Source organism: Nonomuraea fuscirosea (assembly GCF_035917475.1).
GTDB lineage: Bacteria > Actinomycetota > Actinomycetes > Streptosporangiales > Streptosporangiaceae > Nonomuraea > Nonomuraea fuscirosea.
Genome location: NZ_CP109074.1, coordinates 1654364 through 1769366, shown reverse-complemented (window position 1 = coordinate 1769366; position 115003 = coordinate 1654364). Strand labels below are relative to the sequence as shown.

Sequence of the window (115003 nt, the reverse complement as noted above, 5' to 3'; positions counted from 1 at the left end):
TCAACCGGGCGCTGGAGCTGGAGCCCGGCAACGACCGGGCGCTCGGGAGCCGGGGCGCGGTGCTGAGCGAGCTGGGCGACAACGAGGCGGCGCTGAAGGACCTCGACGCCGCGATCGAGCTGGATCCCGACTACATCTGGGCGTACCGGGTGCGGGGCGAGATCTTCCAGGAGCTGGACCGGCACGAGGAGGCGGTGGCCGACTTCACCCGGGCCCTGCACCTCGAAGCCGAGGAGTGACCCGGGCCGCTTCTGACCCGGGGCGCTTTTGACCCGGGCCGCTTCTGACCCCGGCCGCTTCTGACCCGGGCCGCTTTCGCAGAGATTCCCGTACCCGCCGGCGCCGCGGGCGTACCGCGGCTCCGGCGGGGCGGGATCACAGGGCCAGCAGGGCGCTGACCGGCAGGCGGGTGTCCGACAGCGGACGCATGGCGATGCGCAGCAGCGCCAGCGCGTTGTCGTCGCCCGCGATCCGGTTGGCGCTGAGCCCGCCGCACGACTGGCAGGAGTGGATGATCAGCCACTCGCCGTCCCCGCGCACGGACACGCTCAGCGCCGTCATCCTGCCCCGGCACTCCGCCCGCCGATCCCCCGGGATCCGGTGATCGACGTGCAGGCTGGTCAGGCAGTTCGGGCAGTGGTTGCGGTGCGCGGTGCCGGGCGCGAGCATCGGCACGTCCAGCCGGCACCCGACGCAGCGGAACGCGTCCGCGTGGAAGAGCTCTTTACGTCGCTGGGGCCGTTCCCGGCCCGGGTTCCTCCTGGGCATGTCACAGATCACCGAACGCCTCTAGCGGGAACGGCGGCTGCGCCAGCGGCCTGACGGCCATGCGCATGAGGATGAGCTGGTTGTCGTCCCCGCAGATGGGGTTGGACGTCAGCTCACCGCACCGGGTGCAGCGATGGATGACCATCCATTCGCCGGTGCGCAGGACGGCGATCGAGATCGGGAGCATGCGTGATCTGCACTCGTCGCGCAGGTGCAGCGAGTGCAGGCAGCTCGGGCAGTGGTTGCGGCGGGCGCCGTCGGGTGCGACCGCGGCGACCGTCAGGCCGCAACGTACGCACGGGAATGTCTCGGTGTTCGCGAGCGAACGAGGTTTTCCGTCGGTGGACAACCTGGGTACTCCTTGCCGGAATGTCATCTTCGAGAGAGTTCGAGAAGATTCGCGAGAGGTTCGCGAAAAGCAGCAAGGAAGCGCCCGAGCGGGCCTCGCGGGGCACGCCGGTGGATGGGCGGACGGGTGTGGTGACGCCTTACGGGGTCGGGATCCGCCCGTGGGTACGGCGAGGCGCGCTGGGCGCGGTGCCGGGCATAGACCCCTCCCCTGCGGGCGTGACTGCCCGGAAGCTCCACTGAACGGACACGGCGAGCGTAACGAGGCGCGATGCCCGGTCGCCAGCCATTTTTCTGGAGCTGGGCGGAATGATGTTCTAGATTCGGCCCATGGGTATCGGGCTGACCGAGGAGCATGTCGAGCTGGCCGCCTCCGTACGCGGGCTGGCCGGGCGAGATCGCGGGCACGCGGCTCTGGCCGGGCAGGGGCTGCTGGGGCTGCATCTGGACGAGGAGTGCGGCGGGCAGGGGTACGGCCTGCTGGAGCTCTGCGTGGCGCTGGAGGCGCTGGCCGAGCAGCGGGTCGGCGGGGCGTACCTGCCGTCGGTGCTGACGTCGGCGGCGCTGGCCTGGGAGGGCGGCGCGCGTCCCCTGATCGGCGACGCGCGGGTCCTGATCAGCGGCCTCGCCGACGGCACCCTGACCGCCGCCGTAGCCCTCGGCCCACCCGCGGACCAGGGCGTTCGCGCGCTCGGGACGGACGGCGAGTCGTCCGGACCCGCGCCCGGCGCGGGCGGGCGGGGCCTTCTCGCGCTCGGGTCGATGGAAGCCGACCTGTTCCTCGTTCCGGTCGGCGGCGGGGCGTGGGCGGTGCTCGATCGCGGCGACGCCACCGCCGGGCCCGCCGACGGCGTCGATCAGGACCGGCCGCTCTGCTCGGTCTCCGCGCGGACCGTACCCGCCGGCCGGGTGCTCGGCGACGTCCCGGTACGGGAGCTCGCGGCCGTCCTGCTCGGCGCGGACGCGTGCGGCGTGGCGGCGTGGGCCGTGGCGACGGCGGCCGGGCACGCCAGGACCCGCGAGCAGTTCGGACGGCCGATCGGGCAGTTCCAGGGCGTCAAGCACCGGGTGGCCGACGCCCTGGTAGCACTCGAACAGGCCAGGGCCGCCGTATGGGACGCCGCCAGAGCCCTGGACGAGACCCGCGACCCGGACCACGCCGAGGACGGCGACCCGGGCGACGGCACGGACGGCGACCCGGTCCGGTCCGGCGGTGGCCGGGAGGACGGGCTGGGGGGTGAGGCGCGGCTGGCCGTGACGGTGGCGGCGGTGCTCGCGCCCGATGCCGCGGTCCGGTGCGCGGCGGACGCGATCCAGGTGCTCGGCGGCATGGGGTACACGTTCGAGCACGACGCCCACCGCTACTACCGCAGAGCGCTGTCCGACCGCATGCTCGCCGGCGACCCCGGCCCGTGGGCGGAGGAGACGGCGCGGCTGGCGGTCTCGGGCGTACGGCGGCGGATGGAGCCGGATCTGCCGGAGGAGACCGCCGCCCTCAGGGACCGCGTCAGGGCCGAGGCGGCGTCGCTGCGCGCCGAGGAGCCGACGGCCAGGCGCGGGCGGTTCGCGCGCGAGGGCTGGCTGATGCCGTACCTTCCGCGTCCCTGGGGCCGGGACGCCTCGCCGCTCGAACAGGTGATCATCCACCAGGAGTTCCGCGACCTGCGCCGCCCGAACCTGGGCATCGCCGCCTGGGCGGTCCCGTCCATCGTCCGGTACGGCACCCGCGAGCAGCAGGAACGTTTCCTGCCGGGCACGTTCGCCGGCGAGATCGTGTGGTGCCAGCTCTTCAGCGAGCCCGGGGCGGGCTCCGACCTGGCGGGACTGTCGACGAAGGCGGAACGGGTGGAGGGCGGCTGGTCGCTGACCGGCCAGAAGATCTGGACGTCCCTGGCGCAGTACGCGCACTGGGGCATCTGCCTCGCCCGCACCTCCCCCGACCGGCCCAAGCACGACGGCATCTCCTACTTCCTGGTGGACATGGCCTCCCCCGGCGTCACCGTCAAACCCCTCAAGGAGATCAACGGGGACGAGATCTTCAACGAGGTCTTCCTCGACGCCGTCTTCGTACCAGACGACCTGGTGGTGGGTGCGGTGAACGACGGCTGGCGGGTGGCCCGCGACACGCTCTCCCACGAACGCGTCGCGCTCGGCGACTCCTGGGGCCCCGGATCGCGGCACACGGACATGGCCGCGCTCATCGCCCGCCTGCCCGGGCTCCGGCCGGCGCAGCGCGAGCACGCGGGCCGGTTGTGGGCCGAGGGGCAGGCCATCTCTGCGCTCGGCCTGCGCGTGACCCTCTCCCAGCTGTCGGACGCCCAGCCGCCAGGTTCCCGGTCGTCGTCGGGCGCGGGGGGCCGGGGCACCGCGTCCAGCGTCCGCAAGCTGCTCGGCATGCGGCACTCCCAGGAGATCTCGGAGTTCTGCTGGTCGCTCGCACCCGCCGACCCGCACTGGAACCGGATGATCCTCACCACCCGCGCGTTCACGATCGGCGGCGGCACGACGGAGGTCCAGCTCAACATCATCGCCGAACGCGCCCTGGGCCTGCCGCGGGATCCGTGATCAGTCCTTGAGCCGGTACGGGGCCGCGAGGTGGGCGTACACGATCGTGTTGTCCGCGTAGCTGTGCGCCCGCCGGTCGAACGTGCCGCCGCAGGTCACCAGCCGCAGCCCCGGGTAGGCGAGCTTGCCGTAGACCTTCTTGGCGGGGAACGTGCGCTTCGGGGTGTGCTCGACCTTGTCCACGACGAAGACGGCCACCGAGCGGTCGGCGCGCAGCACCTGCACCTGGTCGCCGCGCCTGACCTCCTTGAGCCGGGCGAAGACGGCCGGGCCCGAGCGCGTGTCCAGGTGGCCGGTGATCACGGCGGCGCCGCGCTGGCCGGGGACGGGGCCGTAGCGATACCAGCCGGCCAGGTCGGGCGGGTCGAACGGCGGGTTCTCGATGGCGCCCCGCGCGTCCAGGCCCAGCTCCATGAGCGGCGCGGCCACGCCGATGGAGGGGATGTAGACGGCGGTGGGCCGGGCGGCCTGCATCGGCCCGGCCACCTTCGACAGCGGCACGTCCACGATCGGCAGGTCGCTCACCGCCGGTCCGGGGGCCTTGCCCTGCCGGGCGACCGGCGCGGGGTCCGTACCGCCGTCCAGCACGCCGGCGATCCCCAGCCCGATCAGCGCCACCCCGGCCAGCGACACGGCCGCCGCCACACCCGCGATCAGCCGAGCTCCCGCCGCCCGCCGGACCCGCGTCCCGGCGGCCGGCCCGGATGCCGGCCCGGCATCCGGCCCGGCATCCGGCGCTGCTTTCGACCCGCGGCGCCGGGCGGGCTCCGGTGGCGGGAACGGCGGCGGGGGCATGCTAGTCGCCGGCGGTCCGGCCGGCGCCGTCGCGCTCGCGTCTTACGGCGAGGCGCCGGCGTTGCCCTTCGTGCACGTCGGCCACCCACTCCCAGCCGGGCCGGGCCGACGGGCCGATCCGCGGGTCGCTCGGCTCCCGGCCTTCGCGCAGGGCGCGCACGTACGCCCGGTCCAGCTCGATCCGCGTACGAACCTGACCGGGTCCGCCGACCGATCCGTGGCCGGGGACGACGAACTCGACGTCGTCCGCCACCTCCTCCAGCAGCCGCAGCGCGGACAGGTAGTCCTCGATCGGGTCGGCCCCGCCTTCCAGGTCGAGCATGGGGACCAGGACGTCGGACAGCATGTCGCCGGCGACGAGGACGCCGCGTTCCTCGACGAGCAGCGCCGCGTGGCCGGGGGCGTGCGCCTGATGCTCGATGATCCGGGTGCGGGGGCCGTCCCAGGGCACCTGCTCCGTCCCCTCGGGCAGGGCGGTGATGTCACCGAGCAGGTCCGTCGGGACCTGCCCGGCGATCTCCGTTTCGAGCAGGTGTTCGGTGACGAGGGCCTTGCCCTCAGGACCGGACAGCTGCTCGCGTGCGGTCTCCGCGCAGCGCGCCGTGCCGTGACGAGGGGCCGGGCCGAGCCGGGGGTGCCAGAGGACGTGATCCCAGTCCGGGTGCGTCGCGAAGCCCGCCACGACGCTCCGCCCCGCGCCGGACAGGTCGTCGGCGAGGCAGGCCAGCTCGTGGTGCTGGATGCCGGGGTCGATGAGCAGCACACCGTCCCGGCCGTGCACGACGACCCCGTTGGTCTGGACGAACTCGCTCGTGTGGACCAGCACACCCGCTGCGACCTGCCTCAGCACGGAGGCTCCTTCCCTGGTGAACGGCAACCGCTCTACCACCCCTTGTGGACGGCGACCGCTCCGCTGCCGAGACCGTAGTGATCGGCGGCGACGGATGGCAAGCCGGAGGAGCGAGGCGAATGAGCCGCGACCGGAGCGCGCCGCGCCGTCCGCACCATGCCTGAGCCGCGCCATCCGGAAACCGCGCCACGCCTGAGCCGCGCCATCAGGAACCGCGCTATTCGGGTGCCGCGGGCCGTCTCGTGCGGCGGGCGGCGAGGCCGGCCAGGCCGGCACCGGTCAGGAGGGCCGCGCCGCCGACGGCGAACGGCCACACCGGCCCGCCGGCGGCGAGCGCTCCCCCGCCCGTCTCGGGATGACCCCTGGGCACCCTGTGCTCGTCCTCGCCCGCCGGCCGCCACGGCCGCCCGGTCTCCCGCGTGCCCGGCTCGGAGCCCTCCCGCGTGGGCGGCTCCGACCAGGACTCCTCGTGGTGCGGATCGCTCGGCCCGGCGTCCGTGGGGTGGTCCTGAGGGGAGTCCGGCGCGCCGGTCGGCTCGTCGCAGAGGAGCGGCAGCGGAAGCAGGCAGAGCGCCTCCGTGCCGGGCACCCGATGGCCTGGATCGTCGGAGTCGGAGGCCCTGGAGACGGAGGCTCCAGAGACGGAGGAGGTACGGGAAACGGAGGCAGCGGAGGCTGTGCCCAGACCCGCCGCGAGGCTCACTCCCGCGACCGCGAAGGCGGTCGCCGCTCCAGCCGCTGTGAGACGTCGCGCTCTTGCCATGAGAAGGCTCCAGACTCGGTTGTCGCCCCCCGATGCACATGAGAGCCTGGCGAATTATTAGACCGCCAGTCAAGTAATGTGACCGAAGTGAAACCAGCCGGACACGGAGTGTTTGGCGGCGGCAGATCGTGGCAGAGGAACCCCGACAAAGGGGGCAAAAGCCGTGACAGGGAGTTTGCAGTTCATCGGCAACGCGACCACGCTGATCCGCTACAACGGGCTCACGCTGCTGACGGATCCCAATTTCCTGCACCGTGGCCAGCGGGCGTACCTGGGTCACGGCCTCAGCTCACGCCGCCTCCTCGACCCGGCCGTGCGGATCGAGGACCTGCCGACGATCGACGCCGTCCTGCTGTCCCACCTGCACGGCGACCACTGGGACCGGGTGACGCACAGAAACCTGCCCAAGGAGACGCCGGTCATCACGACCACGGCGGCCGCCCGCCGGCTGCGCCGCCGCGGCTTCCGCCGCAGCGTGGGACTGCGCCCGTGGCAGCAGTACGTGCTGCGCGGCCCAGGCGGCACCGTACGGATCACGGCGCTGCCGGCCAAGCACGCGCCCGGCCCCGCAGAGGCGCTGCTGCCGCCCGTGATCGGCACGATGCTGGAGTTCTGCAACCAGGACGAACGGGTCGAGCTGCGCCTGCACATCAGCGGCGACACCCTGCTCGACCGGCGCCTCGACGCCATCCCGCGCCGCTTCCCCGACATCGACCTGGCCCTCGTCCACCTGGGCGGCACCAAACTGCTCGGCACCATGCTGGTGACCATGGACGGCGCGCAGGGGGCCGCCTGGGTCGGCCTGATCCACCCGCACGCGGTCATCCCGGTCCACTATGACGACTACACCGTCTTCAGTTCGCCGCTGGACGACTTCAAGCACCACATCGAGCAGGCCGGGCTGGCGGACCTGGTCGTCTACCTGGAACGAGGTGAGACGCGCGAACTCGCGCCCCACCGCCTCGTCCGCCACTGAGCCCCGCCGCCCGTCTCTCAGGTGTCGGACCGGGCCTTGCTGGGCTGCACCCGCTTCGGCTCCCCAGGCATCTTCGGATAGTTCGGCGGATAAGGCATGTCGCCGCGATCGTCCTCGGCGTACAGCTCCAGGAGACGCTCGATCGAGTACGCCTGATCGTCGATGGCCGCGTGCACGTCGCCCACCTTCGCGAAGCGGGCCGGCACCGTGCGCAGGTCGAAGTCGCGCGGGTCGGCGTCCTCCAGCTCCTCCCAGGTCAGCGGAGTCGAGACGGGGGCGTGCGGCTGCGCCCTGACCGAGTACGCGCTGGCCACCGTGCGATCCCTGGCGTTCTGGTTGAAGTCGATGAACACCCGCTCGCCGCGCTCCTCCTTCCACCACGCCGTGGTGACCAGGCTCGGGTCACGCGCCTCGACGGCTCTGGCCAGGGCGATGCCGGCGTGACGTACCTGGACGAAGTCCCAGCGCGGCTCGATCCGCACGGCGATGTGCACGCCGCGGTTGCCCGAGGTCTTCACGAACCCGGTGATGCCCAGCTCGTCGAGCACGTCCCTGGTCAGGAACGCCGCCCGGCGCGCCGCGTCGAACTCCAGGCCCGGCTGCGGGTCCAGGTCGACGCGCAGCTCGTCGGGGTGCTCGACGTCGGCCGCGCGCACCTGCCACGGGTGGAAGTCGATGGTGCCGAGGTTGGCGCAGTAGGCGATGGCCGCCACCTCGGTGACCCGCAGGGACTGTGCCGTACGGCCGCTGGGGAAGGTCACGGTCACGGACTGGAGCCAGTCGGGATGCTTGGGAGGCATCCGCTTCTGGTAGATCGCCTCCGTCTGTACGCCGTCGGGGTGGCGCTTGATGTTGGTGGGCCGGTCCTTGAGCGCCCGCAGGGCCCCCTCGCCGACGCTCACGTAGTACTCGACCAGTTCCCGCTTGGTCGCGCCGATCTCAGGAAAGTAGACCTTGTCGGGATTGGTGACCTTGACGGTCCTCTCCCCCACCTCGAGCTCTATGTACGGCGATGCCATGCCACCGAACCTACCCTGCCCACGCCCTCCGCTCGGCGAAGAAACGGCCACCGGGTCCGCGGGGTGAGCCCGTCCCAGGTCCGCGGGGTGGGCCCGTCCCGGAGCCGCCTCGGTGGCGGGACCGGGGGCTCGACGGGACGGGCCGCTGAGAGCGTCCGCCGCCGTTCCGGGCGCTGGCGCGCCACCCGGCCGGCCGTTCCGATCCCCAGCGGCGCCAGCACGGGCGTGGGCTGTGCCGCTCGGCGGGATCTGCGGACGATCTCACCCCTTCACAGGAGGCGATGACACCCCCATGCCTACAAAGACGCGAATTCGCCCCAGAACGGATGCTTCACCCTCTGGAGATCTCTTTTTGCCCGATCTCGTATCCTGAACTCATGGACAAGGTGGTCAAGAGCGAGGCCGAGTGGCGGTCCGAACTGTCGCCCGAGGAGTTCCACGTCCTCAGGGAGGCCGGGACCGAGCGCCCGTTCACGGGGGAGTACGTCGACACCAAGACCGAGGGGGTCTACTCGTGCCGCGCCTGCGGTGCCGAGTTGTTCCGATCGGACACGAAGTTCGAGTCGCACTGCGGCTGGCCGAGTTTCTTCGAGCCGTCCGAATCCGAGTCGGTGCGGCTGATCGAGGATCGCAGTCTCGGCATGGTGCGCACCGAGGTGCGGTGCGCGCGATGCGACTCGCATCTGGGGCACGTCTTCCACGGCGAGGGCTACCCGACGCCGACGGACGACCGCTACTGCATCAACTCCGTCTCGCTCCGCCTCGAACCCAAACAGTGATCACGTAGCGACAGCGCGTATCGATCGTCTCTCACGGGTACGAGTGCCGCGTGCGGTTTGTACATCTTCGCCACCGCTGGGTGACGATCGAGACCATCGGTCGGATCGTCACTCAGCGGTGTGACGTCTGCTCGAAAACCCGCGTCCGCGTCCGATGACCGGTCCCTCGGCGCCGGGAGGACGAACGCGGCGGCCCAGCTGACCTCGGTGCCGGACCGGTGACGATTCCGCCGACCGGTCATCCCGGCGCCGGGTGGGTGACGCGGCAGCTGCGGTCGGAGCGGCCCAGGATGTTGGCGAGCACCGGGTTGCCGTTCCCGCCGAACTCCGCCTGGACGAACACGACCGGGTCGGCCACCCCGCGGTCGTGCATGTAGGCCAGGCCGCGCTCGCACAGGGTGATCGCGGTCAGCGAATTGTTCGCAGTTTCCGGCAGGTCCGTATAAATGCGCAAATATCCGCCGACTGTGCGAATGTCTCTGAGGCGTTTCGCCGCCTTGTCGCCCGGCCCCCAGTTGGCCCGGAAATACCGCGCCGCCTCCTGATCGGTGTGCCGGGACGGCCCGTCGGCCTTGTAGCCCTCCCCGTCGGCGGGGTCCGGCCCTCCGGCCAGAACGTCGTCCGCCGTCGTGGTGCCCGCGACCATCCCCGGCTCAGCGGCCCCGCCCTCTCTCGTGGCGCCATCCTGCCCGGTGCCCCCCTGAACCGGCCCCGACTGCACGGTGGGCGCCTGGGACCTGGGCGCCTGCCGCGTCTCGGCCCCCGCACTCGCCACACCCCTGCCGGGCTCCCCTGGTGATCCCCCACCGCCGCCCGTCGTGGGCGTGCCACCTCCGCCCGTCGCACCGTCGCCCCCGCCCGACGCCTCACGTTCCCGCGTCACCGCCCCAGGCGACCCGTCCCCGGAACCGGAGGCCACGGGCACCCCACCACCCCCTCCGCCTGACGCACCGGCGAACACCCCGTTCGCGCCGAGCAGCCCGGCGACCCCACCCACCAGCACCAGCACCCCCGCCACCAGTCGCAACGGCCTCCGGCCACGACCTCGCGCCCGATGCGCCCGCCGCGCCCGCACATGACGGCCCGCCGCGTGCCGACCGGCCGGTCGTCGTTCTCGTCTTGCCGGCTCTGCCACCCCGTCCTCCGGTTCCCGTTGGAACGTGCCACCCCGCGCACGTCCAGCGACCAAGAGATTTCCCCTGATTGTGACAAAGGGGATAGATCAATTCCGTGGGATCGCCAATATGGGTCTTGCTGGGTACGGATCCGGCCCACCAGACTGCGATTGTGTCGACGGACGAGATCCTGAAATGTCGCAGTCTGCGGAAGACGTTCGGTGATCTCGTCGCCGTGGACGACGTCAGCTTCACCATCACGGCGGGCGAGACCTACGGCCTGCTCGGCCCCAACGGCGCCGGCAAGACCACCACGATCTCCATGATCGCCGGCATCCTGGCCCGCGACGGCGGCGACGTGTCCGTCTGCGGCCGCCCTCACGGCACCTCCAGCGCCTGGGGCAAGCGCCGCATCGGCTACGTCCCCCAGGACCTGGCCCTCTATCCCGACCTCAGCGCCCGCGAGAACCTGCGCTTCTTCGCCCGCCTGTACGCGCTCGGCCGCGCCGAGGCCCGCACCAGGATCGAGGAGGTGCTGGAAGTCGTCGGCCTGACCGATCGTGCGAAAGACCCGGTCAAGGACTATTCGGGCGGCATGAAGCGGCGGCTCAACATCGGCGTGGGCCTGCTGCACCGCCCTCCCCTGCTGATCCTCGACGAGCCCACCGCCGGTGTCGATCCGCAGAGCCGCAACGCGATCCTGGAGCGCGTCGCCCCGCTGACCGGCGAGGGCGTCGCGGGGTCCTCTACACCACGCACTACGTGACTCCTCCGCTCCCTGAAGGGAGCGGCTTCTCGCTAAGCCGCTTGCGCAGCCCGGCGAAGGGCAAGCCCTGCCCTGAGGACGTTGACCGCCGCGTTCACGTCGGCGTGCGCGGCATGCCCGCACGCCGTACAGGCGAACTCGGCCTGGGTGACGCGGTTCTCTTTCGCGCAGTGCCCGCAGCGGGCACAGGTGCGGGAGGTGCCGGCGGGGTTCACCGCGATCAGCTCTCGACCGGCGCTTTCAGCCTTGTGCGCGAGGATCGTCAGGAACACCCCCCAGCCCGCGTCCAGGATGCTCCGATTCAAGCCGGACTTCTGCGCGACGTTCCGGCCGGGGGCCTCGATCGTGCCGGACGCGCTGCGGGTCATGTTCGTGATCGACAGGTCCTCGTGCACGATCAGGTCGTAGTTGCGGATCAGCGCGAGCGCGGTCTTGTGTGCCCCGTCGAGCCGCTGGCGGCGCACCTTGCCGTGCAGCGCGGCAACGCGGGCCACCGCCTTGCGCCGCCGCTTGGAGCCCCGTTTCTTGCGGGCGAGGTCGCGCTGCGCCGTCGCGAGACGTTCGGCGGTTGCGGCCAGGTGGCGGGGATTGGCCAGGTGTTCCCCGCCGGAAGTGGTGACCAGCCAGGCCACACCCATGTCGATCCCGGCTACCGCCCCGGTGGCGGGAAGCGGCTCGGCGGGCACCTCGTCACACGACAGGACCACATACCAGCGGTTGCCTTCCCGCTTGACCACGATCGTCTTCACCCGGCCCTTGACCGGCCGGTGCTGATGCACCCGGACGTGCCCGACGCCCTGCAACCGGACGTAGGTCGCGGCGGGGTGCTCAGGCTGGGAATCCCACCGGCAGCCGTCGCCGTCCTTCGGCCACTCCACGCTGTCGAACCAGCCCCGGCCCTTGAACCGGGGGTAGCCCGGGGTGCGCCCGGCCTTGACCCGGTCGAAGAACGCGCGGAACGCCTTATCCAAGCGGCGCAACGTGGCCTGCTGGGAAGAGAACGACCACCGGCCCTGCCCACCGGGGTCATCGCCGCGGATGTGCTTCAACTCGGCCGACTGGTCTGCGTATCGGACACTCACGCCCGCCCTGGCGTAGGCGGTGCGCCGGTGCTCCAGCGCGGCGTTGTACAACTGCCGGTGCTCCTCCACACACTGCGCGAGCGCGGCGGCCTGCTTGCTAGTGGGGCGCAGCAGGAACTTGAACGACCGGCGCACCCCCACCCCTCACGTTCGGTAACGAGACAACCACGCTATCGCCTTGCACCGACAAAACCCGGGAGGAAATCTGTGATGCGCGGACCTGGCAGGTCAAGGCACACTCGGGCCTTGACGGCCCTCCCGCTCCCGATTCCCCCGTCGCCTCAAGGCGACGGTCCTCTCGGGAGGGGCTGATGGAGCAGGCCGAACGGCTCTGCGACCGCATCGGCATCGTCGACCTGGGCCGGATCAGGGCCGAGGGCACCCGGAGGGAGCTGGTCGGCCTGGTGGGCGAGCTGGACCGGATCACGCTGACGGCCGACGGGACGCGACCCGTACCGGAGCTGGAGGCCCTGCCCGGGATGCTGCTTGGGGCGGCGATGCGCACCGAGCAGCAGGCGCTCTCCCTCGGCCTGCTGCTCGGCCTGGGACTGGGCGCGATCGGCGGCGCCATGGTGCCGCTCGACCTGCTGCCCGCCACGATGCGGCAGGTCGCGCACCTCACCCCGCACGCCTGGGCCATGGACGGCTTCGCCGAGCTGCTGGGCCGGAACGGCACGATCGCGGCCATCCTGGCGCAGCTCGGCGTGCTGGCCGGGTACGCGGCCGCCCTGTTCGCGCTCGGCACGTGGCGGCTGCGCGCCGCGCTGACCCGGTAGACCCGCCGAGGCGGCTCGTCAGGGCAGGGCGGCGACGAGCTCCTGCACCGGCTTGCGGGCGCCGGTGTAGAACGGGATCTCCACGCGGGTGTGCCGGCGCGCCTTGGCCGCCCGCAGCGTACGCATGAGGTCGACGATCCGGTGCAGCTCGTCGGCCTCGAACGCGAGCATCCACTCGTAGTCGTTGAGCGAGAAGCAGGCCACCGTGTTGGCCCGCACGTCGGGGTAGTCGCGCGCCATCCTGCCGTGCTCGGCCAGCATCGCCCGGCGCTCGGAGTCCTCCAGCAGATACCACTCGTAGGAGCGGACGAACGGGTAGACGCTCACGTAGGCGCGCGGCTCCTCCTCGGCGAGGAAGGCCGGGACGTGCGACTTGTTGAACTCGGCCGGACGGTGCAGCGCCATCGCCGACCAGGCGGGCCTGGTCCGCCGGCCCAGCTCCGTGCGCCGGAACCTGGAGTAGACGTCCTGGAGGTCCTCGGGCGTGGGCGCGTGCCACCAGAACATGAAGTCGGCGTCGGCCCTGAAGCCGGCGACGTCGTAGACCCCCCTGGTCACGACGTCCTTGCCGGCGGCCTGGTCGAGCAGCTCCTGGACCTCCGCCGCGAGGTTGTCGCGGTTGCCTGGACACGGCTCGGTCATCTGGAAGACCGACCACATCGTGTAACGGATCACCTGGTTGAGATCGCGGGCCTTCGGCCGCGGAGCGCCCTCTGTCATGGCTCCTATTCTCCTCCGCCGGCCAGGTGGTCCAGAATCCGGGCGGCGGCCGTACGCGCGGTGCCGATGCACGCGGGGATGCCGATGCCGTCGTAGGCGGCGCCGCACACGGCCAGCCCCGGCTGCACGGCCACCGCGGCGCGCACCCTGGCCACCCGGTCGAGGTGGCCCACGTTGTACTGCGGCAGCCCGCCGCCCCAGCGCGTCACCCTGCTGTCGAGGGGCAGGCCGCGCACCCCCATCACGTCGGCCATCTCGGCCGTGGCGAGGGAGACCAGCTCCGTGTCCTCGCGCTGGAGCAGGTGCTCCTCGCCGACCCGGCCGATCGAGCAGCGCAGGAGCACCAGGTCCTTGGCCAGATGAGGCCACTTCACCGAGCTGAACGTGACCGCCTTGACCGGCCGCCGCTCCACCGGCGGGACCAGGTAGCCGCTGCTCGCGGGCGGCTCGGGGAAGGCTTCCACGGGGTAGGCCAGCGTCACCACGGCCATGCTCGCGTACTGGATGCGGGCCAGCTCGGACGACGCCTTCGGTGCCTCGGTCTTGAGCAGCCTGGCCGCCGCGGGCCCCGGCGTGGCCACGATCACCGCGTCGGCCTCGATGATCTCCGGTCGCGGCACCGGGCCCGTCACCAGCCGCCAGCCGGTCTCGGTCCTGTGCAGCTCGCGTACGGTCACCCCGGTCCTGACCTCGGCCTCCGACGCCTTGGCGACCGCCTCCGGCAGGGTGCCGACGCCGTTCTTCAGCGACGTGAAGACGGGGCCGGCGTCCTTGGGCGCCTCCTCGACGAGCTGCCTGGCCGCGGTCAGCAGCGAGCGCTCGGACCGGGCCACCGCCGCCACCCGCGGCATCGTGGCCTCCAGCGAGAGCATGTCGGCGCGGCCCGCGTAGACGCCGCCGAGCAGCGGCTCGACCAGCCGGTCGACCACCTCGGCGCCCATTCTGGCGCGGATGTAGGCGGCCACGGACACGTCGGTGCGGACGAGGGTCGCGGGCAGGATCTGGTCGAGCGGCACGCGTACGAGGCCGCCGGGCGAGACGATGCCCGACTTCGCCAGCTCGGTCAGGTCGGACGGCACGCCCATGACCTGGCCCTTCGGCAGATAGCGGAGCGTGCCCCTGGTGTAGACGGCCGAGCGCGTGGTGCCAGGGAGCACCAGATCGTCACCGAGCCCGACCGCCCTGGCCAGCTCTTTCCCCTCGGGACGCCGGGCCAGCATGGCTTCGGCGCCGGCGTCGACGCTCACCCCGGCGACCTCCGAGGCGTACAGTTTGCCGCCGATGCGCGGGGAGCCCTCCAGGACCGTCACCTTGATCCGGTCGCCGGCGCCCTGACGCAGATACCACGCGGCGGCCAGCCCGGAGATCCCCGCGCCGATGACGACCACATGCGCCCGTTTCCCATCCACGCCTCCCGACGCTACCGCCTCACCCCCACGCTCAGCGCTTCGGGCCTGTGGCGAGGGAGTGCCGTCGCTTGGGAGGAGCGGAGGGAGCGCAGCGACCGGAGCGGGGGGAAAGCGACGGCATCTGGCGACCGAGCCCGCCTTCACGGAGTGAAGGCCATCAAACGCGAGGGAGTGCCGGCGCTTGGGAGGAGCGGAGGGAGCGCAGCGACCGGAGCGGGGGGAAAGCGACGGCATCTGGCGACCGAGCCCGCCTTCACGGAGTGAAGGCCATCAAACACAGTGACCGGAATGTGATGGTCCCGGTCAAACCGGCGCGGTGCAACGCTCGTCATTAGGGCATGAGACGAATCCGGTACGGCATCGCGTTATCGGCGGCCTGCGCGGCCCTGGCCTTGAGCGGGTGCGGGGGCGGGGGCGGCGAGTCCAGCTCGGCCGGCGCGCCTTCCAGGGAGTTCGTCCGGTCCCAGGCCGCTCCCCAGGACGCCGGCGCCCAGGACGGCGGCGTCCAGGAGGATGCGGGACGGCGGCAGGAGGGGCAGGCAGGCGCGGCCGGCGACGTCAAGGTGACCCGGCAGGACCGGCAGGTCATCTACACGGGGAACATGACCGTACGGGCCAAGCAGGTGAGCACGGCCGTCCAGCAGGCCAAGCAGATCGTCACCGCCGCCGGCGGCTACCTGTCGCAGGAGCAGACGAGCTCGGCCAGCGAGACCGAGGACTCCGCCACGCTGGAGTTCAAGGTCCCGCCGGCGAAGTACGCCGAGGTCGTGGGCCGGTTCGGCAAGGAGCTGGGCAAGCAGCTGTCGATGCACCAGGGCACCGAGGACGTCACGCTGAAGGTGGCCGACGTCGAGAGCCGGCTGAAGTCGGCGAGCGAGTCCCTGGAGTCGCTGCGCACGCTGCTGAAGAAGGCGGACACGATCGGCCAGGTGCTGCAGGTCGAGCGGGAGATCGCCACGCGCGAGGCCGACCTGGAGTCGTTGCAGGCGCAGCAGAAGGAGCTGGCCGCGCAGGTCTCGATGGCCACGCTCAGCCTGCAGCTGGTGGGCCCGGTGGCCGAGGTGGTGGATCCGGCGGAGGAGCCGGCCGGGTTCCTCGGCGGGCTGAAGTCCGGGTGGGACGCGCTGGTGTCGTTCACGAAGGTCGCGCTGACCGTGATCGGGGCGCTGCTGCCGTGGCTGCTCTTCTCGTCGCCGCTGATCGCGCTGCTGGTCTGGCGCATACGGCGTGACCGCGCCCGGCGCCCAGCTCCCCCGGCCGGCCCGGCGTCATCCTCCTACGCGGGCCGCCCGACGGGCCCCGCTCCGGCAGGCCCCGCTCCAGGAGGGTCAGCTCCCACAGCGTCCACTCCTACCGGGCCCGCTCCCGCGAACCCGGGCCCTGGCGAAACCGGATCGGGCAAGGAAGCCGTCGAGGCCTGACCGGCCTGGGGGACGCTCAGCCGGTGGGGGTGTACTCGTGGACGAGGTCGGTGAGGCGCTTGAGCTGGTCGGGATCGGTCGAGGGCAGCACGCCGTGGCCCAGGTTGAACACGTGCCCCTCGGCCGCCTCGCCCCGCCGCAGCACCTCGCGCGCCTTGCGCTCGACCACCTCCCACGGCGCCAGCAGGATCGCCGGGTCCAGGTTGCCCTGCAGCGCCTTGCCCGGCCCCACCCGGCGGGCGGCCTCGTCGAGCGGCACCCGCCAGTCGACGCCCACGACGTCGGGCCCGGCCTCGCCGAGCACGCCGAGCAGCTCGCCCGTGCCCACGCCGAAGTGGATCCGCGGCACGCCGGTGACGCCCTCGAAGATGCGCCGGGTGTAGGGCAGGATGAACTCGCGGTAGTCGTCGGGCGCGACCGCCCCCACCCAGGAGTCGAAGAGCTGCACGGCCGAGGCTCCGGCGGCGACCTGGATGCGCAGGTGTTCGAGGACGATGCCGGTCAGCCGGTCCATGAGCGCGTGCCACAGCTCGGGGGCGCCGTACATCATGGCCTTGGTGCGGTCGTGGTTCTTGGAGGGGCCGCCCTCGATCAGATAGGAGCCGAGCGTGAACGGGGCGCCGGCGAAGCCGATGAGCGGGGTGGCGCCGAGCTCGCCGGTCAGCGCCTGGACGGCCTCGGTGACGTAGGGGACGTCGCCGGGCTCCAGCGGGCGCAGCGCGTCGATGCCCTTGGCGTCGCGGATCGGGTCGGCCACGACCGGGCCGACGCCCGGCTTGATGTCGAGGTCGATGCCGATGGCCTTGAGCGGCACCACGATGTCACTGAAGAAGACGGCCGCGTCGACGCCGAGGCGGCGGACCGGCTGCATGGTGATCTCGACGATGAGGTCGGGCGTCGCGCACGCGGTGAGCATCGGGACGCCCGCGCGGACCTTGTGGTATTCCGGCAGCGACCGCCCGGCCTGACGCATGTACCAGACAGGGGTGTGGGGGACGGGCCGGCGGTGGCAGGCACGCAGGAAGGCGGAGTCGGCGAGGTTCACCAGACAAGGGTGCCATGCGCGGTGGCCGGTCACGACACCAGCGCGAGGTGTCGGAAAAAGATGCATTGGACACCCCAAATCATGATCAGATAGTCAGATGAAGGTTTACCGGTCTGCTCGGCATCGGCAGCGCACACGGGTCGAACACACCCCATGCCCGCCCAGAGAGCCGGTCTCGACTGGGCCAAATGTTGCCCAAGCCACCGCGCGGCACCGATTCAGCGACCACTTTCGGGACACGCCGAGCGCGTTGCGGGGAATTGTCAGCGGCTCGTGCCAACGTCGGAGCCACGACCCGAAGAAAGGCCCCGGTTCGATGACTCATGCGATGACCGCGTTGTGGAGTTCCCCAGAGCGCCGCAGTGAACGCTGCCCCGCCTGCGCCGACGAGCGGCCTTTCGAGCAGCCGCCGTGCCTCGACGGTCACGAGCCCGGCGAGTGCCCCGAGTGGGCGTGCCTCGACTGCGGCCACGCGATCACGCTCGGCACCGTGGAGTCCACCCGCCCGGCACGCCAGCTGGTTACGGCAGCGGCTTGATCACGAAGGATGAGCACCCCCGTGGTCCCCTTCCGTCCGTCTTCGACCTACGCTTCGGCTATGACGCTCGGTGACCAGCCGCCGCCGCCCGCCGCGTTCTCGCGCGCCGCGGCGAGCCTGCGGCAGGCCGAGGTGCGGCCGGAGATCGAGCTGGAGGACCTGCCCGCGCCGCAGCGGCTGGCCCCCTACTCAGCGGCCATCGGCGCGTCGGTCTACCGCGACGACGACGAGCTCGCGGTCGGCCGGCTGATCCTGCTCTACGACCCCGACGGCCAGCGCGGATGGGAGGGGCCGTTCCGGCTGGTGGCCTACGTCAGGGCCGACATGGAGCCGGAGATCACCTCCGACCCGCTGCTCGGGCCGGTCGCGTGGAGCTGGCTGACCGAAGCTCTCGACGCGCATCAAGCCGACTACTCCGCCGCTGGCGGTACGGTGACAAGAGCCGTTTCCGAGGGGTTCGGCAACAAGGCCGAGGACCCGGTCACGACCGAGCTTGAGCTGCGGGCGTCGTGGTCACCCGCGCAGGAGGATCTGTCCGGCCACGTCGCCGCCTGGTGCGACCTCATGTGCGTGGCCGCGGGCATGCCGCCGCTCCCGCCCGACGTGGCCGCCCTGCCCCGCCGACGTGATGATCCGGAGAGTGACCGAACGAAGTGAGGGCACCAGTCAAGACAGCACCCGCGTCATGAGGTCGGTGAGCTCATGACAGAAGAACGCACAGTAGAGCCACTGCTGGAGCCGCGCGAGGGCATCCCCCCCGTCGTCGCCGACGCCGCCGGGCTGGACGAGGTCGTGGCGCGCTTCGCCGCGGGCACCGGCCCGGTCGCGGTCGACGCCGAGCGCGCCTCCGGCTACCGCTACGGCAACCGCGCCTACCTCGTGCAGCTGCGCCGTTCCGGCGCCGGCACCGCGCTCATCGACCCGATCGGCTGCCCCGACCTGTCGGCGCTCGATCAGGCGGTGGCGGAGGCCGAGATCGTGCTGCACGCCGCGTCGCAGGACCTGCCCTGCCTGATGGAGGTGGGGTTCAAACCGCGCGAGATGTTCGACACCGAGCTCGCGGGCCGGCTGCTCGGCTACGAGCGGGTCGGCCTCGGCACGATGGTCGAGACCGTGCTCGGGCTGCGGCTGGAGAAGGGCCACTCGGCGGCCGACTGGTCCACCAGGCCGCTGCCCGAAGACTGGCTGCGCTACGCGGCACTCGACGTGGAAGTGCTGGTCGAGCTGCGCGACGTGCTCCACGGGGAGCTGGCGGAGTCGGGCAAGCTGGAGTGGGCGCGCGAGGAGTTCGCCGCCGTGCTCGACACCCCGCCGCCGGTGCCCCGCTCAGACCCGTGGCGGCGCACGTCGGGCATCCACAAGGTACGCAACGTCCGGGCTCTGGCCATCGTGCGGGAGTTGTGGACCATGCGCGACCAGATCGCCCGCGAGGCCGACCTGGCGCCGGGCCGGGTGCTGCCGGACTCCGCGATCGTCGCCGCCGCGCTGGAGGGCCCGCGGACAAAGAAGGCATTGACCGAAATTTCAGCATTCACCGGGCGAAGTGCCCGCCGGCACATGAACGACTGGCTGGCCGCCGTGGCCAGAGCCAGAAACCTGCCCGACCACCAGCTCCCCCAGCCCAGCACGCCCGGCGACGGCCCGCCCCCGCCCAACCGCTGGGCCGACCGCGACCCGGCCGCCGCCAAGCGCCTGGCCGCGGCCCGCGCGGTGGTCTCGGCGCTGGCCGACGAGCACCACATGCCCACGGAGAACCTGCTGCAGCCCGACGCCGTCCGCAGGCTCACCTGGGAGCCGCCCGCCGACATCACCGACGAGAGCGTGACCGCCCGGCTGCGCGAGCTCGGCGCCCGCGAGTGGCAGCTCTCCCTCGCCGCCCACCCCATCGCCAAGGCCCTGGCCAGGCTGGAGGTACGCGGCGGATCCTAAGCTCGGCATCGGGTGCACTCACCCGCGGTCGAGGTCCACCTGAGGTTCGCGCCACTTGACGCCCTCGGTGGCCCGGCCGTACCGTTCGGGAAAGCGCTTTCCATGTGAAGGGAACCTCATGAGCGTGCGCACCATCGGGGTCGTGATGAACGGCGTCACCGGGCGGATGGGCTACCGCCAGCATCTGGTCCGTTCGGTCCTGGCCATCAACGAGCAGGGCGGCGTCACGCTCTCGGACGGTTCCAGGGTCAAGCTCAGGCCCGTACTGGTCGGCCGCAATGCCGACAAGCTTTCTGATATCGCTACAAAGCATGACATTGCGGATTTCACCACTGACCTCGACGCGGCCCTCGCCGCCGACGACAACCTGATCTACTTCGACGCCCAGGTCACCAGCGCCCGGGTGAAGTCCGTGCTGAAGGCCATCGAGGCGGGCAAGCACATCTACGCCGAGAAGCCGACGGCCGAGTCGACGCAGGAGGCGCTCGCGCTGGCCGAGGCCGCCGCGGCCAAGGGCGTCAAGAACGGCGTGGTGCAGGACAAGCTCTTCCTCCCCGGCCTGCTCAAGCTGAAGCGGCTGATCGACGGCGGCTTCTTCGGCCGGATCCTGTCGGTGCGCGGCGAGTTCGGCTACTGGGTGTTCGAGGGCGACTGGCAGGAGGCCCAGCGCCCGTCCTGGAACTACCGCGCGGAGGACGGCGGCGGCATCGTGCTCGACATGTTCCCGCACTGGCACTACGTGCTGGAGAACCTGTTCGGCCGGGTCAGGTCCGTCTACGCCCAGGCCGTGACGCACATCCCGGAGCGAGTGGACGAGCAGGGCGTCACCTACCAGGCGACCGCGGACGACGCCGCGTACGGGATCTTCGACCTCGAGGGCGGCATCGTCGCCCAGATCAACTCCTCCTGGGCGGTTCGCGTCAACCGCGACGAGCTGGTCGAGTTCCAGGTGGACGGGACGCACGGCAGCGCGGTGGCGGGCCTGCGCAACTGCCGCGCCCAGCACCGCTCGGCCACCCCGAAGCCCGTCTGGAACCCCGACCTGCCGGCCACGGCCCGCTTCCGGGACGGCTGGCAGGAGGTGCCGGACAACGCCGAGTTCGACAACGGTTTCAAGATCCAGTGGGAGGCGTTCATCCGCCACGTGCTGGAGGACGCGCCCTTCCCGAACGACTTCGCCTCGGGCGCCCGCGGGGTGCAGCTCGCCGAGCTGGGCCTGCGTTCGAACGCCGAGGGCCGCAGGATCGAGGTGCCGCAGCTGTGAGGATCGACCTGCCTGACGTCGGCGCGTACACGCTGAGAGAGCCGGTGAGCTGGCCGGTCGTCGCGACGCCTGCCTCCAGCCGCATCGTGTACGCCGCCGCCCACGTCGTGGCCGACCCGCTGGGCGACAACACGCCCGGCTCCCCCGCGGCCGTGGACTGGGAGGCGACGCTGCGCTTCCGCCGCCACCTGTGGTCGCACGGCCTGCGCGTCGCCGACGCCATGGACACCGCCCAGCGCAACATGGGCCTGGACTGGGCGGCCACCAAGGAGCTCATCAGGCGCAGCGCCGAGGAGGCCCGCGCGTACGGCGACCCGGCGGCGCTGGTGTCCTGCGGTGCGGGCACCGACCACGCGCCCGGCGCGGCCGACCTGAACACCATCACCGCCGCGTACGCCGAGCAGATCGAGACCGTGCAGTCGGCGGGCGCCGGCGTGATCGTCATGGCCTCCCGCCAGCTCGCACGGGCGGCCTCGGGCCCGGCCGACTACCACCAGGTGTACGGCAAGCTGTTCGGCCTGACCGATCGGCCGGTGATCCTGCACTGGCTGGGCGAGATGTTCGATCCGAACCTGGCCGGCTACTGGGGCTCGCGCGACGTGGCGGCGGCCACGGACGCGTTCCTCGAACTGATCCACGCCCACGCCGCGATGGTGGACGGCGTGAAGGTGTCGCTGCTGGACGAGGAGCAAGAGATCGGGCTGCGCGCCGCGCTGCCCGAGGGCGTCAAGCTGTACACGGGCGACGACTTCAACTACCCGTCACTGATCAGGTCGGGCTCGCACGCGCTGCTCGGCATCTTCGACGCCATCGCCCCGGCCGCGGCGGCGGCGCTGCGGGAGCTCGACTCGGCGCAGGCCGGTGACGAGGCGGAGCGGGAACGGGCGCTGGCCGCGTACGAGGAGATCCTCGCGCCGACGGTGCCGCTGTCGCGCAAGATCTTCGAGGCTCCCACGTACAACTACAAGACCGGCATCGTCTTCCTGGCCTGGCTGAACGGCCACCAGGACGCGTTCGCCATGGTGAACGGCGCCCAGTCGGCCCGCTCGCTGCGGCACCTGTCGGAGGTGTTCCGCCTGGCCGACCAGGCCGGGCTGCTGACCGACCAGGAGCTCGCCGTGCGCCGGATGAAGGCGCTGCTGGAGGTGAACGGCCTGTGAGCCTGTCGCTGAACCAGTGGACGACCAGGCGCTGGTCCTTGGCCGAGGCCGTGGACGGGTGCGTGCGGCACAGCCTTCCCGCGATCGGGCTGTGGCGGGAGAAGGTCGCCGAGCAGGGCCTTTCGGAGAGCGTCAAACTGCTCCGCTCGGCCGGGCTGCGGGTCTCGTCGCTGTGCCGTGGTGGCTTTCTCACCGGGGGCGGACTGCCCGGTGAGGAGGGAAAGAGGGCTTTCGCCCGGGCGCTGGAGGACAACCGGCGGGCCGTCGACGAGGCGGCGGAGCTCGGGGCGTCCTGTCTCGTGCTGGTGGTGGGCGGTCTGCCGGGAGTGCGACCGGGCGAGGCGCTGCCCGCGACCGGGTTCACCCGCGATCTGGCCGGGGCCAGGGAGCGGGTGGCCGAGGCGCTGGCGGAGCTGGCCCCCTACGCGGGTGAGCGCGGGGTCAGGCTGGCCCTGGAACCGCTGCATCCGATCTACTGCCCGGACCGCGCCGTGCTGTCCACGCTGGGTCAGGCGCTGGAGCTCAGCCTGCCTTTCCCCGAGGAGCAGGTCGGCGTGGTGGTGGACACCTTCCACGTGTGGTGGGACCCGAGGCTGTTCGAGGACATCGCCCGGGCCGGTCGCCGGATCGCCGGTTACCAGGTATGCGACTACCTGCATCCGCTGCCCGAGGACGTGCTGCTCGGCCGGGGCATGATGGGTGACGGCGTGATCGACTTCCGGCCGATCACGGAGGCGGTGCTGGCCGCCGGATACACCGGCGACGTCGAGGTGGAGATCTTCAACGCCGACATCTGGGCGGCCGACCCCGACGAGGTCGTGGCCACGATGAAGACCCGCTACACGGACGTCGTGCTCCCCTGACCCCCGTCACTCCGGTGCGGTACGCGAGCGGGACCGTCCCGGCGACGGGCGGGGCCGTCGCGGGCGCCCCAGGCCGGTCGCCAGGCCGGCCGTCAGGCCGGTCGCCAGGCCGGTCGCCAGGCCGGTCGCCAGGCCGGTCGCCAGGTCGTCGCCGGGATGGTCGCCAGGCCGGTCGCTAGGACGGGAGTGTGACCGTGCCGGCGGCGCCGTCGACGGTGATCTCCTGGCCCGAGGTGATGCGGTGGGTGGCGTCGGCCACGCCGACGACGGCCGGGATGCCGTACTCCCTGGCCACCACCGACCCGTGCGACATCGCGCCGCCCATCTCCATCACCAGGCCGCCCGCGGTCAGGAACAGCGGGGTCCAGCCGGGGTCCGTCGAGGGGCAGACCAGGATCTCGCCCGGCTCCAGGTGCGCGCCGATCGGGTCGAGCACGACCCTGGCCACGCCGGTGACCGTGCCCGCCGAGGCGGGCGTGCCGGTCAGCGCGCCGTCCGCGGCGGGCTGGGCCAGGCTCTCGGGTTCCGTGCCGTCGGACAGCAGCACCCGGGGCACGTGCCGGCGCCGCCGCTCCCGCTCGTACGTCTCCCGCCGCCGCGCCACCAGCTCCCGCAGGTCGGCGGACGAGCTCAGCGCGGCCCGCGTCTCGCGCAGGTCGAGGAAGAACACGTCGCCGGCCGCCTCCAGCACCCCGCGCGCCACCAGGTGCTCCCCGACCACGAGCAGGCTGCGCCGGATCGCCGCCAGGGTCTTGACCAGGTAGAACTTGGGCAGCTCGCGCAACCCGGCGTACCTGCGGGTGCGTCCGAGGCCGAAGCGCACGACGGCGGCGCGCCAGCGTCCCTTGAGCCGCGCCCGCGCCGCCACGTGGGCGATGGCCGCGCGCGCCTCCCGCTCGCCCCTGGCGAACTGCGCGGCGGGCGCGAGGTCGGGGTCGCCGTCCATGCGCAGGTAGTTGGCCAGCACGCCGAGGATGTGGGCGGGCTCCTCCGACCATCGCGGCACGCCCAGGTCGATCTCGGCGACGCCGCGGTGGCCGTACGTGGCGAGGAAGGCGGTGATCTCGCGCTGGGCGACCGGCGGCAGGCGTTCCTCCTGGTAGCGGCGGACCAGCTCGGCCACCGTCAGCTCCTTGAACGGCTCCGGCTCGACCCGCGTGGCCAGTCGCCACAGTTCGAGGTCCATCTCCGTGGTCGGGTTGTGCGGCACGCTGCGCAGGACGTCGCCCATCTCGTTGATCGGCACGCCGGACAGCTTGGACGCCAGCGCGAACAGGCCGTACCCGGTGATCGCGAGCGGCATGACCGAGATGATCAGCGGGAACGTGCGGACGAGCACGCGTTCGGTGTGGTCGAGGCGCTGTGCCGGGGTGGCGGAGGCGGGCACCCCCAGCCGCCGGTCGAGCTCCTCACCGAGCCGGACCGTCAGGGCCAGTGCCCGCCTGGGGCTGGTGAGCGCGGTCAGGACGCGGGACGGCAGGCGCACGTTCCTGATGAAACGGGCCAGACCGCGCAGGAAGGGGCGGCGGGAGGAGTCCGCCAGGGACAGGCGCGGGTCCTCGAACAGCCGCTCCATCACGGGCACCGCGCGGGCCTCCCCCAGCGTCAGCGCGCGGGGCAGGATGGCGCGGCCGTTGCGGGAGCGTACGGCGGTGGTGAGGTCGATCCACATGCGCTCCCCCGAGCTAGTCATGAAGGCGGCGCCGTCGAGGGGGTCGGCGGGCGCGTGCCCGGCCAGGCCCGCGCCACCCGCGCTGATCACCCGGAACGCGGCCTGCCCCATCGGGGTGAGCGGGCCCATGACGCCCTGGGCGACGTTGACGGAGAAGTAGACCCGCAGGCCCGGCCGGGGCCGCTCGGGCAGCGGGTAGAGCGTGGTGATGGGCCTGGCCTGGGTGAGCCAGAGCCGGCCGTCGTCGTCCAGGGCCCACTCGGTGTCCTGCGGCGAGCCGTAGTGCTTCTCGACGCGGTTGCCCAGCTCGGCGAGCCGGAGCACCTCGTCGTCGGTGAGGCAGAGCCCGTCGTACGCGGTCTCGACCCGCTCGGTGCCGCCGCCCGGCAGGGAGCGGATGGCCAGCCGCTTGTCCCCCGCGTGGCGTTCGAGGATCCGCCCGTCGAAGACGAGGAAGCGGTCGGGGTTGACGGCGCCGGAGACGACGGCCTCGCCGAGTCCAGGGCTGGCGTCGATCACGGCCTCGTGCCTCCGGCCCGTGACCGGGTTGGCGGTGAACATCACGCCCGCCACCCGCGCGTCCACCATCACCTGGACGACCACCGCGAGCCGGACGGCGGCGTGGTCGATGCCGTTGGACTCGCGGTAGGCCACCGCGCGGTCGGTCCACAGCGAGGCCCAGCAGCGGCGGACGGCGTCCACCACCGCCTCCTCTCCCACCACGTTGAGGAAGGTGTCCTGCTGGCCGGCGAAGCTGGCGAACGGCAGGTCCTCGGCGGTGGCGGAGGAGCGCACCGCCACGGGCACGTCGTCGCCGAGCGCGGCGTAGGCCTTGAGGATCTCCTCGCGCACGTCGTCCGGGACCGGCGCCTGGAGGAGGTGCCGCCTGGCCCGCGCGGCCAGGTCCTCGCCGCTGGTCTCGAGGTCCAGCGCGACCTGCCGGTACGCCTCCGTCGTCAGCACCCAGCCGGGCGGCACGGGCAGCCCCGCCCTGGTCAGCTCGCCGAGGTTGGCCGCCTTGCCGCCCACCTCGGCGAGCATGCCCGCGTGGATCTCGGAGAAGTCCAGAGCCGTCTTCATCGAATGCTCCCTGCCGGTTCTGCGTCGGTTGTGTCCAGTGTCGCCCAGCCCGGCAGAGAATTCAACACTTGATGAATCACACGTCCAAAGGCGAGCCGTCCAGATCCCATGCCGGGTCGAGGACCACGCCGAGTGCCGCGAGGACCGTCGGGGTCACGTCCACCAGCCGCGGCTGCCGCAGCGGGCTTCCGCCCAGGTCCTCGCCCAGCCGGTTGGCGATCACGAAGACCGTGCGCTCCTCGTCGGAGGTGCCGCCGTGGCCGCCCGCGTCCACGTGCCCGTGGTCGGTGGTGACCAGCACGGTCCAGCGCTCGTCCGGGTACGACGGCCGCGCCCGGATCGCGGCGAGCAGGCGGGCCAGGTAGGCGTCCTGGGCCTCCAGCGCGGCGGCGTACTCGGGGCAGTGGGGGCCGAGGTCGTGGGCCACCTCGTCGGTGTCGCCGAGGTAGACGAACATGGCGTCCGGGTCACCGGTGTTCAGCAGGCGTTCGGCGGCCTCGGTGACCTGTTTGTCGGCCAGGGCCCAGCCGATGGCGTACCCGTCGAGGGCCAGGCGATGATCGATGGCCGGGCCGAAGGCGCCGTGCTCGGCGAGGGCGGCCCAGGAGAAGAGGGCGGCGGTGGTGAGGGTGGGGCGGGCCAGCTTCCCCCGAGTCAAGAAGTCCGGATATTTCGTGAACTGGGGGCTTGCGAAGCCGTTGTCCACGACGCCGTGTTTGTCGGGCCAGACGCCGGTGGCGATGGACGACCAGCCGGGGCCCGAGTCGGTACGCGACCGGATCACCCGCCCGCCGTCACCCGGCTCGGGGGCCTTGGGCACGACCTCGCCGGGCGATTCGGTGCGCGGTGTGCCGGCCTCGCCGTAGGGGAGGAGGCTGGTGCCGTACGCACCGGTGGACATGAGTGCCTTCAGGGTGGGCGCGGGCAGCTCCATGAGCCGGTCGTAGCGGAGACCGTCCATGCCGACGACGAGCACCTTGCCAGAGAATGGGGACATAACCCCATCTAAGCGCCCATTCCCCTCAAAATAGATGCGCCCCGCACCGAACGGCGGCCTCCGACAGCGGTGCGCTGCGGAGAAGCGCGGAAGTCAGGGGCGATGCGACATACCCACTCGGCCTTCAGGAGGTGAAGCGACGTACCCATTCCGCGGCGCCCGGCAGGATCTCCTCGACCGGCGCGACCTGCGGATACCACGTCCGCTCCCACTCCAGCGACACCCAGCCGTCGAAGCCGGCCTCGCGCAGGAGGGCGCCCGCCTCGTCCAGCGGCACCGACCCGGTCCACAGGGGCACCGGCGTGGTGTCCCGCGCCGAGACGGCGTCCTTGATCTGCACGTACGACAGGTACGGCGCCAGCTCGGCCAGCGACCGGGCCGGCGGCTCGCCGTTCCGCCACGGGTGGAGCAGATCCCAGAGCGCTCCGGTGGTTCCGGGACAGTCCGCCGCGGCGAGCAACCCGGCCACGGCGGCGCCGGTCGCCATGCTGTCGTGCGTCTCGACGAGCACACGGCGGCCCAGGTCGCCGGCGGGTCCCGCGACCGCCTTGAGCCGCCGGGCGCCGACGGCCGGATCGTCGCCGCGCGGGAACACCCGCACACCGGGCGCGCCGAGGTCGGCGGCCAGCCTCAGATCGGCGAGGAGCGCCTCGATCACCGGCTCGTCCGGCCCTGGCTCACAGATGCCGACATATCCGGCCAGTGCGGAGATCTCCAGCCCCGCCGCCTCGACCCGTTCCCGTACCGAGGCCCGCTCCCCTGGGCCGAGCCCCGCGTGCACGCCGGTGTCGGGATGCAGCCGCAGCTCCAGCCCCTGACAGCCGTGCCCGGTCGCGATCTCGATCGCCCGGTCCAGCCCTTCGCCGGGCATCCCCAGCGTGCTGACCGCCAGCCTCACAACATCCTCCCCATCACGCCACCCGGCGACCGCAGGATGATCGCCGGGCTCAGGTCATCCTCCGGACGCTCTCCCGCAGGACGACCTCGCCGGCGACCTGCTCGACCACGACCGGGTCGTCCTCGTTCAGCGCCAGGACCAGTGCCCGCGCGCCCATGTCCTTCAGCGGCAGCCGTACGGTCGTCAGCGCCGGTACGTGATCACGGAGAGTGACGATGTCGTCGAACCCCGCCACCGAGAGGTCCTCCGGCACCCTGATCCCGCGCTCGCGGCAGGCCGCCAGCGCCCCCACCGCCATCACGTCGTTGACCGCGAACACGCAGGTCGCGTCCCCGACCTGCTGCGCCGCCGCGTATCCGCCGTCGCGGTCGAAGGGCCCGTGGATCACCTGCGGGGCGGGCAGCCCCAGCTCGCCGAGCGCGTCCGCGAAGCCGGCGCACCGGTCGGCCGCCGTCACCAGGTGCGGCGGCCCGGCCAGCACCGCGAACTTCGTGTGGCCCAGCCCCGCCAGCGCCCTGGCCAGCTCGGCCGCGCCCTGCCGGTTGGCGGGGGCGACGGTGTCGACGCCGAGCAGGTCCTGGCCGACGCAGGCCGCCCGGCCGCCGCCCGCCTGGTAGCGGGCGAGTTCGTCGCGCAGCCGCCCGGTGACGGCGGGATCGGCGACGCGCGAGCCGACCAGCAGGACCGCGCGCACGCGCTGGGCGTGCAGCGTCGCCACGTAGGCGATCTCCTGCTCGGGGTCACGATGCGTCGTGCCCACCATGACCAGCAGCCCTTCGGTGGCCGCCGCCCGCATGGCGCCGTCGGCCAGGGCCGCGAAGTAGGGGTCGGTCAGGTCGTGGACGACGATGCCGATGACGTTGCTCGCCCCGCGGGCCAGCGTCTGGGCGGCGATGTTGGCCCGGTAGCCGAGTTCGTCCGCGGCCTGCTCGACGCGCGCCCGCAGAGCCGCGCCCACCTGGCGGGTGCTGCCGTTGAGCACCCGCGAGGCGGTCGCGAGCGAGACGCCCGCCTGCTTGGCGACGTCTTCCAGCGTGACCACGAGACCTCCCGGAAAGCGGTTTCCAAGTCTGCCAGACCGGCATCTGGATCCGCATCCTGCCACGCCCCGGCCCCCGTACGACAGGATGCCGCACCCCGAGGAGACATCCTGTCGTACGGGGCCCGGGAAAGGATGCGGCCGGCCGCGCCCGTGCGGGACGCGGCCGGCCTCACGTCGTCAGGTCAGGCCCAGGGGAACAGGATGTCGAGCAGCCCCTTGCGCTCCTCCTGCGTCGGCTGCGGCACGGGCGCCTGGGTCGTCCCGGAGTCCGTCTCGGTCGGCGTCTGGCTGTCGTTGTCCGACTGCTTGTCCGAGGTCTCGGTCTCGACCCCGTCGCCCCGGCCGTTGCCCCGGTCGTCGGTCTCGTTCATCTGACCCTGTGGCTCACGGGTGGGCTTGCTCGTGGCCTTCGTGGTCGGCTTCGGCTCGCGGGTGGCCGTCGGGCGCGCCGAGGGCTCCCGCGTCGCGGGCTGACGGACCCGCTGCTGCGGCGTCGCCGGCACCGAGGCCCTGGGCTGGTCCGGCTCGTCGGTGGTCGTGTCCACGGGCTCTTCGTCGACCGGCTCCTCGGTCTCGTCCTCGATCGGCTCCTCCTCGGGGAGCGCCGACTCGGACGGGGTGTTCACCTCGCCCGCGCTGGCGCACTGGGCGCCCGCGCACGGGTCGTCGGAGGACGTTCCGGTGAGCATCCAGCCGGCGCCCACGCCGACGATCACGACCGCGACGGCCGCCACCAGCAGCACCCGTGTGCGGCGGCGCACCTCGCCTTCGCCCTTCGCGCGCCCGCCGTAGGAGTCCTTGCCGTCGGCGTCGTCGGTCCAGCCCGAGCCGAGGAAGCCGCGCTTGGGGCGGTCGTCGGCGTCGTCGTCGCGGTCGCCGTCGTAGCCGCGGTCCAGCGGGAGGTACGGGTTGTCGCTGTCCACCCGGTGCGGCCCGCTGTGCTCGTCGTCCAGGTCGTGCGCCCCGCTGGGTCCGCCGAAGTCGTGCGCGCCGCTGGGCCCGCCGAAGTCGTGCGCGCCGCTGGGCCCGCCGAAGTCGTGGGCGCCGCTCGGGCCACCGAGGTCGTAGCCTCCGGACGCACCCAGCACGTCATGCGGACCGCTCGCGCCTCCCAGCGCGTCGCGGGAACCACCCGGTCCGTCCAGCACGTCATGCGGCCCGCCGAGCACGTCGTGCGGGTCAGGGGCGAGCAATCCCCGCGGCGGGGGGTCGTCGAGCACGTCACGCGGCCCGTCGATCGGTTGCGAGCCCTTGTCAAGAGGCAGGATGTAGGTCTCGTTGCCGACCACCTGGATGGCGGGTTGCTCGTCGGTGTCCTCGGTGCTCCACCGGGGGGACAGCACGTCACCCGTCATCAACTCCGGGTTTAACGGCCTACCCTGCCCATCCTCGTATGGCCTGTCGTTCTCGTCGCGCGCCACGGTGGAACCTCTCTAGTTCGAAATCAGACCGCGCCCCTTCCTACCACTACTTGTCGGGATATTTCACTTGTTTCGCTCAAATTACTCTCCGTAACATTCGCCCCAATCGCGTTTCCCGTCACGCCGGTCCGGGTAGGTAGCCCTTTCACCCGGCGCGTCAGTACGAGGTCACTTGCAGGGGTTCGTGGTGCTGTCGACGACCTTGTCCTTGAGCGAGTCGGGGATCGCCGAGACGACCCGCACACCGGGCCAGTCCTTGCCGATGACGAGCTGGATGATCGGCCCGCCGGGCGCCGCGGCCTTCACCTTCCCCTGGTACGGCTGCGCCGTCAGCGGCCTGACCTTGCCCGCGACGGGCGTGCGCTTGTCCTTCGACAGCCGCGCGGCCACCGCGTCACCGTAGGCGGGGCCCTGCTCGGCGTCCTTCTTGGCGTACCGGACGGCGGTGGCGGGAGTGAGGGCGGCGTTGCCCACCTGCGTGACCACGAACCCCTGGGCGGCCAGCTCGTCGGCCACCTGGAGCGCCTTGCCCTCCTCGCCGGTGGCGTTGAGCACCTGGAGGCGCACCTGCTTGTTCTCGATCTTCGGCGTGGACGGCTTACCCGGGGTGGGGGCGGCGGTGACCTCGACGTCGTTGCGCACGCTCTCGAAGAAGTTGCTCGCCGCCGGCTCGGAGAACTGCACCCGGGCCTTGTTCTGCGGGTACTCCTCGATCGGCACCGTGATGCCCTTGAGCTCCTTGGCGGTCAGGCCCTTGACGCTGTTGGCGATCTCCAGCATCCGGTCGAGCGACAGGCCCTCGTCCACGGTGACGGCCTTGATACCGGCCTGGAGGAAGTCGTTCATCTTGGCCGGGTCGGTGAGCAGGCCACCGCTGGTGACCTCCTTCAGCACCTGGGTGAGGAAGATCTGCTGGCGGGTGATCCGGCTCAGGTCGCTGCCGTCGCCCAGGGCGTACCGGGTGCGCACGTACCCCAGCGCCTGCTCGCCCTTCACCCGGTGCTTGCCGGCGCTGAGCACGAGCTTGGACTTCGGGTCGTTGACCGCCTTGGGCAGGCAGATCTCGATGCCGCCGATGGCGTCGATGATGCCCTTGAAGCCGGTGAAGTCCACCTTCACGAAGTGGTTGATCTTGATGTTGGTGAGAGATTCGAGGGTCCTGATCGTGCAGTTGATGCCGCCGTCGTTGAAGGCGGAGTTGATCTGGCGGATGCCGGGGGCGAGCGCGGTGCCGTTCCTGGCCTTGCACGAGGGGATCAGCACCATGGAGTCGCGCGGGAAGCTGATCATCGTGGCGCTGTCGCGGTTGGGGGCGATGTGCAGGAGCATGATCGTGTCCGTGCGCTCCCCCGCGCCCACGGTCGTGGCGCCGTACTTCTGGTTGTTGCCGTCGCGGGAGTCGGAGCCGACGAGCAGGACGTTGAGCGCGCCGGTGTCCGGCGGCCGGCTGGGGCCGACGTCGATGCGGTCGCGGTCGATCAGGCCTTCGAGGTAGCGGTAGTAGCCGTAGCCGCCGAGCACCGAGGCCACCAGCACGATGGTCAGCCCCACGGCCACCCAGCCGAGCGGCGTCAGCGGGTTGCGCCGCGGCTCGGAACGGCGTCTTCTCTGGTCCGGCGGAGGTGGGGGTGGAGCGACCCTGCGGCCAAGAACCGCCTCGTCCTGCTGCTCCCTCATGCGGTTCACCCCTCGCACCATGATCGCGAAGCATAGTCACAAACAGGACCTCAGGAGGACAAGTCCCTGCATCTCGCGCCTACTTCGCTCCTCCATGATGGAGCAGACCTGGCGTCCTGGGTACTCATGCGTCACCTCCATCGAGGGCTCCATCCAAACCACGCGAATGCGGGGCGTCATGACGCATGGTGCCGTCATCATGACGTTCATGCTGTTGACCGAGATGGCTTCTCCCCCCGGCGCCGAGGAGATGGCGGGGCTGCGCGACAGCGCCAGAACCGCCCGGCGCGGCGCGCTCGTGGCGCTGATCGCCTCGATCTCGCTGCTGGCCACCGCGCAGTTGCTCGCCGACAGGGCCACGACCAGGGAGCAGGCGCTGCCGCTGGCCGTACTGTCCCTCGGCGTCTTCGCCGTCGCCGTGCCCGCGCTGGCGATCACCCAGTACGCCTGGGGCGCGCGCGCCCGCATGGTGCGGCGGCGCGAGCGGGAACTGTACGCCTTCGCCCGCTCCGGCCCGGCCCGCCCGCTGACCCGGCTGGCCCTGGCCGCCGGCTGGACGGTGACGCTGCTGCTCGGCTGGACCGTCCCGCGCTTCTTCCGCGAGGCCGCCTGGTACTCCTTCGCCGACGCCCTGGCCTGGGCCGTCGAGGTCCTGTCGGTGGTCAGCGTGGCCGCGGGGGTGTTGTTCCTGCTGTGGTGGGCACGCGATGTGGCGGGGACCGTGGCGCGTGCCCTGCGCTCGGGCGGATCACCTGGCGATCCCTGGGATCCCGGTCGCGGCGCGCGCCCGCGGGAGGGCGCGGCGCTCTGGACGGGCGCGGCCGTGGCGGTCGTGGCCCTACTCGGGGCCCGCGCCCATCTGTGGGAGCCGGCCACCGGCGTCGTCTACGTGCTGCTCACCGCCGCGCTCGTCTGCGGAGTAGTTACTGACGAGTAGCATAGGCACGGAACCCCTGCTAACAACGAGGAGCGAATCCGTGCCTTCCTCTCGTGACGTCGTGTTCGTCGACGGCGTGCGCACACCTTTCGGCAGGTCGGGGCCGAAGGGGCTGTACGCGGAGACCCGCGCCGACGACCTGGTCGTCCGCGTCATCCGCGAGCTCATCAGGCGTAACCCCAACCTGCCCCCCGAGCGCGTGGACGAGGTCGCCATCGCCGCGACCACCCAGATCGGCGACCAGGGCCTGACCATCGGGCGGTCGGCGGCCGTGCTGGCCGGGCTGCCCAAGACGGTGCCCGGTTACGCGATCGACCGCATGTGCGCGGGCGCGATGACCGCGGTGACCACGGTCGCGGGCGGCATCGCGTTCGGCGCGTACGACGTCGCCGTCGCCGGCGGCGTCGAGCACATGGGCCGCCACCCCATGGGCGAGGGCGTCGACCCCAACCCGCGGTTCCTGTCGGAGCGGCTGGTCGACCCGAGCGCCCTGGTCATGGGCATGACGGCGGAGAACCTGCACGACCGCTACCCCACCATCACCAAGGAGCGCGCGGACGCGTACGCGGTGCTGTCGCAGGAGAAGGCGGCCAAGGCGTACGCCGACGACAAGATCCAGCCCGACCTGGTGCCGACCGCGATCAGGACCGCGGAGCGGGGCTGGGGCCTGGCCGTCGAGGACGAGGCCCCGAGGCCGGGCACCACGATGGAGGCGCTGGGCGGGCTCAAGACGCCGTTCCGGCCGCACGGCCACGTCACGGCCGGCAACTCCTCCGGCATCAACGACGGCGCCACCGGCTGCGTCGTGGCCGCCGCGGACGTCGCGGAGGAGCTGGAGTTGGGGCCGAAGATGCGGCTGGTGTCGTACGCGTTCGCCGGCGTGGACCCCGAGGTGATGGGCGTGGGGCCGATCCCGTCCACCGAGCGGGCGCTGCGGCTGGCCGATCTCGACATCTCCGACATCGGGCTGTTCGAGATCAACGAGGCGTTCGCCGTCCAGGTGCTCGCGTTCCTGGAGCACTTCGGCATCGCCGACGACGATCCCCGCGTGAACGCCTACGGTGGCGCGATCGCCTACGGCCACCCGCTCGCCTCCTCGGGCGTGCGGCTGATGACGCAGCTCGCCCGGCAGTTCGGCGAGCGTCCCGACGTGCGTTACGGCATCACCACGATGTGCGTCGGCATGGGCATGGGCGGCACCGTGATCTGGGAGAACCTGGCATGACGAACAGCATGGACACCTGGCGGTCGCTGCTCAGCGAGCGCAACAGCGACGAGGTCGTCACCAAGGCGCTCGTGCGCGACGTACGGCTGCCGTACGGGGCCGGCACGATGGCGCTGATCACGCTGGACAACGGCTTCGACCACACCAAGCCGAGCACGTTCGGGCCGCACGGGCTGTTCGCGCTGAACGGCGCGCTGTCGGAGATCGCCCAGCGCACCGACCTGGCGGCGGTGGGCGTCACCGGCAAGCCGTTCGTGTTCGCCGTGGGCGCCGACCTCAAGGGCGCGGCGGGCCTGGCCACGCGGGAGGAGGCGCTGGCCATCGGCGCGCTCGGCCACCACGTCTTCCGGCGGCTGGGCGAGCTGGCGATCCCGTCGTTCGCGTTCGTCAACGGCGCGGCCATGGGCGGCGGGCTGGAGATCGCGCTGCACTGCAGATACCGGACGATCTCGGCGGGCGTGCCCGCGGTGGCGCTGCCGGAGTGCTTCCTCGGCCTGGTGCCGGGGTGGGGCGGCACGCAGCTGCTCCCCCGCCTGATCGGCCCGGCGAACGCGATCAAGCTGATCATCGAGAACCCGCTGTCGCAGAACCGCATGATCAAGGGCGCGGACGCGTACAAGATGGGCGTCGCCGACGCGATGTTCGAGCCCGCCGACTTCCTGGAGGAGTCGCTGCGCTGGGCCGCCCGGGTGGTCAAGGGCGAGGTCACCGTGGAGCGGCCGGCCCGTGCCGACGACTGGGCCAAGGCCGTCGGCGACGCGCGCTTCCTGGTGGACATGAAGCTGCGCGGCGCCTCGCCCGCCCCTTACCGGGCGCTCGACCTGATCGCCCTGGCCGAGACCGCCACCCGGGACGAGGGCTTCGCCGCCGAGGACGAGGCGCTGGCCGACCTGCTCATGAGCGACGAGCTGCGGGCCGGGCTCTACTCCTTCGACCTGGTGCAGCGCCGGGCCAAGCGGCCCGCGGGGGCGCCGGACGCCGCGCTGGCGCGCAAGGTCACCAAGGTCGGCGTGGTCGGTGCGGGGCTCATGGCCTCGCAGATGGCGCTGCTGTTCGCCCGCCGCCTGGAGGTGCCGGTCGTCCTGACCGACCTCGACCAGGCCAGGCTGGACAAGGGCGTCGGCTACGTGCACGGCGAGGTGGACAAGCTGCTCGGCAAGGGGCGCGTCTCGCAGGACCAGGCCAACCGGCTGAAGTCGCTGGTGAGCGGCTCGCTGACCAAGGACGCCTTCGCCGACGCCGACTTCGTGATCGAGGCCGTGTTCGAGGACCTGGCGGTCAAGAAGCAGGTGTTCGCCGAGGTCGAGGCCGTCGTGCCGGCGGAGTGCGTGCTGGCCACCAACACCTCCTCGTTGTCGCTGACGGAGATGGGCGCAGGGCTGGCACATCCGGAGCGGCTGGTCGGCTTCCACTTCTTCAACCCGGTCGCGGTCATGCCGCTGCTGGAGATCATCAGGGGCGCGGCGACGGACGACGCCACGCTGGCCACCGCGTTCGCCGTGGGCAAGGCGCTGAAGAAGTCGTCGGTGCTGGTCAAGGACGCTCCGGCGTTCGTGGTCAACCGGCTGCTGACCTGCTTCATGGGCGAGGTCGTCGCGGCCGTGGACGAGGGCACCCCGCTGGAGACGGCCGAGCACGCGCTCGACGGGCTCGGGCTGCCGATGACGCCGTTCGCGCTGCTGCAGCTCGTCGGGCCCGCGGTCGGCCTGCACGTGGCCGAGACGCTGCACGAGGCGTTCCCCGACCGCTTCGGCGTCTCGGAGAACATGGCCAAGCTGGTCGCCTCGGGCAAGCCGGGCGTCTACCGGCCGGACTTCACCCTCGACCCGGAGGCGGTGGCGCTGTTCGCGGGCGGCTCGTCGCCGTCCACGGCCGAGGAGGTGCGCGCGCGGGTGCTCGCCGCGCTGGCCCGGGAGATCCGCGTCATGCTGGACGAGGGCGTCGTGGCCGCCGCCCAGGACATCGACCTGTGCATGATCCTCGGCGCCGGCTGGCCGTTCCACCTGGGCGGGATCACGCCGTACCTCGACCGGAGCGGCGTCGCCGAGCCGCGCTTCCTCGCGCCCGGCGTGGCCTCGCTGCCGGCCTGATTTTAAGGGCCTTTGAGGAGGCTCGCACGCGGGCCTCCTCACCTCGGCCCCAACTCCGTCGTAGCGTATGGTGCCGTCCTACGAACGGAGAGTAACCATGATGAGAGCAGCAGGCACCCTCGCGCTCTGCGGCACCCTCCTGGCGGGCGCGTCGTCCCCCGCCCTGGCCGTCGCCCCGCCCCCCAAGGTGCAGCTCAAGATCGTCGACGCGGCCAAGAGCGGAGTGACGAAGACCGTCTGGCTCCACTGCGCGCCCGCCGGCGGCACCCACCCCAACGCCCGCGCGGCCTGCCGCCAGCTGGAGCGGGTCGGCGGCAAGCCGGCCGACCTCAACGTGCACCCCAACGCCGCCTGCACCAAGGAGCTCGCACCGCACGCCGTCGTGGTCGTGGGCCGCTGGTACAGCTCGCGCGTGCAGTGGGCCAAGGTCTTCGCCAACGGCTGCCTGGTCCGCGCGGCCACCGGGGCGGTCGTCTCGCTCTGAGCACCGGCTGACGGCCCGCCCCTGTGACCGCTGGAAGAGGCCTCAGTGGCGGGCCTGCTGCCAGGGCGTCGCGGTACGGCTGTGCCAGTAGCCGTAGCCGAAGTAGAGCACCACGCCGATGACCATCCAGATCAGGAAGCGCAGCCAGGTCTGCACCGGCAGGTTCAGCATCAGGTAGAGGCAGGCCAGCACGGACAGGGCCGGCAGCACCGGCACCAGCGGCGCCTTGAACGCCCGCGGCAGGTCCGGCCTGGTCCTGCGCAGGACGACCACGCCGATCGACACCACCACGAACGCGAACAGGGTGCCGATGTTCACCAGCTCGGCCAGCTCGCCGAAGGACACGAAGCCGGCCAGCGCCATCGTCACCACCCCGATGAGCATCGTGAGCCGGGCCGGGGTGCCGAACCGGGGGTGCACCTTGGCCATGGAGCGCGGCAGCAGCCCGTCGCGGCACATCGCGAACAGCACCCGGGTCTGGCCCATCAGCAGCACCAGCACCACGGTCGTCAGGCCGGCGATGGCGCCCACGCCGATGATCGAGGCCAGCCAGGGCTGCCCGACCGCGGTGAAGGCTCCCGACAGGGGCGCGTCGGTGCTCAGCTGGGTGTAGTGCTGCATGCCGACGACGACGAGCGAGACGGCGACGTACAGGATCGTGCAGATCACCAGCGAGCCGATGATGCCGCGTGGCACGTCGCGCTGCGGATCGACGGTCTCCTCCGCGGCGGTGGCGACGATGTCGAAGCCGATGAAGGCGAAGAACACGATCGCCGCGGCGGAGAAGATGCCGATCACGCCGAACGCCACCGGTGTGATGCCGAACAGCACCTGGAAGAGCGGCGCCTCCAGCCCCTCCACCCGCTCGGTGGGGACCGCCTCGGGGATGAACGGCGTGTAGTTGGCGCTCTTGATGAAGAACAGGCCGGCCACGATGACCAGCAGCACCACCGCGACCTTGGTGATCACCAGGATCAGGTTGACCCGCGAGGACAGCTTGATCCCGGCCACCAGGACCGCGGTCAGGAGCGCCACGATGGCGATCGCCGGGACGTTCACGACCGGATCCGCGCCGGCGATCGAGGGGGGCAGGTTCAGCCCGAACGTCGACAGCAGGGAGGCGAAGTACCCCGACCAGCCGACCGCCACCACGGCCGCGGCCAGCGCCAGCTCCAGGATCAGGTCCCAGCCGATCACCCAGGCGGGGAACTCGCCCAGGGTGGCGAAGGAGAAGGTGTAGGCGGACCCGGCGACCGGGATGGTGGAGGCGAACTCGGCGTAGCACAGGGCCGCGAGTGCGCACACGATGCCGGCGACGACGAACGAGACGGCCACGGCGGGCCCGGCCGTCTCCTTGGCGACCTGTCCGGTCAGCACGAAGATCCCGGTGCCGACGATCACGCCGATGCCGAAGACCGTGAGGTCCGTGGCGGTCAGGCGCTTTCGCAGCTGGTGTTCGGGGGCTTCGGTGTCCCGGATCGACTGCTCGACAGTCTTCGTGCGAAAGATGTCCACGATCTGCGATATTTCCCACACCCAGGGTGATCATGCCCGTAGCCGGGTACGGGCTTGGATCACCGCGGGCGCGCGCGTGGACACACGCGGGCTGCCGCAGCCGGGCGCCGGCCGCGGCGGGCCGCCGCGGCCTGGTGCCCGGGTGTCAGCGGCGGACGGGCTCCTCGGCGGAGCTGCGCCGGGCCACCGCCTCGGTGATCTGGCGGGCCAGGTCCTGGCCGGTCAGGCCGACCCGGCCGAGGATCACGGCCCGCTTGGCGTGGTCGAGGAACTGCTGCGGGATGCCGTAGGTGCGTACGGGGACGTCGACGTCGGCGTCGCGCAGCAGGCGGGCCACGGCGTCGCCCACGCCGCCGACGCGCCCGTTGTCCTCGGCGACCGCGACCAGCTTGTGCGCGCCGGCGGCCAGGACGAGCGCCTCGTCGAGCGGCTTGACCCAGCGCGGGTCGACCACGGTGGCCGAGATGCCCTGGGCGTCGAGCAGGACCGCGGCGTCCATGCAGACCTGCGCCATGGGGCCCACGCCGACCAGCAGCACGTCAGGCTCGGCCGCGGCGGCCCTGAGCAGGTCCATCTCGCCCAGCTTGCCCACCGCCTCGATCGGCTCGGCGACCGGGCCCTTGGGGAAGCGCAGCACGGTGGGGCCGTCGGTGACCTCGACGGCCTCGCGCAGCAGCTCGCTCAGGCGGTCGCCGTCGCGCGGCACCGCGACCCGCAGCCCGGGCACGACCTGGAGGATCGACAGGTCCCACATGCCGTTGTGACTGGCCCCGTCGTCGCCGGTGACGCCCGCCCGGTCGAGCACGACCGTGACCGGCAGCCGGTGCAGCGCGACGTCCATGAGGAGCTGGTCGAAGGCGCGGTTGAGGAAGGTGGCGTAGACGGCCACGACCGGGTGCAGCCCGCCGAGCGCGAGCCCGGCGGCGCTGGTCAGCGCGTGCTGCTCGGCGATGCCGACGTCGTAGATGCGGTCGGGGTAGGCCTCGGCGAAGGCGTTGAGCCCGGTCGGGTGCAGCATGGCGGCGGTGATCGCGACCAGGTCGTCGCGCTCCTTGCCGAGCCGGACGAGCTCCTCGCTGAAGACGTTGGTCCAGATGCGGCCCTTGGGCTTCTCCGCGCCGGTGGCGCGGTCGAAGGCGCCCGGCGAGTGGAACTGGTCCTCGTCGTGGTTCTCCGCCGGGGTGTAGCCGCGGCCCTTCTGGGTGAGGGCGTGCACGATGACGGGGCCGCGGAAGTCGCGGGCCTGGCGCAGCGCCGCCTCCATGGCCTGCTCGTCGTGCCCGTCGATGGGGCCGACGTATTTGAGGCCGAGGTCCTCGAACATCACCTGCGGCGCCAGGACGTCCTTCACGCCCTTCTTGAAGCCGTGCAGGGCGTCGTAGAGGACGGGAACGTTGCCGATCTTGTCCTTGACGTATTCGAGGACGTCCTCGTAGCGGCGGTTGACCCGCAGCGAGGACAGGTGGGAGGCCAGGCCGCCGATCGTGGGCGAGTAGGAGCGGCCGTTGTCGTTGACCACGATCACGACCGGCAGGTCCTTGATCGCGGCGATGTTGTTGAGCGCCTCCCACGCCATGCCGCCGGTCAGCGCGCCGTCGCCGATCACCGCGACGGCCGTGCGGCCGGGGTCGCCGGAGGCGTCCCGGTCGCCCTGACGGTCGCCCTGACGATCTCTGTGCAGCTTGAACGCCTTGGCCAGGCCGTCGGCGTAGGACAGCGCGGTCGAGGCGTGGGAGTTCTCCACGAAGTCGTGCTCGGACTCGGCCTGGCTGGGATAGCCGGACAGGCCGCCCTCCTGCTTGAGCGCCTCGAAGCCGGCGGCCCTGCCGGTGAGCAGTTTATGCACGTAGGACTGATGGCCGGTGTCCCAGATGATGGGGTCGCGGGGTGAGTCGAACACGCGGTGGAGGGCGATGGTGAGCTCCACCACGCCGAGGTTGGGGCCCAGGTGACCGCCGAACCTGGCGCAGGCGTCGACGAGGACATCACGGATCTCCCCCGCGAGCCGCGGTAGCTCCTCGACAGTGAGCCGTCTGACGTCCTGCGGTCCCTCGATCGAGCCCAGCAACCCGCTCACGGATCCGACCCCCTCTGCTCTTTTGCGCCGATCCCCAAGAGTCTAGTTCGCGGATGCCTCACTGACTCCATCGAGTCAAATCCACCCACATATGTCCGATCTTGACCTAGTCTTTCGGTACCTATGAACTCCGTCCCCAAAAGCAGACTCGCGACACTTGTGGCCGCCATGATGGCACTCGTCCTGGCAGCGGCAGCTCTGGTGCTCGTCCTGGCGGACGTGGCCACGACGTCGGCGGACCCCGTCAACGAGGGCCAGCAGCTCGCCTCACCGCCCGCCAAGCTGGCCGCCGACCGGAGACAGGGGGCCGGAACGGCCGGCCGGTCCCGGGCGACGGCCAATCCCCTCTACAAGACCGGACGCCTCGCCGACGTGAACTGCGCCCCCGGGGCGCTGCCCGCCGGGAGCATGGTGGCCTACCGGCGCTTCCTCACCCGCGTGACCGCCTGCCTGAACAAGGCGTGGGCGGCGCAGTTCCGCAAGGCGAAGATGCCCTTCGCCAAGCCGCGGCTGCGCATCATCACCAGGAAGATCAAGACGCCCTGCGGCGCGTGGAACACCGGCGCCGACGGCGTCTACTGCTCCACCGACCGCACCATGTACCTGATGATCAGCAAGTCCCAGCTGCGCAACCCGTTCCCACTCGGCATCACGCGCCTGATCGCGCACGAGTACGGCCACCACGTGCAGCAGGTCTCCGGCATCTGGACCTACTACTGGTCCGCGCGGTCGGTCGCCGGCAAGGCCAAGCGCCTGCAGCTCTCGCGCAACTCCGAACTGCAGGCCGAGTGCTTCTCCGCGGTCTTCATGAGCACGATGCGCGGCACCCCGCTCGTCACCGACGCCGACTGGGCCTACACCGTGGGCTGGTTCAGGAAGAACGGGGCCAAGGGCTGGCCGCAGAACGACCACGGCAGAGGACCGACGCAGGCGGCGTGGATGACGCGCGGGTTCAACCGGGGCACCCCCGGCTCGTGCAACACCTGGGCGGCCAATCCCCGAAATGTCACCTGACGGCGCCCTTTGATCGTCTTTACCTGGAACTCCTTCTTTCACTAGGGTTCCGTCTCATGCGTATCCCCTTAACGGCGCTGCTGGCGGGTGCCCTGGCGAGCGTGCTGCTCGCCGGCACCGCCCACGCCGCCACCTCCTCCTCCTCGGCCCCCGCCTTCAAGGCGGCCCTGGCGAAGAACCCGATCTACAAGACGGGCAAGCTCGGCTACGACACGTGCGACGAGCAGGACGTCCAGAGCGCCGACGTGGACGAGGTCAGGGTCTACCTGGAGGGCGTGCTCGACTGCCTCGACGCCGCCTGGAAGCCCGTGGTCAAGCGCGCGGGCTTCACCTTCAGCAAGCCGACCCTGCGGCTGATCACCAAGCCGGGCGCTCCGACGGGGTGCGGCGACAAGTTCCCCGCCGCCGCGCAGGCGGTCTACTGCTCGAAGAACAAGCGGATCACCTACCTGGTCAACTCGGCCGTGGTGCAGGAGCCGAACGACCTCATGCTGATGGCCGTGCTGGCCCACGAGTACGGTCACCACATCCAGCGGCTCACCGGCATGTTCGGGGCGCTGACGCCGTACAAGAGGAAGAACATCGCGCGGGTGCTGGACGAGTCGCGCCGGCTCGAACTGCAGGCGGAGTGCCTGGCGGGCACGTTCATCGGCAGCGTGTGGCACTCGCTCGGCCGCAAGGAGACGGACTTCACCTACATCGCCGGCAGCGGCGGCAGCGGATCCGTCCTGTCCCTGCTCGGCATCAAGGGCGAGGACCAGGCCCAGCAGACGCACGGCAGCGCCAAGAACATCGGCGCCTGGCTCAAGCGGGGATACGACACCGAGTCGGCCGGCGGCTGCAACACCTTCAAGGCGCCTAAGTCCCAGGTGTCCTGAGTCTCCTTCACCGGGATCCGCGATCATGCGCGTCTTCCTCGTAGCGCCGGCCGCGTGCGTGGTCGCGGGGCTGCTGCTGCCCGCGCCCGCGCAGGCCGCGTCGAGGATCGGCCAGGGCGGGCTGCTGGGCTCGGCGGGCGGGGCGGTGGTGGCGCAGAAGTGCGCGGTCCCCGAGATCCGGCCGGGCAGCACGGCCTCGCTCCGGGCCTTCCACCGGGCGATGGCGCGCTGCGCCGACCGCTTCTGGGCGGCCAGGTTCGCCGCCGCCGGGCTGGCGTACAGTTCTCCCGAGGTCACGATCACCACGGGCGGCGACTCGGTCTGCGGGGCGATCGCCGGCAGCGGGGCGCAGTACTGTCCCGAGCAGCGCACGATCGTGGTCCGGATCACGAAGGGCGACCTGCGGGATCCGTTCCGGATGAACCTGGCGCACTCCGTCGCGCACGAGTGGGGACATCACGTGCAGCAGCTCATCGGGGTGCTGAACGCGCAGGCCGCCCTGTACGCGCCCGCCTCGAAGAGCGCGCGCAGGCTGCTCAGCCACCGGCTCGAGATGCAGGCCGAGTGCTTCGCCGGGGTCTTCTACAGCGCCGCGCTCAAGTCGATCGGGCCGGACATCGGCTGGAAGGACTGGCTGGCGGCGGTGCGCTCGGCGGACGAGAGCGACGTCCACGGCAAACCGCGCAACCTGGCGTCCTGGCAGGACCGCGGTTATCGGGGCGGGACCGCCGGGTTCTGCAACACCTGGACGGCCGGCAAACACAAGGTCACCTGAACCCGCGCGGCCCGACGTCCGCCCGATCCGGGCATTTCACCGCAGGTCAGGCGAGGGGCGTTCTCGCGGGTCAGGCGGTCACGCGGGCCAGGACCTCTAAGGGGTCGGCCAGGACGTGGGCGAAGGCCAGTTCGGCGGCCCCCACCAGGGTGGCCGCGTCGCCCAGCGCCGAGGTGCGCAGCCGCAGCCGCTCGCGCTGCGGCGCCATCGCGTGCAGGGCGAGCTGGGTACGCACCTGCGCGGCGGACCCGAGATAGATGTCACGCAGAATGCCGCCGAAGACCACGATCTCCGGATTGAAGATGTTCACCAGGTTAGCCACGCCGAGCCCGAGCCAGTCGCCGACCCGGCTGAGCGCCTCCTGGGCCACGATGTCGCCCCGGTCGGCCGCCGCCACCACGGTGCGCACCGCGTCGCGGCCGTGCTGCCCGGCCGCCACCCGGCCGGCCGACTCCAGCAGCGCCCGCTCCCCCACCTCGGCTTCGAGGCATCCGTGCGAGCCGCAGCCGCAGGCGCGCCCGCCGGGGTTGACGACCATGTGGCCGACCTCGCCGCCGTAGCCGTCGTGGCCGCCGAGCAGGTGGCCGCCCGCGATGATGCCGCCGCCGATGCCGACGTCGCCGTGCAGGAAGATGAGGTCTCTGACGGCCGCCCCGACGCCGCGGCTGTGCTCGGCGAGCGCGGCCAGGTTGGCGTCGTTGCCCACGCTGACGGGCAAACCGAGGCCGAGCCTGCGGGCCAGCTCGTCGCCGAACGGCACCTCGTCGGCCATCAGGTTGGGCCCGAACTTGATCACGCCGTCGCCCTTGCGCACGCCGCCGGAGACCGCCGCCGCCGCGCCGACGCAGACCGTGTCCTCCCTGGTCTTGCGCCGCATCTGCCGGGCGAACCCGGACAGTGTGCCGGTCAGCTCGTCCAGTTCGAACCGGTCGCGGTCGCGTACGCACTCCTTGCGGTCGAGGATCACCCCGCCCAGCCCCACGCGGGCCACGGCCAGCCGGTCGGGGCCCACGTCGAAGGCGAACACGTACACCTTGGCCGACTCGGGGCGTACCACGAGCGAGGGCCGGCCGGCCCGGCCCGTCTCTCGCGGCAGCTCCTCCCGCACCAGCCCCGCGGCGGTGAGGTCGGAGGTCAGGGCCATGATCGTGCTGCGGTTGAGCCCCATCTTCGCGGTCAGCTCGGCGCGTGAGATCGGCCCGCCCAGATGGACGTGGCGGAGCAGCGCGCCGAGGTTGTGGCGTCTGATGTCCTCTTGGGAGGGGCCGGCACGCATGGTCTGGGGTTCCTTCAGGGGCTGTGAGTCGCTGATCACCTTAGACCAGCGGCCGCCGCCCGCTTGCGCGCGAGGGCGTCGACTCCCGCCGCGAGCAGCAGCACAGACCCGGTGACCAGGTACTTCACGCTGGCACCGTAGCCCATCAGGCCCATCCCGTTCTCGATCACCGCCACCACGGCGCCGCCGAGCACGGCGTCGAGCACTCTGCCCTTACCGCCGAACAGGCTGGTGCCGCCGATGACCGCCGCGCCGACCGCGTACAGCAGGACGGAGCTGCCGCCCGTGTTCGGGTCGACGGAGCTGGCCCTGGAGGCGGCCACGATGCCGCCGATCGCGGCCATCGAGGAGCAGATCACGAACGCGCTGATCTTGATCCGGTCGACCGGAATGCCGGCTCGCCTGGCCGCCTCGGTGTTGCCGCCGACCGCGTACAGGTGCCGGCCGAACCCGGTGCGGCGCAGCACCAGCGTCCACACGACCAGCAGCACCAGGATGATCGGCACCACGATGGGCACGCCGGTGAGCGAGACGATCGCCGCGTTGCGGCTGCGTTCGAGGTTGAGCGCGGCCACCGCGAGGCCGGCGAAGAGCGCCAGTATGCCGACGCGGAAGGCGATCAGCGACAGCGGGTCGGCGACCAGGCCGCGGCCGGCCCGCTTCCTGGCCCGCCTGAGCTGCACGCCGGCGAAGATCGCCACGCAGGCCGCGTAGACGGCCCAGCCGAGCCAGGGCGGCAGGTTCTTGTTGGCGATGGCGACGATCACCTCGTCGCGGACGGAGATGTTCGTGCCCTCGTCCACCAGCACCAGGACCAGGCCCTGGAAGGCGAGGAAGGCGGCCAGGGTGACCACGAACGACGGGATGCCGACCTTGGCGACCAGCGAGCCCAGCACGGTGCCGATGAGCACACCGGTGAGGATGGCCGCCGCGACGCAGACGTACCAGGGCAGGCCCGCGCTCGCCAGGGTGACGGCGAGCACCGCCGCGCAGACGCCGCTGGCGAAGCCCGCGGACAGGTCGATCTCGCCGAGCAGCAGCACGAACACCAGGCCCATGGCGATGAGCGTGACGGCGGCGCCCTGCGTGAACAGGTTGGCGAAGTTGATCGCCGTGACGAAGGAGGGACGGGCGGCGGCGAAGACCGCGCAGAGCACGACCAGGCCGAGCACGGCCGGCAGCGCTCCCATGTCGCCGCCGCGCACCCGCTGGATGTAGGCGAGGAAGCTGTTCCTGATCGAGGGGGCCTCCGCCGCCGTGACGATGGCCTCCCCCGGCAGTTCTTTGACCTTGTTCATGGGGTGACCCCGTTCTTGAGGCCCAGTTCGCCGCTGCGGCCTGAGGTGATCAGTTCGACGACCTGGGCGTGCGTCACGTCGGAGGTCTTGACCTGGGCGGCCATCCTGCCGAGGTAGAGGGCCGCGATGCGGTCGGAGACGGCGAACACGTCGTTCATGTTGTGCGAGATGAGCACGACGGCCAGGCCGGTGTCGGCCAGCCTGCGCACCAGCTCCAGCACCTGCGCGGTCTGGGCCACGCCCAGCGCCGCGGTGGGCTCGTCCAGGATGACGACCTTGCTGTTCCACAGCACGGCCTTGGCGATGGCCACGGTCTGGCGCTGGCCTCCGGACAGGCTGGAGACCTGCTGCCTGATCGACTTCACCGTCCGGACGGACAGGCCGCTCAGGGTCTTCTCGGCCAGTTCCTCCATGCTGTCCTCGTCCAGCAGGAGACCGTTCTTGCGCTCCCTGCCGAGGAACATGTTCTGGACGATGTCGAGGTTGTCGCAGAGGGCGAGGTCCTGGTAGACGATCTCGATGCCCAGCTCGCCCGCGTCGCGGGGGCTGTGCACGTGGACCTCGGCGCCGTCGAAGAGGACCTGGCCCCCGTCGATCGGGTAGATCCCGCCGATGCACTTGACCAGGGTGGACTTTCCCGCGCCGTTGTCACCGACGAGGGCGGTGACCTGGCCGGGGTAGGCGGCGAACGCGACGTCGTGCAGGACCTTCACCGGACCGAAGCTCTTGTCGAGCCCGCGCACTTCGAGGAGGGGGTTCATGTGGCTCCCTAAACGGGGGTACGGCGCCGCGCTCGTGGCGCGGGCCGTACCCCTGGGTGTTATTGAATGCCTGCCTCGGTGCACTTCTCGGCGAAGTCACCCTTGCAGAGTTCCTCCTTGGTGACGTAACCGTCGGCCACCACGTCCTTGACGTTGTCGGCGTAGATGGCCTGCGGCTCCATCAGCTCGGCGGGCACGTCCTGGTTCGTCTCCGGGTCCTTGACGCTGCCGCTGGCCGTGGGCTTCTCACCCTTGGCCAGTGCCACCGCGAGCTTGGCCGCGGCGTCGGCCTCCTTCTTGACCGCCTTGTAGACGGTCATGCACTGGTCGCCGGCCAGGATGTTCTGCAGACCCTGGACGGTGGCGTCCTGCCCCGTGACCGGGACCTTGCCGTTGAGGTTGTTCTTCTTCAGCACCGTGATGGCGGCGTTGCCGAGGCCGTCGTTGGCGGCCAGGACACCGGCGATCTTCGGCTGCTCGGTCAGCATCTGCTCGAAGAGCGTGCCGGCCTGGGTGTTGTCCCAGTCGGGCACCGACTGCTCGGGGCCCTTGACGTAGTCGCCGGAGTCGAACTTCGGCTTCAGCACGCCGTCGTAGCCCTCCTTGAACAGGGTGGCGTTGTTGTCCGTCGGCGACCCGTTCAGGTAGGCGACGATGGGCTTGTCCGCCTTCTTGTCGGTCAGGCACTTGCTCAGGCCTTCGCCCTGGAGCGTGCCGACCTTGGTGTTGTCGAAGCTGACGTAGTAGGCGGCGCCACCACCGAGCGTCAGGCGGTCATAGTCGATGGTGGGCACGCCCTGCGACTTGGCCTTCTCGATCACCGTCTTGCCGGTGCCGCTGTCCAGGTTCACGATCATCAGGACGGTGGCGCCGTTGGTGATCATCTGGTCGGCGATGGTCTGGAACGCGGTCTTGTCGTTCTGCGCGTTCTGGATGTCGTACTCGACACCCGCGGCCTTGAACGCCTCTTCGAGGTACTTGCGGTCAGCCGTCTCCCACCGGGCCGAGGACTTGCTGTCCGGCAGGATGACACCGACCTTGCCGGCCTTGGCGGCCGAGGAGGCCGGGGCGGACGAGGTCGACGTAGTGGTCTGTCCGCCGTCGCCCCCGCAGGCGGTGAGACCTAGTGCGAGCGCGGCTGCCGCGGCGGTCATGCTGAGGATCCCCTTGCGCATGGTGCAGGGTCCTTTCTTCCGGAGGGGCCCGGATGAATGTTGTTTGCGGCAACGTATTCCGGGAGCGAGCGCATGGGAAGGGGGTCAAGGCGGCTAGTTTGTTGTTTCCGGTAACAATCCAGAAACGTCACCTCAATCCGGCCGACGCATCCCGGCAACGTCCGGGGGCGACCCGGCCTGGCGGCGGCGATACGGTACGACGGCGCTGCCCGCGGTCGTCGCCCTCCTCGACGGCGAGCGGGCGGGAGTCGCCACCTATCGGATCACCGGCCGGGAGTGCGAGCTCGTGACGCTCGGCTCCGTACGCGACGGCGCGGGTGTCGGCACCGCCCTCGTCGACGCCGTGGCGCAGGCGGCGCGTGCCGAGGGCGCCGAGCGGCTGTGGCTGATCACCGCCAACGACAGTCTGCGGGCGCTGCGCTTCCACCAGCGCTACGGCTTCGACCTCGTCGCCGTGCGGCGCCGGGGCCGAGCGCCGCCGCCTGATCCGTGGGACGGGTCAGGAGAGCCAGCCCTGGGTGAGGGCGTTCTGCACGATGAGGGCCAGGGCGGAGGCCGCGGCCACCACCAGCACCGCCGTCCGCGCCCGGCCGCCGTCGAGGTAGCGGCGCAGCCGTCCCGAGACCAGGAAGCCGAGCACCATCGGCACGATCAGCACCGCCCCCGTCAGCAGCGCGCGGGCGGGCAGTTCGTCCACGTACGCGAGGACGAGCAGCGACTGGGCGGCGCTCAGGAAGAAGAACATGGCCAGCGTCGCCCGGATCTGCGGCCCCTTGGCGCTCTGATAGACGAGCCCGATCGGCGGCCCGCCGATGCCCGTCGCGGTGCCGGTCACGCCGGACACGAAACCGGCCGAGGTGATCGTGAGCCCGTTGCGCGGCACGCTCAACGCCCGCGCGGTCAGCGCCACGGCGAGCAGCACCATGACCGCCACGAACAGGCTCCTGGCCTGCACGGTGAAGAAGACGACGACGGCGCCCCCGATCACGCTGCCGGGCAGCCTGCCGAGCACCGCGAACACCAGGCCGCGCCAGTCCACCTTCCGCCATTCGACGGCCAGGGTGAACAGCGGCAGGACCAGGTTGACCACCTGCGCGGCGCCGGGCATGAGGTCCGGGACCAGCATGGTCAGCACCGGGACCGCGACCAGCCCGAGCCCGAACCCCACCCCGCCCTGCACGATCGCGCCCGCGAAGACCGCCAGCCCCCCGACCACCAGGACCAACGCCGTATCACCCATGCGGCAGAGTCAACCATCCCCGCCCTCGGCACCTTCCGCCGCGTTCCGGGTGCACGCCGTGCGATCGCGGGCGTCCTTCGGAGGGTGGCGGGCTGTTCTGGCCGCTCATGGGCGCGCCTTCCGACCGTGCCGGGCCCTGGAAGCCTCCCCGTGCCCCGTGCGCGGCCGAGAGACGCCTGTACGACGCCGTACGCGCCGCCGGGGCCCTGGGCGCGCCGTACCGGCTCAAGTGCGGTCAGAGAGCCGGCTCACCGCCGCCGGCCTCCAACGGGCCGGCCGACGTGCGACGGCGGGGATGGAGAAAGCCGCCTCGCGGGGGTTGCCCGCGGGGCGGCTCTCAGGTGTCGGGTGGTTCCCCCGATACGGGCGCGTGAGGATCACGCCCAACCCCCGGCGCGCAGGCCAAGGGCTCCCTGCTCCCGCCCGGCTCATGACCGGGCGGAAGGCGGGAAGACTCGGCTCACTTGGCGAGCAGCGAGCGCAGCACGTACTGCATGATGCCGCCGTGCCGGTAGTAGTCGGCCTCGCCGGGGGTGTCGATGCGGACGACCGCGTCGAACTCGACGTCGCCCGCCTTGACGTGCACCGTCCGCGGGATGCCGCCCTGGTTGAGCTCCTCGACGCCGGTGATGTCGAACGTCTCCTCGCCGGTCAGCCCCAGCGACTCGGCCGAGCCGCCCTCGGGGAACTGCAGCGGCAGCACGCCCATGCCGATCAGGTTGGAGCGGTGGATGCGCTCGTAGGACTCGGCGATGACCGCGCGCACGCCGAGCAGCGCCGTGCCCTTGGCCGCCCAGTCGCGCGAGGAGCCCGAGCCGTATTCCTTGCCCGCCAGCACCACCAGCGGGGTGCCGGCCGCGGCGTAGTTGACGGAGGCGTCGTAGATGAACGACACCGGCGTGTCGGGCTGGGTGAAGTCGCGGGTGTAGCCGCCCTCGGTGCCGGGCGCGATCTGGTTGCGCAGCCGGATGTTGGCGAACGTGCCCCTGATCATCACCTCGTGGTTGCCGCGCCGCGAGCCGTAGGAGTTGAAGTCCTTGACCTCGACGCCGTTGCCGCGCAGGTATTCGGCGGCGGGGGTGCCGGGCTTGATGGAGCCCGCCGGGGAGATGTGGTCGGTGGTGACCGAGTCGCCGACCTTGACCAGGACGCGGGCGCCCGAGATGTCGGTCACCGGCTCCGGCTTCTCCGGCATGCCGTCGAAGTAGGGGGCCTTGCGCACGTAGGTCGAGTCGGGGTCCCACTCGAAGGTGTCGCCGGTCGGGATCGGCAGCGAGCGCCAGTGGTCGTCGCCCTTGAACACGTCGGCGTAGTCGCGCTCGAACATGTCGCGGCCGATCGAGGAATTGACCACCGCCGCGATCTCCTCGGGCGAGGGCCAGATGTCGCGCAGGTAGACGGGCTCGCCGTCGGAGCCGCGGCCGAGCGGCTCGGTGTCGAGGTCGAGGTCCATGGTGCCGGCCAGCGCGTACGCCACGACGAGCGGCGGCGAGGCCAGGTAGTTCATCTTGACGTCGGGGTTGATCCGGCCCTCGAAGTTGCGGTTGCCGGACAGCACGGCGGTGACCGCGAGGTCGTTGGCCTGGATGGCGTCGGAGATCTCCGGCAGCAGCGGGCCGGAGTTGCCGATGCAGGTGGTGCAGCCGTAGCCGACGAGGTTGAAGCCGATCTTGTCGAGGTACGGCTGCAGGCCGGAGCGCTCGAAGTAGCCGGTGACCACCTGCGAGCCGGGGGCGAGCGACGTCTTGACCCACGGCTTGCGGGTGAGCCCCTTGTCGACGGCGTTGCGGGCGAGCAGGGCCGCGCCGAGCATGACGTAGGGGTTGGAGGTGTTGGTGCAGGAGGTGATCGCGGCGATGGAGACGATGCCGTGGTCGATCTCGAACGTGGTGCCGTCGGCCAGCGTGACGGGGACCGGCTTGTGCGGCCGGCCGCCGTTGGCGGTGGCGTTGGAGGCGGGCGAGTCGGAGGCCGGGAAGCTCTCCTCGACGGCCTCGTCCACGCCGTCGCTCACGTAGTTCTGCACGTCGTGGCGCCAGGCCCGCTTGGCGTCGGACAGCGCGATGCGGTCCTGCGGGCGCTTGGGGCCGGCGATCGACGGGACGACGGTGGCCAGGTCGAGCTCGATGTACTCGGAGAACTCCGGCTCGGCCGAGGACGGGTCGAGCCAGAGGCCCTGCTCCTTGGCGTAGGCCTCGACGAGGGCGATCTGCTCCTCGGAGCGGCCGGTCAGGCGCAGGTAGTCGACGGTCTGGCCGTCGATCGGGAAGATCGCGCAGGTGGAGCCGAACTCGGGGCTCATGTTGCCGATCGTGGCCCGGTCGGCCAGCGGCACGGAGGAGACGCCCTCGCCGTAGAACTCGACGAACTTGCCGACCACGCCGTGCTTGCGCAGGATCTCGGTGATCGTCAGGACCAGGTCGGTGGCGGTGGCCCCGGCGGGCAGCTTGCCGCTGAGCTTGAAGCCGACCACGCGCGGGATGAGCATGGAGATCGGCTGGCCGAGCATCGCGGCCTCGGCCTCGATGCCGCCGACGCCCCAGCCGAGGACGCCGATGCCGTTCTCCATCGTGGTGTGGGAGTCGGTGCCGACGCAGGTGTCGGGGTAGGCCCTGGTGACGCCGTCGGCGCCGCGGGTCATGACCACGCGGGCCAGGTGCTCGATGTTGACCTGGTGCACGATGCCGGTGCCGGGCGGGACGACCTTGAACTCGTCGAAGGCCGTCTGGCCCCAGCGCAGGAACTGGTAGCGCTCGCGGTTGCGCTCGTATTCGCGCTCGACGTTGCGCTGGAAGGCGTCGGGGTGACCGAAGTAGTCGACGATGACCGAGTGGTCGATGACCATCTCGGCCGGCGCGAGCGGGTTGATCCGGGCGGCGTCGCCGCCGAGGTCGCGCACGGCCTCGCGCATGGTGGCCAGGTCGACCACGCAGGGCACGCCGGTGAAGTCCTGCATGATGACGCGGCCGGGCGTGAACTGGATCTCCACGCTGGGCGCCGCCTTGGGGTCCCAGCCGCCCAGCGCACGGATGTGGTCGGCCGTGACGTTGGCGCCGTCCTCGGTGCGGAGGAGGTTTTCCAGCAGGATCTTCAGGCTGTACGGGAGGCGTGCGGCGCCTTCTACGGCATCCAGCCGGAAGATCTCGTATGCCGCGTCGCCGACGCGTAGCGTGTCACGGCTGCCGAAGCTGTTCGCGGACACGGTGATTCGCCTCCTCCATCAGACATGTGTTCAAACAGAATCCTGCCGCACTCCCTGACCAACAAGTACGTTAGGTAAACCTAACTCGCAGGTGGCGGCGGATCTCTCGACGTCAAGATATCTCTAGAGTATCTCGACATCAAGTTAAACCGGCGTCAGCCGCCAGAAGAGCAGTCCGATGATCGCCACGGACAGGATCGGGGCCAGGATCTTCTGCTCGAACGTCCGCCCCGTCTTGATGCCGATCTTCCACGGCAGCACGAACTTGGCCCCCAGCGGCCAGAGCACCGGACAGCCCCGCTCGGTCATGCAGTCGCCGACCACGTGGATGAAGCAGCCGACCCCCACCGCCAGCCCCAGCCAGGCGTAGCCCACGTCGAGGGAGCGGAAGACGGCGTACAGCCCGGCGGTCATGCCGACGTTGATCATGGCCGAGCCCATCTTGTTGCCCGGGATCCCCACGCCGACCGCCCGCAGAGCCAGGCCGATGAGCAGCACGACCATGATGTCGCGCCCTAAGGGATAGGCGCCGGCCAGCCAGTGCGCGCCGAACCCGAGCGCCACCGCGAAGAGCAGTGAGTGGGTGGCCCCGCGATGGCCGCCGGCCAGCCAGGACACGGCCTTGCTGAGCGCCCACGTGACGGGCCCGAACGTCTGCGCGATCGTCGCGCTCGGATGGTCGAGGTCGGGCAGCATCGCGGCGCCCGCGCAGATGATCGCCCCGGCGATCAGCTCGGCGGGAGTGAGCGCGGTGGCCATGATCCCGGTTTCGATGAATCGTGACGACTCGTTGACCAGTGGCAGCGCGGCGAGAGGCGGAGCCAGCCCCAGCCAGGCGATGGCCCCGGTCATCGCGTGAGAGTGCCCCATCATGATCGGGACTGTACGGCAAAGAAGCTTTTGACGCGGCGCGGGCGGGCCGGAACGCTCCACGGCCGCCAGGGAAATGTGCCGCAAACGCAGACGAGGTCGTCTCCGCGGCGACAGCACCCCCCAGCCCTGCCGACGCGGAACGACCTCGTCTGCTCTGAACAACGAGAGCCGTCCCCATCCTGTTCCCGGATTCCGCAACTTTTTCGTGATCTGGCTCACGTCCGCGCTTTGCTTGCCAACGACATACTATCGATATATCTTTGACACATCGAGAATAGATCGCGATATAGGAGGAAGTAATGGTTCATCACATGGCAGCAGGGTCACCCTGGCCCGGCGCACATGACTACAAGCGCGCGGCCCGCGAGGCGATTCAGGCCATGGCCGACGCCTTCGAGCAGTTCGGCGGCCACCACCACGGCGGTCCGCACGGCGGGCCCCACGAGCGCCGCCAGCGCGGCAGGAGAGGCGGGCCCGGCCCGTTCGACTTCGGGCGCGGCGGTCCGTTCGGGCCGGGCGGCCCGTTCGGTCCCGGCGGCGGCCCGTGGAGCGGCGGCCACCGAGGCTGGGGCGGCAGAGGCCGCAAGGCCAAGCGGGGCGACGTGCGCGCCGCGATCCTGGCCCTGCTCTCCGAGCAGCCGCGCAACGGCTACCAGATCATCCAGGAGATCGCCGAGCGCAGCGAGGGCGGCTGGAAGCCCAGCCCCGGCGCCGTCTACCCGGCGCTCCAGCAGCTCACGGACGAGGGCCTGGTCATCTCGGAGGAGAACGAGGGCCGCAAGACCTTCCGCCTGACCGAGGAGGGCCGCAACTACATCGAGGCGCACGCCGACGAGGTCCGCGCCCCCTGGGACGAGATGCGTCCGGACATCGACGACAACACTGCCGATCTATGGCATATCGCTCGACAATCGGCATTCGCCATGATGCAGGTTCTTCAGACCGGAAACGACGCACAAATCCGCGAAGCGCGTAAGACTCTGGTAGAGACCCGGCGCAAGCTCTACCAGATCCTGGCCGACGGCGACCCGGGCGAGGAGTGAGCGACCGCACGGGAGGACGAGGAGCCTAGGCATGGACAGCAGCGAACTCCGCATCGGCGACGCCGAGCGCGAGCAGACCATGGCGGCCCTGCGTGAGCACTTCGCGCAGGGCCGCCTGACCCACGAAGAACTCGACGAGCGCCTCGACCGGTCGCTGGCCGCCAAGACGGCCGGCGACCTGGCCCAGGTGACCGCCGACCTGCCGGGCCATCAGCCCGCCTACCGCGAGCAGGCGGCCCCGTACGAGACGCCGGGCTCCCCCTACGGGCCGGGCGACTGGCGGGCGGCGATGCACGCCCACCGGCAGCAGATGCGGTCCATGCACGACACGCACCGCGAGATGCACCGTGCCGCCTGGCAGGCCCGGCGCGAGATGCGCTGGCGCGGCCCAATGCGCGGCCCGATGCGCGGCCCGATGCAGGGGCCCATGAGAAGAGGACACGGACCCCACCCGCTGGTGCCCGTGCTGTTCGTGCTCATGGTGCTCGGGCTGATCTTCGGCGGCTTCGGGGTGTTCAAGGCACTGCTGGTGGTGTGGCTGGGGGCGCTGCTGTTCTCCCTGGTGCGCCGTCGTTTCCACCATCGCGGCTGACGACCCTCCCCCCGATCGTTTTGGGCCTTGACCCGGTCAAAGGCGCACCTGATGATCTGGGCGGGTCTTCAACGCGAAGGGGAAATCCGCATGACCGAGCAGGGCACTCCGGTCCGCCAGACGAATCCGTTCGCCGCCGTCGCGGACGCCGACGGCCTCGTCCTGGACGTGCCGGAGTACCAGGCCCGGTTCGAACGCGACCACGCGGCCTGCACGGAGCCGATGTGGAAGCTGGAGCGCGCGCAGGTCTTCTACGAGCCCGACGTGGCGAGCTGGCGGGCCATGATGGACGGCGACTGGGGGCGGTCGCTGGCGCTGATCGAGCGGGTGGCCGGGCCGCTGGCCGACTACTTCCGGCACCGCCAGCCGGTCAGACGGGTACGCGTGGTGGAGTTACCCGTCACCGCCTACCTGCAGTGGGAGATGCACATCCTGGCGCTGCGCGCGCGGGCGGGCTCCCCCTGCCGGACGGTGCCGGCCGAGCGGGTCGCCGCCCTCGATCCCCTGCCCGAGCTGGTGATCTTCTCTCCGTCCCTCATGTACGAGGTCCTCTACGACCGGCACGGCGGAGGCAGCGGCGGCCGGCGGATCACCGACGCGGAGGTCGTCGGCCCCTGCCTGCGGGCCGTGCGGGGGCTGTTCGACGAGGGCGAGGAGGTGGACGCCTTCCACGAGCGCGAGGTCGTGCCGCTGCCCCCACCGGTGATCACCGACGAGATGCGGGCGGCGCTGCCCGCCTACGCGCACCGTACCGAGGAGTTCAGGGTCTGACCGCGTGACCGCCGATGAGGGGGCGCTCCCGACAGGAGCGCCCCCTCATCGGCGTTGACACGGTTCGGTCATGGTGGCATCCGTTGACCCAGATGTTGCAGTGTGACATTGTACTGCTTCAAGACAGCACGTCACCTGCGGAAACATACGCACCATGAGATAGAGGTGCCTGTGAAATCACTGTCCACACCCCGCCGGAATCTGGTGATCGCCGCCGCCGCGCTCCTGAGTCTCACGCTCGCGGGCTGCAACTCCGACGTCTCCCAGGTCTACTCCTCCAGCGCCCCGCCCAGCGGCAAGACGGGCCCGGTGCGCATCGCCCTGCTGGCCTCCTCCAGCCAGAACGGCTTCAACAAGGCCGTGTACGACGGCGCCGTGGCCAGGGCCAAGGAGTACGGCGACGTCGAGGTGACCATCTTCGACGGCAAGTTCGACAGCCAGACCCAGTTCAACCAGGTCCAGAACGTCGCCAGTCAGGGCACCTACGACGGCATCGTGCTGGTGCCCAACGACAACGTCGGCATCGCGGCCGCGATCCCGGCCGCGGCCCGCGCCAAGATCCCGGTCGCCACCACGCTCTTCCCCGTCGGACCCAAGCTGACGGAGCTGAAGCCCCAGGTCGAGGGCATCGTTTCCACGGTCGCTGCGGACACGGAGGCCAACTCCGAGAAGCTCGCGGAAGGCGCGGTGAAGTACTGCGAGGGCAAGGACCCGTGCCGGGTCGCGATCCTCATCGGCCAGCTCCAGTTCCCGTTCGACAACCTGCGCAACAAGGCCTACCGCTCGGTCCTGGACGGGCACCCCAACATCAAGGTGGTGGCCACGGGCCAGGGCAACTACGACCGCGACACCTCGCTGAAGGCCATGCAGAACATCCTCCAGGCCAACCCGAAGCTCGACGTGCTGCTGTCCAACGCCGACCAGCAGACCATCGGCGCCCAGGTGGCGCTGGAAAGCGCCGGCGTCGACCTGACCAAGATGTACGTGACGGGCGGCGGCGGCAACCAGGAGGCCATCAAGCAGGTCCGCGCCGGCAAGTGGGCGGCCGACCAGGTGGACTTCCCCAACAGCATGGGCAAGGCCGCGCTCGAGCAGGTGGTCAACGCGGTGCGCGGCCAGCCGGTCACGCCGGTCATCGACGCCAACACGCTGGGCCCCGTACCGGTGATCGTCACGAAGGAGATCCTCGGCGAGCACCCCGACTTCACGGGCGAGTGGGCCGATTGATGGAGGGCGCGACCCCGGCGGCGGCCGTCACCGTCCGCGACCTGTCCGTCCGCTTCGGCTCCACCCAGGCGCTCGACTCGGTGTCGCTGTCCCTCGCCGAGGGCGAGGTGCACGGCCTGGTCGGCGAGAACGGCGCCGGCAAGTCCACGCTCGGCAAGGTCGTCGGCGGGCTCTACCAGCCGGACTCCGGCGAGCTCCAGGTGTTCGGCCGGCCGGTGCACCGCTGGGACACCAGGCGGGCCCAGGACGCCGGCGTCGTGATCATCGCCCAGGAGCTGTGCCTGGTCCCGGCCCTGACCGTGGCGGAGAACGTGTTCCTCGGCCGGGAGAGCCGCACGTTCGGCGTGCTGCACGCGGACCTGCGCGCCCGCTACCGGAAGCTGGAGGAGATCTGCGGCTTCGGGCTCCCGCCCGACGCGCCGGTCGAGACGCTGCCGATCGCCGATCAGCAGAAGGTCGAGATCATGCGGGCCCTGGCCCGCGAGGCGCGCGTCATCGTGATGGACGAGCCGACGTCGTCGCTGACCGCCGACGAGAGCGAACGCCTGCACGAGATCATGCGCTGGCTGCGCGAGCGCGGCACCACCGTCGTCTACGTCACCCACTTCCTGGACGACGTGCTCGCCAACTGCGACCGCGTCACGGTCATGCGGGACGGCCGGGTGATCAGGACCGCCGAGGCCGCCGCGGAGACCAAGACCGGCCTGGTCGAGGCGATGCTCGGCGAGCCCGTCGACATGCTCCTGCCCGATCTGCCCCCGGCGCCGCCCCCGGACACGAAGCCGGTGGCCGAGATGCGCGACGTCCGCGGCGACGCCGTCAGGGGCGTCTCCCTGCGGGTCCGCCCAGGAGAGATCGTCGGGCTGGCCGGCCTGGTCGGCAGCGGGCGCACGGAGATCGCCAGAGCCCTGTTCGGCTGCGACCGGATCGAGTCGGGGCAGGTGCTGTTCCGCGGCGAGCCGGTCACGGACGCCTCGCCGCGGGCATCGATCGCCCGCGGCATGGCCATGATCCCCGAGGACCGCCGCGCCCAGGGCCTGGTGCTGCAGCGCCCGGTCCTGGAGAACGTCACCCTGCCGCACCTGGGCCGCTTCTCCCGCTCCGGGGTGCTGTCGCGCGGGAGCGAGCGCGCCGCGGTGCGCGAACTGGTCGAACGCCTCGGCGTCCGCCCGGCCGCGCTCGACGGCGACGTGTCGGTCTACTCCGGCGGCAACCAGCAGAAGGTGCTGTTCGCCAAATGGCTGCTGGGCCGGCCGGAGTTCCTCATCCTCGACGAGCCCACCAGGGGCGTGGACGTGGGCGCCAAGTCCCGCATCTACCAGCTCATCGTGGAGGTCGCCGCGGCCGGCACCGGCATCCTGCTCATCTCCTCCGAGTTGGAGGAGGTGATCGGCCTCAGCCACCGGGTGCACCTCGTCCGCGGCGGCGCGGTCGTCGGCGAGGTGCCGGGGCCCGGCACGTCCGTGGACGAGATCCTGCAGCGCCTCTTCGAGGTCGAGCAGCCCCAGCAGTCACCGTCAGCCGACGAAACGGAAACCGGAGGAAGGCCATGACCGCCACCGCATCGGCGCGAGCGGGATCCGGCGTCAACGTGCCGGCCCTGGTCCGCCACTACGCCGTCCTGATCATGCTCGTGGCGCTGTTCGTGGTGCTGAGCGTGTCGACGTCGTCGTTCCTCACTCTCACGAACCTGCTCAACATCCTCAACCAGAACGCCCCGCTGGCGATCATCGCGGTGGCCGGGACGCTGGTCGTCATCTGCGGCGGCTTCGACCTGTCCACCGGGGCGATCTTCAGCGTGGCGAACGTGGTGGCCGCCTGGGTGGCGCTGCACCTGAACAGCCCGGTGCTCGGCCTGATCGCCGCGCCGCTGGCCGGCGCCGCGCTGGGCCTGGTGAACGGGGTGGCGATCACCCGGTTGCGGATCCACTCGTTCCTCGCGACGCTCGCCTCCAGCCTCGTGTACGCCGGGCTGGCGGTGCTCATCACCGGCGGGTTCCTGATCAGCGTCCAGGCCACCGGCTTCACCGCCCTCGGGCGCGGCGGGATCGGCCCGGTCTACTACGCGATCGTCATCCTGGCCCTCTTCGCCCTGCTGTCCGGATTCCTGCTGAACCGCACGGCGTTCGGCAGGTACGTCCTGTCCGTCGGCGGCAACGCCGAAGCCGCCGAGCTGTCCGGCATCCGGGTGAACCGGATCAAGCTCTACACGTTCCTCTACAGCGGCCTGGCCGCCGGCATCGCGGCCGCCATCGGGGTGTCGCGGATCGGCACCGGGCAGCCCCAGGCCGGCGACGGCATGCAACTGCTCGCCATCGCGGCGGTCATCCTCGGCGGCACGAGCATCTACGGCGGCGTCGGCGCGATCTGGCGCTCGGTCTGCGGCGTGTACCTGCTGGCGCTGATCGACAACGGGTTCGACATCCTCAACGCGAACCCGTTCTTCAAGGACCTGACGACCGGCGTGGTCATCCTGGCCGCGGTCGCCCTCAGCGTGGCGAGCAAGCGCCGATGATCGAGCTGTCGGTCCTGGTGCTGCCCGACCGCGATCCCGCCGCCTTCGTCGCCGACGTACGGGCCGCGGAGGCGCTGGGCGTGCGCACCGTGTGGACCTATGACCATCTGACCTGGACCCCGCTGAAGGACCGGCCCTGGCACGCGGCCGTGCCGATGCTGGCGGCGGCGGCCGTGGCCACCTCCCGGGTACGCCTGGGCACGCAGGTGGCCACGCCCAACTACCGCCATCCGGTCACGTTCGCCAAGGAGATCATGACGCTCGACCACCTGAGCGGCGGCCGGCTGGAGATCGGCGTCGGAGCCGGCGCGGAGGGCGCGGACGCCGCCGTGCTCGGCGACCCGCCGCGCTCGCCGGCGGAGCGGGCCGGCCGCTTCGCGGAGTGGCTGGGGCTGCTCGACCACCTGCTCACCCACGACGTCAGCACCGTACGCGGCCCGCGTTACAGCGCCGTCGAGGCCCGGCAGATGCCCGGCTGCCTCCAGCGCCCGCGCGTGCCGCTGACCGTGGCCGCGACAGGACCCCGCGCGATGGCGCTGGCCGCCCGGCACGGCCAGGCCTGGGTGACCTACGGCGCCTACCGCCGGCAGGACGAGCCGGAGGACTGGTTCGCCGCGCTGGAGGAGCAGGGGCGCAGGCTGGACGCGGCGCTCGACGCCGCCGGCCGGCCGCGCGCGGCGCCGCGCCGGATCGCGCAGGTGGCGCTGGACATGACCTGGCCGTTCGAGAGCCCGGACCGCTACGCCGACTTCACCGGCCGGCTGCGTGACGCGGGCTTCCACGAGCTCACCCTGCACTGGCCGCGCCCGGACGACGCGAGGGGGATGCCGTCCGGAGCTCTGGACCTCGTCGCGGCCACGCACCAATCATCCAGAAGGGCATCCAGGAAGGCGGAACGATGAGCAGGCTTGCGATCGACGTCGGCGGAACGTTCACCGACGTGGTGGAGCTGAACCCCGGGACGGGCGCGCTCAGCTTCGGCAAGGTCCCCACCACGCCGGACGCGCCGGCCCGCGGCGTCATGGACGCCTTCGGCCTGGCCGGGTCCGGCACGCCGGCCATCACGATGTTCACGCACGGCACCACGCTGGGGCTGAACGCGCTGCTCACCAGGGCAGGAGCGCGCACCGCCGTCATCGGGACGAAGGGGTTCCGTGACGTCTACCTGCTCGGGCGCACCGACCGCAGGACGAACTACGACATCACCTACAGGAAACCGCCCGCGCTGCTGGACCGCTACGACACCTTCGAGGTGAACGAGCGGTGCCGGTTCGACGGGAGCGTGCACACGCCGTTCGACACCGAGGACGCCCGCCGGGTGGCCGCCGTCGTCGCCGAACGCGGGTACGGCTCGGTCGCGGTGGCGTTCCTGCACGCGTACGCCAACCCGGAGCACGAGCTGCGCATGCGCGAGGTGCTGGCCGAGGTCGCGCCCGAGGTGGCGGTCACGCTGTCGCACGAGCTGTCCAGGGAGTACCGCGAGTACGAGCGGACCAGCACCGCCGTGCTGGACGCGTACGTCAAGCCGATCGTGCACCGCTACCTGCGCGAGCTGGAGGGCGAGCTGGCCGCCGGCGGCTTTCGCGGGCGGTTCCTGATGACCCGCTCCGGCGGCGGCGCGATGACCGCGCAGGCGGCCCGCGAGCAGCCGGTGAGCCTCATCCTGTCCGGCCCGGCGGGCGGCGTGATCGGCGCGGCGGCGCTGTCCAGACTGCTGGACGAGCCCAACCTGATCACCATCGACATGGGCGGCACCAGCCTCGACGCCTCGCTGATCCTCGACCACGAGCCGGTGCTCTACCAGGGCGCGGAGTTCGAGGGGCTGCCGATCAACACCCCGTCGCTCTACATCCACACCATCGGCGCCGGCGGCGGATCGATCGCCTGGCTGGACGAGGCGGACGCGCTGCAGGTCGGCCCGCAGAGCGCGGGCGCGGCGCCGGGACCGGCCTCGTACGGCAGGGGCGGCACCGCGCCGACGTTCACCGACGCCGCCCTCGTGCTGGGTCATCTCGGCTCGGACAGCCCGCTGGGCGGCAAGCTCGCCCTGGACCGCGAGCTGGCCGACAAGGCGCTGCAGCCCATCGCCACCCGGCTCGGCCTGGCCACCGAGGCGCTGGCCCGCGGCGTCGTGCAGATCTCCACGATGAAGATCATGGGCGCCGTGCGCGCGATCACGGTGGAGCTCGGGCGCGACCCGAAGGACTTCGCGCTGCTGTCCTTCGGCGGCGGAGGCGGCCTGGTGGCCGTCGAGGTGGCCAGGGAGCTGGGCATCTCGACCGTGATCGTGCCGCCGGGGCAGGGCGCGTTCTCCGCGTTCGGCATGCTGCTGGCGGACGTGCAGCACGACTTCGCCCGCACCGCCGTCACGCCGCTGGCCACGCTCGACGCGGCCGACGCCGACGCCGTCTACCGGGAGATGGAGGCGGCGGCGGTCGAGCAGCTGGAGTCGGAGGGCTTCGGGCCGGACCGGCGCGCGCTGACGCGCACGCTCGACGTGCGCTACCAGGGGCAGGAGCACTCGGTCACGGTCGCCTTCCCCGGCGACCCGGCCACGTTCGCCGCCGCCGTGGCCTCCGCCTTCGCCGAGCTGCACGAGCGGCAGTACGGCCACACGATGGACGACCCGGTCGAGGTCACGACCCTGCGGCTGCGCGCCACCGGCACGGTCGACAAACCGGAGCTGCCGACCGTGGCGGAACGATCGTCCGGCGAGCCGCGGCCGGCCGGAACCCGGCGGGTCTACCTGTCACCGGACGAGCCGGCCGTCGAGTACCGCGTCCACACGCGCGAGGAGCTGCTGGCGGGCGACCGCGTCGCGGGACCGGCGGTGATCACCGAGCACACGGCCACGTCCGTCATCCACGCCGGCGACAGCCTGCGCGTCGGCCGGTACGGCGAACTGGTCATTTCCGTGAACGACAGGACCGGGGGACAGCAGTGAGCGGCACCACGCACTCCACCAGCACCGACTCGATCACCACCGACTCCATCACGACCGAGATCATCCGGCACGGCCTGCTCGCCGCCGCCGACGAGATGGCCCGCAACCTGTGCCGCACCGCCTACAACACGGTGGTGTACGAGATCCACGACTACGGCATCGGCATCCACGACGCCCAGGGCGACGTGGTGGCCGACGCGCCGGGCATCGCGGTGTTCACCCGCGGCAACGACCACGGCATCAAGCGGGCGATCGAGTTCCTCGGCCGCGACGCGCTGGAGCCCGGCGACGTCTTCATCCTCAACTATCCGTACTGGGCCTCGGCCCACACCCTGGATCCGCTGGTCTTCGCGCCCATCCACCACGAGGACGAGCTCATCGGGTTCGCCTCCTGCCGGATCCACGTGCTGGACCTGAAGCAGAAGGACCCCGGATACGTCCTGGACTCCACCGACATGTACCAGGAGGGCCTGTTCTTCCCCTGCTCCCGGCTCTACCGGCGCGGGGTGCAGAACGACGACGTGTTCAACATCGTCCGGTTCAACAGCCGGATGCCCGAGCGCACGATCGGCGACATCCAGGCGCAGGTCTCCGCGTGCGTGACCGGCGTGCGGCGGACTCAGCAGATCGCCGCCAAGTACGGCGCCGGCGTGCTGGGCGCCGCGATGGACGCCATCAACGACCACGGCGAGCGGCTGGCCCGGCTGGCCCTGGCCAAGCTGCCGAAGGGCACCTGGTCGGCGCACGACTTCGTGGACAGCGACGGCGTGGACGCCGACCGCCTGATCAAGATGAACGTCACGGTGACCATCGGCGACGACGAGATGGTGATCGACTGGACCGGCAGCGAGCGCGACGTCAAAGGGCCGATCAACCTGCCCGTCGGCCAGACCGAGGCGTTCTGCAGCCTCGTCTTCAAGGCGCTGACCACGCCGGACACCCCCGTCGTGGCGGGCAACTTCCGCCCGCTGCGGGTGGTCACCGAACCGGGGTCCGTGATGCACGCCGTGCCGCCGATGCCGACGTTCACGCTGTGGACCGGCCTACTCGGCGGCGAGGTCGTGCTGAAGGCGCTGGCCCAGGGCATGCCCGACCGCGTGCCCGCCTGCTCGGGCGGCGACGTGTGCTCGATGATGGGCCTCGGCGTCAACCCGCGCACCGGCGAGGCGTGGCTGGAGGCCACCAACGAGGCCGTCGGCTTCGGCGGGCACGCGGGCGGCGACGGCGAGGACGGCATCATGCACCTGTCGGAGCCCGGCTGCCGCAACAACCCGGTGGAGGTGCTGGAGACCAAGTCGCCGATGTTCATCGAGTCGTACGGCTACCGCCCCGACAGCGGCGGCCCCGGCCGGCATCGAGGCGGCGTCGGCGTCGGCCGTACGTACCGCTTCACCGCTCCCTCGACCGGCATCTGCCTGGTCTACAAGACCAGGACCCGGCCGTGGGCCATCGGCGACGGGATGCCCGGCGAGAGCAACCACGTCATCCTCAACCCCGGCACCGGCCGCGAGGTGGTGCAGGGCGGCAGCTACAACCGGCTGGACGCGGACGAGGTACTGGTCAACAACACCGGCGGCGGGGGCGGCTACGGCGACCCGTTCGAACGCGAGCCGGTCCGGGTGGCCGCGGACGTGCGCAACGGGTTCGTCAGCGTGGCGGCGGCGGCCCGCGACTACGGCGTCTCGGTGGACCCGGTCACGTTCGAGGTGGACGCGGAGGCCACCGAGCGGCTGCGCGCGAGCCGCTGAGGGCACGCGCGGGCGCGAGAGGCGGGCCGGTCACTGGGGGCGTCCCAGGACCGGCCCGCCTCAGCAGGTCTCCAGCTGGGCGCAGGCGACGAAGTGGCCAGGATCGGCCTCGGCCAGGCCGCCCGTGCCGCCCTTCAGGTGGTAGAGGCAGGTCTCCACGGGCACGGCGTCGTCCCAGGTCTCGTGCAGGCGGGGCACGGCCGACAGCAGCTCGCGCGTGTAGGGGTGCAGCGGGTCGCCGAAGACGCGCTCGGTCGGCCCCATCTCCGCCACGCTCCCCCGGCGCAGCACCACCGTGCGCTCGGCCAGGTAGTTGCCGAGGGACAGGTCGTGCGTGATGTAGAGCACGCTCAGGCCCCTGACCTTCAGCTCGGCCAGCAGGTTGAGCACGTCGATGCGGGTGGAGGCGTCGAGCATGCTGGTGATCTCATCGGCGACCAGCAGCTTGATGTCCAGCAGCAGCGCGCGGGCGATGAGCAGGCGCTGGAGCTGGCCGCCGCTGAGCTGGTGCGGATACTTGCCGAGCACCTGCCCGGGGTTGAGCCGCACGTCGCGCAGCGACTCCTCGACCTTGGCCGCCCACTCCGGCCCGGGGACGGACGGGTAGTACGCCTCCTTGATCATGGTGAACACCCGGTCCGCCTTGAACACGGGGTTGAAGGAGCTGAACGGGTCCTGGAAGATGCCCTGGACCCGCCGGTAGTACTCCTTGCCCGCGCGCACGGGCAGCCCGTCGAAGGTGATGGAGCCGCTGGTGACCGGGTTCAGGCCGAGGATCATCCGGCCGATCGTGCTCTTGCCGCTGCCGCTCTCGCCGATCAGGGAGACGACCTCGCCGGGGACGACCTCGAAGCTCACCCCCCGCACGGCCGCGACGCTCTTGCCGCCGAAGGCGCCGATCCGGAATTCCTTGGTGACGTCGTCGAGTCTCAGCATCAGGCCTTCCAGCAGGCTACGTGGTGGTCGGGGGCGAGCTCGGCCACCGGCGGCTCCTGCGCGCACTCCTCGCCCGCGATCGGGCAGCGGTCGCGGAACCGGCAGCCGGCGGGCGGGTCGAGCAGCGACGGCGGGCTGCCGGCGATGCCTTCCAGCCTGCGCTCGGTGTAGCGGACGCCGACCTCGGGCAGGGATTCGAGCAGCAGCCGCGTGTACGGGTGCCGCGGCGCCTTGACGATCACGTCGGCCGGGGCCTTCTCGGCGAGCTTGCCCGCGTACATGACCATGATCGAGTCGGCGATGTGGTGGGTGAGCGCGAGGTCGTGGGTGACGAAGATCATGCTCTTGACGTAGCCGCTGTCGCGGAAGCCGAGCAGGGCGCGGGCCACGGCCTTCTGGGTGGAGACGTCGAGCGCGGAGGTGACCTCGTCGGCGATCAGCAGGGACGGGTCGAGCAGGGTGGAGATGACCATCACCATGCGCTGCTTCATCCCGCCCGACAGCTCGATCGGGTAGCGGTCGAGCACCTCGCGGCGCAGGCCGACCTGGTCCATCCGGCGCTCCAGCACGGCCGTGTCCAGGGTGGTGCCCCGCGACCTGAGCAGCTCGGTGACCATCCTGCGGATCTTGCGGGTGGGGTTGAGCGCGCTCATGGCGTACTGCGGGATGAGGGAGACCTCGCGGAAGCGGAAGTCGTTCATCCGGCGGTCGTCGTCGATCGGCAACTCGTGGCCGTCGAGCGTGACCGTGCCGCCCACGCGGCGCATGCGCCCGTCCATGCGGATGAGCGACTTGCCCAGCGTGCTCTTGCCGCAGCCGGACTCGCCGACCAGGCCGAGTATCTCGCCGTCGCGGAGCTCGAAGCTCATGCCGTCGAGGGCGCGCACATCCCCCTTGAGCGTCCTGTAGTACACCCTCAGCTCGTTGACCTGCAGACTCATGTCTCCCTCAGTTTCGGGTTGAAGACCTCGTCGAGCCCGACGTTGGCCACGTAAAGGGCGCCCACGATGGCGGTGATGGCGGCTCCCGGCGGCACGAACCACCACCACATGCCGAGCTGGAGCGCGCTCCACTGGTTGGCGTTCTGCAACATCAGGCCGAGCGAGACCCCCTCGGTGGGGCCGAGGCCGATGAAGTCCAGCGAGGAGGCGATGAGCACGGACCCGCCGAACAGCAGGATGAAGGTCATGAACAGGTAGGAGCTCATGTTCGGCGCGATCTCCCTGGCGATGATCTTGCCGGTGCCGGAGCCGCTCATCCTGGCCAGGTCCACGAACTCACGCGTACGCAGCGAGAACGTCTGCGCCCTGATCGCCCGCGCCGCCCACGGCCACTGCATCAGCCCGATGAACAGGCCCTGCACGGCCACGCTGCGGATGCCCAGGTAGGCGTTGATGATCAGCAGCACGGCCAGCGTCGGGATGACCAGGATGACGTTGGTCAGCATGTTGAGCACCTCGTCCACGATCCCGCCGCGGTAGCCGGCCACGAAGCCGACGAACATGCCGATGACCGCCGCGATGCCGCCGCCGATCACGCCCACCACGAACGTGCTGCGCAGCCCGTGCACGAACTGCAGGAACACGTCCTGGCCGAACGTGGTGGTGCCGAACCAGTGCTCGCCCGAAGGCGGGCTCATCGGCCGGGTGCCGTAGTCGTTGGGCACGCCCGCGAACAGCAGCGGGCCGAACAGGCCGAGCAGGAGCAGCACGAGCACGATCCCGAACCCGGCCATCAGCTTGCCGTTGCGCACCGCGAAGTAGAGCGCCTCGCGGCGCACCCCCGCCGGCTCGCGCGGGGCGGCTTCCTGGATCGTGGTCATGCCTGCGCACCCGCCATTCCCGCCCTGGTCCGCGGATCGACCACGACGTAGACGATGTCGATGATGAAGTTGGCGATCAGCACGCCGAGCACGATGAACAGGAACGTGCCCTGCAACAGGAAGAAGTCCTTGTTCTGGATGGCCTTGAGGATCAGGCTGCCGAGACCCGGATAGGCGAAGACGATCTCGGTGACCAGCGCCCCCGCGACCAGCACGCCCAGTTGCAGGGCCAGGCCGGTGATCTGGGGCAGGACGGCGTTGCGGAAGGCGTACCTGCGGATGAGCCGGCTCGGCGCGCCGAGCGCGGACAGGTAGCTGGAGTAGTCCGACTCCAGCTCATAGATGATCATGTTCCGCATGCCGATGGCCCAGCCGCCCAGCGCCACCAGGAACAGCGACAGGAACGGCAGCGCCCAGTGGTGCAGCAGGTCCAGCACGAACGTCCACGACCAGTTGGGCCGCATCGAGAAGCTGTAGCCGCCGGCCACCGGGAACCAGCCGAGGAGCACGCCGAACCCCCAGGCCAGCAGCACGGCCAGCCACATGTACGGCATCGCCGTCAGCACGTAGCCCACCGGCAGGACGGTGTTGTCGAGCAGCTTGCGGCGCGCGGCGTACGCGCCGAACTGGTTGCCCACCACCCAGCTCAGCAGCACCGAGGGGATGATCAGCGCCAGCGTGTACGGCACCGCCTGGGTGATCACGTCGGCGACCGGCGTCGGGAAGAGCCAGATGCTGATCCCGAAGTCCCCGTGCGCGAGCGCGCCCCAGAAGTTGACGTACTGCTGCCACAGCGGCTGGTCCAGGCCGAACAGGTTGCTGTAGTAGGCCCGCATGGCCTCGACGGCCTGCGCGTTGGTGACGTTGGCCCGCGCGACCATGCTGGCGATCGGGTCGCCCGGCATGAAGCGCGGGATCATCCAGTTGACCGTGACGGCGACGAAGAAGGTCAGCCCATAGATGAGGAGTTTTCTACCGAAATAACGACGCACGTGTCTCTGTCTCCGGGAGGGGCCCTCCGCCCCGGATCCCAGTGGCGGGTCCCAGTGGCGGGCCCCAGCGGCGGGCCAGGGGCGGAGGGCCGGAGGGTTCGTCCGGTCAGGTCGTCACGAGCCGGAGGGCTGCAGTTGGGTGAGCGTCTCGAATCCGCCCAGTTCCAGCCAGTTGCGCCACATCACGGCACCGGTCTTGGGCGCGCCGCCTTCGGCGGACGGCCAGTTCTTCCACACGCTGGTGCTGGACTGGGCCCACAGGCCGTTGTACCAGAGCGGGATGATCGGCATGTCGTCGAGATGGATCTGCTGGAGCTCGGAGATGATCTTCTGCATGCCGGCGGTGTCGTCGGTCTTGACCTGGTCGAGCTGCTCGACGAGGTCCCACGCCTTCTTGTTCTCGTAGCGGGCGAAGTTGACCGTGTTCTGCTGCTTCTGGATCGGCAGCTGGAACATGTACTCGTAGTAGGTGTACGGGGAGTTCGACAGCTGCCGCTCGTTGTTGATCAGCAGGTCGAAGTCACCCTTGGCACGCCGCTCGACCAGCGCGTTGAAGTCGGGGAAGTCGGGCGTGATCTGGATGCCGACGGTCTTGGCGCCGGCGGAGATCGACCGGGCCGACTCCATCCAGTCGGTCCAGCCCGACGGGACGATGAGGCTCAGGCTGATCTTGGAGCCGTCCTTGTTCTCGACGTACCCGTCGCCGTCGCCGTCCTTGTAGCCCGCCTCCGCCAGCAGCTTCTTGGCCTTGGCCGCGTCGAAGGTGAAGCCGGACGAGGAGACCACGCTCTGGTCCACGTACTTGTCCCACTGGGGCAGCAGGCCGGTCGGGCTGGCCGCCTTGACCAGGTTGCCGTACACGCCTTCGACGATCTTCTTGACGTCCACGGACGCGGCCAGCGCCTTGCGGAAGGCCGGGTCGTCCATCGGCTTCTTGGTGGTGTTGGGCACCAGCCAGGCGGTGTTGGCCGAGAGCATGTAAGGCGGCTCGTTGTAGTACGTGGTCAGCCCGAAGTTGCCCTGCACCAGGTTGGCCACGCCGGGCAGGAAGTTGTTGCTGAGGTCGAGCCCCTTCTGCAGCAGCATGCCCATCGCGACCTCGTTGCTCGGGGTGGCGATGTCGACGATGTAGCGCGGCTTGGGCTCCATGCCGAGCGTCGTCTTGCCCCACCAGTCGTCGCGCCGCTGCAGCACCACGCGGTCCTGGTCCTTGCTGAGGAACTTGTACGAGCCCGTGCCCACCGGGTTCTCGTTGATGCCGTCGAGCACCTCCTTCTCCGAACGGCCCTTCCAGATGTGCTCGGGGACGATGGAGCGGCTGTAGAGCATGAAGTCCCACTGCTGGTAGTTCGCCGTGGAGAAGGTGAACTTCACCGTCTGGTCGTCGGTGGCCTCGACCGACTTCAGCCAGTTCCACAGGTGGTGGTACGGGATCGTCTCCATCTTGCCGAGCTCGAAGGAGAAGGCGACGTCCTTGGCGGTGAAGGGCTGGCCGTCGGACCATTTGATCCCCGGCCGGAGCTTGACCTCGTACGTGGTGTCGTCGGTCCAGGCGCCGCTTGCCGCCAGCCACGGGCTCAGCTTGGCCGCGGTGGTGTCGTAGTGGAACAGCGTCTCGTACACCAGGCCCTTGGTGCCGACGGCCGAGTCCCATTCCCTGATGGGGTTGAAGTTGGGCGGCGGCCCCCACTGCGTGCCCGTGGTGTAGAGCGTCTCGTTGCGCGGCAGCTGGTCGGGGTTGGTCACCGCGCCCTGGCTGCTCTGCGGCTGGGAGGCCGGCGGGGTCGGCGTGGATCCGCCGCCGGTGCAGCCCGCGGCGAGCAGGCCCGCCGCCACGAGCGGAATCAAGATCCGAGCCCGGTTACGCATCGCTTCTCTCCTTCCTCCGCGCACGGCGCGAAGGTTCGCACGTCTGGCCAGACACCCCGATGGGACGACCTCCGCCGGCCACCCTGGGAGCGCTCCCAAGGCTGAGGCGAAAGCCGGTGAGCGATCATTTCTCGGTCGATGGATGAGGACTGAGGGATCCGCTGAACCGGATAAGTACCGCGAACGTAAATTCCCCGTGACCACGCCGTCAAGAGCCGTGACGTTTTCGAGACGTGCTCCCGCAAACGCTCTCACCGGCCGGGATCCCCTCTGTACAGGCACGATGCGGAACAGCCCGATTGACCGGTTCAACTCTTGGCGATCTTGCCAACCGCGCGCGGGGGTCCGCCGTCCTACTTCTGTCACATTCGCCAGAAAGGACTCAATGGTGAGACTTGTCCCCACAGCCGTCGCCACGCTCGTGGCGATGGCGACGCTCGGCGCCGCGCCCGCCCAGGCCGCGGCCCCCCGCCTGAAGATCGCTGAGATCTTCTACGACTCCCCGGGGGCCGACAGCCGCTCCACCGGCTCGCTGAACGCCGAGTACGTCACCCTGCTCAACACCACCAAGAGGACACTGAAGCTCAAGGGGTGGAGCGTGCGGGACAAGACGGGTTCCACCTACACGTTCATGACCGGCGTCGTTCTGAAGGCCAGGAAGCGGATCACCCTCCGCTCCGGCCGGGGCACGGACGGGAGCGGCCCGGGCGGCCGCATCGTGCACTGGAACCGCGACCGGTACGTGTGGAACAACGACCAGGACACCGCCTACGTCCGCGACCCCAAGGGCAGGCTCGTCGACTCGTGCTCCTACAAGGCCAGCACCGGGTCCGCCTCCGTCGGCTGCTGACCACACCGCCGCCCGCGGGACTTCCGCGGGCGGCGGCCGGCTGCGGCGAAGCGGTCACACCAACCGGGTGACCTTGCCGGTGTCGAGCGAGTAGTACCCGCCCACGATCTTGAGTTTCCGGCGGGCGACGCGCGGGGCGAGCAGTTCGCCGGCCTTGAGGTCGGCCACGACCATGGTGGTGTTGATCCGGATCATCCGGTCCACGTCTCCGCGGGCGCGCTCATAGGCTGGTCGCAGGTCGTCGACGATGCGTTGCAGGTGGCCGGGAAGCTTGGCGCCCTTCTTGAGGGCATGAGCGGCGGCGGTGACCGCGCCGCAGCGCTGGTGGCCGAGCACCATGATCAGAGGTGTGTCCAGTTCGGCGGGGCCGTACTCGACGGCGCCGGCGACGAGGGGGTCGATGGTCTGGGCGGCGCTGCGTACGGCGAGGATGTCACCGATCCCCACGTCGAAGACGATCTCCGGGGGGACGCGGGAGTCGATGCAGGAGACGACCACCGCGTACGGTTCCTGCTTCCTGGCGGCCTCCGCGCGCCGGCCGAGGTCCTGGTGGGGGTGGGTGGAGGCGTCGGCGGCCCAGCGGCGGTTGCCCTCGCGCAGCTTCGCCCACGCCTCGTCGGGGGTGGCGGGCCGGCGCGCGGAGGGTCGTGCGAGGCCGCGCGCCGGCCCGCCGTCTAACAGGACCCCTCCGGCGACCAGTCCAGCGGCGAGCAGTACTGCCCGGCGGTCAACGATCTTCTTAGACATGGGATCCAGTATGCCGTATACCAGATGGGGCCTTGATCGCCGGGGTGCCTCATCGATCCGCGTCCTGGGGGAGTCCTCGCGGGCGGCGGTCGTTCCGGTTCCCTGCCTGCGCGACCGAGATGCCGTCGGACGCGGCGCCCAAGACGATCTGCAGCACCCCGCCCGACACGCTCACCGGCCACCGCCATCAGCGCGGCGGTCAGCGCCGCGCCCGCGGTGAGCTGGAGAGGGCGTCAGAGCCAGCCCATGCGCTGGGCCGTGCGGATGGCCTCCAGCCGGTTCTGGGCGTTGAGCTTGGTCATGGCGCTGGACAGGTAGTTGCGCACGGTGCCCTCGGTCAGGTGCAGCTCGGCGGCGATCCTGGAGATCGCGGCCCCGTCGCCGGCCAGGCGCAGCGCGTCGCGCTCGCGCTCGGTCAGCGGGCTGTCGCCGGCCGCCATCGCGGCGGCGGCCAGCTCCGCGTCCAGGTAACGGCCGCCCGCCTGGACCTTGCGGATGGCCATCGCCAGCTCCTCCGCCGAGGCGTCCTTGCCGAGGAAGCCGCTGACGCCCGCCGCCATGGCCCGGCGCAGGTAACCGGGGCGGCCCAGGCTCGTCAGGATGACGATCTTGCACTGGGAGCTGATCCGCTCGGCCGCGCTGAGCCCGTCCATGCCCGGCATCTCGATGTCGAGCACGGCCACGTCGGGCCGGTGTTCCGCGACGGCGGCCACGACCTCGTCGCCCCGGCCCACCTGGGCCACGACCTCGATGCCGTCCTCCAGGTCGAGCAGGGCGGCGATGGCCCCGCGGATCAGGTGCTCGTCGTCGGCCAGCAGCACGCGCGTGGTCATGCCGGCACCGCCGCCCTGAGCCGGTAACGGCCGTCCGCGGTCGGCTCGGCCTCCAGGGTGCCGCCCGCCGCGCGTATCCGCTGCGCCAGCCCGGCCAGGCCGTTGGGCGCGTGTTCGCCCGCGGGCCCGCTCACGCCGTCGTTCGACATCTCCAGCACCCCATCCTCGATCGTGATCGTGCAGCGTTCTGCCCTGCTGTGCTTGAGGACGTTGGTCACGCCCTCGCGGACGACGGTGGCCAGCAGCGTCCGCGTCTCCGGCGGCAGTTCGCCGGTGTCGGCGCGCACGGTGCAGCGCACGTCTGCCGCCTCCAGCACCGCGCGCACGCTGGCCAGGACCTCGTCCAGGTCGATGGCCCGGTAGTTCTGCACGACGGCGCGCACCTCGCGCAGGGACCGCCTGGCCAGGTCGCGCACCTCGAACATCTCGGCCGCGGCCGCCTCGCGGTCGGTGGCGAGCGCCCTTTCCGCCCGCTCGGTCCGCTGGGCGACGTCGGTGAGGCTCTGGCCGAGCAGGTCGTTGAGGTCGCGGGCGAAGCGCAGCCGCTCCTCCGAGACCGCCAGCCTGGCCAGCGCCTCCTCGCCCTCATGCGCCTCGGTGGTCAGGCGCCAGAGCGCCAGGTTGCCCCACACCACGGCCAGGCAGATCGCGGTGAGCACGGCCTGGACCAGCATCAGCAGGGAGATGATCCACCCGCCGATCCACCACACGAACAGGTTGGCCACCGCGATCGAGGCGAGCGCCACGACGAGGGTCACGCGCTTGCGGACGAAGGGCGCGAGCAGCGCCACCCAGGTGGGGATCGCCCAGATCTGCGCGAAGACGGTCAGCAGCACCAGAGCGAGCACCCCGGTGGCCGCCAGCACGACGGTGGGCCGCCTGCCGCCCCGCACCGCGACGCGGAACGGCCGGGTGCTGAGCACGTTGAAGGCGAGCAGCACGGCGACGCCGGCCAGCACGGCGAGCGGCGGCGTGCCCTGCTGCCAGTTGAGGTAGAAGCCGTAGTAGCCGAGCAGGGGGAAGATCAGGATGACGTCCGTGCAGTAAACGATCAGCCAGCGGACCCTGGTCAGCTTGGACGGGTTCCTGATCCGGTCCCACGCCTTCACGCCGGCACCTCCGCGCGCAGCAGGAACTCCCCGTCCCGCGTGGGTTCGGCGAAGAACGAGCCGCCGGCCGTGACCAGCCGCTCGGACAGGCCGCGCAGGCCGTTGCCGGGCGTGGCGGGCCGCTCCCCCACCCCGTCGTTGACCATCTCCAGCACGCCTCCGTCGATCCTGATCGCGCACCGCGTGGCCGCGCTGTGCTTGAGGACGTTCGTGCCGCCCTCGCGCACCGCCCACGCCAGCAGCGTCCTGGCGTCCGGCGACAGGCCGTCGAGGCGGGTCTCGATCACGCAGCTCGCGCCCGCCGCCTCCAGCGCGGTGCGCACGCCCGCGAGCTCCTCCTCCAGGTCGAGCGTCCGGTAGTCGTGCACCGCCTGTTGCACCTCGAACAGCGACCGGCCGGCCAGCCGGCGCACCATGGCCATCTCGGCCGCGGCGCGGTCGACAGCCTCGGCGGCGTCCTTGGTGGCGAGCTTGGCGGCCAGTTCGCTCTTCAGCGTGATGACCGACAGGCTGCGCCCGAGCAGGTCGTGCAGGTCACGGGCGAAGCGCAGCCGCTCTTCGGCCACGGCCAGCCTGGCCGTGGCCTCCCGGCTCTTGTGCGCGTCCCTGATCACCCACCAGAGCCAGCGCCACACCAGCATGCCGAGGACCATGATCGTGCAGTTGAAGACCTCGACGGCCAGCACGCCCGGCCACGCCTGCCGGCTCTGCGCGACGTAGGAGGACATGAGCAGGACCACGGTCACCGCGAGCAGCGCCGTCGGCCACGGCCGCAGATAGAGCGCGGCCAGCGTCACCCACAGCAGCGGCACGTCCACCCACGTCGTCGTCACGTCGCCCGAGTGCGGCAGCAGCGGCACCAGGCCGAACGCGCACGCCGCGCTGACGAGCAGCAGCGGCGACGGCTTGGGCCTGTGCTCGAAGGCCCGCCGCATCAGGAGGGGGAAGAGGCCGAAGAAGCCGGCCAGCAGGAGGATGGCGAACGCCGTCTTCAGCGGCGGCAGCTCTCCCTGGACGGTCGCCAGGACGCTCCAGGTCGTGTACATGAGGAACACCAACGCCATCGAGGCGTCCATCCAGTACAGCAGGAGCTTCTTCGCGGTCTCCGGACGTGTCGCCATCACGCCCTCCCCGCCGCCTGAAACCTTCCCGGTCAGCGGAATCCTATCTATAGGACGAGGTACGCCAAAGAATGCGTGACACGTCCGGATCCGGGGTGACCCCGCGCAGCGAGAGCCAGGCCAGCCCGTGGTGGGTGGCGTAGGCGGCCAGCTTGCGGGCGTCGAGTTCGCTCAGGTCTGCCCGGCCCGCCAGCACGGGTGTCAGCGCGATGCGCGGCCAGGCATGACCGGGCTGCGCCAGGCCCTGGGCCCGCGCGATCTGCGCCCCGGCCGCCCGTACGGCGGTGGCCACCCGGCCCAGGCGGGCGCCCCGGGCGGTGCGCGGCTCGATCGGGGCCAGCAGGTTGACGGTGGCGACCTCCGCGCCGGCCTGGCGGGTGGCGCGCAACATGGCGACGTCGCCGGGGGTGAGCCCGTCGTGCCGCAGCGGCAGCGTGAAGCTGACCCGGAGCCGCCGTTCGCGCTGCACGGCCTGGATGGCGCGGGCCCGGCGCAGCACGGCGGCCCTGTCGGCGCTGTCGCGGACCTCGAAGACGATCTCGGCGGCGTCGAAGGCGCCGACCACCCGGCGATAGGCGGCGCTCAGGCCGCCCGGCCTGGTGCAGGTGGCGGCCAGTTCGCGGCCCTCCGGGCCGCCGAGCACGGGGGCCGCGTCGCCGCCCATGGCCCTCAGCCTGGCGATCCGGCCCGCCATCGGGCTCCTGCGCGGGCCGGCCGCGCCGCTCCAGCGGGGCGTGCAGCCGTCGCCGCCGGCGACGAGGTGGCCGAGCGCGTACCGGCGGACCCCGGTGCGGCGGGACTCGGCGGGCAGGTCGAACGCGGGCTGCCTGGTCAGGTCCACAAAGCCGACGAACCCCACGAACGCGGCGGGAGGCTCGTCGGCCTGGGCCGGTAACGGCGCCGGCGTGGCGGGCGGGCGCGCGGCGGGCGGGCGGGACGGCGAGGCCGCGCCCGCCGGGAGCATCCTGATCGCCACAGCGGTGGCGGTGGCGAGCAGAAGGGCCCCGAGCAGGGCGAGCGGGCGGGGGAGCGTGCCCGGCTCCCTCTTGTGCCGAGACATGTGGCCACCCCAGGTGGTCGATCGGCTACGGAACGGCGCTGGCGGGTGGAACGCTAGCAACCCCGCGTGGCGACGCGCGGGGCTTTTCCGGTACGCGTCCGTTGTGTGCGGATAATGTGCACATGAAGTTGCGGATCTTCACCGAACCTCAGCAGGGCGCCACGTACGACGACCTGCTCTCCGTCGCCCAGGCCACCGAACGGCTTGGTTTCGACGCCTTCTTCCGTTCTGACCACTATGCGCGCATCGGCGCCGGCGACCCCGGTGCCGGCTCGTCGGACGCCTGGATCACCCTGGCCGGCCTGGCCCGCGAGACGTCCAGGATCCGCCTGGGCACGCTGGTGACGCCGGCCACCTTCCGGCTGCCCGGACCGCTGGCGATCAGCGTGGCCGGGGTGGACCGGATGAGCGGCGGCCGGGTGGAGCTGGGCCTCGGCACCGGCTGGTTCGACGCCGAGCACGCGGCGTACGGCATCCCGTTCCCGCCGGTGGGCGAGCGGTTCGGCCGGTTCGAGGAGCAGCTGGAGATCATCACCGGGCTGTGGACGGCCGAGAAGCACTACTCCTTCGAGGGCAGGTACTACCGGCTGGCCGACTCGCCCGCGCTGCCCAAGCCGGCGCAGTCGCCGCGCCCGCCGATCATCATCGGGGGGTTCGGGGCCAAGCGCACGCCCCGGCTGGCGGCCACGTACGCGGACGAGTACAACCTGCCGTTCCACGGCCTGGCCGACACCGGCGCGGCGTTCGACCGGGTGCGCGCGGCGTGCGAGAGCACCGGGCGCACGCTGACGCTGTCGGTGGCGCAGACCACCGTGGTCGGGGCCGACGACGCGGAGGTCGAGCGGCGGGCCGCCGCCATCGGCGAGGACGCGGGCCGGCTGCGCGAGAGCGGCCTGGCGGGCACTCCCGCCGAGGTGCTGGAGAAGATCGGGAAGTTCGCCGAGCTCGGAGCGGAGCGGGTCTACCTGCAGATTCTCGACCTGAGTGACCTGGAGCACCTGGAGCTGATCGCCGCCGAGGTGCTCGCGCACCTGTAGTAATCGGTTGGACACTTCGTGGCATTACGGCAGACTTGGCCCGTGCTGCTGACGATCACGACCACCGCCAGGCCCGCGACCGACCTCGGATTCCTCCTGCACAAGCATCCCGAGCGCGTGCAGGAGTTCGGCCAGTCGTTCGGCACGGCCACGGTGTTCTATCCCGAGGCGGGCGACGAGCGCTGCACGGCCGCGCTCATGCTGGAGGTCGACCCGATCGCGCTGGTCAGGTCGCGCGGCAAGAACTCGCCCGACTTCAGCCTGTCACAGTACGTCAACGACCGCCCCTACGCGGCCTCCTCGTTGCTGTCCGTGGCGCTGGCCGACGTGTTCAGGACGGCTCGGGCGGGCCGCTGCAAGGCCCGGCCCGAGCTGCCCGGCAGGCCGCTGCCGCTGGAGCTGCGCCTGCCCGCGCTGCCCTGCCGGGGCGGCCCCGACCTGGCGCGGCGGCTGTTCGAGCCGCTCGGCTGGGAGGTGGAGGCCCGGCCCGTGCCGCTGGACGAGGGCTTCCCCGAATGGGGCGAATCCCGCTATGTCGGGCTGACCCTGCGCGGCACCGCGCTTCTGTCCGACGCGCTCAACCACCTCTATGTGCTGCTGCCGGTCCTCGACGACGCCAAGCACTACTGGATCGCGCAGGACGAGGTCGACAAGCTGATCAGGGCGGGCGAGGGCTGGCTGCACGGCCATCCCGAGCGCGGCCTGATCTCCCGGCGCTACCTCGGCCGGCGCTGGGCCCTGGCGCGTACGGCGCTGTCGCGGCTGGCCGAGCTGGGCGACGAGACGGAGGAGGAGCTGGAGCCCGCGGTCGAGGAGGACGCCCCGGCCGGAGCCACCGCCTCCGACGAGGCGGCCGCCGCCGAAGCCGAAGCCGCCGCCACGGACGCCGACACCGCCGCCGCGCGGGCCGGGTCCGGGAGTGCGGAGACCGCCGGGGCGGAGGGCGAGGGCGCCGCCGGACCGGAAGGTGAGACCGGGGCCAGGCCGAAGCCGCTCAACCTCAAGCGGCGCGAGGCCGTGCTGACCAAACTGGAGGAGCTCGGCGCGTCCAGCGTGATCGACCTCGGCTGCGGCCAGGGCGAGCTGGTCGGCGCGCTGCTGTCCCGGCCCAGGTTCACCAAGGTCAGCGGCATGGACGTCTCGCCGATGGCGCTCACCATCGCCGCCCGCAAGCTGCGCCTGGAGCGCATGCCGGACGCCAAGCGCGCCCGGCTCACGCTGTTCCAGGGTGCGCTCACGTACGCCGACAAACGGATGACCGGCTACGACGCCGCCGTCCTGATGGAGGTGATCGAGCACGTCGACCCGCCGCGCCTGCCCGCGCTCGAACGGGTCGTGTTCGGCCGCGCCAAACCCCTGCACGTGATCGTCACCACCCCCAACATCGAGCACAACGTCCGCTACGAGTTCCTGACCGGCCTGCGCCACCCCGACCACCGCTTCGAGTGGACCAGGGCCGAGTTCGCCGCCTGGGCCGCCCGGGTCGCGGACCGGTACGGCTACCAGGTCGCCCTCGAACCGGTCGGCGACGACGACCCCGAGGTCGGCCCGCCCACCCAGATGGGAGTGTTCACCCGTGATCAGCGTTCCTGAGCTCTCCCTCGTGGTGCTCGTCGGCGTGTCCGGCAGCGGCAAGTCCACGTTCGCGAGCAGGCACTTCAAGCCCACCCAGATCATCTCCTCCGACTACTGCCGCGGCCTGGTCTCCGACGACGTCAACGACCAGTCGGCCACCCCGGCGGCGTTCGACCTGCTGCACCACATCGTCGGCGTGCGCCTGGCCAGGGGCCTGTTCACGGTGGTCGACGCGACCAACGTCCAGTACCAGGCCCGCAAGAGCCTCATCGACCTGGCCAGGAGCCACGACGTGCTGGCCGACGCGATCGTCCTCGACGTGCCCGAGGAGGTGGCGATCGAGCGCAACGCCGGCCGTCCCGACCGCGACTTCGGCCGCGGCGTGGTGATCAGGCAGCGCAAGGACCTGCGCCGCTCGCTCGGCAAGATCCAGCGGGACGGGTTCCGCCGGGTGCACGTGCTGCGGGGCCCCGAGGAGATCGACCAGGCGGTGATCACGTACGAGAAGGCGTGGTCCGACCGGACGGAGCTGACCGGCCCGTTCGACATCATCGGCGACGTGCACGGCTGCCGCTCGGAGCTGGAGACGCTGCTGCGCGAGCTGGGCTGGCGCTTCGACGAGCCGCTGCCGCGCCATCCCGAGGGCCGCACGGCCGTGTTCGTCGGCGACCTGGTGGACCGGGGCCCCGACTCGCCGGGCGTGCTGCGCCTGGTCATGGACATGGTCGAGGCCGGCACCGCGATCTGCGTGTCGGGCAACCACGAGCAGAAGCTGGTGCGCGCGCTCAACGGCCGCAAGGTCAACGTCACGCACGGATTGCGGGAGTCGCTCGACCAGCTCGCCGCGCAGCCGCCCGAGTTCGTGGAGCGGGCCAGGACGTTCATGGACGGCCTGCTCAGCCACTACCGGCTGGACGGCGGCCGGCTGGTGGTCGCGCACGCGGGCCTGAAGGAGGCCTACCACGGCCGCGCCTCCGGCCGGGTGCGCGCGTTCGCCCTGTACGGCGACACGACCGGCGAGACCGACGAGTACGGCCTGCCGGTGCGCTACCCGTGGGCCGACGAATACCGGGGCCGGGCCATGGTCGTCTACGGGCACACGCCCACGACCAGGCCGGAGTGGGTCAACAACACGATCTGCCTCGACACCGGCGCCGTGTTCGGCGGCCACCTGACCGCGCTGCGCTACCCCGAGCGCGAGATCGTCCAGGTTCCCGCCGAGAAGGTGTGGTACGAGCCGGCCAAGCCGCTCGGCGACGCGACTCGCGACCCCGGCATGCTCGACATCGGCGACGTGATCGGCACCCGGCACGTGGAGACCCGGTTCGGCGCCACGGTCAAGGTCATGGAGCAGAACTCCGCCGCCGCGCTGGAGGTCATGAGCCGCTTCGCGGTGGACCCGCGCTGGCTGGTCTACCTGCCGCCGACCATGGCCCCGCCGGAGACCTCCCGGCTCGACGGCTACCTGGAGCACCCGCACGAGGCGTTCGAGGAGCTCGCCGCCGCCGGGGTGGGCGAGGTCGTGTGCGAGGAGAAGCACATGGGCTCGCGGGCCGTGGCCGTGCTGTGCCGCACCCCCGAGGTGGCGCGCGACAGGTTCGGGGTGGCCGACGGCAGCACGGGCGCCCTCTACACCCGTACCGGGCGGCCGTTCTTCGCCGACACCGGGCCGCTGGTCGAGCGGCTGCGCGAGGCGTGCGAGCCGCTCTGGGCGGAGCTGGGCTCCGACTGGGTGGTGCTCGACTGCGAGCTGCTGCCCTGGTCGGCGAAGGCGGGCGAACTGATCAGGTCGCAGTACGCCTCCGTCGCGGCGGCCGCCCGCGCCGCGCTGCCCGAGGCGGTCGCCGCGCTGGAGGCGGCGGCCGGGCGCGGCCTGGGTGTGAGCGAGCTGCTCGACCGCACCCGGCGCCGGTCCTCCAACGCTGCCCTGTTCCGCGACGCCTACGCGCGTTACTGCTGGCCGGTCGACGGCCTGGAGGGGATCCGGGTGGCGCCGTTCCAGATCCTGGCCTGCGAAGGGCGGGCCACGGCGCTGGAGCCGCACGCCTGGCACCTGTCCACGCTGGCGCTGCTCGACTCGCCGCTGATCACCCCGACCCGGCACGTCTTCGTCACCCTCGACTCCCCCGAGTCGCGCGCGGAGGCGACCGCCTGGTGGGAGGCGCTGACGGCGGCCGGCGGCGAGGGCATGGTGGTCAAACCCGCCGTGCCCGCACCGGGCCGGGTGCAGCCGGGGGTGAAGGTGCGCGGGCGCGAATACCTGCGCATCATCTACGGCCCCGACTACACCGAGTCGCTCGACGTGCTGCGCCGGCGTTTCCTCGGCAAGAAGCGCTCCCTGGCGCTGCGCGAGTACGCGCTCGGCCTGGAGGCGCTGACCCGGCTGGCGGACGGCGAGGCGGGCTGGCGGGTGCACGAGCCGGTCTTCGCCGTGCTGGCGCTGGAATCGGAGCCGGTCGACCCGCGGCTGTGACGGGAATACGAGGGTGATCGCAGGGTAGTTCCCCGACCATTCAGGGGAAGGACCGGCATGGCTACTCAGTACACCCACAACGAGCATCTCGGCCACGTCGTGTTCATCACGGCGGCGGCCGCGATCGGCGGGTTCCTGTTCGGCTACGACAGCTCCGTCATCAACGGTGCGGTGGTCGGGATCCAGCAGCACTTCCGGGTGGGCGCGGTCGAGATCGGGTTCGTGGTGGCCATCGCGCTGCTGGGCTCGGCCCTGGGCGCCTGGGCCGGCGGCGGGCTGGCCGACCGGTGGGGGCGTACCCGCTCGATGCAGGTGGCGGCGATCCTGTTCGCGGTCAGCTCGATCGGGCAGATGCTGCCGTTCGCGGTCTGGGACCTGGCGTTCTGGCGGGTGGTCGCGGGCTTCGCGATCGGCATGGCGTCGGTGCTCGGGCCCGCCTACATCGCCGAGGTGGCGCCGCCCGCCTACCGGGGGCGGCTGGGATCGTTCCAGCAGCTCGCCATCGTGCTCGGGATCGCGGTGTCGCAGCTGGTCAACTATGTGATCGCGCAGCTGGCCGGGGGCAAGGTCAACAACGTGCTGCTCGGGCTTGAGGCCTGGCAGTGGATGCTGGGCGCCTGCGTCGTACCGGCCCTGCTGTATCTGCTGTTCGCCCTGAACATCCCCGAGTCGCCGCGCTACCTGATCATGGCGGGCCGCACCCAGCAGGCGCGCCAGGTGCTGACCGAGGTCGAGGGCGACGACGTGGACCTCGACTCCCGCATCTCGGAGATCCAGAACGTGCTGCGCACCGAACGGGTCCCCGGGCTGAAGGACCTGCGCGGCAGCGCGCTGGGGCTGCTGCCGATCGTGTGGATCGGCATCGTGCTCTCGGCCTTCCAGCAGTTCGTCGGCATCAACGTGATCTTCTACTACTCGTCCGTGTTGTGGCAGTCGGTCGGCATCAACCAGAGCGACTCGCTGCTGATCAGCTTCTCCAGCTCGATCATCAACATCATCGGCACGTTCATCGCGATCGCGCTGGTGGACCGGATCGGGCGCAAGCCGCTGCTGCTGATCGGCTCGGCCGGCATGGCGATCTCGCTGGCCACCGCGGCGTGGGCGTTCAGCTTCGCCGGGGGCGCGGGCGAGCCGGTCACCCTCCCCGGCCCGCAGGGTGCCGTAGCCCTCATCGCCGCGAACCTGTTCGTGCTGTTCTTCGCGCTGTCGTGGGGCGTAGTGGTCTGGGTGCTGCTCGGCGAGATGTTCCCCAACCGCATCCGCGCCGCCGCCCTGGGCGTCGCGGCGGCGGCCCAGTGGATCGCCAACTGGCTGATCACCGTGTCGTTCCCGGCCATGTCGGAGTGGAACCTGCCGCTCACGTATGCCATCTACGCCCTGTTCGCCCTGCTGTCGTTCCTCTTCGTGAGCAAGTGGGTCAAGGAGACGAAGGGCCGCAAACTGGAGGACATGGGCTAGTCTCCGGCACGTGCTCGACGACGTTCTCGGCCCTTCACCCGACGTGCTGTTCTGCGGCATCAACCCCGGCCTGATGTCCGAGGCCACCGGCCACCACTTCGCCCGGCCGGGCAACCGCTTCTGGCCGGCGCTGCACCTGTCCGGCTTCACGCCGCGCCTGCTCGCCCCGGCCGAGCAGCACCTCTTGCCCTCGTACGGGCTGGGCATCACCAACATCGTGCCCCGGGCCAGCGCCAGGGCCTCGGAGCTGACCAGGGCGGAACTGGCGCGCGGCGGGGCGGACCTGGCTGCCAAGGTGGCCCGGGTGCGCCCGAAGGTGCTGGCCGTCCTCGGCATCTCGGCCTACCGCACGGCCTTCGCCCGCCCCAAGTCGGTCATCGGGCCGCAGGACGAGCTCGTCGGCGGGGTCCGGGTCTGGGTGCTGCCCAACCCGAGCGGCCTCAACGCCCACTGGACGGTCACCACGATCGCCGGGGAGATGGCCCGCCTGCGCGCCTCCCTGTGACTCACCTGGCGGGTCTTCACGTGACGGCGCGGGCTCGCCGGCGGGGGTCAGGGGGAGGGTGCTGCCTCGTTCCGGCGGGTTGTGCGCCCGCCGGGTCCTGTCCGCGCTCGCCGGTGAGCCCGGCCGTCCGCGCGCGTCCACATGAAGGACGGGCGCGGCGTGCGTCCCCTGTGCGTCAGCGGGCGGCGAAGTCCTGGGTCCAGTAGATCTTGCCCTTGCCGTCCTTCACCGCGCCGACCCCGATGAGGTTGTACTTGCAGTTCATGATGTTCGCCTTGTGGCCGGAGCTGTTCATCCAGGCCTGGACGACCGAGGCGGGGCTCGGCTGTCCCGCGGCGATGTTCTCGGCCCAGCCGGAGCCGCCGGTGAAGCCCGCGCCCTTGATCCGGTCGAGGAAGCTGCGCCCGTCCTGCGAGGTGTGGCTGAAGTAGTTCTTGGCCGCCATGTCGGCGGAGTGCCCGTGGGCCGCGGCACGCAACTGCGGGTCGTGCTTGAGCGCCGAGCAGCCGCCCTTGGCGCGCTCGGCGTTGGTCAGCCGGACGACCTCGTTCTCCTCGGCCGAGCCGACGCCGCCGGACGCCGGGGGCGGGGTGGTGGGCGTGCGGGTGGGCGTGGGGGTCGCCGTGCGGGTCGGCGTGGGAACGGGCGTCCCGGGCGACGTCGCGCTCGGGGAGGGCGTCGGTACGCCGCTGCCCGGCGTGCAGGCCAGCCTGACGGCCCTCGACTTGACGGTGCGGCCGCGGTAGTCGGTGGCGGTCGCGTAGTAGGTGCCGGGGACGCAGGGAAGCGCCAGCGTGAGCCGGCCCTTCCTGGTGGCGCCGCTCTTGACGACCCGGTCGGGACCGGGGACGGCCCGGTTGATGCGAATGCGCAGCAGCGCCGGGGTGAAGCAGCCACGGCGGGCGGCCGAAGTCTGGATCTTCATGGTGTCGCTGACGCTCGGCTTGAGCACGCTGACGCGACACCGAGCCGCCTCCGTCGCCGCTGCGGCCTCGGCCGCACTGACGGGTGCGGCGATCGCGGCCAGGCTGACGGCTGCGGCGAGTACCCCAAGGGGTCTACGCATAGGGGTCTTCCTCCAGTTGCGGTAGACGCTGGATGGCACCGCATTCTGTCGGGACCGATACTGATTTGTCATCAAAACTGGGACATTTTCCTAAGGCGGAAGTAAACCCGAGTGACGCCTGAGACGTCTGCGCAGGCCACAGGGCGTGGACCGGAACCCCGGCGGGCACGCGTGAAACGGCCCCCGCACCGGAGGTACGGAGGCCGGGGTCACGCCGCGATCACGTGAGCCGAATCACTCGCGGTCGAGCAGCGCCACGCACTCCACGTGATGGGTCATCGGGAAGGCGTCGAAGGCCCGCAGGTCGGACAGGGCGTAGCCGCGCTCGCCCAGCCAGGCCAGGTCGCGGGCCAGCGTGGCCGGGTCGCAGGAGACGTACACGATGCGCAGGGCCTCCAGCGAGGCGATCCGGTCGACCACGTCGCGGCCCAGCCCGGACCTCGGCGGGTCGACCACGACGAGGTCGGCCCGCTCGATCTGGAAGCGGTCGAGCGCCTCCTCCACGCGCCCCCGCTCGACCGTGGCCTGCGGCAGGTCGCGCAGGTTGGCCCGGGCGTCGCGGACGGCCGCCGCCTCCGACTCCAGCCCGAACACCGCCCCCTCGGGCCCCACGGCCTCGGCCAGCCCGGCCGCGAACAGCCCGACCCCGCAGTAGAGGTCGAGCGCCCACTCCCCCGGCTCCGGGGCCGCGTACGCCAGCACCGCGTCCAGCAGCGTCTCTGCGGCCCCCGGATGCACCTGCCAGAAGCCGCTGCCCGCGACCCGGAACTCCCGGTCGCCCACCTGCTCGTGCAGCACCCCGGAGCCGCGCCGTGGCACCGTGCGTCCCTTGCCCTGGTCGAGCAGGATCGAGGCGGGCGCCTCCAGGTCGGGCACGGTCACGCTGCGCCGGGGCCTGGGCGCGACCACCACGGCCCGGTCGCCGCCCGAGGAGGCGATGACCTCGACCCCGGCGGCCCCCGGCCACAGGTGCTCCTCCACACCGACCGCCTCGACCTCGGGGTGGGCGATCAGGCAGGCGTCCACGACCTCGACGTCGTGCGAACGGTGCCGGCGGAAGCCCAGCTCGCCCCCGGCCGTGGCGGCGAACTGCACCCGCGTGCGCCAGCCGAGCCCGTCCTTCGCGCCCGGCACCTCCTCGACCACGACCTCGCGCTCGATGCCCGCGAGCCGGCGCAGCTGCTCGGCCACGACCTGCGCCTTCAGCCGCCGCTGCGCCTCCGGGGTGGCGTGCTGCCAGTCGCAGCCGCCGCAGCGCCCAGGCCCCGCGTACGGGCACGGCGGCACCACCCGGTCGGGCGAGGCCTCCAGGATCTCCACGGCGTCGGCCCGCAGGAAGCGGGTGGTCTCCTCGGTCACCTCGGCGATCACCCGCTCGCCCGGCAGGGCATGCCGGACGAACACCACCCGCCCTTCGTGGCGCGCCACACACCAGCCGCCATGGGCGACCGGACCTACCGTCAGCTCGAGAGATGCCTGTTCCACACCCGACACCCTAGCGTCCACCCGCTATGGCCACTTATCCGACTTGGTCCACTACTCTAGGTGACCGTGGACAGGTCGAGGGTGGTACGGCGGCGGCTCGGCTTCGGCGGCACGCTGCTGGCCACGCTGTTCGCCTGCGCCTCGCTGACGCCGTCGCTGCTGCCGCGCACCTGGCTCTACCAGGGCGTCATGGGGGCGGTGACCGGCATCCTCGGCTACGCGGCCGGGGCGGGGCTGGGGGCGCTGGGGCGGGCCGTGATCCCGTACCGGCTGCCCGCGCGGTGGCGGCGGATCGCCTGGCAGGTCCTGCTCGGCGTGTGCGCGGGGCTGGTGGTGGTGACGCTGTCGTACAGCCTCGACTGGCAGCGCGACCTGCGGGCGCTCATGGGCATGGACACGGAGATCGCCTGGTTCCCGCCGCTGATCCTGGGCGTGACGATGGCGCTGTTCGCCGCGGCCCTGCTGGCCGCCCGCATGATCCGGCTGGGCGGGCGGCGGCTGAACGCCTGGCTCGACCGGTACGTCCCCGTCTACGTCGGCCACGCCATCGGCGTGCTCGTCATCGGCCTGCTGGTGGCGGTCGTGGCCAACGACGTGCTGTTCAACGGGTTCGTGGCCAGGATGAGCGACATCTCGTCCGTGGCCAACGAGGGCACCCATCCCGGCGTGCGCCGGCCCGTGTCGGCGTACGTGTCGGGCGGGCCCGGCTCGCTCGTCAGCTGGGAGTCGCTCGGCAGGGAGGGCCGCCGCTTCACCGGCACCGCCGCGACGCCGGCCCGGCTCGCCGCCTTCTCCGGGCGGCCCGCCGCCGAGCCCATCCGGGTTTACATCGGGCTTGACAGCACCGGCTCGCCGCGGGCCCAGGCGGCGCTCGCGGTGCGCGAGCTGGAACGTACCGGAGCCTTCGGCCGCCCGGTGCTGGCCGTGCTGGGCACCACGGGCACCGGCTGGGTGGATCCGCGCATGGCCGACAGCCTGGAGTACCTGTACAACGGGCGCTCGGCCATGGTCGCGCTGCAGTACTCGTACCTGCCGAGCTGGGTGTCGTTCCTGGTCGACCGGGACAAGGCGGCGGCTGCCGGGCGGGCGCTGTTCGAGGCCGTACGCGAGCGGTGGGCCCGGCTGCCCGCCGGGTCGCGGCCGAAGCTGCTGCTGTCGGGCGAGAGCCTGGGGTCGTTCCAGATGGAGAAGTCCTTCCGCGACCTGCGTGACCTGGTGTCCAGGGCGGACGGCGCGGTCTTCGCGGGCCCGCCGAACGCCAACCCCATCTGGAGTCACCTCACCGCCGACCGCGACCCCGGCAGCCCGGTCTGGCGGCCCGTCTACCGGCGCGGCAGGACGGCGAGGTTCGCCCAGTATCCGGCGGATCTGTCCAGGCCGGGCGGTCCGTGGCCGCGGCCGCGCGTGGTCTACCTGCAGAACGCCTCCGACCCCGTGGTGTGGTGGTCGCCGCGGCTGATCTACCGCAGGCCGGCCTGGCTGGAGGGCCCGCGCGGGCCGGGCGTCAACCCGCAGATGAACTGGTTCCCGCTGGTCACGTTCTGGCAGGTGCTGGTGGACATGACCGCCGCCCTGGACGTGCCGCCGGGGCACGGCCACCGCTACGGCGCCAACATCGTGGACGGCTGGGCCGCCGTCGCCGCGCCGCCGGACTGGAACTCCGGCGACACGAGACGCCTGCGCGCGCTGATCAGCACGCGGTGATGTGACCGCCTGGGCGCGCCGATCAGCGGGAGCTGATCTGACCGTCGTCCTTGACAGTCTGCTGCCACGGACGGCGTACGGCCCCCGGCGCGAACGGCTCGGGCCGGCCGAGGAGCCGGTCGGAGGAGTGCAGCTGCCACGGCACGCTGGTCACCATGACCCCCGGCTTGAACAGCAGCCGCGCCTTCAGCCGCAGCGCGCTCTGGTTGTGCAGCAGGTGCTCCCACCAGTGGCCGACCACGTACTCGGGGATGAAGACGGTCACCACGTCGCGCGGTGAGCGCCTGCGCAGGGTCTTGACGTAGTCGATGATCGGCTGCGTGATCTCGCGGTAGGGGGAGTCGAGCATCTTGAGCTGCACCGGGATCCCGCGCCGCTCCCACTCCTCCTGCAGCTTGCGGGCCTCCTCGCCCTCGACGCCGACGGTGATCGCCTCCAGCGTGGAGGGCCGGGTGGCGCGGGCGTACGCGAGCGCGCGCATGGTCGGCTTGTGGATCTTCGAGACCAGCACGATCGCGTGGTTGCGCGCGGGCAGCATGGCCGGCTCGTAGTCCTCGGTGAGCTCCAGCTCGGCCGCCACGTTGTCGTAGTGACGCCTGATGCCCTTCATCATGAGGAACAGGATCGGCATCGCGATCACCACGATCCACGCCCCGACCAGGAACTTCGTCAGCAGCACGACGATCAGCACCAGCCCCGTCATGACGCCGCCGAAGAAGTTGATCACGCGCGAGCGGTGCATCTGGTGCCGCGCCTTCGGGTCGGTCTCGGTCTTCAGGTGACGGGTCCAGTGGATGACCATGCCGGTCTGGCTGAGCGTGAAGGAGACGAAGACGCCGACGATGTAGAGGTTCAGCAGCCGGCTGACGTCGGCGTCGAACCCCCACAGCAGCAGGCAGGCGGCCAGGGCCAGGATGATGATGCCGTTGGAGAAGGCCAGCCGGTCGCCGCGCGTGTGCAGCTGGCGCGGCAGATAGCGGTCCTGGGCCAGGATCGAGCCGAGCACGGGGAAGCCGTTGAAGGCCGTGTTGGCGGCCAGGAAGAGGATCAGCGCCGTCACCGCCGAGATGAACACGAACGGCAGCGACCCGCCCCCGAACACCGCGTCGGCCACCTGGGAGATGATCGGCTGCTGGTAGTAGCCGGGCCCGACGGGCGTGCCGTCCGGCCGCAGCAGGTCCTCGGCGACCACGGACGGCTCGGCCACCTTCACCCCGGAGGCCAGGCCGAGCGCGGTGATGCCGCCGAACATGGTGATCGCGACCAGGCCCATCATGAGCAGCGTGGTGGCGGCGTTCTTGCTCTTGGGCTTCCTGAACGCGGGCACGCCGTTGCTGATGGCCTCGACCCCGGTCAGCGCGGCGCACCCGGAGGAGAACGCCCGCAGCACCAGGAAGGCCGCGGCGAAGGCCGTCAGATTGGTCTGCTCGGGCGCGATGCTGAAGTGGGCGCTCGGCGCCCGGATCTCCTCCCCCAGCGCCAGCAGCCGGAAGCCGCCCCAGGCGATGAGGAACAGCACGGAGATCATGAACGCGTACGTGGGGATGGCGAAGGCGGCGCCGGACTCGCGGATGCCGCGCAGGTTGACCACCGTGAGCAGGACGACGATGGCGATGGCGACGACCGGCTTGTGCTGGCCCACGAACGGGATCGTGGCGCCGACGTAGTCGACGCCGTTGGCGACCGACACCGCGACGGTCAGCACGTAGTCGACCATGAGGGCGCTGGCGACGGTGAGCCCGGCGTTCTTGCCCAGGTTGGTGGTGGCGACCTCGTAGTCGCCGCCGCCGCTGGGGTAGGCGTGCACGTTCTGCCGGTACGACGCCACCACGGTGAGCATCACGACCACGACGGCGACCGCGACCCAGGTGCTGAAGGTGTAGAAGGACACGCCGGCGAGCGACAGGATGATGAGGATCTCCTGCGGGGCATAGGCCACGGAGGAGAGCGCGTCGCTGGCGAAGACCGGCAGGGCGATCCGTTTGGGGAGGAGTTGCTCGTGGAGCTGCCCGCTGCGCAGGGCGCGCCCCACGAGCAAGCGTTTGACAAGATCTGTTACCTTCGCCACGTAACCAGATGCTAGCCCCACGCCGACGACCTAAACGAGGCGCTCCCCCATCGGTCCATACTGGTGTCGAGCAACCGGCCGACCGCGGAAGTGCGGGGGGAAATGCATATAGTGATCATGGGGTGTGGCCGGGTCGGATCGACCCTCGCGCACATCCTCGAAGACAGCGGACATTCCGTCGCCATCATCGACCGCGACCCGCAGGCGTTCCGCCGTCTGCGCGCCGGTTTCCGGGGTCGGCGGGTGACCGGCGTGGGCTTCGATCGCGACGTGCTCATCGAGGCCGGCATCGAGTCCGCCACCGCCTACGTGGCCGTCTCCAGCGGCGACAACTCCAACATCATCTCCGCCCGGGTGGCCCGCGAGACGTTCGGCGTCGACAACGTGGTGGCCCGCATCTACGACCCCCGCCGGGCCGAGGTCTACCAGCGGCTGGGCATCCCCACTGTGGCCACCGTGCGCTGGACCGCCGACCAGATCATGCGCCGCATCTCACCCGAGGGCGCCGAGCCGCTCTGGCGCGACCCCACCGGCACCGTCGTGCTGGCCGAGGTCACCGTCCACCCGTCCTGGATCGGCACCCGCGTGCACGACCTCGAAGCGAGCGCCAGGACGCGCGCCGCCTTCGTCAACCGCATCGGCGAGGCCGTGACCATCGCGGACGACACCGTGGTGCAGGAGGGCGACGTGCTGCACGTCATCGCCGCCGAGAACGACATGGACCGGATCAACAAGGTGCTCGCCGCGGCACCGGAGGAGGACGACTGATGCGCGTCGCCATCGCCGGAGCCGGCGCCGTGGGCCGCTCCATCGCGGCCGAGCTGCTGGAGAACGGCCACGAGGTCCTGCTCATCGACGTCGACCCCCGGGCCATCAAGATCGACAGCGTGCCGCGGGCCGAGTGGCTGCTGGCCGACGCCTGCGAGATCGCCTCGCTCGACGAGGCCGGCCTGAACAACTGCCACGTCGTCGTCGCCTCCTCCGGCGACGACAAGGTCAACCTGGTCGTCTCCCTGCTGGCCAAGACCGAGTACGGCGTGCCGCGCGTGGTCGCCCGGATCAACCACCCCAACAACGAGTGGCTGTTCAACGAGTCGTGGGGCGTCGACGTCGCCGTCTCCACGCCGCGCCTGCTGAGCGCGCTGGTCGAGGAGGCAGTGAGCGTCGGCGACCTGGTCCGCCTGATGACGTTCCGCCAGGGCCAGGCCAACCTGGTGGAGCTGACGCTGGCGGACGACGCGCCGGTGGTGGGGCAGCGGGCGGGCTCGGTGCCGTGGCCGGTCGACTCGGCGCTCGTGGCCATCCTGCGGGAGGGCCGGGTGCTGGTGCCGACGGCGGACGATCCGCTGGAGGCCGGGGACGAACTGCTCTTCGTCGCCAACCAGGAGGTGGAGCAGGAGCTGGCCCACCTGCTCTCCCAGCACTGAGAGAGCCCGGCTCCCACCGCTGGAGGAGCACTGTGGTGGTCCACCGGGCGCCACCGCCACCACCGCCCTTGTCATGACCGCGGACGTCCTCAGAGCCCTCTCAGAGGTCGAAGAACTGGGTGATGAGATCCGCTGTGTCGAGTTGATGGCTGGTCTTGCCGATGATCATCGGGGCGGAGGAGGAGGGACCGGGAACGGTGTGGCCGCCGCCGTGGACGGTGTAGAGGACCACCGAGGGGAGACCGCTCGCCTCGTACGTCGTCCGCTCGACTTCGGTGGGGTCGGCCGTGGTCTTCTTCGGCAGGCGGGTGGTCGTGGGCTCGGTGGTGATCCCGTTGCGCTCGGCGAAGTAGCGAGCCGTGCGACCGGCCGACCAGGTCGGGCCGCCTGCCTTGAAGATGGTGCGCAGGGCCCAGTTCATGGTGCCGCCCTGGTAGGAGACGATGGGGTCCTTGGTGCCGTGGATCAACAAGACCGGCAACGGCCCCGGAGGCGCCTGCCCGGCGAGGAAGTTCTCCGGTGCGGGCATGGTGGCGGCGATCACCGTCGCACCCGCCAGCAGGCCGGGGGTCTCGTGAGCGAGGCGGATGACCATCTGGCCACCGTTGGAGTACCCGACGGCGTAGACCCGGCTGGGGTCGGCGCGCCGGTCCGCCGCGAACGCGGCGATGACCGCACGCGCGAAGCCGACGTCGTCGATGCCGGCTTGGCGGGCCGGAAAGCGGCTTTCGCGGCGGGCGTCGTTCCAGTTGCCGCGATAGCCGTCGAGGTAGGCGACCAGCGCGCCGCGGGCGGCGAGCGCGTCGAAGACGCCGCCGGTGAAGGCACGATGCTTGTCACCGGTCTGGCCGGAACCGTGGAACACGAGAATCAGTGGCCGGGCATCACCCGGCGCTGCGGTGCCGACCAGGGTGAAGGTGCGGGCGGCCCCGGCGACGGTCACACTGCCGCGGGTGGCTTCGAGGAGGCTGGACATGGTGTTCTCCTCGGTTCAGGCGAAGAAGTCGATCAAGGTACGGGTCATCCATTCGGGCGCTTCCTCAGGCAGGAAGTGCGCCGCACCTGGTGCGACCGCGCCGCTGGCGTTCGAGGCGACCTGCCGCACCGCCTGCTCAACGCCCTTGCCCATGCCGTGTTCGCCCCCGATGGCCAGAACCGGAATGTCCAGCGGCCCCTCGGCAGCCAGCGCGACCACCTGGTCCCCGGACTCTCCCGCGCGGTAGAACTCGAAGCTCGCGTGCAGGGCGGCGGGGTCGCGCAGGGCATCGACGTAGACGTCGACCGCGGCTTGAGGGATGGCCTCGGGAGATGCGGCTTTGGTGGCGAACTGGTAGCCGAAGTAGATCTCCTCGCGGCCGGACACCATGCGCTCGTTGATGTCGGCCAGCCGGTTGAAGACGAAGTGCCAGGCCAGCTCGTTGACCTCGGGAGGCATGAGCAGCGGGGGCATCGGGGTGAAGCCGGCGAGGACGGCTTCGGCCAGCACGAGCTTGCGCACCCGGTCGCGATGGCGAGCGGCGAGCACGTAGCCGACCATCATCCCCATGTCGTAGCCCGCGACGTGGTAACTGTCGTGGCCCAAGGAGGTCATCAGGCCGGCCATGTCATCGGCCAGGGTGACCGCGTCGTACCCGCTGGCGGGCTTGCTGCTGGCGCCCATGCCGCGCATGTCGGCGGCCACGACCGTGAAGTGCTCGGCGAGAGCGGGCATCACCAGCCGCCAGCCGTACCAGAACTGCGGCCAGGCCGGCAGTAGCAGCAGCGCCGGGCCGGACCCGCCGACCACGGCGTGCAGTTCGACGCCGTTGATGTCAACGGTGCGGCTGGTGAAGGTGTCGCCGAATCCGGCGGGAAGGTGTGGGACGGCGTCTGTGGTGAAAGGCATAGGTGTCTCCTCGTACCGGACCCAGCCCTAAGTGGATGAGTCATCCGGTTCAACGTAACATAACCGGATACGGTATCTGGTTATGCTGTGGGGCATGAGCACCCCGCCGTTGCGCAAGGACGCCGCCCGGAACTGGCGCCACATCGTCGAGATCGCCCGGCAGTATGTCGATGACGGCAGATCTCTGCAGCTCAACGATGTGGCGCGGACCGCATCCATCGGCGTGGCCACCGTCTACCGGCACTTTCCAACGCCGGAAGCACTGCTGGAGACGGTCGCGCTGCCTGCCATCGAGAAGCTGCTGCGGCGAGCCGAGCATGCCTTGGCCGAGGATGACCCGTGGACGGCGTTGCGTGACTTCCTCGCCGCGGCGATCGAAGTCCTGCTGTCCGACCGGGCGGTCCCTCCTGTGTTCGCCGCGGCCACCGACACCCTGGAGCACACCGGCGACCTCAAACGAAGGCTCGCCACAGCCTTCGCCGAGCTGCTGGCCCGCGCGCACGCGGCGGGAGTCATCGATCCCGGCGTCACCGAGTCGGACATGACCCCGCTGATGTGCGGCATCGCCTACGCCGCGAACATCCAGAGCGCCCTCGACCCGGCCGAACGAGCCACGCTCGGCCTGCGCTACCTCGACCTGCTCCTCACCGGCCTGCACCGCCCCTGATCACGACAGCTTTCGGCATGCGCTTCTGCGGGCCGGCCCGCCGCCATGGAGCCCGGCCTCAGGCGTGCGGGTCCTCCTTGCCGAGCGACAGGCCGTGCTCGTTCGCGAAGACCCGGCGGCACAGGCCGTGGCAGAACCCGTACAGGGTGCCCTCGTGAACGAGCGTCAGGGCGGAGTCGTCGAGATCGACGCCCATGCCGCAGATCGGGTCGATCGCCCTGCCGGGCGGCGCTTCCGGCGCGGGGGCGCGCCACATGGCGCCGTCGCGGTAGGGGCGTGAGACGAACTCCGTGAGGTCCATGGTGCTCATGACCCGGCCGAAGAACCCGATGCCGCCCTCGGTGACCCCGTCCGTGAGGATGATCGCGTGCGGTTCGCGCCGCACCCGGTCCGGATCGCGACCGGCGGCGCGTTCGGTCTCGGCGAGCACGTCCGTGACGGCGCCCACGACGTGCTCGCACACGTCCTTGCGCCACGAGGCGGGAACGGTCACGCGGACCAGGTAACGCGGCGGGTCCGCGGGGTCCGCCGCCGGCCGATCCCCGAGCACCCAGGTGGCCGGCTCGTGCAGGAGCACCTGCGTGATCGTGCGCTGGGCATCGATGATCTCGATGGCGTGGCTGTCGTCCTCGACCATCAGCCGGTCGATGAGCCCACGCCCCAGCGCCTGGCGTTCGTCCTCGCTCAGCGCGTTCCTCGGCACGAAGACCTCGATGAGCAGCATCGCGCGGTCAACCCCTTTCACCGGACGTCCGGACGGACCTCCAGCGTGCCCCGGAGGGGTATACGACGGCATCACACAGCAGATGCATTGATTTTGTACTGCGAGCGAAGTAGTCACAGCCCGGTCCGCGTCCTCTCCGTGTCGGATCTACCCTTCATACAAGCAGATACGACTAGTAGACGTGTGCAATCGACAACGTCTAGTATTCCCCATGTGACGCTGCGTCGCTGATCGATCGCGAATCACTCATCACCCTCACCGCATCCCCGCTTCCCCAGCGGTCGGCGGAGCGGGGCCCACGGCCGGGCGCCCCTCCCCCCTGCCGACCGCCGTCCCACCACGCCCTGCGGGGCATCCCCCTGCCCGCGGCACGAACGATCTTGGAGGTCGGCATCGTCATGGAGGAGTACCACGGACTGCACCCCGAACCGCCGAAGAAGGAGGTCCGGAAGATCGCCTGGTATCACGTCCAGGCCAGGCACCCCGCCGTCAGGGTCAAGGCGCACACGTGCGAGGGCGAGCCGGTGGTGTACGAGCTGTGCGCGGCGGCCGGCCTGATGCACATCCGCCAGACCAGGCGCGAGGGCGACCAGACCGTGATCGTGGAGACCGCCTGGGTCCGGGCGTCCGAGGCGTTCGAGATGTGGGCCGCCATCCTTCAGGGAGAGGCCCGCTGACCGGCGTCCGGTCAGACCCGCGGGCCCTCGCGGCGGTGTCCGGTCCGGTCAGACCCGCAAGCCCTCGCGGCGGTGTCCGGTCCGGTCAGACCCGCAGGCTCCCGCGGCGGTCACCGACGATCGCGGGGACCGCGGCCAGCAGCAGGGCGGCGGCGGTCATGGCGAAGGCAGCGATGGCGCTTCTCAACATGGTGGGCCTCGATGTGAGCTGAAGTGACCGTGCACCAGCCGTCCTACCCGCGCGAACGGCTGGGGACGGCAACGCCCGGCCCCGGAGCTCTTTACCGCCGCCCGCACTCTCTCCGGGGTCCTCGCCACAGCCCGTCCGGCTCGGGACCCTTCACCGCCGCCCCCGCTCCCTCCGGAGCTCGCTATCGCAGGCCCCACTCGGCCCGCAGTCCTGCCAGGGCCTCGTGGAAGCCGGGGAACGTCTTCTTCACGCATCCCGGGTCGTCCAGGGTGATCCCCGGGGTGCGCAGCCCCGCCACGGCGAACGACATCGCGATGCGGTGGTCGCCGTGGCAGGCGATCTCGGCCGGCCGGGGCGTTCCCGGCCGGATCTCGATCCAGTCGCGGCCCGTGCCCACCTCGATGCCGAGGCGGCGCAGGTTCTCGGCGCACGCCTCCAGCCGGTCGCACTCCTTGACCCTGATGTTGTGGACGTCCTCGATCCGTACGGGGCCGTCGGCGAACGGGGCGATGGCGGCCAGCGTCGGGACGGTGTCGGAGATGTCGCGCATGTTGACCGTCAGCCCCCGCAACGTACCCGTACCGGTGACCGTCACCGCGTCGTGCGACAGGTCGACGTCCGCGCCCATCCGCCGCAGGACCTCGGCGAAGCGCACGTCGCCCTGCATCGCGCCGGAGCCCAGCCCGGGGATGGTGACGCCGTTGCCGGTGAGCGCGGCGGCGGCGAGCGGGTAGCTCGCGGTGGAGGCGTCCGGTTCGACCGCGTAGCCGGCCACCGCCGTGTACGGCCGCGCGGGCACGACGAACGTGTCACCCTCACGCCGCACCTCGACCCCGAAGCTGCGCATCATCGCCAGGGTGATCTCCACGTACGGCGCCGACACCAGGTCGGTCACCGTGATCTCCAGCCCTTCGGAGGTGAGCGGCCCGACGAGCAGCAACGCGGTCAGGAACTGCGACGACAACCCCGCGTCCAGCGTGATCCGGCCACCCTTGATCCCGCCGGCCCGCACGGTCAGCGGATGGTGACCCTCCTCGCCCTCGTGCGTCAGATCCACCCCGAGCTCGCGCAGCGCCCGCGTGAGGGGCCCGAGCGGGCGGCGCCGCATCTGGGCGGAGGCGTCGAAACGGAAGACGCCTCGGCCGGCCGCGACGAGCGCGGGCAGGAACCGTGCGGTGGTGGCGCCGTCGCGGCAGAACACCTCCGCCTCCGCCACCGCCGGCCCCACGGGACGCCCCTCGATCGTCCACGCCTCCGGCCCGCGCTCCACGCGGTAGCCGAGCGCGATCAAGCCCTCCGCGAAGCCTTCCGTGTCGTCGGAGACCAGCGGCCGGCGCAGCACGGTCGTGCCGCCGGCGGCGGCGGCGAGGAACAGAGCACGGGCGGTGACGGACTTCGAGCCGGGAACGTGCATGATGGTCATGACAGAAAGCCTAGGACCCGCCCAGTTTTGGGCCGGACCCGCCGCCTGGGAGCCGCCCGGCCTTGGGCCGTCCCCGCCGCCTGGGACCCGCTCGATCCTGGGCCCGACACGAAGCCCAGGACCCGCTCGATCCTGGGCTGCCGCCGGTCAAAGTTCGCCTCGCATTCACCCGCGCGACCGGATCCCCCACTCCTGCCGGGTAGGGCAGGATCATGCGCTACAACGTGCTGGCCTGCGACTACGACGAGACCCTGGCGAAGGGCGGCGAGGTCGCGGAGGAGACGATCAAGGCGCTGGAGCGGCTGTCCCGCGCCGGGTTCAAGCTGCTGCTCGTCACCGGGCGCCAGCTCGACGACCTCCTGTCCGTCTTCCCGCATCCCGCCCTGTTCGACCTGATCGTGGCCGAGAACGGCGGCCTGCTGTACGACCCGCGCCAGCGCACCTGCGACGCCCTGGCCGCTCCCCCGCCGGCCGAGCTGGCCGACCGACTGCGCGAGCAGGGTGTGCGTCCGCTCGGGGTCGGTCAGGTGCTGATCGCCACGCGCGAGCCGCACGACGTCCCGGTCCTGGCGGCGATCCGCGAGCTGGGCCTGGAACGGCAGGTCATCTACAACAAGGGCGCCGTCATGGTGCTGCCTCCCGGCGTGAACAAGGCCAGCGGCCTGACCGCCGCCCTCGACCGGCTGTCCCTGTCGCGGCACGGCGTGGTCGCGGTCGGCGACGGCGAGAACGACCACGCCTTCCTGGCCGCCGCCGAGTGCGGGGCCACCGTCGCCAACGCGCTGCCCGCCCTCAAGGACGCCTGCGACCTCGCCCTCGACGAACCCGACGGGCACGGCGTCGGTCAACTGGCCGGCCGGCTGCTGGCGGGCGACCTGGACGCGATGGAGATCCCGCGCCATCACGTCCTGCTCGGGCACGCGGACGGCGAGGAGGTGCGGCTGCCCACGTACGGGATGGGACTGCTGGTGGCGGGGCCGTCCGGCAGCGGCAAGTCCACGGTCACCACGGCGCTGCTCGAACGGCTCGTCGGCGACGGTTACCAGTGCGTCATCGTGGACCCGGAGGGCGACTACGCGGAGCATCCGGGCGTCACCGTGCTCGGCGACCCGGACCGGGTGCCCGGCATGGAGGAGGTGCTGCACGTGCTAGAACAGCCCGATCACAGCGTCGTCGTCAACCTGATCGGGCAGCAGCTGCGCGACCGGCCGGCGTACTTCGCCGAGTTGCTCCCCCGCCTGACCGGGCTGCGGGCCAAGCTGGGGCATCCGCACTGGCTGGTGCTCGACGAGGCGCACCACCTGATGCCCGCCGAGGTACGCGACGTACCGCTGCGGCATCCCGGCGACCTCGGCGCGCTGCTGATGATCACCGTGCATCCCGACGCGCTCAGCCCCGACGCGCTCCGGCTGGTGACCAGCACGGTCGCGGTGGGCAAGGAGCCGCGGAACACCCTGGCCGCGTTCGCCACGGCCCGCGGCCGCGACGTCCCCTCGCTGCCCGCGTCACCGGAGGGCGAGCAGGCGGGCGACATCGCGCTCTGGCACGACGCCGACGGGCACGCGCGCCGGCTCACGCTCGCGCCCGCCCGCGCCAAGCGGACCCGGCACCGGCGCAAGTACGCGGCGGGCACCATGGCCAAGGACAAGAGCTTCTACTTCACCGGACCCGAGGACCGGCTGCGGCTGCGTGCCAGGAACCTGCACACGTTCGTCGAACTCGCCGACGGGGTGGACGACGACACCTGGCTGCATCATCTGCGGCGCTGCGACTGCTCGGCGTGGATCCGCGAGAGCCTGGGGGACGCCGAACTGGCGGAGGAGGTGGCGGCGGTGGAACGTGAGGCGGACGGCCTGGAACCACGCGAAAGCCGCCGCCGCGTCGCCGACCTCATCAGCGAGCGCTACACCCTGCCGGCGGAACCCACCGCCTTCGACCCCGACCACCAGGACCGCTGACCCACAGACTCCGACCCACGACCTTCGACCGCGGGGGGCCGGGTGTGGTGTGGTGTCAGGCGGGTGCGACCGGAGGCTTGATCGGGGTGCGGCCCCGGCCGAGCAGCCACAGCATGGCGCCCAGCGCGGCCACCTGGAGCGGCCAGCCCATCACGATCTTGGCGAACCCGAGCGCCGCCACCGCCTCGTCACCGCCGCCGAACAGGTAGACCGGCCCCTGCACCGCCACCCGCACCGCGCACGGCAGCATGAGCAGCCAGGTCAGCCGCGTGCACAGCCGCACGATGCCGGGGTCCTTGTGCCAGGCGGTCGGGTCACCGGTGACCGAGCCGATCAGGAAGCCCACGACCGGCCACCGGGCGACGACCGAGATGAGCATTCCCACCATGTACGCGGCATTCCACAGGATGCCGGGCAGGAAGTAGTCTTTCGCGTCACCAGTGCGGCTGGCGAAGAACGCCCCGATCGCGATGCCGATCAGGCTGTTGATCACGAACTGCGGCGTGGACCGCTGGATGATCCGTACGAGCAGCAGCAGCACCGACAGGGTGACGCTGATGATGAGCGACAGCTTCAGGTCCTCGGACAGGATCCACGACAGCGTGAAGGCGATCGTCGGGACCGCCGCCTCGATGATGCCGCGCACCCCGCCGAAGGCCTTGGCGAGCTGAGCTCGCACCGCCGCCTCGACGGTGTCGTGGGCGACCTCTTCAGCCTCAGCACTCACCTGATCAACTCCCTGGGCGCAGCTCGTAACGCGGATTGAACATCACCTTGCGCCCGTCCTGCATGCTGACCAGGCCCTCGGCCTTGACCGTGCGGCCGGGCTCGATGCCGGCGATCTTGCGGCGGCCGAGCCAGACCAGGTCGATCACGTCCGACCCGTCGTAGAGCTCCGCCTCCAGAGCCGGGGCGCCGCCCCTCGGGCGCAATGTCACCGTACGTAGCGTACCCGCCACACAGAAGCGGCGACGCCCGCCACACGAGACGATCGGGGTGGCGCCGACCTCGTCGGCGTCCTCCCGCAGCTCCTGGGCCTCGATCTCGGACTGACTGGTGGCCAGCCGACTGAAGAACCCACGCAATCCCCCGCGTTTGGGGGGCTCTGCCGTACTCATGATGGTTCAGCCTATGTGATATCAGCCCTCAGCGAATCTCACTGATTTCAGGTCCTCGTTTGAACGGGTTGAGCCCCGGCCGCTCGTCGCCCTCGCCGCCCTGCTGCTCGTTGGGCCGGCGCAGCGGAATCGGCTCCTCACGCGCCATCGGCTCGTCCCCGCGCACGACCACGACGTCCTTGATGAAGTCGATGTACGCCTCGGCGACGCTCTCGTCGACCGCCGCCTTGCCGGCGATCACCGCCAGCAGGAACCAGCGCGGGCCGTCGACGCCGAGATAGCGGGCCGGCCGGGTCTCGCCGTCGGTCCGCAGCTCGCCGACCAGCTCGCTGCCGAACGGCCCCTCCCGCTCCTCCAGGTCCTTGACCTGGGTCTGGATCTTCGTCTTGATCTCGTCCCACAGGCCGGAGCTGCGCGGCGCGGCCAGCGCCTGCAGCTGCAGCGAGCTGTCCTCGTACAGGACGACCACGCCGACGTGCTGGTCTCCCACGGAGGCCAGCCGCACGTCGAAGTCCGCGTTGTGCGGCAGCCGGAGACCGCCCAGATCGATCCGGTCGGACTCCGGGTGGGGCTCGTCGGCGTCCCACGGGCCGGACTCGCGCGTGGGGGCGGCCGACTCCTGCTCGCCCACCTGCTCCGGCTGCTCACGACGACGACGTCGGAACACGTTCCTCACTCTCCCTGCTCATCGGACCGGCTCCCCGGTCCTCATGTCCGTACGGCCGGTCACCCGGCCTCATGTCCGTACGACCGGTCACCCGGCCTGATGTCCGTACCGCCGGTTCCCCGGCCCGTGCCTGCCGAGCGCCCGGCCCCTATGCCTGCCGGGCCGCCCGGCCGGCCCTCACCGTCATCCGGCCCGCTGTGGCCGGAAGCCGTCCACGTCGGGACCTGCCCTCCACCGCGACCCGGAACCGGCGTGCCACTTCTTCCTCAGCGTCCTGTCGAGCCGAAGCCGTTGGCGCCGCGCGCGGACGGCGGGAGGCGCTCGGTCTCGGTGAAGGCCGCGTGTTCCACCCGCTGGATCACGAGCTGCGCCACCCGGTCCCCGCGCCGCAGGCTGAACGGCTCCTTGGCGTCGGTGTTGATCACCGTCACCTTGACCTCGCCCCGGTATCCGGCGTCGACCGTGCCGGGGGCGTTGACCAGCGTGACGCCGTGCCGCGCCGCCAGCCCGGAACGCGGATGCACGAACGCGGCATACCCCTCGGGCAGGGCGATCGCCACCCCGGTGCCGACGACGGCCCGCTCACCGGGCATCAGCTCCACGTCCTCGGCCGCGCAGAGGTCGGCGCCGGCGTCTCCCGGATGGGCGTACGACGGCGGCGGCAGCCCGGGGTCGAGCCGCTGGATGAGGACCTCTACGTCGCTCAAGGGTTCACCTCGTAGTCCTGATGGTCGGCGGCGGTGGCGGCCAGGTCGGCGTGCTTGGCGAAGTGTTCCATGTTCACCTCGATGAACAGCGCTGCCGCGCGGACGGCGACCGGTCCGTCTGGAGCGCCGATGCGCCCCTCAGCCTCAAGGTACGCCTTTCTGCCCGCGATGCCGTTGCACCAGGCGCGCAGGTGGAGTGTCGTGCCCACGGGAACAGGGAGGAGGTAGTCGGTCTCCAGCCGTCCCGTCACATAGGGCTTGTGCAGCAGGTAGACGGACATTCCGATGACTTCGTCCATGGCGGTGGCCAGCACCCCGCCGTGTGCCAGCCTGGGCGCGCCCTGGTGCGCCTCGCCCACGGTGAACTCCGCCTCGACGGTGGCGCCGTCGGGCGTCCTCGCCGTCAGATGCAGCCCCGTGGGGTGCGCGGGCCCGCAGGCGAAGCACTGGTCGTAGTGGGAGACCAGAGTGCTGCCCGGCGACGGCGCGCCAGGCTGCGCCTCCGGCAGGTTCGCGCCCGGCGGCGGGGTGGTGAGGGAGGAACGCGTCACGGGTGACGAGGTTACTCCGTGTCGCCCCACCCTCCGTCCACAGTCGCCACCCCACGCGTACCGATGGCCGGATTCTGAGCAGCAGTACTTACGCGGGCACTTCGAGATCCTCGCGGTTGAGCAGCGACAGGAGCCGGATCCCGTTCGCGGCCAGTGCCTCGGCACCGCCTTCCTGACGATCGATGACGCACAACGCGTGGTCGATCCGAGCCCCTAGATCACGCAATTGACCGGTGGAGGTCGCGATCTGCCCGCCCGAGGTCACCACGTCCTCGACGACCAGGACGCGCCGCCCCTCGACGTCGGCCCCCTCGGCCAGCCGGGCGGTGCCGTAGGACTTCGCCGCCTTACGTACGAACGCGCAGGGCAGGCCGGTGCGCCGCCCCAGCGCCGTGACCACCGCGATGCCGCCCATCTCCAGGCCGGCCAGCACCTCCGTCCCTTCGGGAACCAGTGGCACCATCCCCGCTGCCAGCTCATCGAGAAGGGCCGGATCGGCCTCGAACCGGTACTTGTCGAAATACTCCTCGGCCACTCGTCCCGAACGCAACACGAACCGGCCACTCAACCGGCAACGGTCACGAACCCGGCGGGCGAGATCCACATCAGTCACGACCCGAGCATGGCAGACCGGCCGCCCGTCACCCAGCGGCAGCCGGCCCCTGCGCTACGGGGCCCCGTCGTCGCGTGCCGGTGGTTCTTCCTCTCGTGGCGGGCGGTCGTCAGCCGGCGGAGCGCTGTGGTCGGTGCGCCACGGGCGTTCCTCGCCGTGAAGATCTGGGCCGTCGTCCGGAGGGCCGGGTGGTGGTGGGCGGCCGTCCGGAGGGTGGTCGTCGGGGCCGGGGGGCAGGGCGCGGGGTTTGTGTCTCAGTTCGGGGATCGCTCGGTAGATGACCGCCGCCACCGGGACGGCCACGGCGGCTCCCGCGATGCCGGCCAGGATGCCGCCCACCGCCAGGACCAGGATGATGGCCAGCGGATGGAAGTTGAGCGCCCGCCCGACGATCAGCGGCTGCAGCACGTGGTTTTCCAGTTGCTGCTCCACGACGAGGATGCCGAGGAAGATCAGCGCGTAGACGAGGCCCTTGGCGCCCAGGGTGACCAGGGTCGCGACCGTGCCGGCGAAGAAGATGCCGACGATGGGGATGAAACTGGCGAAGAAGATCAGCACGGCCAGGGGCGCCCACAGCGGGACCCCCATGCCGGCCAGCACGATGCCCATGATCAGACCGTGCACGGCCGCGACCGCCACAGTGCCCTGGACGTAGTGGGAGAGCGTGGTCCACGCGGCCCGGCCGGCCCGGTCGACGCGCGGTGCGACCCCGCCGAACGCGCGCAGGAACCATGACCAGATCCGGTCGCCGTCCTTGAGCAGGAAGAACGTCACGAACAGGAGCAGCACGATCGACGCCAGCACCTCGACGGCCACGGCGCCGGCGGACAGCACGGTGCCGGTGATGGCCGTGCGCTGGGCGTTGACCAGGGCCGCGATCTCGTCGACGTAGTCGGTGATCTGCGCTTCGCGCAGGTGCAGCGGCCCCGTGATCAGCCACTCCTGCACGGTCCGCGCGGTCTGCTGGACCTGTCTGACCAGGTTGGGGAACTCCTCGCTGGCCCGCGCCCCGACGAGCCAGCCCGTGCCGGTGAGCACGGCCAAGGCCACCAGCATGGTGATCCAGGTCGCGTAGATGGGGCGCATGCCCGTGTCGCGCAGGCTTCTCGTCAGCGGGAACAGCAGGGCCGTGAGCAGGAGCGCGATCGCCACCGGCAGGGCCACGAAGGAGAGGGCGGCGATGGCCTGGACGAAGTAGTTGACGACCACGCCGATGAGGATCAGGCATGCGCACCACGCGGCCGTCCTGGCCAGGACGGGTGGCACGAGCTTGGTCGGTGGGTCGGGCAGCACGTGTTCAAGACTGGCATGTTCGGGGGCCGGATGCGCGCGGATAACGGGCCGGGCAGCTCAGAGCGTAACCAGGGCAACCCGGTTCCGCCTGTTCGTCCGGCTGAGATCGGGCCTGGGCAAGGGGTGGGGCGCGCGTGACACCGTCGTGCTCTTGACATCCTCCCCTCGTAAACTTCAGGCCAGGGGTGAAGCGGACCGTCTCGCGTAGTGGGGCAGGAACAGCCGATTCGCCGTCAGGCGAAGCGGCGTGCACTCTGATCGGATCGGCTGGTTCTGCTGCTCGATGTACTGTTTGACCATGGTCAGCGGGGCTCCGCCGACCGAGCCGGCGAAGTAGGAGCCGGACCAGAAGTGGTCACCCCACAGGTGCTTGCGAACGTGGGTGCTGAACTCCTTGCGCAGTATCCGAGCTGAAACCCCCTTCAGTGAGTTGACCAGCTTGGACAAGGCGATCTTGGGCGGATAGTGGACCAGTAGGTGGACGTGACGCGGGCGCATGTGGCCCGCCTGGAGTTGAGCGCGGCCCAGGCGGCGGTGCTGGACGGCCAGGCGCACACCGCCCGCGCGCTGTGGAACCTGCTGCACGAGTACTTCACCTTTCGGCAGGGCCGGTTCGCGTCGTTGAAGGAGTGTGACGAGGCGATCCGGGCAGCCCGCCGTGAGATCGATTGGATGGCGCAGCTACCCGCTCAGGCGGTGCTGAAGACGTATCGGCAGGCGTGGGCGAATTTCTTCAACCCTGATCACCCCGCCCAGCGCCCGACGTTCAAGGCCCGGTTACGATCCCGGCCGGCCGTGGACATTCCGCAGGCCCGCGACCTGCAGATCAAGCGGGTCAACCGGCGGTGGGACGCGGTCAGCGTGCCCAAACTCGGGCGGATACGGTTTCGGTGGACCAAGGACCTGCCCGGCCTCACCAAAGGCGGCCCGGCCGGGCGGATCACCGGAGCCCGGCTGGTCAAGGACGCCTTCGGCTGGCAGATCGTGTTCCGGACCCAGACCATGGCCGCTCCGGTTCCAGACGCCCCTCCTGGTCCGGCCGTGGGGATCGACCGGGGGATCACCGTCGCCTTGGCCCTGTCGGATGGCACCATGCGTCAGCACGGGCCCTGGCTGCGCGACGGCGAGAGAGAGCACCTGCGCCGGCTGGAGGAGAAGTCGGCCCGCCAGCGGCGCACCCGGCATCGTGGCGGGCAGGCCTCGCATCGGCTGGCCCGCACCTACGACAAGATCGCCCGGCTCCGCGCGACAGCCAAGCGCCGAGCCCTTGACTGGCAGCACCAGACCACCACCGAACTGGCCCGCACGTTCGGCATCGTCGTGGTGGAGGATTTGACGATCACGAACATGGTCCGTTCGGCCACCGGCACGGTCGCCGGCCCCGGCGTGAACGTCGCGCAGAAGACCGGGCTGAACCGCTCGATCGCCGGGCAAGCGTGGGGCCGGACGGTCACCCTGCTGGAATACAAGACCATCGACCGGGGCGGCCACGTCGTGAAGGTCCCCGCACGAGGGACCTCACAGACCTGTCACCAATGCGGCCACCGTGACCCGGCGGCCCGGGACGGGATCAGGTTCTCCTGCGCTGACCCCACGTGCGGCTGGACCGGCCACGCCGACACCAATGCCGCGATCAACATTCGCAACGCCGCAGGAACTGTGGTGTCAGGACGTGGAGACCTCGTGGCTGCCCGGTCCGCGAAGCGTCAACCCCCGCGCGCCGCTTAACCACTACGCGACGGGAGAATCCCCGGCCTTCAGTCCTCAGGCCGGGGAGGAGTTCAAAAGTACCGCCTGCAGCCGGTCGACCGCGCCGTCGCGCGCGGCCTGTACGGCTCCTGGCGGCCCACGGCCGACCAGCGGGCCCGCCTGAAGCAGATCTTCCCGACGGGGGTGTGCGACTACTAGAAGACACGACGGGGACGGAACGGGCTCCTGCCCACGACCGGTCGGGATCCCGAACGCGATCGGGCCGGCTCCGGAACGCGATCGGGCCGGCTCCGGCGTGGCGTGTGCGGTGACCTGCGGATGTGCCGGCCGAGTCCCGTTCGCCACTGATCGGTAGGAATCGACCGGTTATAGGGTGACCTGCCATGGGCACCCACCGCCGCCCCGCCACCGAGGCAGAGGCCCGCGCGCTGGCCTCCTCCGTACGGTTGCGCATCCTGCGGCTCTGCCTCGACCGAGCACTCACGAACAAGGAGATCGCCGGCCTGCTGGACGCCAACCCCGCCACGACCCTGCACCACGTACGCAAGCTGGTCGAGACCGGCTTCCTGGCGGCCGAGCCGAGCCGCCCCGGCCCGCGCGGCTCCACCGAGATCCCTTACCGGGCCACCGGCAAGTCGTGGGAGATGGACGTCCGCGACAGCGGTGTCACGGGCGCGAACGCCGAGCTCCTGGACGCCTTCGTGGCGCAGACGAGACGGTCGGAGCACGTCGAGGAGGGCGACTTCGACCGGCTGGCGCTCAGGCTCACGCCCGAGGGGCACGCCGAGCTGCGCCGGCGGCTGCGGGAGGTGCTGGACGACTTCCGCGCCCGCGTGCCGGCACCGGACGGGCACGCGTACGCGCTGCTCGTGGCCCTGCACCGCACCGAAGAACCCTGACGCCCGGCCGGGCGAACCCCGCTGAGGAGGCCCGGCCGGGCGCATCGGTCAGCCCAGGTGGACCTCGACCTTGAACGTGTCACCCTGCTCCAGGACGAACTCCTCGACGTTCCCCGCCGCGCACAGATCGTCCTGCGCCTGCCGCACCAGCTCGGCGTCCGGAGCCCACACGGTCAGCCGCGAGACCTCGGCCCGCATCGACAGCTTGGCCTCCGACTTGGCCTTGCGCACCTGCCCGAGCACCTCGGAGGCCACGCTCAGCACCGCCGGGTCGCCGGTGCCGCGTTCCACGGCCGGCCAGGAGGCGTGGTGGACGGAGCCGTCGCGCCACCACGACCACACCTCTTCGGTCACGAACGGCAGGAACGGCGCGAACAGCCGCAGCAGCACGTCGAGGGCCTGCCGCAGCGCCGCGTGGGCCGAGGCGGAGGCGGGGCCGGACTCGTACGCCCGCGCCTTGACCAGCTCCAGGTAGTCGTCGCAGAACGCCCAGAAGAAGCGCTCGACGGCCTCGATCGCCCGGGTGTGGTCGTAACCCTCGAACGCCTCCGTCGCCTCCTTGACGACGTCGGCCAGCGCCGCCAGCATCGCCCGGTCGAGCGCCTCGGTGACCACGGCAGCGCCGCCGTCCGAAGCTGAAGCGCCGTCCGAGGCGCCGTCGGCGGCCAGCCCCAGCACGAACTTCGACGCGTTGAGGATCTTGATGGCCAGCCGCCGCCCGACCTTGAGCTGCCCGGTGTCGAAGGTGGTGTCGACGCCGTAGCGCCCGTTGGCCGCCCAGTAGCGCACGGCGTCGGAGCCGTGCTGCTCCAGCAGGTCGATCGGGGTGACCACGTTGCCCTTGGACTTGGACATCTTCTTGCGGTCGGGGTCGAGGATCCACCCCGAGATGGCCACGTCGCTCCACGGCAGCGAGCCGAACTCGTAGTGAGCCCGCACCACGGTCGAGAACAGCCAGGTGCGGATGATCTCGTGGGCCTGCGGCCGCAGGTCGGCGGGGAAGACCCGCCGGAACAGGTCGTCGTCGCTGCCCCAGCGGCCCGCGATCTGCGGGGTCAGCGACGAGGTGGCCCAGGTGTCCATGACGTCCGGGTCGGCCATGAAGCCGCCGGGCACGCCGCGCTGGTCCTCGGTGTAGCCGGGGGGCACGTCGGAGGACGGCTCCACGGGCAGCATGTCCTCGGTGGGCAGGATCGGCGCGTCGTGGACGGGCTGCCCCGACTCGTCGATCGGATACCACACCGGGAACGGCACGCCGAAGAAGCGCTGGCGGGAGATGAGCCAGTCGCCGGTGAGCCCTTCGACCCAGTTGTCGTAGCGGACCCGCATGTGCGGCGGGTGCCAGGTCAGCTCGCGCCCGCGCTCCAGCAACCGCCTGCGCAGCTCCTCGTCCCGCCCGCCGTTGCGGATGTACCACTGGCGGGTGGTGACGATCTCCAGCGGTTTGTCGCCCTTTTCGTAAAATTTCACCGTGCGCTGCACGGGCCGGGGCTCGCCTTCGAGGTCGCCGGACTCGCGCAGCAGCTCCACGATGCGCTCGCGCGCGCTGTGGACCGTCTTGCCGGCCAGCTCCTTGTACGGCTCCGCCTCCACGCCGTCCGGCGGCTCGGGCAGCAGCCGCCCGTCCCAGCCGATGACCGGCCGGGTCGGCAGGTGCAGCTCACGCCACCAGGTGACGTCGGTGATGTCGCCGAAGGTGCAGATCATCGCGATGCCGGTGCCCTTGTCGGGCTCGGCCAGGCGGTGGGCCAGCACCGGCACCTCGACCCCGAACAGCGGCGTCAGCACCGAGGTGCCGAACAGCTCCTGGTAGCGCTCGTCGTCGGGATGTGCGACCAGCGCCACGCAGGCGGGGATGAGCTCGGGCCTGGTGGTCTCGATGTAGACCGGGCCCTTCTCACCGTAGAAGGAGATCTTGTGGAAGGCGCCGGGCCACTCGCGGTCCTCCAGCTCGGCCTGGGCCACGGCGGTGCGGAAGCTGACGTCCCACAGGGTCGGCGCCTCGGCGAGGTAGGCCTCGCCGCGCAGCAGGTTGCGCAGGAACGCCCGCTGGGAGACCGCCCGCGACTCGTCGCTGATCGTGGTGTAGAGCAGCGACCAGTCGACCGACAGCCCGACCCGCCGCCAGACCTCCTCGAAGGCCTGCTCGTCGATGGCGGTCAGCTGCTGGCACAGCTCGACGAAGTTGCGCCGCGAGATGGAGATGTCTCGCTTGCCGGGCTTGTCGGGCGGTGTGAAGCCGGGGTCGTAGGGCAGCGAGGGATCGCAGCGCACGCCGTAGACGTTTTGCACGCGGCGCTCGGTGGGCAGGCCGTTGTCGTCCCAGCCGATGGGGTAGAAGACGGCTTTGCCGATCATCCGCTGGTAGCGGGCCATGATGTCGGTGTGGGTGAAGGAGAAGACGTGACCGACGTGCAGCGAGCCGGAGACCGTCGGCGGCGGCGTGTCGATGGCGTAGACCTGCTCGCGCGGCCTGGACCGGTCGAAGCGGTAGGTGCCCTCTTCCTCCCAGCGAGCTACCCATACCTGCTCCAGGCCGTCGAGAGTCGGCTTCTGGGGCATGGAGGGACGGCGTAGTCGCTGTTGAGTCATGCCTCCTTATGGTACGGCTTCGCGGGCGCGCCAAGCGGTACAGACTAGGGTTCGTTACAAAGGGGAAGGGAGATCGACATGGCGGAGGACAAGCCCGATATCGCCTGGCGTGTCGTGGGCGGCCTGGTGGGGCTGGTGACCGCTTGGGGGGCGCGGAAGATCCTCGCGTTCGCCTGGAAGAAGGCGACCGGCAAGGAGCCGCCCATCGACACGGAATCGCCCGAGGTCAGCATGGGCGAGGCGATCGGTTACGCCGTCGTCATGGGGGTGGGCATGTCGGTGGCGCAGATCGTGGTCAACCGGACCGCCAAGAAGCGCTACGACGCGTGGAAGGCTCTGCGGCAGGTGACTCCAGGGCAGTGAGAAACTCGCTCGCCCAGCGGTCCACGTCGTAGGTGGCGACCCGGCGGCGCATCGTGCGCATGCGCCGGGCCAGCTCGTGCGGCGTGGCCCGCATCGCCGTCAGCATCTGGCGTTTGACGTCCTCCACGTCGTAAGGATTGACCAGGTAGGCCTGCCGCAGCTCGTCGGCGGCCCCGGTGAACTCGCTGAGCACCAGCCCGCCGTGCAGGTCGTGGTGGCAGGAGACGTACTCCTTGGCCACCAGGTTCATCCCGTCGCGCAGCGGCGTGACGACCATGACGTCGGCGGCGAGGTAGAGCGCGGCCAGCTCCTCGTGGTTGTAGGACTGGTGGAAGTACCACACCGGCTGGTAGCCGAGCTGGGCGTGCTCGCCGTTGATCCGGCCCACCTGCAGCTCGATGTCGTCGCGCAGCCGCCGGTACTCGTCCACCCGCTCCCTGCTGGGCGTCGCGATCTGCACGAACACGGCCTCGCCGGGCCGCAGCCGCCCGTCGTTGAGCAGCTCGCCGAACGCCTCCAGCCGCTGCCCGATGCCCTTGGTGTAGTCGAGCCGGTCCACGCCGAGCAGCACGTGCTCGGGGTCGCCGAGCTCCATCCTGATCTCCTTGGCCCGCGCCACGATGTTCGGCTCGCGGACGAGGGAGTCGAGCTGCGCGAAGTCCACGGAGATCGGGAACGCCTGCGTGGTCACGATCCGGTCGTCGAGGAAGATCTCGTTCCCCTTGTACGGCAGCCCGAGCAGCCGGCGGCACAGCCGGCGGAAGTTGGACGCGCCGCCGGGCAGCTGGAAGCCGACGAGGTCGGCGCCGAGCAGCCCTTCGACCAGCTCCTTGCGCCACGGCAGCCGCCAGAACAGCTCCGTCGGCGGGAACGGGATGTGCAGGAAGAACCCGATCCGCAGGTCGGGCCGCAGCCTGCGGAGCATGGCGGGCACGAGCTGGAGCTGGTAGTCCTGCACCCACACGACCGCGCCCTCGTCGGCCGCCTCCGCGGCGGCCTCGGCGAAGCGCTGGTTGACCATCCGGTAGGCGTCCCACATCTTCCTGTCGAACACCGGCGTGGCCACCACGTCGTGGTAGAGCGGCCACAGGGTGGCGTTGGAGAAGCCCTCGTAGTAGAGCTCCACCTCACTGGCCGACAGCGGCACCGGGATGAGGCTCATGCCGTTCTGCTCGAACGGCGCGAGCTTCTCGTCGGGCGCTCCGTGCCAGCCGGCCCAGGCTCCGTGACGGCGCTGCATCACCGGGGCTATCGCGGTGACGAGTCCTCCGGGGCTCCTGCGCCACGAGGCCGTTCCGTCAGGCTCGAGCGTCCGGTCGACGGGCAACCGGTTCGCCACGATCAGAAACGAGCTACGGCCACTCACGCAGTCCTCCTCTTGGGGGTCACATGTCAGGTGAGCCGCCGATCGCGCGGCTCATGGCGACCGCCACCGGCTCAGGCCCCGCATGGGGGATGATCGCGGCGATATGGGAGTCGGGCCTGATGAGCCATGCCTCATCGGGCCCCGCGCCGAGCCTCTCAGCGAGCGAGCCTGTCCCGTCCATCTCCGCGAGCCCGCGTACGGCGAGCGGCGCCCTCATGACCTTGCCCAGGACCTGCACAAACAAACTCGAATCGCACATATCACCCAATAGCACGAGAAATCCATCCCGTGTGAACTGCCGCAACCTCCCCCCGGGCACCAGGACGTCGGGCAGGATGACGCCCGGCGCGGGCGGGCACAGCGCGCCCTTCGGCGGCCGGCCCAGGAAGGGCCGCGACGGCTCGGGCGTGGTGAGCGGCGAGTCGGCGTACCAGAAGGGCTCGGCGAAGCGGCCCGAGTCGACCTCGGCCACCCGCCCGCCCTCCAGCGCGGCCCGCCGCCGCATGCGCTCCTCCACGCTCGCCGGCGCGAGGAAGCGCATGGTCGCGGTCGTCACCTCCAGGTTCTCCAGCGCCGCCGCGTGCCGTTCCGCGTGGTACGACTCCAGCAGCTCCTCCCCCGCCCACCCGTTGAGCACGAAGGCCAGCTTCCAGGCCGCGTTCTCGGCGTCGGGCACGCCGGAGTTGAGCCCCCGCGCCCCGAACGGCGCCACCAGGTGGGCGCAGTCGCCCGCCAGCAGCACCCGGCCGACGCGCATCCGGGAGGCGACCCGCGAGTGGAAGCGGTAGGTGCTGTGCCACAGCAGCTCGTACGGCCGGTCCCCGACGACCTGCCGGACCTTGCGCGCGATGTCGGCGTCGGCCGGGATGAAGTCGGGCGCGATCTGCCAGTCGATCCGGTACGTGCCGCCGGGGCACGGATGGATGAGCACCTGCCTGCCCGGGTTCCAGATCGGGTCGAAGTAGAAGCGCCGCTCGTTCTCCCAGCCCGGCAGGTCGGCCTTGATGTCGCAGATGAGGAACTGGTCCTCGTACGTCTCCCCGGTGAAGGCGACCCCGAGCGCGCCCCGCACCGCCTGCGCCCTGGCCCCCGCGCAGGCCAGCACGTAGGGGGCGCGCAGCAGCCGCTGCCCGCAGCGCACGGTGACGCCGGTGGCGTCCTGGGTCAGGCCGGTCACCTCGTGCTCCCAGCGCACCTCGATGAGCGGCTGGGCGGCGATGGCCTCGTCGAGGATCTGCTCGGTGCGGGTCTGGGAGATGTTCACGCAGGCCGGCAGCGGCCCCTCGCGCTCGAACGTCCAGGAGAACAGCTCGCGGTCGCGGTAGTAGGTGCGGGCCGTGGTCCAGGCCAGCCCCTCCTCGGCCACCTTGCCCGCCCCGGCGGCGGCCCAGATGTCGAGCACGTCGCGCTGCTGGCAGATGGACTTCGAGCCGCCGCGGGCCCGGCCCGGCCGCTGGTCGAGCACCAGCACCTGAATGCCCCAGCGGGCCAGCAGCAGCGCGGCGCTCTGCCCGACCGGGCCCGCGCCGATGACGATGACCTGCGCCTCGTCCTTCATCAGAAACCTCCGAGGAAACCGTCGCCTTCAGGCAGGGGAGGAATCGGACCCCTGCGGAGCAGGACAGGGGCAGGCGATGCGCCGCCAGGCGGACCGCCGTCACAACGCGGCGCGATGCCGCGAAGGTCGATAGTGTGTTCCACGGCGGCGATGACCAAGCCTCCGGAATACTGATCGGACATACCTTCGCCGCCGGGCTGGCGGAGAGGTGAAACGCCTGTGGAGCTGGTGTAAGACCTCAACGAGAGATCCCTTCTCGGGCGGGCGACCGGCGATGAAGCAGGAAACCTCACGGGCGACCGTGGGAATCCCCCTCCTCCAGGAGGGGGAGGATGTCAAGACTGCAGCTCGTCCCACACCTGCCGGTCGCGCTCCGCGGTCCAGATCCGCGGCCGCTCGACGCCGTGCAGCTCGTCCCAGAGTCTGGAGACGTTGAACGGCAGGCAGTGCTCGAAGATCGGCCACTTGCCGTAACGGGGCTCCAGGGCCCGGTGGGTGCGCTCGAACGCCTCCTTCAGCGACCCGGCGGCGCGGGTCTCGTGCAGCATCACGGTGAGGAAGTCGCGGGTCTGCCCGATGGCCGCGGCCACGCCCGCCTCACCCCTCGCCACCGCGCCCCTGCCGCCGACCAGCGTCTCCGCGCCGAAGGAGGCCACCCGGTCGAGCGTCGAGGAGGCCCAGTCGCGGTGGAAGGCGTCGCCGGTGTAGAGGGCGGCCTGCGACTCGACCAGGTCGCCGGCGAACATGATCCGCTGCTGCGGCAGCCAGGCCACCAGGTCGCCCTCGGTGTGCCCGCGCCCGCAGTACTGCAGCACCAGGTCGCCGCGCCCGCCGCCGAGGTCGATGGTGAACCGGTCGCTGAACGTCACCGTCGGCCAGGTCAGGCCGGGGATCGAGTCCGGCTCCTGGAACAGGCGGGGCATCCTGGCGTACTCGCTGGCCCAGTCCTGCTCGCCGCGCTCGGCGATCAGCCCGCGGGTCCTCTCGTGCGTCACGATCAGGTCGGCGCCGAACGCCGAGGCGCCGAGCACCCTGACCGCGTGATAGTGCGACAGCACCAGGTAGCGGACCGGCTTGTCAGTGTGCTCGCGCAGCCGGGCCAGCCAGGCGCGGGCGGCCACCGGCGTGGCCAGCGCCTCGAAGCAGACGAGGAAGTCCTCGCCCTCGATCGCGCCCACGTTGGGGTCGCCCTCGGCCGTGAGCGCGTACACGCCCGGGGCGAGCACCTCCAGGGACTGCCTCTTCTCGCCGAGGTCCGCCGACGAGGCGAACGGCTTGGCCATCGCTTCTCCTCCCGCTCGGGCGTGACGCGGCCACGCGCGACCCGGACCAGGGTCAGCTCGTCGGGGACGCGGTCACCATTCGTAGAACCCCTTCCCGCTCTTGCGGCCCAGCTCACCGGCGGCGACCTTGTCGCGCAGCAGCGCGGGCGGCTCGAAGCGCGGCCCGAGCCTGGCGTGCAGGTATTCGGCGATGGCCAGCCGCACGTCCAGACCGACCAGGTCGGTGAGCCTGAGCGGCCCCATGGGATGGCCGTAGCCGAGCGTCATGGCCGTGTCGATGTCGTCAGCAGTGGCCACGCCCTCCGCCATCATCCGGATGGCCTCAAGGCCGAGCAGCACGCCCAGCCGGCTGGTGGCGAACCCCGGCGAGTCGTTCACCACGACGCTCGTCTTGCCGATGCCCGCCACGATGCCCCTGGCCCGCTCCAGGACCTCGCCCGGCGTGGCCTTGGTGACGACGATCTCGACCAGGCGCTGCACCGGGACGGGGTTGAAGAAGTGCAGGCCGACCAGGCGTTCGGGACGGTCGAGCACGGTGGCCAGCTCGGCGATGGACAGCGAGCTGGTGTTGGTGGCCAGCAGCGCCCCCTCCTGGACGGCCGACTCGGCCTCGGCCAGCACCTCGGCCTTCAGCGCCGCGTCCTCGGGCACCGCCTCGACGACCAGGTCGGCGTCCCCTGGCACGGGGCCCATGGTGAGCCTGGCCAGCGCCTCGGCCTTGTCGACCGCGCCCTTGGACTCGGCGATGGCCAGCCCTTCCGCGATGCGCCATCTGGCGGCCTCGGCCTGCGGCTCCTGCACGGTGACGCGCTCGCCCGCGGCCAGGAAGACCTGCGCGATCCCGGCGCCCATGCGCCCTCCGCCGATCACCGCCACCCTCATGGATTCACCCTCTTGACATGGAAGTCCCGACGATGATTTGTTTACCGAACATTCGGTCAGTTGACAAGGGAGACCTTCCTTGGAGAGCGCGCGTCGCATGATGGACGCCGACACCGCCTCCGCCGCCCTGGGCATCGAGCTGACGGAGCTGGGCGCGGGCCGGGCGGTGTGCCGCATGACCGTGACCGAGCTGATGATCAACGGTCACGGTCTCTGCCACGGCGGTTACGTGTTCCTGCTCGCCGACACGGCGTTCGCGTGCGCGTGCAACTCGCACGGCCCCGTCACGGTCGCGGCCGGGGCGGAGATCACGTTCGTCTCCCCCGCCCACGCGGGCGACGTGCTGGTGGCCGAGGCGGCCGAGCGCACCCGTTTCGGCCGCAGCGGCATCTACGACATCACCGTGCGCCGACCCGACGGTCACGTGGTCGCGGAGTTCCGCGGCCGGAGCCGGGAGCTGAAGTGAGACTTGGCGATCCCCCCGCACCCCACGAGCTCGACCCGATCGAGCGGGTGTCCCGCGACGAGTTGCAGGCGCTCCAGCTGGAACGCCTGCGCCGCACCCTCGACCACGCCTACCGCGACGTCCCCCTCTACCGGGACAAGTTCGACCGGGCCGGGGTGCACCCGAACGACTGCAAAGAGCTCGACGACCTGGCGAAGTTCCCGTTCACCACGAAGCAGGACCTGCGCGACAGCTACCCGTTCGGCATGTTCGCCGTCCCCCGCGAGCGGGTGGCCCGGGTGCACGCCTCCAGCGGCACCACCGGCCGGCCGACCGTGGTCGGCTACACGCAGGGCGACCTGGACGTCTGGGCGGAGGTCATGGCCCGCTCGATCCGCGCCTCCGGCGGGCGGCCCGGCGACATCGTGCACGTGGCGTACGGGTACGGCCTGTTCACCGGCGGGCTGGGCGCCCACTACGGGGCCGAGCGGCTGGGCTGCACGGTGGTGCCCGTCTCCGGCGGCATGACCCAGCGGCAGGTGATGCTGATCGAGGACTTCAGGCCCGACATCGTCATGATGACGCCGTCGTACATGCTGGCGCTGCTGGACGAGTTCACCGCCAGGGGCCTGGATCCGCGGGCCTCCTCGCCGCGGATCGGGATCTTCGGCGCCGAGCCGTGGACCGAGCCGATGCGCCTGGAGATCGAGGACCGCTTCGACCTGCACGCCGTCGACATCTACGGCCTGTCCGAGGTGATGGGCCCCGGCGTGGCCAACGAGTGCGTCGAGAGCAAGGACGGCCTGCACGTCTGGGAGGACCACTTCTACCCCGAGACCGTCGACCCCTTCACCGGTGAGCCGGCGGAGGTGGGCGAGCTGGTCTTCACCAGCCTGACCAAGGAGGCCATGCCGGTCATCCGCTACCGCACGCGCGACCTGACCCGGCTGCTGCCCGGCACCGCCAGGCCAGCCTTCCGGCGGATGGAGAAGGTCACCGGGCGTACCGACGACATGATCATCCTGCGGGGCGTGAACGTGTTCCCGACCCAGATCGAGGAGGTCGTGCTGGGTGTGGCGGGCCTGTCGCCGCACTTCCAGCTGCACCTCACCCGCCCCGGGCGGCTCGACGTGATGACGGTCAGGGTCGAGGCGCGCCCCGGGCTCGGCGACGGGCGGGACGAGGCGGGCGAACGGCTGCGCCAGGCGGTCAAGGACACCGTCGGGGTGAGCGTGGAGGTCGAGGTGGTGGACCCCGAGACGCTGGAGCGGTCGGTCGGCAAGCTCAGACGAGTCATCGACAAGCGGGATACTTAGCCATATGGCCACTCCGACCCCCACCCGGCAGCGCAGGCGGGGCCACGATCCCGAGTCCGTGCTGGCCACGGCCGTGGGCGTGTTCAACGAGCGCGGCTACGACGGCACCAGCATGGAAGACCTGGCCAGGGCGCTGGGCGTGACCAAGTCGGCCATCTACTACCACGTGCCGGGCAAGGAGCAGCTGCTGTCGCGGGCGCTGGACCGGGCGCTCGACGGGCTGTTCGAGATGGTGGCCGACGAGCGCGCGTCCTCGGGGGCGGCGATCGAGCGGCTGGAATGGGTCGTACGCCAGAGCGTGCGCCTGCTCATCGACCGGCTGCCGTACGTGACGCTGCTGCTGCGGGTGCGCGGCAACAGCGGGACGGAGCTGGCGGCGCTGGAGCGGCGGCGGGAGTTCGACCGGTTCATCAGCCGCCTGGTCACGGAGGCGGCGACGGAGGGCAGCATCAGGGCGGACGTGGATCCGGGGCTGGTGACGCGGCTGCTGTTCGGCTCCGTCAACTCGATCACCGAGTGGTACCAGCCGGCCCGCGGCGCCTCGGCGGACGATCTGGCCGACGCACTGCTCAAGATGACCT

102 protein-coding genes and 2 pseudogenes (2 of these 104 cut by a window edge) are annotated in these 115003 nt (G+C 71.1%); 48 read left to right on the top strand and 56 right to left on the bottom strand.

Annotation, left to right across the window (positions count from 1 at the left end; genetic code table 11):
• Window positions 1-239, top strand: the 3' portion of a protein-coding gene (locus tag OIE67_RS07920; RefSeq protein WP_106234207.1) for a tetratricopeptide repeat protein. Its footprint begins 637 nt before the window's first position; 239 of the gene's 876 nt are visible here — the last part of the coding sequence; its start codon lies off the left edge, out of view; it ends in the stop codon at window positions 237-239.
• 136 nt (window positions 240-375) lie between these two features.
• Here the strand turns inward: OIE67_RS07920 and OIE67_RS07915 are convergent, their stop codons facing one another.
• Window positions 376-768 (bottom strand): RNHCP domain-containing protein, encoded by a 393-nt coding sequence (locus tag OIE67_RS07915; protein ID WP_106234205.1) that lies wholly within the window; start codon window positions 766-768, stop codon window positions 376-378.
• A 1-nt stretch (window position 769) separates the two neighbouring features.
• Window positions 770-1117: an RNHCP domain-containing protein gene (locus tag OIE67_RS07910; RefSeq protein ID WP_245955453.1), complete on the bottom strand. Its 348-nt coding sequence runs from the start codon at window positions 1115-1117 to the stop codon at window positions 770-772.
• Window positions 1118-1446: 329 nt separating this feature from the next.
• Here OIE67_RS07910 and OIE67_RS07905 point away from each other — a divergent pair, with 329 nt between their 5' ends.
• Entirely contained in the window at window positions 1447-3681 is a 2235-nt protein-coding gene (locus tag OIE67_RS07905) for an acyl-CoA dehydrogenase (protein WP_326638111.1), read from the top strand.
• Here OIE67_RS07905 and OIE67_RS07900 read toward each other — a convergent pair whose 3' ends face one another.
• The 3 genes from OIE67_RS07900 to OIE67_RS07890 all read right to left on the bottom strand — a co-directional run bounded on the left by OIE67_RS07900 (window position 3682) and on the right by OIE67_RS07890 (window position 6089).
• Window positions 3682-4326 carry a class F sortase gene (locus tag OIE67_RS07900; RefSeq protein ID WP_326638109.1) on the bottom strand — a complete coding sequence of 215 codons (645 nt, stop codon included), beginning with the start codon at window positions 4324-4326 and terminating at the stop codon, window positions 3682-3684.
• A gap of 151 nt (window positions 4327-4477) precedes the next feature.
• Window positions 4478-5326, bottom strand: a complete 849-nt coding sequence (locus tag OIE67_RS07895; protein WP_326638107.1) for an MBL fold metallo-hydrolase — start codon at window positions 5324-5326, stop codon at window positions 4478-4480.
• Between the two features lie 217 nt (window positions 5327-5543).
• Window positions 5544-6089: a hypothetical protein gene (locus tag OIE67_RS07890; protein WP_326638104.1), complete on the bottom strand. Its 546-nt coding sequence runs from the start codon at window positions 6087-6089 to the stop codon at window positions 5544-5546.
• A 163-nt stretch (window positions 6090-6252) separates the two neighbouring features.
• Between OIE67_RS07890 and OIE67_RS07885 the strand changes: the two genes are divergently transcribed.
• Window positions 6253-7065, top strand: a complete 813-nt coding sequence (locus tag OIE67_RS07885; protein ID WP_326638102.1) for an MBL fold metallo-hydrolase — start codon at window positions 6253-6255, stop codon at window positions 7063-7065.
• Between the two features lie 17 nt (window positions 7066-7082).
• On the opposite strand, the gene ligD is transcribed toward OIE67_RS07885, so the two are convergent.
• Window positions 7083-8084 carry a non-homologous end-joining DNA ligase gene (ligD, locus tag OIE67_RS07880; protein WP_106234193.1) on the bottom strand — a complete coding sequence of 334 codons (1002 nt, stop codon included), beginning with the start codon at window positions 8082-8084 and terminating at the stop codon, window positions 7083-7085.
• A gap of 377 nt (window positions 8085-8461) precedes the next feature.
• Here ligD and msrB point away from each other — a divergent pair, with 377 nt between their 5' ends.
• Complete coding sequence (gene msrB / locus OIE67_RS07875) at window positions 8462-8863, top strand: peptide-methionine (R)-S-oxide reductase MsrB (protein WP_106234192.1); 402 nt, start codon at window positions 8462-8464, stop codon at window positions 8861-8863.
• A gap of 238 nt (window positions 8864-9101) precedes the next feature.
• Here the strand turns inward: msrB and OIE67_RS07870 are convergent, their stop codons facing one another.
• Window positions 9102-9890: a hypothetical protein gene (locus tag OIE67_RS07870; RefSeq protein WP_326638098.1), complete on the bottom strand. Its 789-nt coding sequence runs from the start codon at window positions 9888-9890 to the stop codon at window positions 9102-9104.
• 260 nt (window positions 9891-10150) lie between these two features.
• Here OIE67_RS07870 and OIE67_RS07865 point away from each other — a divergent pair, with 260 nt between their 5' ends.
• Window positions 10151-10744, top strand: a complete 594-nt coding sequence (locus OIE67_RS07865) for an ABC transporter ATP-binding protein (RefSeq protein WP_326638097.1) — start codon at window positions 10151-10153, stop codon at window positions 10742-10744.
• A 32-nt stretch (window positions 10745-10776) separates the two neighbouring features.
• Here the strand turns inward: OIE67_RS07865 and OIE67_RS07860 are convergent, their stop codons facing one another.
• Complete coding sequence (locus OIE67_RS07860) at window positions 10777-11961, bottom strand: RNA-guided endonuclease InsQ/TnpB family protein (protein ID WP_326638095.1); 1185 nt, start codon at window positions 11959-11961, stop codon at window positions 10777-10779.
• A gap of 176 nt (window positions 11962-12137) precedes the next feature.
• On the opposite strand from OIE67_RS07860, the gene OIE67_RS07855 reads away from it, so the two are divergent.
• Window positions 12138-12602: an ABC transporter permease gene (locus tag OIE67_RS07855; protein WP_326638093.1), complete on the top strand. Its 465-nt coding sequence runs from the start codon at window positions 12138-12140 to the stop codon at window positions 12600-12602.
• A gap of 18 nt (window positions 12603-12620) precedes the next feature.
• Here OIE67_RS07855 and hemQ read toward each other — a convergent pair whose 3' ends face one another.
• Together hemQ and hemG are read right to left on the bottom strand one after the other, a co-directional pair.
• Window positions 12621-13322 carry a hydrogen peroxide-dependent heme synthase gene (hemQ, locus tag OIE67_RS07850; protein WP_326638092.1) on the bottom strand — a complete coding sequence of 234 codons (702 nt, stop codon included), beginning with the start codon at window positions 13320-13322 and terminating at the stop codon, window positions 12621-12623.
• A 5-nt stretch (window positions 13323-13327) separates the two neighbouring features.
• Window positions 13328-14731 carry a protoporphyrinogen oxidase gene (gene hemG / locus OIE67_RS07845; protein WP_326638091.1) on the bottom strand — a complete coding sequence of 468 codons (1404 nt, stop codon included), beginning with the start codon at window positions 14729-14731 and terminating at the stop codon, window positions 13328-13330.
• Between the two features lie 338 nt (window positions 14732-15069).
• On the opposite strand from hemG, the gene OIE67_RS07840 reads away from it, so the two are divergent.
• Window positions 15070-16152, top strand: a complete 1083-nt coding sequence (locus OIE67_RS07840; RefSeq protein ID WP_326638090.1) for a DUF4349 domain-containing protein — start codon at window positions 15070-15072, stop codon at window positions 16150-16152.
• A gap of 16 nt (window positions 16153-16168) precedes the next feature.
• On the opposite strand, the gene hemE is transcribed toward OIE67_RS07840, so the two are convergent.
• The gene (gene hemE / locus OIE67_RS07835; RefSeq protein ID WP_326638088.1) at window positions 16169-17197 is read right to left on the bottom strand and encodes a uroporphyrinogen decarboxylase; all 1029 of its coding nucleotides are present in this window, start codon (window positions 17195-17197) and stop codon (window positions 16169-16171) included.
• Between the two features lie 598 nt (window positions 17198-17795).
• Here hemE and OIE67_RS07830 point away from each other — a divergent pair.
• The 5 genes from OIE67_RS07830 to OIE67_RS07810 all read left to right on the top strand — a co-directional run bounded on the left by OIE67_RS07830 (window position 17796) and on the right by OIE67_RS07810 (window position 22951).
• The gene (locus tag OIE67_RS07830; RefSeq protein WP_326638085.1) at window positions 17796-18392 is read left to right on the top strand and encodes a DUF3000 domain-containing protein; all 597 of its coding nucleotides are present in this window, start codon (window positions 17796-17798) and stop codon (window positions 18390-18392) included.
• A gap of 45 nt (window positions 18393-18437) precedes the next feature.
• Window positions 18438-19664, top strand: a complete 1227-nt coding sequence (locus OIE67_RS07825) for a ribonuclease D (RefSeq protein WP_106234174.1) — start codon at window positions 18438-18440, stop codon at window positions 19662-19664.
• A 118-nt stretch (window positions 19665-19782) separates the two neighbouring features.
• Window positions 19783-20928: a Gfo/Idh/MocA family protein gene (locus OIE67_RS07820; protein WP_326638082.1), complete on the top strand. Its 1146-nt coding sequence runs from the start codon at window positions 19783-19785 to the stop codon at window positions 20926-20928.
• Entirely contained in the window at window positions 20925-22088 is a 1164-nt protein-coding gene (locus tag OIE67_RS07815) for a dihydrodipicolinate synthase family protein (RefSeq protein ID WP_326638080.1), read from the top strand. Before OIE67_RS07820 ends, OIE67_RS07815 begins: the two co-directional genes overlap by 4 nt.
• Window positions 22085-22951 (top strand): sugar phosphate isomerase/epimerase family protein, encoded by an 867-nt coding sequence (locus OIE67_RS07810; protein ID WP_326638078.1) that lies wholly within the window; start codon window positions 22085-22087, stop codon window positions 22949-22951. The genes OIE67_RS07815 and OIE67_RS07810 overlap by 4 nt, the downstream gene beginning before the upstream one ends.
• Before the next feature lie 175 nt (window positions 22952-23126).
• Here OIE67_RS07810 and OIE67_RS07805 read toward each other — a convergent pair whose 3' ends face one another.
• From OIE67_RS07805 to OIE67_RS07780, 6 genes are all read right to left on the bottom strand, one after another.
• Window positions 23127-25703 carry a PEP/pyruvate-binding domain-containing protein gene (locus tag OIE67_RS07805; RefSeq protein WP_326638076.1) on the bottom strand — a complete coding sequence of 859 codons (2577 nt, stop codon included), beginning with the start codon at window positions 25701-25703 and terminating at the stop codon, window positions 23127-23129.
• A gap of 76 nt (window positions 25704-25779) precedes the next feature.
• Complete coding sequence (locus tag OIE67_RS07800) at window positions 25780-26700, bottom strand: alkaline phosphatase family protein (protein ID WP_326638075.1); 921 nt, start codon at window positions 26698-26700, stop codon at window positions 25780-25782.
• A 124-nt stretch (window positions 26701-26824) separates the two neighbouring features.
• Window positions 26825-27598 carry a sugar phosphate isomerase/epimerase family protein gene (locus OIE67_RS07795; RefSeq protein WP_326638073.1) on the bottom strand — a complete coding sequence of 258 codons (774 nt, stop codon included), beginning with the start codon at window positions 27596-27598 and terminating at the stop codon, window positions 26825-26827.
• 49 nt (window positions 27599-27647) lie between these two features.
• Window positions 27648-28640: a LacI family DNA-binding transcriptional regulator gene (locus OIE67_RS07790; protein WP_326638071.1), complete on the bottom strand. Its 993-nt coding sequence runs from the start codon at window positions 28638-28640 to the stop codon at window positions 27648-27650.
• 182 nt (window positions 28641-28822) lie between these two features.
• Window positions 28823-29995 (bottom strand): hypothetical protein, encoded by a 1173-nt coding sequence (locus tag OIE67_RS07785; RefSeq protein WP_326638069.1) that lies wholly within the window; start codon window positions 29993-29995, stop codon window positions 28823-28825.
• Between the two features lie 234 nt (window positions 29996-30229).
• Window positions 30230-31738 carry an LCP family protein gene (locus tag OIE67_RS07780; RefSeq protein ID WP_326638067.1) on the bottom strand — a complete coding sequence of 503 codons (1509 nt, stop codon included), beginning with the start codon at window positions 31736-31738 and terminating at the stop codon, window positions 30230-30232.
• A 208-nt stretch (window positions 31739-31946) separates the two neighbouring features.
• Between OIE67_RS07780 and OIE67_RS07775 the strand changes: the two genes are divergently transcribed.
• The 4 genes from OIE67_RS07775 (at window position 31947) to OIE67_RS07760 (ending at window position 36474) form a co-directional block, all read left to right on the top strand.
• On the top strand, window positions 31947-32675 hold the full coding sequence (locus tag OIE67_RS07775; RefSeq protein WP_326638065.1) for a hypothetical protein: 729 nt from the start codon (window positions 31947-31949) through the stop codon (window positions 32673-32675).
• 61 nt (window positions 32676-32736) lie between these two features.
• A complete protein-coding gene (locus OIE67_RS07770; RefSeq protein WP_326645253.1) occupies window positions 32737-33900 on the top strand; it encodes a thiolase family protein in 1164 nt (387 codons plus the stop codon).
• Window positions 33897-35990: a 3-hydroxyacyl-CoA dehydrogenase NAD-binding domain-containing protein gene (locus tag OIE67_RS07765; RefSeq protein WP_326638062.1), complete on the top strand. Its 2094-nt coding sequence runs from the start codon at window positions 33897-33899 to the stop codon at window positions 35988-35990. Before OIE67_RS07770 ends, OIE67_RS07765 begins: the two co-directional genes overlap by 4 nt.
• 97 nt (window positions 35991-36087) lie before the next feature.
• Window positions 36088-36474: an SSI family serine proteinase inhibitor gene (locus tag OIE67_RS07760; protein ID WP_181306892.1), complete on the top strand. Its 387-nt coding sequence runs from the start codon at window positions 36088-36090 to the stop codon at window positions 36472-36474.
• A gap of 42 nt (window positions 36475-36516) precedes the next feature.
• Here OIE67_RS07760 and OIE67_RS07755 read toward each other — a convergent pair whose 3' ends face one another.
• Together OIE67_RS07755 and dxs are read right to left on the bottom strand one after the other, a co-directional pair.
• Window positions 36517-37989, bottom strand: a complete 1473-nt coding sequence (locus OIE67_RS07755) for an amino acid permease (RefSeq protein WP_326638059.1) — start codon at window positions 37987-37989, stop codon at window positions 36517-36519.
• Between the two features lie 145 nt (window positions 37990-38134).
• Window positions 38135-40057, bottom strand: a complete 1923-nt coding sequence (dxs, locus tag OIE67_RS07750; RefSeq protein ID WP_326645251.1) for a 1-deoxy-D-xylulose-5-phosphate synthase — start codon at window positions 40055-40057, stop codon at window positions 38135-38137.
• Window positions 40058-40234: 177 nt separating this feature from the next.
• Here dxs and OIE67_RS07745 point away from each other — a divergent pair, with 177 nt between their 5' ends.
• The 3 genes from OIE67_RS07745 to OIE67_RS07735 are packed head-to-tail and all read left to right on the top strand — an operon-like array spanning window position 40235 to window position 42733.
• Complete coding sequence (locus tag OIE67_RS07745) at window positions 40235-41080, top strand: neutral zinc metallopeptidase (protein ID WP_326638057.1); 846 nt, start codon at window positions 40235-40237, stop codon at window positions 41078-41080.
• Window positions 41081-41136: 56 nt separating this feature from the next.
• Window positions 41137-41958: a neutral zinc metallopeptidase gene (locus OIE67_RS07740; protein WP_326638055.1), complete on the top strand. Its 822-nt coding sequence runs from the start codon at window positions 41137-41139 to the stop codon at window positions 41956-41958.
• Between the two features lie 25 nt (window positions 41959-41983).
• A complete protein-coding gene (locus OIE67_RS07735; protein ID WP_326638053.1) occupies window positions 41984-42733 on the top strand; it encodes a neutral zinc metallopeptidase in 750 nt (249 codons plus the stop codon).
• A gap of 70 nt (window positions 42734-42803) precedes the next feature.
• Here OIE67_RS07735 and OIE67_RS07730 read toward each other — a convergent pair whose 3' ends face one another.
• The 4 genes from OIE67_RS07730 to OIE67_RS07715 are packed head-to-tail and all read right to left on the bottom strand — an operon-like array spanning window position 42804 to window position 47243.
• Window positions 42804-44009 (bottom strand): ROK family transcriptional regulator, encoded by a 1206-nt coding sequence (locus OIE67_RS07730; protein WP_326638051.1) that lies wholly within the window; start codon window positions 44007-44009, stop codon window positions 42804-42806.
• 35 nt (window positions 44010-44044) lie between these two features.
• Window positions 44045-45307 (bottom strand): sugar ABC transporter permease, encoded by a 1263-nt coding sequence (locus OIE67_RS07725; protein ID WP_326638049.1) that lies wholly within the window; start codon window positions 45305-45307, stop codon window positions 44045-44047.
• Window positions 45304-46068 (bottom strand): ATP-binding cassette domain-containing protein, encoded by a 765-nt coding sequence (locus OIE67_RS07720; protein ID WP_106234144.1) that lies wholly within the window; start codon window positions 46066-46068, stop codon window positions 45304-45306. The genes OIE67_RS07725 and OIE67_RS07720 overlap by 4 nt, the downstream gene beginning before the upstream one ends.
• Window positions 46069-46127: 59 nt before the next feature.
• Window positions 46128-47243, bottom strand: a complete 1116-nt coding sequence (locus OIE67_RS07715) for a sugar ABC transporter substrate-binding protein (protein ID WP_106234142.1) — start codon at window positions 47241-47243, stop codon at window positions 46128-46130.
• Between the two features lie 148 nt (window positions 47244-47391).
• Between OIE67_RS07715 and OIE67_RS55380 the strand changes: the two are divergent.
• Window positions 47392-47673 (top strand): annotated as a pseudogene (locus tag OIE67_RS55380) (GNAT family N-acetyltransferase); the annotation flags it as partial.
• 69 nt (window positions 47674-47742) lie between these two features.
• Here the strand turns inward: OIE67_RS55380 and OIE67_RS07710 are convergent.
• The 3 genes from OIE67_RS07710 to OIE67_RS07700 all read right to left on the bottom strand — a co-directional run bounded on the left by OIE67_RS07710 (window position 47743) and on the right by OIE67_RS07700 (window position 52558).
• On the bottom strand, window positions 47743-48483 hold the full coding sequence (locus OIE67_RS07710) for a sulfite exporter TauE/SafE family protein (protein ID WP_326638045.1): 741 nt from the start codon (window positions 48481-48483) through the stop codon (window positions 47743-47745).
• Between the two features lie 460 nt (window positions 48484-48943).
• The gene (gene acnA / locus OIE67_RS07705) at window positions 48944-51685 is read right to left on the bottom strand and encodes an aconitate hydratase AcnA (RefSeq protein ID WP_326638043.1); all 2742 of its coding nucleotides are present in this window, start codon (window positions 51683-51685) and stop codon (window positions 48944-48946) included.
• A gap of 144 nt (window positions 51686-51829) precedes the next feature.
• On the bottom strand, window positions 51830-52558 hold the full coding sequence (locus OIE67_RS07700) for a metal-dependent hydrolase (protein WP_326638041.1): 729 nt from the start codon (window positions 52556-52558) through the stop codon (window positions 51830-51832).
• A gap of 299 nt (window positions 52559-52857) precedes the next feature.
• On the opposite strand from OIE67_RS07700, the gene OIE67_RS07695 reads away from it, so the two are divergent.
• The 9 genes from OIE67_RS07695 (at window position 52858) to OIE67_RS07655 (ending at window position 63398) form a co-directional block, all read left to right on the top strand.
• Window positions 52858-53601 (top strand): PadR family transcriptional regulator, encoded by a 744-nt coding sequence (locus OIE67_RS07695; RefSeq protein WP_326638039.1) that lies wholly within the window; start codon window positions 52858-52860, stop codon window positions 53599-53601.
• A gap of 31 nt (window positions 53602-53632) precedes the next feature.
• Window positions 53633-54193, top strand: coding sequence for a DUF1707 SHOCT-like domain-containing protein (locus tag OIE67_RS07690; RefSeq protein WP_326638036.1), 561 nt, complete (start codon window positions 53633-53635; stop codon window positions 54191-54193).
• A gap of 90 nt (window positions 54194-54283) precedes the next feature.
• Window positions 54284-54964, top strand: coding sequence for a DUF6879 family protein (locus OIE67_RS07685; protein ID WP_106234131.1), 681 nt, complete (start codon window positions 54284-54286; stop codon window positions 54962-54964).
• A 165-nt stretch (window positions 54965-55129) separates the two neighbouring features.
• Window positions 55130-56191, top strand: a complete 1062-nt coding sequence (locus tag OIE67_RS07680; RefSeq protein WP_326638033.1) for a sugar ABC transporter substrate-binding protein — start codon at window positions 55130-55132, stop codon at window positions 56189-56191.
• Entirely contained in the window at window positions 56191-57744 is a 1554-nt protein-coding gene (locus OIE67_RS07675; RefSeq protein WP_326638031.1) for a sugar ABC transporter ATP-binding protein, read from the top strand. The genes OIE67_RS07680 and OIE67_RS07675 overlap by 1 nt, the downstream gene beginning before the upstream one ends.
• A complete protein-coding gene (locus OIE67_RS07670) occupies window positions 57741-58706 on the top strand; it encodes an ABC transporter permease (RefSeq protein ID WP_106234126.1) in 966 nt (321 codons plus the stop codon). The genes OIE67_RS07675 and OIE67_RS07670 overlap by 4 nt, the downstream gene beginning before the upstream one ends.
• The gene (locus tag OIE67_RS07665) at window positions 58703-59608 is read left to right on the top strand and encodes an LLM class flavin-dependent oxidoreductase (protein ID WP_326638029.1); all 906 of its coding nucleotides are present in this window, start codon (window positions 58703-58705) and stop codon (window positions 59606-59608) included. The genes OIE67_RS07670 and OIE67_RS07665 overlap by 4 nt, the downstream gene beginning before the upstream one ends.
• Window positions 59605-61650, top strand: coding sequence for a hydantoinase/oxoprolinase family protein (locus tag OIE67_RS07660; RefSeq protein ID WP_326638027.1), 2046 nt, complete (start codon window positions 59605-59607; stop codon window positions 61648-61650). The genes OIE67_RS07665 and OIE67_RS07660 overlap by 4 nt, the downstream gene beginning before the upstream one ends.
• Window positions 61647-63398, top strand: coding sequence for a hydantoinase B/oxoprolinase family protein (locus OIE67_RS07655; protein ID WP_326638025.1), 1752 nt, complete (start codon window positions 61647-61649; stop codon window positions 63396-63398). The genes OIE67_RS07660 and OIE67_RS07655 overlap by 4 nt, the downstream gene beginning before the upstream one ends.
• A 60-nt stretch (window positions 63399-63458) precedes the next feature.
• Here the strand turns inward: OIE67_RS07655 and OIE67_RS07650 are convergent, their stop codons facing one another.
• From OIE67_RS07650 to OIE67_RS07630, 5 genes are all read right to left on the bottom strand, one after another.
• A complete protein-coding gene (locus OIE67_RS07650; RefSeq protein ID WP_326638023.1) occupies window positions 63459-64334 on the bottom strand; it encodes an ABC transporter ATP-binding protein in 876 nt (291 codons plus the stop codon).
• Window positions 64334-65275, bottom strand: coding sequence for an ABC transporter ATP-binding protein (locus OIE67_RS07645; RefSeq protein ID WP_326638021.1), 942 nt, complete (start codon window positions 65273-65275; stop codon window positions 64334-64336). The genes OIE67_RS07650 and OIE67_RS07645 overlap by 1 nt, the downstream gene beginning before the upstream one ends.
• Window positions 65272-66156, bottom strand: coding sequence for an ABC transporter permease (locus tag OIE67_RS07640; RefSeq protein ID WP_326638019.1), 885 nt, complete (start codon window positions 66154-66156; stop codon window positions 65272-65274). The genes OIE67_RS07645 and OIE67_RS07640 overlap by 4 nt, the downstream gene beginning before the upstream one ends.
• Window positions 66153-67148, bottom strand: a complete 996-nt coding sequence (locus tag OIE67_RS07635) for an ABC transporter permease (protein WP_326638017.1) — start codon at window positions 67146-67148, stop codon at window positions 66153-66155. Before OIE67_RS07635 ends, OIE67_RS07640 begins: the two co-directional genes overlap by 4 nt.
• Window positions 67149-67262: 114 nt before the next feature.
• On the bottom strand, window positions 67263-69017 hold the full coding sequence (locus tag OIE67_RS07630) for an ABC transporter substrate-binding protein (RefSeq protein WP_326638014.1): 1755 nt from the start codon (window positions 69015-69017) through the stop codon (window positions 67263-67265).
• Window positions 69018-69402: 385 nt separating this feature from the next.
• Here OIE67_RS07630 and OIE67_RS07625 point away from each other — a divergent pair, with 385 nt between their 5' ends.
• Window positions 69403-69867 carry a lamin tail domain-containing protein gene (locus OIE67_RS07625; protein WP_326638012.1) on the top strand — a complete coding sequence of 155 codons (465 nt, stop codon included), beginning with the start codon at window positions 69403-69405 and terminating at the stop codon, window positions 69865-69867.
• A 54-nt stretch (window positions 69868-69921) separates the two neighbouring features.
• Here the strand turns inward: OIE67_RS07625 and OIE67_RS07620 are convergent, their stop codons facing one another.
• From OIE67_RS07620 to OIE67_RS07600, 5 genes are all read right to left on the bottom strand, one after another.
• Window positions 69922-70614 carry a carbonic anhydrase gene (locus tag OIE67_RS07620; RefSeq protein WP_326638010.1) on the bottom strand — a complete coding sequence of 231 codons (693 nt, stop codon included), beginning with the start codon at window positions 70612-70614 and terminating at the stop codon, window positions 69922-69924.
• A 233-nt stretch (window positions 70615-70847) separates the two neighbouring features.
• Window positions 70848-71447, bottom strand: coding sequence for a response regulator transcription factor (locus tag OIE67_RS07615; protein ID WP_326638008.1), 600 nt, complete (start codon window positions 71445-71447; stop codon window positions 70848-70850).
• A complete protein-coding gene (locus OIE67_RS07610; RefSeq protein WP_326638006.1) occupies window positions 71444-72556 on the bottom strand; it encodes a sensor histidine kinase in 1113 nt (370 codons plus the stop codon). Before OIE67_RS07610 ends, OIE67_RS07615 begins: the two co-directional genes overlap by 4 nt.
• Window positions 72553-73677 (bottom strand): sensor histidine kinase, encoded by a 1125-nt coding sequence (locus OIE67_RS07605; protein ID WP_326638004.1) that lies wholly within the window; start codon window positions 73675-73677, stop codon window positions 72553-72555. Before OIE67_RS07605 ends, OIE67_RS07610 begins: the two co-directional genes overlap by 4 nt.
• 43 nt (window positions 73678-73720) lie before the next feature.
• Window positions 73721-74737, bottom strand: coding sequence for a glycoside hydrolase family 18 protein (locus OIE67_RS07600; RefSeq protein WP_326638002.1), 1017 nt, complete (start codon window positions 74735-74737; stop codon window positions 73721-73723).
• Between the two features lie 122 nt (window positions 74738-74859).
• On the opposite strand from OIE67_RS07600, the gene OIE67_RS07595 reads away from it, so the two are divergent.
• The 5 genes from OIE67_RS07595 to mug are packed head-to-tail and all read left to right on the top strand — an operon-like array spanning window position 74860 to window position 81785.
• On the top strand, window positions 74860-75774 hold the full coding sequence (locus OIE67_RS07595; RefSeq protein WP_326638000.1) for an LLM class F420-dependent oxidoreductase: 915 nt from the start codon (window positions 74860-74862) through the stop codon (window positions 75772-75774).
• 42 nt (window positions 75775-75816) lie between these two features.
• Window positions 75817-77367: a 3' terminal RNA ribose 2'-O-methyltransferase Hen1 gene (locus tag OIE67_RS07590; RefSeq protein WP_326637998.1), complete on the top strand. Its 1551-nt coding sequence runs from the start codon at window positions 75817-75819 to the stop codon at window positions 77365-77367.
• Window positions 77351-79822, top strand: coding sequence for a polynucleotide kinase-phosphatase (locus OIE67_RS07585; protein ID WP_326637996.1), 2472 nt, complete (start codon window positions 77351-77353; stop codon window positions 79820-79822). Before OIE67_RS07590 ends, OIE67_RS07585 begins: the two co-directional genes overlap by 17 nt.
• A 57-nt stretch (window positions 79823-79879) precedes the next feature.
• Window positions 79880-81280 carry a sugar porter family MFS transporter gene (locus OIE67_RS07580; protein ID WP_326637994.1) on the top strand — a complete coding sequence of 467 codons (1401 nt, stop codon included), beginning with the start codon at window positions 79880-79882 and terminating at the stop codon, window positions 81278-81280.
• Between the two features lie 10 nt (window positions 81281-81290).
• Window positions 81291-81785 carry a G/U mismatch-specific DNA glycosylase gene (gene mug, locus OIE67_RS07575; protein WP_326637992.1) on the top strand — a complete coding sequence of 165 codons (495 nt, stop codon included), beginning with the start codon at window positions 81291-81293 and terminating at the stop codon, window positions 81783-81785.
• Window positions 81786-81960: 175 nt separating this feature from the next.
• Here the strand turns inward: mug and OIE67_RS07570 are convergent, their stop codons facing one another.
• Entirely contained in the window at window positions 81961-82851 is an 891-nt protein-coding gene (locus tag OIE67_RS07570; RefSeq protein ID WP_181306888.1) for a CAP domain-containing protein, read from the bottom strand.
• A gap of 234 nt (window positions 82852-83085) precedes the next feature.
• The gene (locus tag OIE67_RS07565) at window positions 83086-84336 is read right to left on the bottom strand and encodes a class I SAM-dependent RNA methyltransferase (RefSeq protein ID WP_326637989.1); all 1251 of its coding nucleotides are present in this window, start codon (window positions 84334-84336) and stop codon (window positions 83086-83088) included.
• 66 nt (window positions 84337-84402) lie between these two features.
• On the opposite strand from OIE67_RS07565, the gene OIE67_RS07560 reads away from it, so the two are divergent.
• Entirely contained in the window at window positions 84403-86040 is a 1638-nt protein-coding gene (locus tag OIE67_RS07560; RefSeq protein WP_326637987.1) for an alpha/beta hydrolase, read from the top strand.
• A 22-nt stretch (window positions 86041-86062) separates the two neighbouring features.
• On the opposite strand, the gene OIE67_RS07555 is transcribed toward OIE67_RS07560, so the two are convergent.
• Complete coding sequence (locus OIE67_RS07555; RefSeq protein WP_326645249.1) at window positions 86063-88072, bottom strand: APC family permease; 2010 nt, start codon at window positions 88070-88072, stop codon at window positions 86063-86065.
• 138 nt (window positions 88073-88210) lie between these two features.
• Between OIE67_RS07555 and OIE67_RS07550 the strand changes: the two genes are divergently transcribed.
• A complete protein-coding gene (locus OIE67_RS07550; RefSeq protein ID WP_326637985.1) occupies window positions 88211-88876 on the top strand; it encodes a potassium channel family protein in 666 nt (221 codons plus the stop codon).
• Window positions 88876-89535, top strand: a complete 660-nt coding sequence (locus OIE67_RS07545; RefSeq protein WP_106234090.1) for a potassium channel family protein — start codon at window positions 88876-88878, stop codon at window positions 89533-89535. Before OIE67_RS07550 ends, OIE67_RS07545 begins: the two co-directional genes overlap by 1 nt.
• A gap of 100 nt (window positions 89536-89635) precedes the next feature.
• Here the strand turns inward: OIE67_RS07545 and OIE67_RS07540 are convergent, their stop codons facing one another.
• Both OIE67_RS07540 and OIE67_RS07535 read right to left on the bottom strand, forming a co-directional pair.
• On the bottom strand, window positions 89636-90511 hold the full coding sequence (locus OIE67_RS07540; protein WP_326637982.1) for an alpha/beta hydrolase family esterase: 876 nt from the start codon (window positions 90509-90511) through the stop codon (window positions 89636-89638).
• A 15-nt stretch (window positions 90512-90526) separates the two neighbouring features.
• Window positions 90527-91420 (bottom strand): alpha/beta fold hydrolase, encoded by an 894-nt coding sequence (locus OIE67_RS07535; RefSeq protein ID WP_326637980.1) that lies wholly within the window; start codon window positions 91418-91420, stop codon window positions 90527-90529.
• A gap of 94 nt (window positions 91421-91514) precedes the next feature.
• Between OIE67_RS07535 and OIE67_RS07530 the strand changes: the two genes are divergently transcribed.
• Entirely contained in the window at window positions 91515-92087 is a 573-nt protein-coding gene (locus OIE67_RS07530; protein ID WP_326637978.1) for a TetR/AcrR family transcriptional regulator, read from the top strand.
• A 58-nt stretch (window positions 92088-92145) separates the two neighbouring features.
• Here OIE67_RS07530 and OIE67_RS07525 read toward each other — a convergent pair whose 3' ends face one another.
• Complete coding sequence (locus tag OIE67_RS07525; protein ID WP_326637975.1) at window positions 92146-92811, bottom strand: hypothetical protein; 666 nt, start codon at window positions 92809-92811, stop codon at window positions 92146-92148.
• A gap of 380 nt (window positions 92812-93191) precedes the next feature.
• Between OIE67_RS07525 and OIE67_RS07520 the strand changes: the two genes are divergently transcribed.
• A complete protein-coding gene (locus OIE67_RS07520) occupies window positions 93192-93488 on the top strand; it encodes a hypothetical protein (protein WP_326637973.1) in 297 nt (98 codons plus the stop codon).
• Window positions 93489-93859: 371 nt separating this feature from the next.
• Here the strand turns inward: OIE67_RS07520 and aroA are convergent, their stop codons facing one another.
• Entirely contained in the window at window positions 93860-95101 is a 1242-nt protein-coding gene (gene aroA / locus OIE67_RS07515; RefSeq protein WP_326637971.1) for a 3-phosphoshikimate 1-carboxyvinyltransferase, read from the bottom strand.
• A 212-nt stretch (window positions 95102-95313) separates the two neighbouring features.
• On the opposite strand from aroA, the gene OIE67_RS07510 reads away from it, so the two are divergent.
• Window positions 95314-97059, top strand: coding sequence for an HAD hydrolase family protein (locus OIE67_RS07510; protein ID WP_326637969.1), 1746 nt, complete (start codon window positions 95314-95316; stop codon window positions 97057-97059).
• Between the two features lie 55 nt (window positions 97060-97114).
• Here OIE67_RS07510 and OIE67_RS07505 read toward each other — a convergent pair whose 3' ends face one another.
• The 8 genes and pseudogenes from OIE67_RS07505 to tnpA form a co-directional block, all read right to left on the bottom strand.
• Window positions 97115-97786 carry a DUF3159 domain-containing protein gene (locus OIE67_RS07505; protein WP_245955445.1) on the bottom strand — a complete coding sequence of 224 codons (672 nt, stop codon included), beginning with the start codon at window positions 97784-97786 and terminating at the stop codon, window positions 97115-97117.
• A gap of 4 nt (window positions 97787-97790) precedes the next feature.
• Complete coding sequence (locus tag OIE67_RS07500) at window positions 97791-98177, bottom strand: OB-fold nucleic acid binding domain-containing protein (protein ID WP_043614113.1); 387 nt, start codon at window positions 98175-98177, stop codon at window positions 97791-97793.
• A gap of 28 nt (window positions 98178-98205) precedes the next feature.
• Window positions 98206-98844 carry a DUF3710 domain-containing protein gene (locus tag OIE67_RS07495; protein WP_326637960.1) on the bottom strand — a complete coding sequence of 213 codons (639 nt, stop codon included), beginning with the start codon at window positions 98842-98844 and terminating at the stop codon, window positions 98206-98208.
• Window positions 98845-99110: 266 nt separating this feature from the next.
• Window positions 99111-99551, bottom strand: a complete 441-nt coding sequence (gene dut, locus OIE67_RS07490; protein ID WP_326637958.1) for a dUTP diphosphatase — start codon at window positions 99549-99551, stop codon at window positions 99111-99113.
• Window positions 99548-100102 carry a PaaI family thioesterase gene (locus tag OIE67_RS07485; RefSeq protein ID WP_106234079.1) on the bottom strand — a complete coding sequence of 185 codons (555 nt, stop codon included), beginning with the start codon at window positions 100100-100102 and terminating at the stop codon, window positions 99548-99550. The genes dut and OIE67_RS07485 overlap by 4 nt, the downstream gene beginning before the upstream one ends.
• 88 nt (window positions 100103-100190) lie before the next feature.
• On the bottom strand, window positions 100191-100706 hold the full coding sequence (locus tag OIE67_RS07480; RefSeq protein ID WP_326637955.1) for an orotate phosphoribosyltransferase: 516 nt from the start codon (window positions 100704-100706) through the stop codon (window positions 100191-100193).
• 63 nt (window positions 100707-100769) lie between these two features.
• Window positions 100770-102008 (bottom strand): AI-2E family transporter, encoded by a 1239-nt coding sequence (locus OIE67_RS07475; RefSeq protein ID WP_326637953.1) that lies wholly within the window; start codon window positions 102006-102008, stop codon window positions 100770-100772.
• 264 nt (window positions 102009-102272) lie between these two features.
• A pseudogene (gene tnpA, locus OIE67_RS07470) lies at window positions 102273-102494 on the bottom strand (IS200/IS605 family transposase); the annotation flags it as partial.
• 12 nt (window positions 102495-102506) lie between these two features.
• Between tnpA and OIE67_RS07465 the strand changes: the two are divergent.
• From OIE67_RS07465 to OIE67_RS07460, 3 genes are all read left to right on the top strand, one after another.
• Window positions 102507-103736, top strand: a complete 1230-nt coding sequence (locus OIE67_RS07465; RefSeq protein WP_326637951.1) for an RNA-guided endonuclease InsQ/TnpB family protein — start codon at window positions 102507-102509, stop codon at window positions 103734-103736.
• A gap of 18 nt (window positions 103737-103754) precedes the next feature.
• Window positions 103755-103916: a DUF6351 family protein gene (locus OIE67_RS55375; RefSeq protein ID WP_407674889.1), complete on the top strand. Its 162-nt coding sequence runs from the start codon at window positions 103755-103757 to the stop codon at window positions 103914-103916.
• Window positions 103917-104101: 185 nt separating this feature from the next.
• A complete protein-coding gene (locus tag OIE67_RS07460; protein ID WP_326637949.1) occupies window positions 104102-104617 on the top strand; it encodes an ArsR/SmtB family transcription factor in 516 nt (171 codons plus the stop codon).
• Between the two features lie 48 nt (window positions 104618-104665).
• Here the strand turns inward: OIE67_RS07460 and valS are convergent, their stop codons facing one another.
• Entirely contained in the window at window positions 104666-107179 is a 2514-nt protein-coding gene (valS, locus tag OIE67_RS07455) for a valine--tRNA ligase (RefSeq protein ID WP_326637946.1), read from the bottom strand.
• Window positions 107180-107287: 108 nt separating this feature from the next.
• Here valS and OIE67_RS07450 point away from each other — a divergent pair, with 108 nt between their 5' ends.
• The gene (locus OIE67_RS07450; RefSeq protein WP_106234069.1) at window positions 107288-107572 is read left to right on the top strand and encodes a DUF4235 domain-containing protein; all 285 of its coding nucleotides are present in this window, start codon (window positions 107288-107290) and stop codon (window positions 107570-107572) included.
• Here the strand turns inward: OIE67_RS07450 and OIE67_RS07445 are convergent.
• From OIE67_RS07445 to OIE67_RS07430, 4 genes are all read right to left on the bottom strand, one after another.
• Window positions 107505-108938, bottom strand: a complete 1434-nt coding sequence (locus OIE67_RS07445) for an alpha,alpha-trehalose-phosphate synthase (UDP-forming) (RefSeq protein WP_326637943.1) — start codon at window positions 108936-108938, stop codon at window positions 107505-107507. The genes OIE67_RS07450 and OIE67_RS07445 overlap by 68 nt on opposite strands.
• Window positions 108939-108957: 19 nt before the next feature.
• On the bottom strand, window positions 108958-110496 hold the full coding sequence (locus OIE67_RS07440) for an FAD-dependent monooxygenase (RefSeq protein WP_326637941.1): 1539 nt from the start codon (window positions 110494-110496) through the stop codon (window positions 108958-108960).
• 335 nt (window positions 110497-110831) lie between these two features.
• Complete coding sequence (locus tag OIE67_RS07435) at window positions 110832-111779, bottom strand: MBL fold metallo-hydrolase (protein WP_326637939.1); 948 nt, start codon at window positions 111777-111779, stop codon at window positions 110832-110834.
• A gap of 72 nt (window positions 111780-111851) precedes the next feature.
• Complete coding sequence (locus OIE67_RS07430) at window positions 111852-112661, bottom strand: 3-hydroxyacyl-CoA dehydrogenase family protein (protein ID WP_326637937.1); 810 nt, start codon at window positions 112659-112661, stop codon at window positions 111852-111854.
• 97 nt (window positions 112662-112758) lie between these two features.
• Between OIE67_RS07430 and paaI the strand changes: the two genes are divergently transcribed.
• The 3 genes in view from paaI to OIE67_RS07415 are tightly spaced (at most 4 nt apart) and all read left to right on the top strand, a layout consistent with a single transcriptional unit that may run on beyond the window.
• A complete protein-coding gene (gene paaI, locus OIE67_RS07425; protein WP_326645247.1) occupies window positions 112759-113127 on the top strand; it encodes a hydroxyphenylacetyl-CoA thioesterase PaaI in 369 nt (122 codons plus the stop codon).
• Window positions 113124-114422, top strand: coding sequence for a phenylacetate--CoA ligase PaaK (gene paaK / locus OIE67_RS07420; protein WP_326637935.1), 1299 nt, complete (start codon window positions 113124-113126; stop codon window positions 114420-114422). The genes paaI and paaK overlap by 4 nt, the downstream gene beginning before the upstream one ends.
• Before the next feature lie 4 nt (window positions 114423-114426).
• A protein-coding gene (locus OIE67_RS07415) for a TetR/AcrR family transcriptional regulator (RefSeq protein ID WP_106234058.1) crosses the window boundary here: on the top strand, window positions 114427-115003 show its 5' portion. Its footprint extends 32 nt past the window's final position; 577 of the gene's 609 nt are visible here — the first part of the coding sequence; it begins with the start codon at window positions 114427-114429; its stop codon lies off the right edge, out of view.

Bases quoted from the DNA above. Each gene is read 5' to 3' on its own strand.
- OIE67_RS07915 (WP_106234205.1), bottom strand. From the start codon at position 768: ATGCCCAGGAGGAACCCGGGCCGGGAACGGCCCCAGCGACGTAAAGAG.
- OIE67_RS07905 (WP_326638111.1), top strand. From the start codon at position 1,447: ATGGGTATCGGGCTGACCGAGGAGCATGTCGAGCTGGCCGCCTCCGTA.
- OIE67_RS07890 (WP_326638104.1), bottom strand. From the start codon at position 6,089: ATGGCAAGAGCGCGACGTCTCACAGCGGCTGGAGCGGCGACCGCCTTC.
- ligD (WP_106234193.1), bottom strand. From the start codon at position 8,084: ATGGCATCGCCGTACATAGAGCTCGAGGTGGGGGAGAGGACCGTCAAG.
- msrB (WP_106234192.1), top strand. From the start codon at position 8,462: ATGGACAAGGTGGTCAAGAGCGAGGCCGAGTGGCGGTCCGAACTGTCG.
- OIE67_RS07855 (WP_326638093.1), top strand. From the start codon at position 12,138: ATGGAGCAGGCCGAACGGCTCTGCGACCGCATCGGCATCGTCGACCTG.
- hemQ (WP_326638092.1), bottom strand. From the start codon at position 13,322: ATGACAGAGGGCGCTCCGCGGCCGAAGGCCCGCGATCTCAACCAGGTG.
- OIE67_RS07840 (WP_326638090.1), top strand. From the start codon at position 15,070: ATGAGACGAATCCGGTACGGCATCGCGTTATCGGCGGCCTGCGCGGCC.
- OIE67_RS07830 (WP_326638085.1), top strand. From the start codon at position 17,796: ATGACGCTCGGTGACCAGCCGCCGCCGCCCGCCGCGTTCTCGCGCGCC.
- OIE67_RS07825 (WP_106234174.1), top strand. From the start codon at position 18,438: ATGACAGAAGAACGCACAGTAGAGCCACTGCTGGAGCCGCGCGAGGGC.
- OIE67_RS07820 (WP_326638082.1), top strand. From the start codon at position 19,783: ATGAGCGTGCGCACCATCGGGGTCGTGATGAACGGCGTCACCGGGCGG.
- OIE67_RS07805 (WP_326638076.1), bottom strand. From the start codon at position 25,703: ATGAAGACGGCTCTGGACTTCTCCGAGATCCACGCGGGCATGCTCGCC.
- OIE67_RS07800 (WP_326638075.1), bottom strand. From the start codon at position 26,700: ATGTCCCCATTCTCTGGCAAGGTGCTCGTCGTCGGCATGGACGGTCTC.
- OIE67_RS07785 (WP_326638069.1), bottom strand. From the start codon at position 29,995: ATGACGGGTGACGTGCTGTCCCCCCGGTGGAGCACCGAGGACACCGAC.
- OIE67_RS07780 (WP_326638067.1), bottom strand. From the start codon at position 31,738: ATGAGGGAGCAGCAGGACGAGGCGGTTCTTGGCCGCAGGGTCGCTCCA.
- OIE67_RS07775 (WP_326638065.1), top strand. From the start codon at position 31,947: ATGCTGTTGACCGAGATGGCTTCTCCCCCCGGCGCCGAGGAGATGGCG.
- OIE67_RS07765 (WP_326638062.1), top strand. From the start codon at position 33,897: ATGACGAACAGCATGGACACCTGGCGGTCGCTGCTCAGCGAGCGCAAC.
- OIE67_RS07760 (WP_181306892.1), top strand. From the start codon at position 36,088: ATGATGAGAGCAGCAGGCACCCTCGCGCTCTGCGGCACCCTCCTGGCG.
- OIE67_RS07745 (WP_326638057.1), top strand. From the start codon at position 40,235: ATGATGGCACTCGTCCTGGCAGCGGCAGCTCTGGTGCTCGTCCTGGCG.
- OIE67_RS07740 (WP_326638055.1), top strand. From the start codon at position 41,137: ATGCGTATCCCCTTAACGGCGCTGCTGGCGGGTGCCCTGGCGAGCGTG.
- OIE67_RS07735 (WP_326638053.1), top strand. From the start codon at position 41,984: ATGCGCGTCTTCCTCGTAGCGCCGGCCGCGTGCGTGGTCGCGGGGCTG.
- OIE67_RS07730 (WP_326638051.1), bottom strand. From the start codon at position 44,009: ATGCGTGCCGGCCCCTCCCAAGAGGACATCAGACGCCACAACCTCGGC.
- OIE67_RS07725 (WP_326638049.1), bottom strand. From the start codon at position 45,307: ATGAACAAGGTCAAAGAACTGCCGGGGGAGGCCATCGTCACGGCGGCG.
- OIE67_RS07720 (WP_106234144.1), bottom strand. From the start codon at position 46,068: ATGAACCCCCTCCTCGAAGTGCGCGGGCTCGACAAGAGCTTCGGTCCG.
- OIE67_RS07715 (WP_106234142.1), bottom strand. From the start codon at position 47,243: ATGCGCAAGGGGATCCTCAGCATGACCGCCGCGGCAGCCGCGCTCGCA.
- OIE67_RS07710 (WP_326638045.1), bottom strand. From the start codon at position 48,483: ATGGGTGATACGGCGTTGGTCCTGGTGGTCGGGGGGCTGGCGGTCTTC.
- OIE67_RS07700 (WP_326638041.1), bottom strand. From the start codon at position 52,558: ATGATGGGGCACTCTCACGCGATGACCGGGGCCATCGCCTGGCTGGGG.
- OIE67_RS07695 (WP_326638039.1), top strand. From the start codon at position 52,858: ATGGTTCATCACATGGCAGCAGGGTCACCCTGGCCCGGCGCACATGAC.
- OIE67_RS07690 (WP_326638036.1), top strand. From the start codon at position 53,633: ATGGACAGCAGCGAACTCCGCATCGGCGACGCCGAGCGCGAGCAGACC.
- OIE67_RS07685 (WP_106234131.1), top strand. From the start codon at position 54,284: ATGACCGAGCAGGGCACTCCGGTCCGCCAGACGAATCCGTTCGCCGCC.
- OIE67_RS07675 (WP_326638031.1), top strand. From the start codon at position 56,191: ATGGAGGGCGCGACCCCGGCGGCGGCCGTCACCGTCCGCGACCTGTCC.
- OIE67_RS07670 (WP_106234126.1), top strand. From the start codon at position 57,741: ATGACCGCCACCGCATCGGCGCGAGCGGGATCCGGCGTCAACGTGCCG.
- OIE67_RS07665 (WP_326638029.1), top strand. From the start codon at position 58,703: ATGATCGAGCTGTCGGTCCTGGTGCTGCCCGACCGCGATCCCGCCGCC.
- OIE67_RS07660 (WP_326638027.1), top strand. From the start codon at position 59,605: ATGAGCAGGCTTGCGATCGACGTCGGCGGAACGTTCACCGACGTGGTG.
- OIE67_RS07650 (WP_326638023.1), bottom strand. From the start codon at position 64,334: ATGCTGAGACTCGACGACGTCACCAAGGAATTCCGGATCGGCGCCTTC.
- OIE67_RS07645 (WP_326638021.1), bottom strand. From the start codon at position 65,275: ATGAGTCTGCAGGTCAACGAGCTGAGGGTGTACTACAGGACGCTCAAG.
- OIE67_RS07640 (WP_326638019.1), bottom strand. From the start codon at position 66,156: ATGACCACGATCCAGGAAGCCGCCCCGCGCGAGCCGGCGGGGGTGCGC.
- OIE67_RS07630 (WP_326638014.1), bottom strand. From the start codon at position 69,017: ATGCGTAACCGGGCTCGGATCTTGATTCCGCTCGTGGCGGCGGGCCTG.
- OIE67_RS07625 (WP_326638012.1), top strand. From the start codon at position 69,403: ATGGTGAGACTTGTCCCCACAGCCGTCGCCACGCTCGTGGCGATGGCG.
- OIE67_RS07620 (WP_326638010.1), bottom strand. From the start codon at position 70,614: ATGTCTAAGAAGATCGTTGACCGCCGGGCAGTACTGCTCGCCGCTGGA.
- OIE67_RS07615 (WP_326638008.1), bottom strand. From the start codon at position 71,447: ATGACCACGCGCGTGCTGCTGGCCGACGACGAGCACCTGATCCGCGGG.
- OIE67_RS07605 (WP_326638004.1), bottom strand. From the start codon at position 73,677: ATGGCGACACGTCCGGAGACCGCGAAGAAGCTCCTGCTGTACTGGATG.
- OIE67_RS07600 (WP_326638002.1), bottom strand. From the start codon at position 74,737: ATGTCTCGGCACAAGAGGGAGCCGGGCACGCTCCCCCGCCCGCTCGCC.
- OIE67_RS07595 (WP_326638000.1), top strand. From the start codon at position 74,860: ATGAAGTTGCGGATCTTCACCGAACCTCAGCAGGGCGCCACGTACGAC.
- OIE67_RS07580 (WP_326637994.1), top strand. From the start codon at position 79,880: ATGGCTACTCAGTACACCCACAACGAGCATCTCGGCCACGTCGTGTTC.
- OIE67_RS07570 (WP_181306888.1), bottom strand. From the start codon at position 82,851: ATGCGTAGACCCCTTGGGGTACTCGCCGCAGCCGTCAGCCTGGCCGCG.
- OIE67_RS07550 (WP_326637985.1), top strand. From the start codon at position 88,211: ATGCATATAGTGATCATGGGGTGTGGCCGGGTCGGATCGACCCTCGCG.
- OIE67_RS07545 (WP_106234090.1), top strand. From the start codon at position 88,876: ATGCGCGTCGCCATCGCCGGAGCCGGCGCCGTGGGCCGCTCCATCGCG.
- OIE67_RS07540 (WP_326637982.1), bottom strand. From the start codon at position 90,511: ATGTCCAGCCTCCTCGAAGCCACCCGCGGCAGTGTGACCGTCGCCGGG.
- OIE67_RS07535 (WP_326637980.1), bottom strand. From the start codon at position 91,420: ATGCCTTTCACCACAGACGCCGTCCCACACCTTCCCGCCGGATTCGGC.
- OIE67_RS07530 (WP_326637978.1), top strand. From the start codon at position 91,515: ATGAGCACCCCGCCGTTGCGCAAGGACGCCGCCCGGAACTGGCGCCAC.
- OIE67_RS07525 (WP_326637975.1), bottom strand. From the start codon at position 92,811: ATGCTGCTCATCGAGGTCTTCGTGCCGAGGAACGCGCTGAGCGAGGAC.
- aroA (WP_326637971.1), bottom strand. From the start codon at position 95,101: ATGACCATCATGCACGTTCCCGGCTCGAAGTCCGTCACCGCCCGTGCT.
- OIE67_RS07510 (WP_326637969.1), top strand. From the start codon at position 95,314: ATGCGCTACAACGTGCTGGCCTGCGACTACGACGAGACCCTGGCGAAG.
- OIE67_RS07500 (WP_043614113.1), bottom strand. From the start codon at position 98,177: ATGAGTACGGCAGAGCCCCCCAAACGCGGGGGATTGCGTGGGTTCTTC.
- OIE67_RS07460 (WP_326637949.1), top strand. From the start codon at position 104,102: ATGGGCACCCACCGCCGCCCCGCCACCGAGGCAGAGGCCCGCGCGCTG.
- valS (WP_326637946.1), bottom strand. From the start codon at position 107,179: ATGCCCCAGAAGCCGACTCTCGACGGCCTGGAGCAGGTATGGGTAGCT.
- OIE67_RS07450 (WP_106234069.1), top strand. From the start codon at position 107,288: ATGGCGGAGGACAAGCCCGATATCGCCTGGCGTGTCGTGGGCGGCCTG.
- OIE67_RS07440 (WP_326637941.1), bottom strand. From the start codon at position 110,496: ATGAAGGACGAGGCGCAGGTCATCGTCATCGGCGCGGGCCCGGTCGGG.
- OIE67_RS07435 (WP_326637939.1), bottom strand. From the start codon at position 111,779: ATGGCCAAGCCGTTCGCCTCGTCGGCGGACCTCGGCGAGAAGAGGCAG.
- OIE67_RS07430 (WP_326637937.1), bottom strand. From the start codon at position 112,661: ATGAGGGTGGCGGTGATCGGCGGAGGGCGCATGGGCGCCGGGATCGCG.
- paaI (WP_326645247.1), top strand. From the start codon at position 112,759: ATGATGGACGCCGACACCGCCTCCGCCGCCCTGGGCATCGAGCTGACG.